This window comes from Rhizobacter terrae (genome assembly GCF_003852895.1).
Lineage (GTDB): Bacteria > Pseudomonadota > Gammaproteobacteria > Burkholderiales > Burkholderiaceae_C > Albitalea > Albitalea terrae.
This window is the reverse complement of the sequence record NZ_QUSW01000006.1, coordinates 1-115,343: the sequence shown is the minus strand read 5'-3', so window position 1 is coordinate 115,343 and position 115,343 is coordinate 1. Positions and strand designations below refer to the sequence as shown.

66 protein-coding genes and 2 pseudogenes (1 of these 68 running past the window's edge) are annotated in these 115,343 nt (G+C 67.5%); 27 read left to right on the top strand and 41 right to left on the bottom strand.

The features are described from left to right. From DZC73_RS29765 to DZC73_RS20520, 3 genes are all read left to right on the top strand, one after another. A protein-coding gene (locus DZC73_RS29765) for a hypothetical protein (protein ID WP_161974673.1) crosses the window boundary here: on the top strand, window positions 1-799 show its 3' end. The gene continues 1,094 nt to the left of window position 1, outside the view; the window shows 799 of its 1,893 coding nt (coding positions 1,095-1,893); its start codon lies beyond the left edge, outside the window; the stop codon is at window positions 797-799. Continuing rightward, window positions 775-1,590 carry a phospholipase D-like domain-containing protein gene (locus DZC73_RS20525; protein WP_161974672.1) on the top strand — a complete coding sequence of 272 codons (816 nt, stop codon included), beginning with the start codon at window positions 775-777 and terminating at the stop codon, window positions 1,588-1,590. The genes DZC73_RS29765 and DZC73_RS20525 overlap by 25 nt, the downstream gene beginning before the upstream one ends. Window positions 1,591-2,150: 560 nt before the next feature. Further along, on the top strand, window positions 2,151-5,144 hold the full coding sequence (locus DZC73_RS20520; RefSeq protein WP_124542246.1) for an RNA-directed DNA polymerase: 2,994 nt from the start codon (window positions 2,151-2,153) through the stop codon (window positions 5,142-5,144). Between the two features lie 513 nt (window positions 5,145-5,657). On the opposite strand, the gene DZC73_RS20515 is transcribed toward DZC73_RS20520, so the two are convergent. Beyond that, complete coding sequence (locus DZC73_RS20515; protein ID WP_124542245.1) at window positions 5,658-5,867, bottom strand: hypothetical protein; 210 nt, start codon at window positions 5,865-5,867, stop codon at window positions 5,658-5,660. 135 nt (window positions 5,868-6,002) lie between these two features. Between DZC73_RS20515 and DZC73_RS20510 the strand changes: the two genes are divergently transcribed. Continuing rightward, window positions 6,003-7,559, top strand: a complete 1,557-nt coding sequence (locus tag DZC73_RS20510) for an oleate hydratase (protein WP_235835219.1) — start codon at window positions 6,003-6,005, stop codon at window positions 7,557-7,559. 21 nt (window positions 7,560-7,580) lie between these two features. On the opposite strand, the gene ipdC is transcribed toward DZC73_RS20510, so the two are convergent. From ipdC to ubiU, 4 genes are read right to left on the bottom strand one after another with little or no spacing between them, the layout of a single operon-like run. Then, window positions 7,581-9,224 (bottom strand): indolepyruvate/phenylpyruvate decarboxylase, encoded by a 1,644-nt coding sequence (ipdC, locus tag DZC73_RS20505; RefSeq protein WP_124542243.1) that lies wholly within the window; start codon window positions 9,222-9,224, stop codon window positions 7,581-7,583. Then, window positions 9,221-9,640, bottom strand: coding sequence for a ubiquinone anaerobic biosynthesis accessory factor UbiT (gene ubiT, locus DZC73_RS20500; protein ID WP_124542242.1), 420 nt, complete (start codon window positions 9,638-9,640; stop codon window positions 9,221-9,223). Before ubiT ends, ipdC begins: the two co-directional genes overlap by 4 nt. Further along, a complete protein-coding gene (locus DZC73_RS20495; RefSeq protein ID WP_235835218.1) occupies window positions 9,637-10,554 on the bottom strand; it encodes a U32 family peptidase in 918 nt (305 codons plus the stop codon). Before DZC73_RS20495 ends, ubiT begins: the two co-directional genes overlap by 4 nt. A 5-nt stretch (window positions 10,555-10,559) precedes the next feature. After that, window positions 10,560-11,576, bottom strand: a complete 1,017-nt coding sequence (gene ubiU, locus DZC73_RS20490; protein ID WP_124542240.1) for a ubiquinone anaerobic biosynthesis protein UbiU — start codon at window positions 11,574-11,576, stop codon at window positions 10,560-10,562. 83 nt (window positions 11,577-11,659) lie between these two features. Between ubiU and DZC73_RS20485 the strand changes: the two genes are divergently transcribed. Next, on the top strand, window positions 11,660-12,568 hold the full coding sequence (locus tag DZC73_RS20485) for an acyltransferase (RefSeq protein ID WP_124542239.1): 909 nt from the start codon (window positions 11,660-11,662) through the stop codon (window positions 12,566-12,568). A 7-nt stretch (window positions 12,569-12,575) separates the two neighbouring features. Here DZC73_RS20485 and DZC73_RS20480 read toward each other — a convergent pair whose 3' ends face one another. The 13 genes from DZC73_RS20480 to DZC73_RS20420 all read right to left on the bottom strand — a co-directional run bounded on the left by DZC73_RS20480 (window position 12,576) and on the right by DZC73_RS20420 (window position 30,967). Further along, window positions 12,576-13,760 carry an NAD(P)H-dependent flavin oxidoreductase gene (locus tag DZC73_RS20480; protein ID WP_268879059.1) on the bottom strand — a complete coding sequence of 395 codons (1,185 nt, stop codon included), beginning with the start codon at window positions 13,758-13,760 and terminating at the stop codon, window positions 12,576-12,578. Window positions 13,761-13,974: 214 nt separating this feature from the next. Beyond that, window positions 13,975-14,097 (bottom strand): hypothetical protein, encoded by a 123-nt coding sequence (locus DZC73_RS30500; protein ID WP_268879054.1) that lies wholly within the window; start codon window positions 14,095-14,097, stop codon window positions 13,975-13,977. Further along, window positions 14,097-14,834: a peptidylprolyl isomerase gene (locus DZC73_RS20470; protein WP_124542238.1), complete on the bottom strand. Its 738-nt coding sequence runs from the start codon at window positions 14,832-14,834 to the stop codon at window positions 14,097-14,099. The genes DZC73_RS30500 and DZC73_RS20470 overlap by 1 nt, the downstream gene beginning before the upstream one ends. Before the next feature lie 13 nt (window positions 14,835-14,847). Then, entirely contained in the window at window positions 14,848-15,657 is an 810-nt protein-coding gene (narI, locus tag DZC73_RS20465; protein ID WP_124542237.1) for a respiratory nitrate reductase subunit gamma, read from the bottom strand. Further along, on the bottom strand, window positions 15,654-16,337 hold the full coding sequence (gene narJ / locus DZC73_RS20460; RefSeq protein WP_124542236.1) for a nitrate reductase molybdenum cofactor assembly chaperone: 684 nt from the start codon (window positions 16,335-16,337) through the stop codon (window positions 15,654-15,656). Before narJ ends, narI begins: the two co-directional genes overlap by 4 nt. 10 nt (window positions 16,338-16,347) lie before the next feature. Then, entirely contained in the window at window positions 16,348-17,871 is a 1,524-nt protein-coding gene (gene narH / locus DZC73_RS20455) for a nitrate reductase subunit beta (RefSeq protein ID WP_124542235.1), read from the bottom strand. Further along, window positions 17,868-21,629: a nitrate reductase subunit alpha gene (locus tag DZC73_RS20450; protein ID WP_124542234.1), complete on the bottom strand. Its 3,762-nt coding sequence runs from the start codon at window positions 21,627-21,629 to the stop codon at window positions 17,868-17,870. Before DZC73_RS20450 ends, narH begins: the two co-directional genes overlap by 4 nt. A 15-nt stretch (window positions 21,630-21,644) precedes the next feature. Continuing rightward, complete coding sequence (locus DZC73_RS20445) at window positions 21,645-23,033, bottom strand: NarK family nitrate/nitrite MFS transporter (protein WP_124542233.1); 1,389 nt, start codon at window positions 23,031-23,033, stop codon at window positions 21,645-21,647. 24 nt (window positions 23,034-23,057) lie between these two features. Beyond that, window positions 23,058-24,362: an MFS transporter gene (locus DZC73_RS20440; protein ID WP_124542232.1), complete on the bottom strand. Its 1,305-nt coding sequence runs from the start codon at window positions 24,360-24,362 to the stop codon at window positions 23,058-23,060. 169 nt (window positions 24,363-24,531) lie between these two features. Beyond that, complete coding sequence (locus DZC73_RS20435; RefSeq protein WP_124542231.1) at window positions 24,532-25,185, bottom strand: response regulator; 654 nt, start codon at window positions 25,183-25,185, stop codon at window positions 24,532-24,534. After that, window positions 25,182-27,074: a type IV pili methyl-accepting chemotaxis transducer N-terminal domain-containing protein gene (locus DZC73_RS20430; RefSeq protein ID WP_124542230.1), complete on the bottom strand. Its 1,893-nt coding sequence runs from the start codon at window positions 27,072-27,074 to the stop codon at window positions 25,182-25,184. Before DZC73_RS20430 ends, DZC73_RS20435 begins: the two co-directional genes overlap by 4 nt. A 233-nt stretch (window positions 27,075-27,307) precedes the next feature. Beyond that, window positions 27,308-29,662: a membrane-bound PQQ-dependent dehydrogenase, glucose/quinate/shikimate family gene (locus DZC73_RS20425; RefSeq protein ID WP_124542229.1), complete on the bottom strand. Its 2,355-nt coding sequence runs from the start codon at window positions 29,660-29,662 to the stop codon at window positions 27,308-27,310. Between the two features lie 87 nt (window positions 29,663-29,749). After that, window positions 29,750-30,967 carry an MFS transporter gene (locus DZC73_RS20420; RefSeq protein WP_124542228.1) on the bottom strand — a complete coding sequence of 406 codons (1,218 nt, stop codon included), beginning with the start codon at window positions 30,965-30,967 and terminating at the stop codon, window positions 29,750-29,752. Between the two features lie 98 nt (window positions 30,968-31,065). On the opposite strand from DZC73_RS20420, the gene DZC73_RS20415 reads away from it, so the two are divergent. The 3 genes from DZC73_RS20415 to DZC73_RS20405 all read left to right on the top strand — a co-directional run bounded on the left by DZC73_RS20415 (window position 31,066) and on the right by DZC73_RS20405 (window position 33,552). Further along, window positions 31,066-32,043: a LysR family transcriptional regulator gene (locus DZC73_RS20415; RefSeq protein WP_124542227.1), complete on the top strand. Its 978-nt coding sequence runs from the start codon at window positions 31,066-31,068 to the stop codon at window positions 32,041-32,043. An 81-nt stretch (window positions 32,044-32,124) separates the two neighbouring features. Continuing rightward, window positions 32,125-32,367, top strand: a complete 243-nt coding sequence (locus tag DZC73_RS20410; RefSeq protein ID WP_407924119.1) for a metal-sensing transcriptional repressor — start codon at window positions 32,125-32,127, stop codon at window positions 32,365-32,367. A 54-nt stretch (window positions 32,368-32,421) separates the two neighbouring features. Further along, window positions 32,422-33,552 (top strand): nickel/cobalt efflux transporter, encoded by a 1,131-nt coding sequence (locus DZC73_RS20405; protein ID WP_124542225.1) that lies wholly within the window; start codon window positions 32,422-32,424, stop codon window positions 33,550-33,552. Here the strand turns inward: DZC73_RS20405 and DZC73_RS20400 are convergent. The 21 genes from DZC73_RS20400 to DZC73_RS20305 all read right to left on the bottom strand — a co-directional run bounded on the left by DZC73_RS20400 (window position 33,546) and on the right by DZC73_RS20305 (window position 74,078). Further along, entirely contained in the window at window positions 33,546-34,328 is a 783-nt protein-coding gene (locus tag DZC73_RS20400) for a 4'-phosphopantetheinyl transferase family protein (protein ID WP_161974671.1), read from the bottom strand. The two genes, DZC73_RS20405 and DZC73_RS20400, sit on opposite strands and share 7 nt — an antisense overlap. Further along, window positions 34,313-35,089 carry a class I SAM-dependent methyltransferase gene (locus DZC73_RS20395; protein WP_161974670.1) on the bottom strand — a complete coding sequence of 259 codons (777 nt, stop codon included), beginning with the start codon at window positions 35,087-35,089 and terminating at the stop codon, window positions 34,313-34,315. Before DZC73_RS20395 ends, DZC73_RS20400 begins: the two co-directional genes overlap by 16 nt. Window positions 35,090-35,097: 8 nt before the next feature. Continuing rightward, a complete protein-coding gene (locus DZC73_RS20390) occupies window positions 35,098-35,889 on the bottom strand; it encodes an SDR family NAD(P)-dependent oxidoreductase (RefSeq protein WP_161974669.1) in 792 nt (263 codons plus the stop codon). Between the two features lie 14 nt (window positions 35,890-35,903). Then, a complete protein-coding gene (locus DZC73_RS30495) occupies window positions 35,904-36,026 on the bottom strand; it encodes a hypothetical protein (protein ID WP_268879053.1) in 123 nt (40 codons plus the stop codon). Window positions 36,027-36,102: 76 nt separating this feature from the next. Beyond that, on the bottom strand, window positions 36,103-36,783 hold the full coding sequence (locus DZC73_RS20385) for a TetR/AcrR family transcriptional regulator (RefSeq protein WP_124542221.1): 681 nt from the start codon (window positions 36,781-36,783) through the stop codon (window positions 36,103-36,105). Between the two features lie 43 nt (window positions 36,784-36,826). Next, on the bottom strand, window positions 36,827-37,294 hold the full coding sequence (locus DZC73_RS20380) for a DUF2141 domain-containing protein (RefSeq protein WP_124542220.1): 468 nt from the start codon (window positions 37,292-37,294) through the stop codon (window positions 36,827-36,829). Between the two features lie 10 nt (window positions 37,295-37,304). After that, window positions 37,305-38,015 (bottom strand): ABC transporter ATP-binding protein, encoded by a 711-nt coding sequence (locus DZC73_RS20375; protein WP_124542219.1) that lies wholly within the window; start codon window positions 38,013-38,015, stop codon window positions 37,305-37,307. Between the two features lie 14 nt (window positions 38,016-38,029). After that, window positions 38,030-39,412, bottom strand: coding sequence for a hypothetical protein (locus DZC73_RS20370; RefSeq protein WP_124542218.1), 1,383 nt, complete (start codon window positions 39,410-39,412; stop codon window positions 38,030-38,032). Between the two features lie 7 nt (window positions 39,413-39,419). Next, complete coding sequence (locus DZC73_RS20365) at window positions 39,420-40,175, bottom strand: outer membrane lipoprotein-sorting protein (protein WP_124542217.1); 756 nt, start codon at window positions 40,173-40,175, stop codon at window positions 39,420-39,422. A gap of 30 nt (window positions 40,176-40,205) precedes the next feature. Continuing rightward, on the bottom strand, window positions 40,206-41,441 hold the full coding sequence (locus tag DZC73_RS20360) for an ABC transporter permease (RefSeq protein WP_124542216.1): 1,236 nt from the start codon (window positions 41,439-41,441) through the stop codon (window positions 40,206-40,208). Window positions 41,442-41,460: 19 nt separating this feature from the next. Further along, the gene (locus DZC73_RS20355) at window positions 41,461-42,681 is read right to left on the bottom strand and encodes an ABC transporter permease (RefSeq protein ID WP_124542215.1); all 1,221 of its coding nucleotides are present in this window, start codon (window positions 42,679-42,681) and stop codon (window positions 41,461-41,463) included. 136 nt (window positions 42,682-42,817) lie between these two features. Continuing rightward, entirely contained in the window at window positions 42,818-44,908 is a 2,091-nt protein-coding gene (locus tag DZC73_RS20350) for a TonB-dependent receptor (RefSeq protein WP_235835217.1), read from the bottom strand. 68 nt (window positions 44,909-44,976) lie between these two features. Beyond that, window positions 44,977-45,783, bottom strand: coding sequence for a serine O-acetyltransferase (gene cysE, locus DZC73_RS20345; RefSeq protein WP_124542214.1), 807 nt, complete (start codon window positions 45,781-45,783; stop codon window positions 44,977-44,979). Window positions 45,784-45,795: 12 nt separating this feature from the next. Continuing rightward, window positions 45,796-46,581 (bottom strand): thioesterase II family protein, encoded by a 786-nt coding sequence (locus DZC73_RS20340; protein ID WP_124542213.1) that lies wholly within the window; start codon window positions 46,579-46,581, stop codon window positions 45,796-45,798. Continuing rightward, complete coding sequence (locus tag DZC73_RS20335; RefSeq protein WP_124542212.1) at window positions 46,574-48,271, bottom strand: GMC family oxidoreductase; 1,698 nt, start codon at window positions 48,269-48,271, stop codon at window positions 46,574-46,576. The genes DZC73_RS20340 and DZC73_RS20335 overlap by 8 nt, the downstream gene beginning before the upstream one ends. A gap of 10 nt (window positions 48,272-48,281) precedes the next feature. Beyond that, window positions 48,282-48,881: a HupE/UreJ family protein gene (locus DZC73_RS20330; RefSeq protein ID WP_124542211.1), complete on the bottom strand. Its 600-nt coding sequence runs from the start codon at window positions 48,879-48,881 to the stop codon at window positions 48,282-48,284. An 8-nt stretch (window positions 48,882-48,889) separates the two neighbouring features. Beyond that, window positions 48,890-49,357 carry a hypothetical protein gene (locus tag DZC73_RS20325; protein WP_124542210.1) on the bottom strand — a complete coding sequence of 156 codons (468 nt, stop codon included), beginning with the start codon at window positions 49,355-49,357 and terminating at the stop codon, window positions 48,890-48,892. Window positions 49,358-49,402: 45 nt separating this feature from the next. Continuing rightward, window positions 49,403-58,459, bottom strand: a complete 9,057-nt coding sequence (locus DZC73_RS20320) for a non-ribosomal peptide synthetase/type I polyketide synthase (RefSeq protein ID WP_161974667.1) — start codon at window positions 58,457-58,459, stop codon at window positions 49,403-49,405. Then, a complete protein-coding gene (locus tag DZC73_RS20315) occupies window positions 58,452-63,098 on the bottom strand; it encodes a non-ribosomal peptide synthetase (protein ID WP_124542208.1) in 4,647 nt (1,548 codons plus the stop codon). The genes DZC73_RS20320 and DZC73_RS20315 overlap by 8 nt, the downstream gene beginning before the upstream one ends. A 25-nt stretch (window positions 63,099-63,123) precedes the next feature. Further along, the gene (locus DZC73_RS20310) at window positions 63,124-67,329 is read right to left on the bottom strand and encodes a non-ribosomal peptide synthetase (RefSeq protein WP_161974666.1); all 4,206 of its coding nucleotides are present in this window, start codon (window positions 67,327-67,329) and stop codon (window positions 63,124-63,126) included. A gap of 14 nt (window positions 67,330-67,343) precedes the next feature. Beyond that, window positions 67,344-74,078, bottom strand: coding sequence for a type I polyketide synthase (locus tag DZC73_RS20305; RefSeq protein WP_124542206.1), 6,735 nt, complete (start codon window positions 74,076-74,078; stop codon window positions 67,344-67,346). A gap of 1,013 nt (window positions 74,079-75,091) precedes the next feature. Between DZC73_RS20305 and DZC73_RS20300 the strand changes: the two genes are divergently transcribed. The 6 genes from DZC73_RS20300 to DZC73_RS20275 all read left to right on the top strand — a co-directional run bounded on the left by DZC73_RS20300 (window position 75,092) and on the right by DZC73_RS20275 (window position 82,376). Next, window positions 75,092-76,675 (top strand): FAD-dependent monooxygenase, encoded by a 1,584-nt coding sequence (locus tag DZC73_RS20300; protein ID WP_124542205.1) that lies wholly within the window; start codon window positions 75,092-75,094, stop codon window positions 76,673-76,675. Window positions 76,676-76,772: 97 nt separating this feature from the next. Further along, a complete protein-coding gene (locus tag DZC73_RS20295) occupies window positions 76,773-77,345 on the top strand; it encodes a hypothetical protein (protein ID WP_124542204.1) in 573 nt (190 codons plus the stop codon). Between the two features lie 606 nt (window positions 77,346-77,951). After that, a complete protein-coding gene (locus DZC73_RS30620) occupies window positions 77,952-80,126 on the top strand; it encodes a PKD domain-containing protein (protein WP_124542203.1) in 2,175 nt (724 codons plus the stop codon). A gap of 114 nt (window positions 80,127-80,240) precedes the next feature. Next, window positions 80,241-80,708, top strand: a complete 468-nt coding sequence (locus tag DZC73_RS20285) for a hypothetical protein (protein ID WP_124542202.1) — start codon at window positions 80,241-80,243, stop codon at window positions 80,706-80,708. A 153-nt stretch (window positions 80,709-80,861) separates the two neighbouring features. Further along, complete coding sequence (locus DZC73_RS20280; protein WP_124542201.1) at window positions 80,862-81,344, top strand: hypothetical protein; 483 nt, start codon at window positions 80,862-80,864, stop codon at window positions 81,342-81,344. 117 nt (window positions 81,345-81,461) lie between these two features. After that, window positions 81,462-82,376 carry a transporter substrate-binding domain-containing protein gene (locus tag DZC73_RS20275; protein ID WP_198414910.1) on the top strand — a complete coding sequence of 305 codons (915 nt, stop codon included), beginning with the start codon at window positions 81,462-81,464 and terminating at the stop codon, window positions 82,374-82,376. A 22-nt stretch (window positions 82,377-82,398) separates the two neighbouring features. Here DZC73_RS20275 and DZC73_RS20270 read toward each other — a convergent pair whose 3' ends face one another. Both DZC73_RS20270 and DZC73_RS20265 read right to left on the bottom strand, forming a co-directional pair. Next, window positions 82,399-83,814, bottom strand: a complete 1,416-nt coding sequence (locus tag DZC73_RS20270; RefSeq protein ID WP_124542200.1) for a sigma-54-dependent transcriptional regulator — start codon at window positions 83,812-83,814, stop codon at window positions 82,399-82,401. Then, window positions 83,804-85,687 carry a sensor histidine kinase gene (locus tag DZC73_RS20265; protein WP_161974664.1) on the bottom strand — a complete coding sequence of 628 codons (1,884 nt, stop codon included), beginning with the start codon at window positions 85,685-85,687 and terminating at the stop codon, window positions 83,804-83,806. Before DZC73_RS20265 ends, DZC73_RS20270 begins: the two co-directional genes overlap by 11 nt. 705 nt (window positions 85,688-86,392) lie before the next feature. On the opposite strand from DZC73_RS20265, the gene DZC73_RS20260 reads away from it, so the two are divergent. The 13 genes and pseudogenes from DZC73_RS20260 to DZC73_RS20205 all read left to right on the top strand — a co-directional run. Beyond that, the gene (locus DZC73_RS20260) at window positions 86,393-87,217 is read left to right on the top strand and encodes a helix-turn-helix transcriptional regulator (RefSeq protein ID WP_161974663.1); all 825 of its coding nucleotides are present in this window, start codon (window positions 86,393-86,395) and stop codon (window positions 87,215-87,217) included. Between the two features lie 118 nt (window positions 87,218-87,335). Further along, the gene (locus tag DZC73_RS20255; RefSeq protein ID WP_124542197.1) at window positions 87,336-88,442 is read left to right on the top strand and encodes a fatty acid desaturase family protein; all 1,107 of its coding nucleotides are present in this window, start codon (window positions 87,336-87,338) and stop codon (window positions 88,440-88,442) included. Further along, the gene (locus DZC73_RS20250) at window positions 88,439-89,104 is read left to right on the top strand and encodes a YIP1 family protein (protein ID WP_124542196.1); all 666 of its coding nucleotides are present in this window, start codon (window positions 88,439-88,441) and stop codon (window positions 89,102-89,104) included. The genes DZC73_RS20255 and DZC73_RS20250 overlap by 4 nt, the downstream gene beginning before the upstream one ends. Window positions 89,105-89,110: 6 nt before the next feature. Further along, complete coding sequence (locus DZC73_RS20245) at window positions 89,111-90,367, top strand: efflux RND transporter periplasmic adaptor subunit (RefSeq protein WP_124542195.1); 1,257 nt, start codon at window positions 89,111-89,113, stop codon at window positions 90,365-90,367. 2 nt (window positions 90,368-90,369) lie between these two features. Beyond that, window positions 90,370-91,101, top strand: coding sequence for an ABC transporter ATP-binding protein (locus DZC73_RS20240; protein WP_124542194.1), 732 nt, complete (start codon window positions 90,370-90,372; stop codon window positions 91,099-91,101). Continuing rightward, window positions 91,098-92,405 carry an ABC transporter permease gene (locus tag DZC73_RS20235; RefSeq protein ID WP_124542193.1) on the top strand — a complete coding sequence of 436 codons (1,308 nt, stop codon included), beginning with the start codon at window positions 91,098-91,100 and terminating at the stop codon, window positions 92,403-92,405. Before DZC73_RS20240 ends, DZC73_RS20235 begins: the two co-directional genes overlap by 4 nt. Window positions 92,406-92,420: 15 nt before the next feature. Continuing rightward, entirely contained in the window at window positions 92,421-93,653 is a 1,233-nt protein-coding gene (locus DZC73_RS20230) for an aminotransferase class I/II-fold pyridoxal phosphate-dependent enzyme (RefSeq protein WP_124542192.1), read from the top strand. Between the two features lie 4 nt (window positions 93,654-93,657). Beyond that, window positions 93,658-94,509 carry a cupin-like domain-containing protein gene (locus tag DZC73_RS20225; protein ID WP_124542191.1) on the top strand — a complete coding sequence of 284 codons (852 nt, stop codon included), beginning with the start codon at window positions 93,658-93,660 and terminating at the stop codon, window positions 94,507-94,509. Window positions 94,510-94,573: 64 nt separating this feature from the next. Beyond that, window positions 94,574-95,224 (top strand): 4'-phosphopantetheinyl transferase family protein, encoded by a 651-nt coding sequence (locus DZC73_RS20220; protein WP_124542190.1) that lies wholly within the window; start codon window positions 94,574-94,576, stop codon window positions 95,222-95,224. 109 nt (window positions 95,225-95,333) lie between these two features. Beyond that, window positions 95,334-96,242: an aspartyl/asparaginyl beta-hydroxylase domain-containing protein gene (locus DZC73_RS20215; protein ID WP_124542189.1), complete on the top strand. Its 909-nt coding sequence runs from the start codon at window positions 95,334-95,336 to the stop codon at window positions 96,240-96,242. Window positions 96,243-96,281: 39 nt separating this feature from the next. Then, window positions 96,282-97,655, top strand: a pseudogene (locus tag DZC73_RS30705) (condensation domain-containing protein); the annotation flags it as partial. A gap of 33 nt (window positions 97,656-97,688) precedes the next feature. Next, a pseudogene (locus tag DZC73_RS20210) lies at window positions 97,689-107,129 on the top strand (amino acid adenylation domain-containing protein); the annotation flags it as partial. A gap of 116 nt (window positions 107,130-107,245) precedes the next feature. Next, the coding region (locus DZC73_RS20205) for a non-ribosomal peptide synthetase (RefSeq protein ID WP_124542187.1) at window positions 107,246-115,343 on the top strand (8,098 nt) is incomplete at its 3' end.

Genomic DNA, 115,343 nt, shown 5'->3' with positions numbered 1-115,343 from the left:
CGACATCGAGGAGGGGCAGCGCAAGGCTTCCGAGCTCCTCGGTATCCGCAATCTCAGAGTCGTGAACGACTTTCCGCTTGCGCTGTGCGCGTACGGGTACACGCGGACCGCGCGCGACCCCTCCCGTACGCTCATCACGCCATTTCCGGTAGACGACCGCGGCAGGATTCCTGTGTACGCCATCGCAGCGGAGACGGAAGCACTGTGGTTCGAACTGGACCCGTTGAAGGTCTACAGCTGGTTGCTCCAGAACGGCATCGCCGGCGGCGCCGTCCCGGCCTCTCGCGAAGAGGCCTGGGCCCGGCTGTACGCCGAAGTGCCTGGACTGCGCGAGGCGCCGCACGAGCCCTCATACGGGCAGGTGGAAGCGGTGGCCATCCGCACGCTCTTGCACACCATGAGTCATCTGTTCCTGCGGCGCATCGAATGGAGCGGCTTCGCGCCCTCGAGCGTCGGCGAGTACCTCATCCCCGGCTCGCTCTCGTTCATCCTGTACGCCAACCGGCATGCCGAGACCAAGATTGGCGGCCTGACGACGCTGTTCGAGCAGCGCCTGAACACCTGGCTCTGGGACGCCGTGCAGTCGGGTCGCGAATGCGTTTACGACCCCATCTGCGAAGACGACGGCGGGAGCTGCGCCGGCTGTACTCACCGAGAGCACAACTGCATCAGCTTCAACCGCGAGCTCTCTCGAGCGACTGTCTACGGTGGACCTACGCCGCAGGCCAGCGTCTTCGAGGGCTCGAAGCTCGCGTTCGGGTATTGGCAAGACGCATGGAAGGCGGCGCCGGTGGCGTGATGTCCACGACGACGATTTCAGAGCGCATACGGCGTCCGGATGGGGCTCGGCGGCTTGGTCAGGCCTTGTGGATGCTGGTGGGCGAACGGCTGAGTTCCTCCGAGGAACTACTCTGGGCCAACTCGCTGCTCGGAACAAGCGGCGAACGCCTGCTTTGGGATGCGCTCAAGGAATGGAGGTGCCTGAGTTCCGAGGGCAGGCTCCTCGCTCGACCTCTCGCGGACTTCCTTTGCGCTGTCTGGGACGGGCAATCCGAGGTGGACATTGCGCTGATGTGGACGCTACCGCAAGGGCTCGCCGTCCCCGGCGTGGACCCGACGGGGTACGCCAAGGGCGTACGCGCGCTCATTCGGGCCTCAAGGGAACGCCTAACACTCCTTGCGCCCTACCTTGAAGTTGAGGGCATGGGACAGCTTCAAGAGGAGCTGCTTGCTGCCCTGTCCAAGGGCGTGTCCATGACGCTGGTGACCCAGGACGCGAATTCGTTGGGCTCATGGGCGTCGGATTCGCTGGAGTCGCTACGTCGGGAGGCGCGAGGCCTGAACGGTTGTCTGCGCGTGTACACGGCGCCGACGACTGCGCCTGTCTTGCTGCACTCGAAGCTCGTAGTGGCGGATGGCGCGTCGGCCGTCCTCGGCTCCGCGAATCTGACGGGCAATGCGTTGCTTCGGAACCTTGAGACGGGCGTTATCGTTGGTGCTCGTCAGGCAGTTGAGATTGAGCGAGTCGTACACGCGGCAATCGAGCTCGGACAAGTGCGCCTTGTGTTTAAGACCGCTGCGGGCGAGTAGGCGTGCTGACGAGCAGCAGTTCTTCCGGCCGGTGACCCTGAAGCCCCGCGCTCCGATTAGCGCGAGCCGTTGTCGGAGCGGCCGCTCTGCGCGCCTTGCTCCGTCCGCATGGGTCGGTGGCCCAAGCCCACGGGGCGGGCCGCACATGCCCCCTGGGTCCAGCCCCCGGCCGGCGGCGAATGACGACAAGGTGACTGACAGCATGAGTTCGCCGCCCGGCGCAGTGTGACTCCTTCCGCTGCGCAGCTGGCCTCATGCACGTGCGTTCTTCGCCAGAGGCCAAGGGCGTCAGACCTCGATCTCCTACCTCTCTTGTGCGGTGACAATGTCGCCTAGAACAGCCGAGATGATGCTCCTTGCAGCCAGCTTGAGGGGCCGGTTTCCAGCCCGGCGAGTCGAGAGAGGAAGATCTTGTTGCGACACCACAATCCGAGGACTTCGCGCAGCGCCGCTGCGGTCAGACCGACCGCTTGCGCGATCTCCCCGCTTCGGATGTCTGAACGCTTGCGGCGAGTCGTGACAACGGGGCCGTCAAGGCCGACCATCGGCAGGTGTCACTGATGCGTGGTGAACCTGCGATCACCCTGAGCGACTTGTACCTGGCATTTCGCCAAGCGAAGACTGCACTCTACTTCGAGCGTCGTGGCGTCGGCTTGCACGAGCTGGCACAGTTCGAGCAAGACCTTGGAAACCAATTGCGCGCGCTAAAGGAGACCCTCGACGCTCGCCCATGGTTCGACGGCCTAGAGACTGGCGAGTCGTGGGTTGTTCCGAAGCGGTTCAGAGAGCAATCTCCGACAAGCGACGAGATCATTCGAATCGGAGTCCGGCAGGACAAAGCGGTCAGGCCCATCGACGTCCAAGTCCGCGTAAGTCCGACCCCGCAGTTCGCGATCGTGGAGATTCTCTATCTGTGGCAGTTCGGCGGCCATCTCGATTCACTACTGCCGAGCCCAGAGGTTCTGGGCTATCGCCTCGATCTGCGCGAGCAGAGAGTAGTGCCGGATCGACGGTGGGTTTTCGAATTCTGGCCCCCTCGCTACCAAGAGTTCCGGATGGCGCCGTTGAACGCAGCACGGGATGCGCTGCAACTCGACCGGAAAGTGATGATCATTAGCGCCGATCTGGCGAGCTTCTATGACACCGTCGAGCCTGCATTCTTGCTCAGCAAGGGCTTCATCCGGCGATTGACAGACGTCAGCGGTGATGAGTTCGCCGTCGAAGCCTACAAGGTGGCGACGACCTCATTGCTCAACGCCTATGAACGGTTTCGGGCCCAAGCGTCCCGGCGCGTCGGGATCCCCGTCACTACCGGCGTTCCTATCGGCGCTCTCACCAGCCGGCTCGTCGCAAATTTGGCGCTCGAGTCACTGGATCGCCACATCGCAGGTCGTTCGGGCGTGCTCTGCTACCGGCGCTATGTGGACGACCTGGTGATCGTTGCCCAAGACAGGAAGGCTGACAAGGCAGAGAGTCTTCTGAACGTGCTCAGCACATACCTTCCGATCAAGAGCACCAGCGACGACACGGTTCGTCTTGATTGCGATGAACTTTCACGACCGGGCAGTGACTTCCGCCTTCAAAGCAAGAAGGTTCGAGTCCACCACCTGGCCGGTACGCCTGGCACAGATTTCGTGGACGCCGTCGCCTCCGATTTCGCCAGTCTCGTCAGCGAACGTCGGGCGTTCGTGGACATCGCGACCTTGCATGGCGAAGGTGCTGGGCACCTTGTGAGAGCCAGGCAACAAGCAGGGTCGCCACTGCGGGTCCTGCGCCAAGCAGACCGCGCCAAGCTTGAACGGTACGCGCTCTCGACGAGCCTTCACTCCTTGGAAAGGATTTCGAGCCTGGTCGACGGTCAGCAGGCGAAGACCATGGTCCGCAACAGCCTCGATCAAGTGGCCCGCGTGCTGGACGCAGAGGACAACTGGCTGGAAGACCTCGACCTTTCCTTGCGACTGTTCAAACTCGCAGTTGTCGCGTCCGATTGGAAGACCGCAGCTGAGATCAATCAAAGGATGGATGCAGTCTGGGGAAGTGTCGAATCCCTCTGGGAGGCTGCATCGGCGCTTTACTTCCTGGGCCAGGAGCTACCGCGCGGCAAGAAGTTTGGCTGGACTTCCCTTCGCGACTACCTGCATGAACGTCGGGTCGAAGCCATGGCCGCCGTGTTGCCGCGAACGTCGAAGGGGCTGAAGGATCTCGAGGCCCGTTTGAAGGGCGGGCTGAAGTACCGTACCCGCTATATGAGCATGGGCGTGCTGAAGCGTCGGGCCGCGATTCTGGCCGCCTCGGACTTGCGCTCGCGCGATCGCGAGGAGGACTCGCCCAAGGACGCAAGACCTCCTGAGGTGGATCGAACATGGCTCATCGAGGAACTCTCCGAGAGCGGGGAGCTTGTTAAGCGCCTCACCGAGATCGAGAGGTTTGTCGCACGTTGCGAAGACCTCAAAGATCCGCCTTGGATGCTGGCGCCCGCCCGGCTGTTCCTCTGCATACGCCCACCTTCCTACTTCGACATTGCACGCCGCTGGTTGATTCGAGTCGAGAGTGAAGGATTTCAATCGGACATCTTTCAAGATCTTCTGGATGTCGTCAATGCGATTCGCGGCACTCGCTACGCAGACCCAGTCGGCACTGTGATCGACCCGAGCAATGTCTGGATCAACTCGTTCTGGCAAAGGTTCGCCGACGATTCGCCAATGACAGGGCCGCGCGTGATGCTCGGCAACTTGGTCGTCAAGAACAGCGCATGGGAGGCCGCAGCAAAGCGAACGCCGAAGCCTCCCTACAACAAGCCCCACATGACACTGGAGCGCCTGCGGGGTCTGGCCACGGTCCTGGAAAAGGCTAACCGGGTGGCACAGAACCATCCGGCGGCGGTCCTTGTCTTACCCGAACTTTCCATCCCGCGCGATTGGTTTCGAGCGCTGTCGAACTATGTTGTGCTGACCGGTCGCTACGGCTTGGTCGCCGGCCTGGAGTATCGACATGATCCAGCGAATGCGCATGTCAGCAATGAGGTCCATGCCGTAATTCCCGGCCCCTCTCGTTCTGTCGCATCGTGGAGTTGGACCAAGCGCAGACCTGCACGCGAGGAGGCGACTCAACTTGCAGCTATGCCTGTTGGCGTGACCTTCGCGCCACCCAAGGGCAATCTGCCAAGAATCGTGGTTTCATCGCCTTGGGGATCGCTTTCCGTGTTGATCTGCAGCGAGATGATCGAGGCACGCCGAGTCGCTGACCTTGTCGGCCGGGCGGACGTCGTGCTATGTCCAGCGTGGAACCCCGACACATCGTCCTACGATCACTTGATCCAGTCCGTGGGATTTCAGCTCCACGCGATCATCGCGATCGCCAACAACGGCTACTATTCTGACTGCAGAGCGTGGGCGCCGCGTGCGGTACGTTGGGAGCGAGACTTGTGCCGCCTGGTTGAGAGAGGCGCCGATGATCTCGTCCACGTCGATCTGCCGCTCGAAAGCCTCAGAGCGTTTCACGCAGATCCAACAGTGAATGAAGACTGGCGCCCCTTGCCGCCGGATTGGCGGTGACTGAGTGCGGCAACGCAGCAGTCTGCAGGATTGCTCCAGGGGCCGAAGAACGGCAATGCGACATTGACTGCTGCGACTCAGCACGCCGTCACGCTCGACGGCTGAGGCGAATGAGCAATCCCGACCCTCCTGATGCCAAGCGCCAATCGGCAATCAAGGCGTTGATGGGAGTCCATCGTAGACTGCGAGCCGGAGGCCACGACGGACGATCGATGATCGTGCCAAGCGGAGATTGCGAGTCGACGCCACCAAGTGGCGGTTGGACGAGCGTGGGCCCGTGTGTTCAGTCTATGACCGGTGTGCGAGGGAGAGCGTGAGTTCCAGCCTCCGCAACGACTGACTCCTTTCGCTGCCTCGCCGACCATCGAGGCGGAAGGTCGATTTGAGACTGAATGCGGTCAACCTACTAAGGTTGCCCTGAAGTCCTGGACCGGCCGCAAGCCGACAATACACGGCAGGCGGAGCTTCCGCTCAAAACTCCCCCTTCAAAACCCACTTTGGGCATTCCGACGATCAGGGGGCAATCTTCACAATATTGATGAGATTGTTCTCACTGCGAATAGCGTGCAATTCTGCAGGTGTTTCTATGGCGACCAATGCTGGACAACGATCCAAGGTTGTTCCAGACGCCTTCACATCCAGGCGAATGCTGCGCCACGCAGCGCAATTGACCTGAATCAATTTTGAGATGCACCGCAGCACGCCCAGTGCATGCCAACGCATCACCCCTGCCTATGATTTCCAACGACAGACGCAACCGCGCTGACCGCTTCCCTCTCGCAGCGGATCAACGGTTCAACTGCGGCCGCCATGTCGACCTGCAGACCCAGAACACCAACACCTCAAGGAGTTCCCCCCATGACAGCATTCTTCGCCGGAAGCGGCATCGGCTCACTGGCCGGCGCTGCCTTCCTCATCCGCGATGCCGGCTGGAAAGGCGCCGACATCACCATCTTCGAATCTCAGCCGATCCCCGGCGGCAGCCTGGACGGCGCGCAGCGGCCAGAGGGCTACTCTCTGCGCGGCGGGCGCATGCTCACCAGCGACCACTATGAGTGTCTGTGGGACCTGATGAAGAGCATCCCTTCGCTGGAGCACGAGGGTCTGAGCGTCTACGACGAGACGCTGCGCTTCAACGAGCGCAACCCCGCGCACTCGCGCGCGCGCCTGGTGGACGCCAACCGCCACATTGTCGATGTGTCGTCCATGGCCTTTACGATGCATGACCGCCTGGAACTTCTGCGCCTCACCGAGGCAACCGAAGAGACACTGGGCACCAGCCGCATCACCGACTGGCTGTCGCCTGCATTCTTCCGCAGCAATTTCTGGCTGATGTGGCAAACGACCTTCGCCTTCCAGCCCTGGCACAGCGCGGTTGAATTCAAACGCTACCTGCACCGCTTCATGAACGAGTACCCCCGCATCGAGACGCTTGCAGGCGTGAAGCGCACGGCCTACAACCAGTACGACTCGCTGGTGCGACCGCTGGTCCACTGGCTGGTCGAGCGCGGCGTGCGTTTCGAGCATGGCGTGACGGTGACTGACGTCGACTTGCGCGATGACGCCGACGTCCTCTCGGTGCGTGGGCTCGAGCTGCGCGGGCCATCCGGCGTGCGCACGATGGACATCTCGCCTCAGGACCTGGTGTTCATCCAGAACGCCTCGATGACCGATGCCTCCAGCCTCGGCACGATGACCGAGCCGCCATCGCAGCTCACCAAGGTTCATTCAGCCGGCTGGGCGCTGTGGGAGAAGATCGCACAGGGCCGGCCGGCGTTCGGCCGCCCCGAGGCCTTCAACGCCAGCATCCCCGAGTCGTGGTGGGAGTCGTTCACGGTGACGTGCCGCACGCCGGCCTTCTTCGAGAAGATGGAGTCGTTCACCGGCAACCAGGCGGGCACCGGCGGCCTCGTCACGTTCCGGGACTCGCGCTGGCTGATGTCCGTCGTCCTCTATCACCAGCCGCATTTCGTCGGCCAGCGCGCCGACGAGTGGGTCTTCTGGGGCTATGCGCTGCACCCCGACCGCGTCGGCGACTTCGTGCCCAAGCCCATGAGCGAATGCGGCGGCGCCGACATCCTCAACGAGCTGGCCGGCCATCTGAACTTCGACCGCGCAGTCTTCGAGGGCGCCACCTGCATTCCCTGCCGCATGCCGTACATCACGAGCATGTTCATGCCGCGCGCTCGCACAGATCGCCCGAAGCCTGTGCCGGCACGGTCGCGCAACCTGGCATTCGTCAGCCAATTCGTCGAGATCCCGGACGACGTGGTCTTCACCGTTGAATACTCGGTGCGGGCGGCACAGACCGCGGTGTACCAGCTGGCACATGTGGACCGCATCGTGCCGCCGATCACGGCACATGACGCGAAGCCCCGGGTGCTGCTCGACTCCTTGGTGAAGTCCTTCACCTGAGCCGTGCCGGCGGGCCGCCGGTCAGCCTGCGGCCCCTTTTGCCAACCTCCTCACCGCACCCACAAACCTCTGCAAGGTCGGCGAGCAGTCCCGCTGCGCCAACCTCACATCAATCAACTGAAACCTCCCCCGCGTCCCCCACGCCCGCTCCAAGGCCGCCTCCAGTCCCACGCAGTCCTCCACCCGCGCCCCGTCCCCGCCCATCCCAGGCGCCATCTGCGCAAAGTCCCACGCGCTCAAGTCATTGAACCGAGCCTCCGGCTCGAAGGCCCGCAGCATCTCCCACCCCGCGTTGTTGAACACGATGACGATCGGGTCCCAGCCATGGCGCTGCGCATTGCCCAGCTCCCAGCCGGTCATCTGGAACGCCCCATCGCCCACCAGCACGATGGGCCGCTGCCCGGTCGCGGCCTGCAAGCCCAGCGCCGCGGGCACGCCGTAGCCCATGGTGGCGTAGTACCCGGGTGCGATGAGTGCGGTGGGGTCGATGTCCATCGCTGTGAACAGGCAGTCGCCCACGTCGCAGGCGATGGGCATGGGGCCGTGGCGTTGCATCAGGCGGTTCACGGCATCGGCGATGTCTGCCGGCGTGACGGGCGACGGCTCGGCGCGGCGGGGTTCATGCCGGCCTTTCGTCGCCAGTGCGCGCAAGGGCGCCACCAGCGGCGCAGTCGCCGGCACCCGCTCCAGCAGCGCGTCGATCAGCCGTGACAGCGGCACGTCCGGGTACACGTGGTGCCCCATCACCACGCGCCCGCCCAGCGCCTGGATGGCGAAGCGCAGATCGATGCGCTGGGCCGAGACCGCGAAGTTGGTGTCCGAGACGATGACGCCGAGCAGCAGCAAGCCATCGGAGGTCTCCACCTCCTGCGACAGCACCGGGTCGCCGGCCAGGCCGAGGTAGGTGCCGCGCAGCAGCGGCACGTCCGCATCGGCCAGCAGACCGCGGCCCATGAAGCTCGTCACCACCGGAATGCCCAGGCGTCGCGCCAGGGTGGCCACCTTGGCTTCCAGGCCGTAGCGGCGCACCTCCACGCCCACCATGAGCACGGGGCGTCTGGCGCGGCGCAGGCGCTCCAGCAGTTCGTCGGCACACGCGGCCAAGGCCTGCGGGTCGGGCTCATGCGGCGCGGTGACGGGCACCTCGTCGCATGGCCGCTGCGGCATGTCGCGCGGAATCTCCAGGTACACCGGCCGTGACTCGCGCAGCGCGGTGTCCAGCACGCGGGCGATCTGCTGCGGTGCCTGCCGTGCATCGTCCAGCCGCGCGCGGTCGGCGGTGAGTTCCTCGAACACGCGCCATTGCGAATCGAGCGTCTTCACCTGGTGGTGCAGCAGCAGGCCGCTGGCCGCTTCGTGCGCGGCCGGCGCGCCCGAGAGCACGACCAGCGGCACGCGCTCCGCGTACGCGCCCGCGACGGCATTGACGAGGTTGAACGCGCCGGCCCCGTAGGTCACCGCGGCCACGCCCAGCCCGCCGCGATATCGCGCGGCTGCGTCCGCCGCGAAGCCCACGCCAGGCTCGTGCGACAGGGTGTACAGCGGCAGGGTCGCGCTGCGTTCGATCTCGCGGAACAAGGGCAGCGCAAAGTCGCCGGGAATGCCGAAGATCTCGGTGGCGCCGCGCTCGGCCAGCGCCTGCAGCAGTCGGTCGGTGAGGTTCATGGCCACAGCGGTCCGATGGCGTCGAGGGTGTTCTTGAGGATCAAGCCCATTTCGGTGTCTCCTTCCATCACGAGCGCTCGCTCGAAGAACAATCGGTCGGCGTCGTCGCGGCCGCTCATCAATCGCCAGTAGGCGGGGGCCGCGGCGGTGATGCGCAAGGCCACGGGTGCGCTGGCGGACGCGAGGCCGAAGCCGCGCGGGTCCAGTTGCAGGCGCAGCCGCAGGCCGAGGTCGGTCACGGCAATCTCCACGCAGCGGTTGGACAAGGCCGGCAGCGCATCGGCCGGCAGGCGCGGGCGCAGCCAGCGGTTGAGCGCTGCGGCCAGTGCCAGGGCTGGCGGCTGCATCGGCAGTCGTTGCACCAGTGGGCGGATGCGCTCGGCCACCGCGCCGAAAGCGGGCAGGGCGGCGTTCATGCGCGGCTCCAGTCCAGCCCGGGCTGGCCGTGCGCGAAGCCGTTGGCCAAACCTCCGGGCAGGCTCAGTGCATCGAGCGCGATCAAGGCGGCATCGGCGTTCTCGCCGCGGTTCATCACGCCGTCAAAGGCATCCACGATCTTCATGAAGTGTTTCGAAGAGGGCGAGAGGCGCACGCGGGTCACCCCGGCTGCCAGCAGCGCCTGCCGTTCGCCGATGAGGCACTGCTGCGCGGCCGATTGGGTCTGGATGCCGTTGAGCACGAGGAAGGGCTGGCCGTCGGAGGTGGACAGCAGCAGGCCGTCGTCGTCATCGCGGCAGCGGAAGTCGCACTGGTCCTTGCTCAGGCGGTGGTGGCGCGCGGTGAAGCAGCGCGCCGAGAAGGCCAGCGGCATGCGGCCGTGGGCGAACACCTCGGTGGGCAGCGGCGTGCTGCCGGCGTTGATCTGCCCGATGGCCGCGAGCGACAGCTCCACCGGCGCCACCCAGCGCAGCGCCCCGAGGCTCGCGTATTCGTCCAGCGCGGGCCGGCTGTAGACGTTGATGTGCGGCCCGAGCACGAAGGGCACGCCGGCATCGATCAGCACGTTCAGGGCGGACGCATCGCCCGCCTCGACGATGAACTCGCCTTGTTCGGCCATGCGCCTGAGCACACGCAAGTCCGCCTCGGACTCGACCAGCGCCTGCGTGGCCAGCACCACCTCCTTGCCGGCGGCGGCCAGGTCGCGGCCCAGGGCGATCCAGTCGGCCGTCTTCATCTCATGCCGGCGCGAGCACACCACCTCGCCCAGCACGATGGTGTCGGCTGGCGATTCGGCGAGGTCTGCGTAGAACTGGATCAGCGTCTCGCGCGGCCAGTAGTACAGCAGCGGCCCGATGGTGAGCGCGATGCGCGGGGTGTCGGTGAAGTCCATCGGCATCATCTCCATGGCCTGTCATAGGCGCCCAGCGTGTGCTGCTGGCCCTCGGCCAGGTGGGCGAGCGTGGCCGTCCATGGCGGCTCCACGCGAAAGCGCCCCGGCGAGGCCGCGGCCGAGTCGATGGCGTCGCGCCACACGCGCGTCACCTGCTCGACGTAGGCCGGGCTGCGCTGGCGGCCTTCGATCTTGATGGCCCGCACGCCCAGCCGCATCAGCTCGGGCAGGATGGCCAACGTGTTCAGGCTGGTCGGCTCCTCGATGGCGTAGTCGCGCGTGCCCTCCACGTCGAAGCGGCCCTTGCACAGCGTGGGGTAGCCGCGTGGCTCGTCCTTCGCATAGCGGTCGATGAGCAGGCCGTTCAGCCGAGCCTCCACGCCGTCGGCCTTGTCGTGCCAGCGCACGGCCGAGGGCGGCGAGCAGACGCCGGCGTTGTTGGGCGATTGCCCGGTGGCATACGACGACAGGGCGCAGCGGCCCTCGACCATCACGCACAGGCTGCCGAAGCCGAACACCTCGATCTCCACCTCGCCCGCATGCTTGAGCACCTGGCCCACCTGGGAGAGCGTGAGCACGCGCGGCAGCACGGCGCGCTGGATGCCGTAGCGGCGGCGGTAGAAGGCGATGGCCTCGTGCGTGGTGGCCGAAGCCTGCACGGACAGGTGCAGGCGAAGGTCCGGATGCTTGTCGCGGGCGTAGGCCATCACGGCCACGTCGGCGCAGATCAGCGCATCGGCGCCGTAGCGGGCGGCAGCGTCCACCGCGGCATGCCACGGGGACACGTCATCCGATCGGGCATAGGTGTTGAGCGCCATCAGCACCTGGCGCCCGCGCGCATGGGCGTAGTCCACGCCTTCGCGCAGTTGCGCATCGTCGAAGTTCAGGCCGGCGAAGTTGCGTGCGTTGGTGGCGTTGCGCAGGCCGAGGTACACGGCGTCGGCGCCGGCATCCACCGCAAGCTTGAGCGCGCGCAGCGACCCGGCCGGGCAGACGAGGTCGGGAGGAGATTCATGGGACATCCGCAGGCATTCTTTCGAACCGGCGGCAAATTGCATTGAGGCGGGTCAATGAAGCCGCTCGGCATGAACAAGACAATGTCCTCATGCTGAATCGTCTGCCTCCCGTGGCGGTCGGCTGCATTGCGGTGCTGCTGCTCGTCCTCAATACGCTCTTCTGGGTGCCGCTGCTGCTGGCGCTCTCGCTGCTGAAACTGCTGCTGCCTTTCGACGGTGTGCGCCGCGTGCTGTCGGAGATGCTGGCCCGCGTGGCCGAGGCCTGGATCACCGGCAACGGCGCCTGGATGGATCTGACCCAGCGCACGCAGTGGGACGTGCAGGGCCTGGAGGGCCTGGACTGGTGGCGCTGGTACCTCGTGAATTGCAACCACCAGTCCTGGGTCGACGTGCTGGTGCTGCAACGGGTGTTCAACCGGCGCATTCCCGTGCTGAAGTTCTTCCTCAAGCGCGAGTTGCTGTGGGTGCCGGTGATGGGACTGGCCTGGTGGGCGTTGGACTTCCCCTTCATGCGCCGCCACAGCGAGGCCTACCTGCGCCAACATCCGCACATGCGCAATCGCGACCTGATGACGGCACGCAAGGCCTGCCTCAAGTTCGCCGCGCACCCGACCAGCGTCATGAACTTCCTGGAAGGCACGCGCTTCTCGGCGACCAAGCAGCACCAACAGGTGTCGCCCTACAAGCACCTGCTGCGGCCCAAGGTCGGCGGCATCGCGCTGGCGCTGAACACCATGGGCGAGCGCTTCGAGGCGCTGCTGGACGTGACCATCGTCTACCCCGACGGCGTGCCCACCTTCTGGCAGTTCCTGTGCGGCCGCATGAGCCGCGTGGTGGTGCGGGTGCAGAAGGTGGCCGTGCCTCAGGAACTGGTCCGCACCGACTACGTGGCCGACCCGCGCGGTCGCGCCGCCTTCCGCCGCTGGGTGAAGGCCTTGTGGCAGGAAAAGGATGAACGCATCAGCGCACTGCTGGCCCGGGAGGCCCGCGGCGCGTGATGCGTTTTCAGGCCGCGGCGGGCGCGGGCTCGCCGCCGAGCATCTTCACCATCAGGTCGTGCACGCTGCGGATCTGCGCGCCGAAAGGCAGCGCGCCGCGGCCGGTGAAGAACAGTCCGCGCTTCACGTCGCCGCGCAGGGCGGCGGCCAGTTGCTGGTCGATGCAGAACTGGCCCCAGCCGACCTTGCCGTCGCGCAGGCCGCATTGCGCCAGGCAGTCGAAGGCCTTGGTGCAGCGCTGCTTCACCTGCGCCACGGCCTGCAGCCGCGGCTCGGCCTTCAGGTAGGCCTTGAGCCAGGGCGTGGCCACGGCGCGCGCAGGCAGGCCGGCGACGCTGGTGAACTCCAGCTTGTCGTCTTCGCTGGCCTCGGCCAGCACGCGCTTGAACTCGGGGTGCGCGTCGCCTTCGAGGGTGACGGCGAAGGGCGTGCCCAGCTGAACGGCACTGGCGCCCAGGGCCTGCACGCGGCGGATGTCCTCCAGCGATCGGATGCCGCCCGCCGCGATGATGGGCGTGGTCGCTTCGATGCCCGCCTCGCGCAGCACGGCACGGGTCTGCGGGATGCATTGGTCGAACTCGAAGCGCGGGTCGTTCAGGTCCGCCACGCGGGCGGCGCCGAGGTGGCCGCCGGCCAGGCGGGGATGCTCCAGCACGATGGCATCGGGCATGCGCTTCTTGCGCTCCCACTTGCGGATGACGAGCTGCACGCCGCGTGCATCGGAGAGGATGGGCACGAGCAGGGTCTTGGGGTGCTCGGCGGCCAGGTCGGGCAGGTCCAGCGGCAGGCCGGCGCCGACCACCAGCGCGTCGATGCCGGCTTCGAGCGAGCGCTTCACGTAGGCGGCGTACTCGCTCACGGCGCGCATCACGTTCATCGCGAGCATGCCGCGGCCCTGGGACGCCTCGCGCGCGGCCGTCACCTCGCGTGTGAGCGCTTCAAGGTTCGCCTGGTCGATGGCTGCCTTCGCCTCAGGGCCGACACCCAGGCCTCGCGTGCGTTCCATGAGGTCGGGGTGGTGCCTCCGCAGGTCCACCGAACTGAGCGTGCCCATGCCGCCGGACGCAGCCACCGCGCCTGCGAGCCGGTGCGCCGACACGCCGATGCCCATGCCGCCCTGGACGATGGGCAGCAGCGTTCGTTCGCCCAGCCGCAAGGCGGCCAGGCCGCTGCGTTCGAGCAGCGACTTCAGTTCCGGGGGAATCAAGAGAGTGGCTCCAGGAGTTCGCGTGCACTCTAGGCAGGCCGGCAAGGCTTGTCCCTGACCCAGATCAACCGGGTGCGAGCGACGCATCGATTTCATTGAACAAGGCCGTGTCGACCGGCCCCGTCCCGCTGTGTTCGGCCTTCGATGCCGGCACGGAGCTGCCGGAGCGGATGTCGTGCAGGCCGCCGTCGCGCGTGCCTCAGCACGGCGGCACCAGTGCGCCCACGTTGCGCACCATGAAGAGTTCGCCGGGCCCGGCGCGGTACAGCGGAAACGAGTGCTCGTGAAAGCGCCGCAGCCGTCGCAGCAGCTCGTCGGGCATCACTGCACCAGCGGTGTTTCCGCGGCGGCCAGCGTCACGCCTTCGAGCGTGGCCTGGGCGGCCAGCAACTGCAGGTACTGGCGCAGGGCCTGCACCCAGGACTGCTGGCGCAGGCGGGCGGCCACGGCCTCGCGCACGTCCTCGAAATCCGGCGCGATGGGCGCTTCTCGTCCAAGGATCTCCACCACGTGAAAGCCATGGCGGCTGTGGACGAGCATGGGCAGCACGCCGATGGTGTCCTGCCCGAAGACGCCCTGGGCGAACTCCGGTGCGCAATCGTCGCGCGAGACCCAGCCCAGCTCGCCGCCATCGGCACCGCTTGGGCAGTTGGACCAGCGGCGCGCCGCGGTGCCGAACGCATCGCTCTCAGGTTCGGCGCAGCGCAGCTCCAGCAGCAGTGCCTCGGCGCGATGCCTCAGCGCGGCCACGTCCAGCCCCGGCGTCACCGCCAGCAGGATGTGCCGCAGCCGCACCCGCTCGCCGCGCCCGTAGTGGGCCGCATGCGCCTGGAAGTGGCGGCGGCAGGCCTCGTCGGAAGGCTCGGGCACGTGCAGCTCGCGGTCGAGGAACTGCTCGATCGCATCGGCCGCCGAAGCGGTGGTGACGCCGACCGCACCGGCGGCCTGCTTCAAGAGCTCGGTGCAGGCGCGTTGGCGCAGCGTGTCTTCGTCCAGCGTCTCGCCGGCTTCGTGCAGCGGCACGCCGTTGACGCGGGCGATGAGGGTGTGGGCTTGCATCACAACCGCTCCTTCAGGCGTCCGCACGGCGGGCGTGGGGCAGGGTGTCGTGCTCTTGCACGGGTTGCACCGGCCTGGCGGGCCGTGAGTGCATCACCACCCGCTGAGGCGCCAGGTGCCCCGCTGCCAGGTTGATGCGGCGGCTGCGCACCATCTGGTAGGGCCGGAAGGCATAGGCCAGCGTGCCGAAGCCGCTCCACACATGCACCAGCCGCGTGAACGGGAAGATGAGGAAGATCGTCATGCCCAGCGTCATGTGCGCCTTGAACACCCAGCTCGCATCGGCCAGCAGCTCCACGCCGCCGCTGCGGAAGGTGACGATGCGTTGTGCCCATTCGGCCAGCTTCATCATCATCGAGCCGTCCAGGTGGTGGGCCGACAGCGGGATGGTGCCCAGCCCCAGCGCGAACTGCAGCCACAGCAGGGCCAGCAGCGCGATGTCGCTGGTCTTGGAGGTGGCGCGGATGCGCGGGTCGAACAGCCGCCGGTGCAGCAGCAGGCTCACGCCGGTGAAGCCGAGCACGCCGAAGAGGCCGCCCGAGACCATCGCCACCAGCTGCTTGTTGCCCGCGCTGATGAAGGGCTCGTACACGACGTGCGGCGTGAGCATGCCCACCGAATGGCCGGCGAAGAGGAACAGCACGCCCACATGGAAGAGGTTGCTGCCCCAGCGCAGGCTGCCGGTGCGCAGCAGCTGCGAGGAGTCGCTCTTCCAGGTGTACTGGTCGCGGTCGAAGCGCACCAGGCTGCCCAGCAGGAACACGCTCAGGCAGATGTACGGGTAGAAGCCGAAGAGGAAAGTGTCGAGCCAGGAGGTGCTCATGCGGCGGCTCCTTGCGAATGGTTGGGCTTGTTTCGCACGATGTGGATGGGCTGCGGCACGTCGGGGCGCGATTGGCCTCGGCTGCTGCAGCCATCGAAGGCGGGCGGCTCGGCCCAGGCGTCATCCAGCGCCGGGTCGGGCGCGACGGGCACGGCCTGCACCTTCTGACCGGCCAGTTCCAGCACGGCGGCGACGACCGAGGCGTAGGGGCTCTCGCGTTCCAGCAAGGCACTGAAGATGGCGGTGAGGATGTGCGCCATCTCGCCCAGGAACTCGCGCGCGGTCGCCTCGGGCTGGGTGGATGCGAACTCCAGCACCACCGGCAGGTGGTCGGGCAGCTCGGTGCCTTGCAGGAGAAGGCCCGCGCGCTCGTAGGTCTGCTGCAGGTCCACCAGCGCAGGCCCGCGCTCGCGCGAGTCGCCATGCACGTGCTCGAACAGGTGCAGCGAGGTGGCACGGCCGCGGTCGAAGGTCTCGACGTAACGGGCCTCGACCTCGTAGGGGTCGGCTGCGCGCATCCAGCGCATGAGCGCGTCGAGCTCGGCCAGGCGGCTGCGCGGCAGGCCGCAACGCGCATGCAGCGCATCGCCCAGCTCGGGCAGTGCGGCGCGCAGCGTGCCGTCCGGATAGCCCAGCAAGGCGCCCAGGGCTCGCAGGGTGAGGGAAGTGTCTCGGCTCATGGGGCGGTCCTCACAGGGTGGCCTTGATGGGAATGGTTCGGCGCTTCTTCCCGCCGAACAGCGAGGTGTCGGAGGCGCCGTCGGAGCAGCCGTTGCCGAACGAGAAGCCGCAGCCGCCACGCAGGTCGAAGGCGTTCTCGGCGTACTCGCGGTGCGTGGTGGGAATGACGAAGCGGTCTTCGTAGTTGGCGATGGCCATCACCTGGTACATCTCTTCGACCGCCGCGGCGCTCATGCCGGCCTGCGCCAGCACGTCGGCGCGTTCGATGCCGTCCACATGCTTGCCGCGCTGGTAGGCGCGCATGGCGAGCATGCGTTCCAGCGCGCGGATGACTGGCCCGGTGTCACCCGCCGTGAGCAGGTTGGCCAGGTACTGCACGGGGATGCGCAGCTGCCGAACGTCCGGGATCTCGCCGTTGATGCCGATGTCGCCCGCGTTCGCCGCGGCGGTGATGGGCGACAGCGGCGGCACGTACCAGACCATGGGCAGCGTGCGGTACTCGGGGTGCAAGGGCAGGGCGACCTTCCAGTCCATCGCCATCTTCCACACCGGGCTCTTGCGCGCGGCGATCAGCCAGGCTTCGGGAATGCCGTCGCGCCGGGCCTGCTCGATCACGGCCGGGTCGTTCGGGTCGAGGAAGATCTCGCACTGCGCCTCGTACAGGTCGCGGTCGCGCTCGGTGCTCGCGGCCTCGGCGATGCGGTCGGCGTCATAGAGCATCACGCCCAGGTAGCGGATGCGGCCCACGCAGGTTTCGGAGCACACGGTGGGCTGGCCGGCCTCGATGCGCGGGTAGCAGAAGATGCACTTCTCGGCCTTGCCGCTTTGCCAGTTGTAGTAGATCTTCTTGTACGGGCAGCCCGACACGCACATGCGCCAGCCGCGGCACTTGTCCTGGTCGATGAGCACGATGCCGTCTTCCTCGCGCTTGTAGATCGAGCCCGAGGGGCACGATGCCACGCACGCCGGGTTCAGGCAGTGCTCGCACAGCCTGGGCAGGTACATCATGAAGGTGTTCTCGAACTGGCCGTAGATGTCCTTTTGCACATCGTCGAAGTTCTTGTCCTTGCTGCGCTTGCTGAACTCGCCGCCGAGGATCTCTTCCCAGTTCGGGCCCCATTCGATCTTCTGCATGCGCTGGCCGGTGATGAGGCTGCGCGGGCGTGCGGTCGGCGCGGCCTTGCTCTCGGGCGCGGACTGCAGGTGGTCGTAGTCGTAGGTGAAGGGCTCGTAGTAGTCGTCGATCTGCGGCAGGTTGGGGTTGGCGAAGATGCGCATCAGCAGCTTCCACTTGCCGCCTTGCTTCGGCTCGATGGAGCCGTCGGCATTGCGAATCCAGCCGCCGTTCCACTTGTCCTGGTTCTCCCAGTCCTTGGGGTAGCCGATGCCCGGCTTGGTCTCGACGTTGTTGAACCAGGCGTACTCCATGCCCGGCCGGTTGGTCCAGACGTTCTTGCAGGTGACGGAGCAGGTGTGGCAGCCGATGCACTTGTCCAGGTTGAGAACCATGCCGATTTGCGCGCGGACCTTCATGCTGCACTCCCTTCATCGTCCATCCAGTCGATCTTCTTCATCTTTCTCACGACGACGAATTCATCGCGATTCGTGCCGATCGTCCCGTAGTAGTTGAAGCCGTAGCTGAACTGCGCATAGCCGCCGATCATGTGCGTGGGCTTGGTGACGATGCGCGTCACCGAGTTGTGGATGCCGCCACGCTGCCCGGTGATCTCCGACCCCGGCGTGTTGATGATCTTTTCCTGCGCGTGGTACATGAGCGTCATGCCGCGGTTCACGCGCTGGCTCACCACCGCGCGCGCCGCGATGGCACCGTTGGCGTTGTAGAGCTCGATCCAGTCGTTGTCGGCGATGCCGGCCTCGCGGGCGTCGTCTTCGCTCAGCCACACCACCGGCCCGCCGCGGTTGAGCGTGAGCATCATCAGGTTGTCGCTGTAGGTGGAATGGATGCCCCACTTCTGGTGCGGCGTGATGAAGTTCAGCACCACCTCCTTCTCGCCGTTGGGCTTGATGCCCTGGATGCCGCCCACGGTCTTCAGGTCCACCGGCGGCCGGTAGCTGGTGAACTCCTCGCCGAAGGCGCGCATCCACGGGTGGTCCAGGTAGAACTGCTGCCGCCCGGTGAGGGTGCGCCAGGGAATCAGCTCGTGCACGTTGGTGTAGCCGGCGTTGTACGAGACCTTCTCGCTTTCCAGCCCGCTCCAGGTGGGCGAGCTGATGATCTTGCGCGGCTGGGCCTGCACGTCGCGAAAGCGGATCTTCTCGTCCTCGCGGTGCAGCGCCAGGTGGGTGTGGTCGCGGCCGGTGATCTTGCCCAGCGCTTCCCAGGCTTTCACCGCCACGTGGCCGTTGGTCTCCGGCGCGAGCATGAGGATGACCTCGGTTGCATCGATGTCGGTCTCGATCTTCGGCATGCCCTTGGTGGGGCCGTCGGTGTGCACCTTGCCGTTGAGCTCGGCCAGCTGCCGCACTTCCTCGGCCGTGTTCCAGGCGATGCCCTTGCCGCCGTTGCCCGCCTTCTCCATCAACGGCCCCAGCGAGGTGAAGCGGGCGTAGGTGGCGGGGTAGTCGCGTTCGACCACGGTGATCTGCGGCGCGGTCTTGCCGGGCACGAGGTCCACCTCGCCGCGCTTCCAGTCCTGCACCTCGAAAGGCTGCGCCAGTTCGGCGGGCGTGTCGTGCATCAGCGGGGTGAGCACCACTTCCTTTTCCACGCCCAGGTGGCCCGGGCACAGTTCGCTGAAGGTCTTGGCGAAACCCTTGTAGATCTCCCAGTCGCTGCGCGCCTGCCAGGCCGGGTCCACCGCGGTGGACAGCGGGTGGATGAAGGGGTGCATGTCGCTGGTGTTGAGGTCGTTCTTCTCGTACCAGGTGGCGGTGGGCAGCACGATGTCCGAGTACAGGCAGGTCGTGCTCATGCGGAAGTCCAGCGTCACCACCAGGTCCAGCTTGCCTTCGGGCGCCTTGTCGTGCCAGCGCACTTCGCGCGGCTTGGCGTCGTCGCGGCCCAGGTCGGCGCCTTGCACGCCATGCGACGTGCCCAGGAAGTGCTTGAGGAAATACTCGTGGCCCTTGCCGGATGAGCCCAGGATGTTGGAGCGCCACACGAACATGTTGCGCGGCCAGTTGTCGGGGTGGTCGGGGTCTTCGCAGCTCATCTGCAGCGAGCCGTCCTTCAGGCCCTTGACCACGTGCGCCTTCACGTCGCCCGCGGCCGCTCCATCGCGTGCGACTTCCAGCGGATTGGTCTTGAGCTGCGGCGCCGAGGGCAGCCAGCCCATGCGCTCGGCGCGCACGTTGTAGTCGATGAGGCTGCCGTCGAACTCGCGCTTGTCGGCCAGCGGCGAGAGGATTTCGCCGACGCCCAGCTTCTCGTAGCGCCACTGGTCGGTGTGGGCGTAGAAGAAGCTGGTGCTGTTCATCTGGCGCGGCGGGCGTGCCCAGTCGAGCGCGAAGGCCAGGGCCGTCCAGCCGGTCTGCGGGCGCAGCTTCTCCTGCCCCACGTAGTGCGCCCAGCCGCCGCCGCTTTGCCCGATGCAGCCGCACAGCATCAGCATGTTGATGATGCCGCGGTAGTTCATGTCGCAGTGGTACCAGTGGTTCATCGCCGCGCCGATGATGACCATGGACTTGCCACGGGTCTTGTCGGCGTTGTCGGCGAACTGGCGCGCCACGGTGATGGCCTGCGCACGTGGCACGCCGGTGATCTTTTCCTGCCAGGCCGGTGTGTAGGCCTCGTCGTCGTCGTAGCTCCTGGCGCCGTCGCCATGACCACGGTCGATGCCGTAGTGCGCGGCCATCAGGTCGAACACCGTCGCGACGATCGCCTCGCGCTCGGCCCCGGCCTTGCCCAGGCGGATGCGCTGCACCGGCACCTTGCGCACCTGCACGTCGCCACCCTGGTCGTTGGCCTTGAAGTGCGGCGTCTCGATGCCGGCGAAGTACGGGAACGCCACGTCGACCACGTCATGCGGTTCGCGGCCTTCGGTCACCGACAGGCGCAGCTTCACCTGCTCGCCGTGGCGGGCTTCCTTGTCTTCCAGGTTCCACTTGCCGGTGTCGGCAGATCCTTCAGAGTTCCAGCGGAAACCGATGGAGCCGTGCGGCGCGACCACGCGGCCGCCTTCGTCGAAGGCCAGGGTCTTCCAGTCGGGGTTGTTCTGCTGGCCCAGTTTGCCGTTGAAGTCACTGGCGCGCAGGTAGCGCTGGCTGGCCAGGACCTTTCGGCCATCGGGCAGCGTGCGCTCTTCCAGCTGCACGAGCATGGGCAGGTCGGTGTAGCGGCGGGCGTAGTCGTCGAAATACGAAGACCGCTTGTCGAAGTAGAACTCCTTGAGGATCACGTGGCCCATGGCCATGGCGAGCGCGGCATCCGTGCCCTGCTTGGGATGCATCCACAGGTCGGCCAGCTTGCTGACCTCGGCGTAGTCCGGCGTCACCGCCACCGTCTTCGCGCCCTTGTAGCGAACCTCGGTGAAGAAGTGGGCATCGGGCGTGCGCGTCTGCGGCACGTTGGAGCCCCAGGCGATGATGAAGCTGCTGTTGTACCAATCGGCCGACTCGGGCACGTCGGTCTGCTCGCCCCAGGTCATGGGGCTGGAGGGCGGCAGGTCGCAGTACCAGTCGTAGAAGCTCATGCACACGCCGCCGATGAGCGACAGGTAGCGCGAGCCCGCGGCGTAGCTCACCATGCTCATCGCCGGGATGGGCGAGAAGCCGATGATCCGGTCGGGCCCGTGCTTCTTGATGGTGTGGATGTTGGCCGCGGCGACGATCTGGTTCACTTCCTCCCAGGTCGAGCGCACGAAGCCGCCCAGGCCGCGCTGCCTGACCCAGTCGTCGCGCGAGGAGCTTTCGACGATGCTGGCCCAGGCATCCACCGGGCTCCTGGACACGGCCAGCGCGGCGCGCCAGTGCCGCAGCAGCCGGCCACGCACCATGGGGTACTTCACGCGGTTGGCGCTGTACAGGTACCAGGAATACGAGGCGCCTCGCGCGCAGCCACGCGGCTCGTGGTTGGGCAGGTCCGGCCGCGTGCGCGGGTAGTCGGTCTGCTGGGTTTCCCAGGTGACGATGCCGCCCTTGACGTAGATCTTCCACGAGCACGATCCGGTGCAATTGGTGCCGTGGGTGGAGCGCACGATCTTGTCGTGCTGCCAGCGGGCGCGGTAGGCGTCTTCCCAGGTGCGGTCTTCGCCGGTCGTGACGCCGTGGCCTTCGGCGAAGTCTTCGCGGGGTTGCGAGAAGTGCGTCAGGCGGTCGAGGAAATGGCTCATCAGTGGCTCCAGGTGTCAGCAAGGCATGGGCGCGTTCTTGCGGCTGTAGAACCACCAGGTGATGGCTATGCAGGTCATGTAGAAGACGATGAAGCAGTACAGCGCCGCCTCCGTGCCGCCGGTCAGCGCGATGGACGTGCCGTAGCTCTTGGGAATGAAGAAGCCGCCATAGGCGCCGATGGCCGAGCTGAAGCCCAGCACCGCCGCGGCTTCCTTGTTGGCGTCCTTGATGGCCTGTTCCTGCGCCGCTGGACCCTGGCCTTGCACGGCGCGCTGGCGCTCGGTGAGGAAGATCACCGGGATCATGCGGAAAGTGGAGCCGTTGCCGATGCCCGACGTGGCAAAGAGCACGAGGAAGGACGCGAGGAAGCCGGTGAAGTTGCCCGCATGGCCTGGACCCGGCAGGAACTGCAGCACCGCCACCACGCCCAGCGCCATCGCAATGAAGTTCCAGAAGGTCACGCGTGCGCCGCCCACCTTGTCGGACAGCCAGCCGCCCACCGGCCGCACCAGCGCGCCGACCAGGGGGCCCAGGAAGGCGTACTGCAGTGCATTGACGCCCGGGAACTGGCTCTTGATGAGCAGCGGGAAGCCCGCCGAGTAGCCGATGAAGCTGCCGAAGGTGCCCAGGTACAGCCAGCACATCCACCAGTTGTGGGCGCGCTTGAAGATGACGGCCTGGTCCGCAAAGGAGGCCTTGGCGTCCTGCAGGTCGTTCATGCCGAACCAGGCCAGCAGCGTGGACACCGCGATGAACGGCACCCAGATGAAGCCCGCGTTCTGCAGCCACAGCGAGCTGTGCACGCCGGCCTTGGTGGCCGTCTGCGGCTCGCCGCCCCAGCCGCCGAACACGCCCGCGGTGATGACCAGCGGCACCACGAACTGCACCAGCGACACACCCAGGTTGCCCAGGCCCGCGTTCAGGCCGAGCGCCGTGCCCTTTTGCGCCTTCGGGAAGAAGAAGCTGATGTTGGCCATGCTGGAGGCGAAGTTGCCGCCGCCGAAGCCGCACAGCAGCGCGAGCACCACCATCACCTCATACGGCGTGGCGGGGTTCTGCACCGCGAAGCCGATGCCCACGGCCGGCAGCAGCAGCGAGGCGGTGGAGATGGCCGTCCAGCGCCGCCCGCCGAAGATGGGCACGGCAAAGGAATAGAAGATGCGAAGCGTGGCGCCGCACAGGGCGGGCAGGGCGGCCAGCCAGAAGAGCTGGTTGGTCGAGAACTTGAAGCCGACGGCGGGCAGGTTCACGACCACGACCGACCACACCATCCACACCGCGAAGGCGAGGGTGAGCGCGGGGATCGAGATCCACAGGTTGCGCTGCGCGACCGAGTGGCCGCGCTGGTGCCAGAAGGACTGGTCCTCCGGCGCCCAGTGCGAGATGACGTGAGCAGAAACCATGGTGGTGTCTCCTTGGGAAGGGAATCAGGCGGCGTGTTGGAACTGGGGCATGCCGGCGTTGACACCCATGACGGGCGTGCGGCGCACCTCGGTGAAGTACATCCAGATGAGCGAGACCCACACCACGCCGTACATCAGCATGAAGGCCGAGGAGCGGATGCCGGTGAGGTCCATCAGCGCGCCGAACAGGATGGGCAGCACGAAGCCGCCGAGTCCGCCGGCCAGGCCCACGATGCCGCTGATGGCGCCGATGTTGCCGGGGTACTGGTCGCTGATGTACTTGAAGGTGCTGGCCTTGCCGAAGGCCCAGGCGATGCCGAGGATGAACATGAGGCCGGTGAAGGCGAAGACGTTCAGGCCGATGTGGAAGGTCTTCACGCCGTTGACGGTGACGATCGAGAAGTCCGTCTGCGGGTAGCTCAGCAGGAAGAGGCAGATCCAGCTCACCCACATCACCCACCAGGTGACGCTGTGCGCACCGTAGCGGTCGGACAGCCAGCCGCCGATGGCGCGCAGCACGCCGCCGGGCAGCGAGAAGCAGGCGGCCAGCAAGGCGGCGGTGCGGATGTCCAGGCCGTATTCGCCGACGTAGTACTGCACCATCCACAGCGACAGCGCGACGTAGCCGCCGAAGACGATGCTGTAGTACTGGCAGTACTTGAGCACCGTCGGGTCCTTCAGCGCGCTCAACTGCTCGCGGAACGACAGGTTGCTCGGCACGAGGTGCGACGGGTCGCTGGCGCTGAAGAGCCAGAAGAGGATCACCGCGCCCAGCATCACCGCGGCGTAGACCTGCGGCACCATGCTCCAGCCGAAGGCCACCACCAACGCGGGCGCCACGAACTTGTTGACCGCGGCGCCGGAGTTGCCCGCGCCGTACACGCCCATCGCGAAGCCCTGCTGGCTCTTGGGGAACCAGCGGGCCACGTAGGGCGTGCCCACCGAGAACGCGCCGCCGGCCAGGCCCACGAACAGGCCGATGGCCAGGAAGTGCCAGTACTGCGTGGCGTAGGCCATGAGCCAGATGGCCGGCACGGTGACGGCCATGAGCACCGTCATCACGATGCGGCCGCCGAAGCGGTCGGTCCAGATGCCCAGCGGCACGCGCACCAGCGAGCCGGTGAGCACCGGCATGGCGGTCAGCAGGCCGAACTCGGTGGCGTTGAGGTTCAGCGCCTTGCGCAGCGGAATGCCGATGACGCCGAACATCATCCACACCATGAAGCAGACCGTGAAAGCGAGGGTGCTGACGATCAGCACCGACAGCGCCTGGCGGGCGGGCCTGGCTGCGGCGGCGGGTTGGGTTTGGGCTTGGACGGCGATGGCCATGTGGCGCTCCTTGTCTTCATCGCCACTGTCCGTGTTTGGGGGCCTGGCGAACATCCATCGGAGGTGCAGTCCGCCCGCTGCGGAGGAACGATCCGCGCAGGGCGGTGCATCGTTCTGAAGGAGTAGCCGGGAGGGATCGGGCGCTTCGCTTGCGCCAGATCAAGGCCGTTCAGCGAAGGCCGTGCTCGCTGGCGAACACCGCGGCCTGCACGCGCGAACTCAGGCCGAGCTTGCGCAGGATGTGCTGCACGTGGATCTTCACCGTGGTCTCGGCGATGTCCAGCACACGCGCGATCTCCTTGTTGCTGGAGCCTCGGGCGATCTGCGCGGTGATCTCGCGCTCGCGCGGCGAGAGGGTGGCCAGCGGGTCGGCCCGCGCTTCATCAGCAGGACCCGTGCTGCGCAGGGCCTGCACCAGCTTGGGCGTGAGTTCGGGGCTGACCACGCACTCACCGCCGGCGCAGCGCTCGATGGCAGCGAGCAGCGCATCGCTGTCGATGGTCTTCAGCACGTAGCCCTGTGCGCCGCCGCGCAAGGCCGCGGCGAGGTCGTCGGCATCCTCGCTCACGGTGAGCATGAGGATGCGGCTGGAAGGCGATGCCTCGCGCAGGCCCGGCACGGCATCCACGCCGCGCACGCCGGGCAGGTGGTTGTCCAGCAGGATCACGTCCGGCTGGTGCTGCACCGCATGGCGCTGGGCTTCGCCGGCATCGCCGGCTTCGGCCACGACCTGCACCTGCGGATGCTGAGACAGCAGCGCCACCAGCCCGCGGCGGAAAAGGGTGTGGTCGTCGACGACCAGAAGCCGCAGGGGCGTGCTCATGAAGTGACTCCTTGGAGGCTTGAAGGCGGGGTGGCGGCTTCGGTCGCCACAGGCCCGGGCACCGTGAGTTCCACCGTGGTGCCGGCGCCTTGCGCCGACTGCACCGACACCAGGGCGCCGATGCGCCCGGCGCGCTCCCGCATGATGCGAAGCCCCACGTGGCTCTCGTCGGGCGCGTCATCCAAGTCGAACCCGGCACCGTCGTCGGTGATGGAGAAGCGCCACTGCGGCGACTGGGCCACCCGCACGGACACCGAGCGCGCGCCGGCATGCTTGCGCACGTTGGACAGGGCCTCCTGCACCACGTGCAGCACCTGCACCTGCACGTCGGCCGGCAGCGGCACGCCATGGCCGGTCATCTCCAGCGTGGCGGCCAGGCCCGTCTGGATCTCGAACTTGCGCAGCGTGGCGCGCAACGCCGACTCGATGTCGCCGCTGTCGGTGCGTGTGCGGAAGTGCAGCAGCAGTTCGCGCACGTCGGCGTAGCACTCGCGCACGCCGGTGTCGATCTCGGCCACGGTGTGGTCGGCCGCTGTTGCATCGCCGCGCCGCCGCGCGGAGCGCAGCAGTTCCACCTGGATCTTGAGGAAGGCCAGCGACTGCGCGATGGAATCGTGCAGCTCCTGCGCGAGCAGGCTGCGCTCGCCGGCCACCGCGGCTTCGCGCTCGGCCGCCGCGGCGCGCAGGCCTTCGATGCCGCCGGCCAGGTGGCTGGCCATGGCTTCCACCAGCGCGCGGTCATCCCCGCTCAGTTCATGCGGACCACGGAACAGCAGGTCCACCTCGCCCAGCACCCGGTGGTGCAGCACCACCGGCACGGTCACCAGCGACTCGAAGCCCGCACGGGCGCAGGCACCGCCAGTCGCGGCTTCCAGCCGGATGGGAATGCTGCGCGCGGCCGTCGCCGCCGAGGCGTTGCCGCAGTGGCAGCCGCCGCTGGGCAGGCACTGCTCCTGCTCGGCCAGGGCGGGTGGCAGCCCTTGCTGGGCCAGCATGAGGAAGTGACGGCTGCCGTCGTCGGACCAGCGCACGATGGCGGCATCCGCTGATGCGGCGCGCTTGACCTTGTCCGCGAAGCCGCGCGCGAGGTCATCCAGCGACTCCGCCTGCGAGACGAAGCCGCTCACGTCGTAGAGGGCCGCCATGCGCTCGCGTTCGACTTCGAGGTGCGAGGTCTTCTCGCGCACCTTGCCTTCGAGGTCGCCGTAGAGCGATTCGAGCCGGGCGGCCATGTCATTGAAGTCCTCGGCGAGCTCGCCGAATTCGTCTTCCGACGCGACCTGCACGCGTGCCCCGAACAGCCCGGCGCGAATGGCGCGGACGCCCTGGCCCAGCCGCCGAAGCGGGTCCAGCACCATCAGGTGCATGGCATAGGTCAGCAGCACGGCCACGACGATGGCCAGGCCCACCATGGTGAGCTGCACGCCGCGCAGCAGATCCGTCCAGCCTGACAGGCGCTGCTCGATGAGCGAAACCAGCAGGTCCACATGCGACACGAGTGCGTCGACTTCCGCGGTGGCGGGCCGGCGGCCGCTGGCCCATGCGTCGCGCAAGGCGATCCACTCGCGGCGGATCTCCGCGAACTCGGTGCGCGATGCCGAGTTCCAGGGGACGAACAAGGGGCGCGACGGATCGCCGGTGCCCAGCAGGTCCAGCGTGGCATCCATCGAACGGAAGCCGGCCTGCAGGCGGGCCGACGGGCCGGCCGCGGCCTCCAGCGCGAGGCGGTAGCTCATCATCCGCATGCGGCCGGCCTCGTTCACGGCCGCCGCGCCACCTTCGAGCTGCCAGGTCACCCACAGCGTCATCGCGATGGACGCGAGCGCGAGCGCCAGGAACCCCAGGCCGGTGCTGAGGAGCCGGAACGCGAGAGTCTGCCGTGTGCGCATGCGGCACTGTAGGAACCGATGGCAGGCACCGGCTTGATCCAGATCAGTCGCCCGCCTTGAGGTGGATCAAGCCGGCCGCGGCATCCCTTGCACAGAATGCGGCCACGCCTTGCACACTAGGAGATCGACATGGACGACGCAGCTCTGGACCGCCACCAGTGGGTGACTGTGCTGATGACGGCCTGCCTGTGCGCCGCCATCGTGGCGCTGGGCCTGCCCTGGCCGGCTTGAGCTCAGGGCAGGGCGTACGCGATCACGTCGTCGCCCGGCTTGGTTCCCAGCGAGCCATGGCCACCCGCCGTCACCACGACGAACTGGCGTCCTTTTGCATCCGCGAAGCTCATCGGCGTTGACTGGCCGCCCGCCGGCAGGCGCGCCTTCCACAGCTCGCGACCATTGGCGGCATCGTAGGCGCGCAGGTAGTTGTCCAGCGTGCCGCTGAGGAAGGCCACGCCGCCTGCCGTGACGATGGTGCCGCCCAGGCTGGGCACGCCCAGCGGGAAGGGCAGCGGCAGGAAGGAGCTGTCGCGGATGGTGCCGTTGCGGTGCTGCCAGGCGATGGTGGCGCTGCGCAGGTCCACGCCGGCCACGAAGCCCCAGGGCGGCGCCTGGCAGGGAACGCCCAGCGGCGAGAGGAAGGGTTCGAGCTGGATGTCGAAGGGAATGCCCGCGACGTACTTGATGCCGTTGGCCTCGCCGTGCGAATGCTCGCCGCTCGGACTTTCGCTCTTGGGAATGAGCCGCGAGATGAAGGCCATGGTGTCGGGGTTGGCCACCAGCCATTGCCGCACCGGGTCCACCGACACGCCGCCCCAGTCGAACACGCCGAAGTTGCCCGGGTACACCAGCGAGCCTTGCAGCGATGGCGGCGTGAACATGCCGTCATAGCGCAGCGAGCGGAAGCGCACGCGGCACCACAGCTGGTCCAGCGCGGTGCTGCCCCACATGTCGGCTTCGCGCAGCGGCGGCGGGCTGAAGCTCAGCCTGGACATGGGCTGTGTCGCCGCGGTGCGGTCCCCCGGCGCGGCGCCTTGCGGCACCGGCTTCTCGTCGACCTGCAAGATGGCCTTGCCGGTGCGCCGGTCCAGCACGTAGAGGCTGCCTTGCTTCGTGGACGCCACGAGCGCCGGCACGCGGCCGTCGGCGGTGTCCAGGTCCACCAGGCTGGGCTGTCCGCCCACGTCCATGTCCCACAGGTCGTGGTGCACGAACTGGTGCCACCAGCGCATGCGGCCGGTGGCCACGTCCAGCGCCACCACGCCGGCGCTCACGCGTTCCGAGGCCTCGGTGCGCTGCCCGCCCCACTGGTCGGGCGTCTGGTTGCCCATGGGCAGGTAGACGAGGCCCAGCGCCTCGTCCACGCTGGGCACCGACCACATGTTCGGCGAGTTGTGGGTGAAGTCTTTCGTGCCGGCGATGTCCGCCGGGTCGTCGGGTTGCCCCGAGTCCCAGGCCCACACGAGGTGGCCATCGTGCACGTCGAAGGCGCGGATCACGCCTGAGGGTTCGTTGGTGGAGACGTTGTCCGACACGTGGCCGCCGACGATGACCAGGTCGCGCGTGACCGCGGGCGGCGAGGTGGAGTAGTAGCCGCCCGGTGCATGCGGCCCCACGCGCACGTCCAGGTTGACGGTGCCGCCCTGGCCGAAGCCGGGGCAGGGCTGGCCGGTGTTCGCATCCAGCGCGATGAGGCGCGCGTCGGCCGTGGGCAGCAGGATGCGTTGCGGGCAGGACTGCCCAGTGATTTGATAGGCGGCATCGTCGTGGTAGGACACGCCGCGGCAAGTCATGTGCTCGAAGTGCTTGAAGCCCACCGGGCTTTGCAGCTTCGGGTCGAAACGCCACTTCTCGCGGCCGGTGGCGGCGTCCAGCGCAATCGCGATGCTGTGGGGCGTGCACAGGTACAGGTTGCCGCCGACTTCCAGCGGCGTGTTCTCGTTGGTGATCTCGGTCGGGTCGCCGGGGCCGGGCTTGTCGCCGGTGTGGAAGTGCCACGCGACCTGCAGGCCCTGGACGTTGGCGGGGGTGATCTGGGCGGCCGGGGCGTAGCGCTGGCCGGCCGCGGTGCCGCCGTAGCTTGGCCAGTCGCTGGTGGCGCCGGCGGCGGGCTGGGGCGCTGCCGAAGACACCAGTTGCCCCTCGCGTGCAGGTGCGGGCGTGAGCAGCGCGGCGATGCCGGCCAGGGCGGTGGCCAGGAGTGCCAGCATCAGCGGCGCCGCCTGCCGCGGGGCCGTCCAGCGGTGGAGCTGCCCGAGCGAACGGCCCATCCACGGCAAGGCGAGCCAGGCGCCGATGACGAACCAGATCCACAGCCGCGGCACCAGCTGCCACCAGTCCAGGCCGACCTCCCACAGCGACCACGCCAGCGTCAGCGCCAGCCAAGCGGCATAGCCCGGGCGTGCAGCGCCGCTGCGCATCCACAGCCCGGCGGCAATGGCGGCCAGGCCGAGGCCCGCCACCAGGTAGTACGGACTGCCGTGCAGCATGAGCAGCCAGCCGCCGCCGATGATGTTCGCCGCAGCGAGCAGTGCCAGCAAGACCGCGGTGGCGCGGGCCGGCACGGCGGATGGGGACGGGTTGTTGTTCATGAGGCAGGGTCTCCAGGCGGTCGAGGTCTCGACCGATGGATGAGCAAACCGCCTGCCCGGATGATTCTTCGCGCAAGGCGAGTGGGGTCATTCACGCGCGGTCAGCCGCAGCACCAGCGCTGCCGTGCTGGCCAGCGCAGCGAATGTGGTCACGCCGATCCACCCGGCATGCGCCAGCAGCAGGCTTCCCGCTGCCGCACCGCTGGCCATGCCGATGAAGATGCCGGTGAACAGCAGCGCGTTCAGTCGGCTGCGGGCGGCGGGCTCCAGGGCATAGACGATGGTCTGGTGGGCTACGAGCACGGCCTGCACGCCGAAATCGAACACGATGGCCAGCGCCGCCAGCATCACCAGTGCGGCGCCTTGTTCGAGTCCAGTGGTGGCTGACATCGCCACGAAGGCCAGCGCGGTCAGGCCGGCTCCCAGCGTCGTCACCACGCCCGGGCCACGGCGGTCGGCCAGGCGGCCGGCCAACGGGGCCGCCAGCGCACCGGCTGCACCGGCCAGGCCGAAGCTGCCGGAGGCCGCGCTGCCCAGGCCGAAACGCTGGTGCAGCATCACGGCCAGCGTGGACCAGAACGCGCTGAAGGCCATGGCCAGCAGGCCTTGCGCGATGGCGGCGCGGCGCAGTGCCGGTTGGCGGCGCCACAGGCTGCCCAGCGATCGCAGCAGTGCGCCGTACGTGGTGGGCGCCGCCGGAGGCAGCGATGGCAGCCAGCGCCAGCACGCCAGGCCGGCGAGCATGAGCGCCGCTGCCGCGCTGCCGTAGACCCAGCGCCAGCCGAAGGCCTGCGCCACGAAGCCGCTCAGCACGCGCGACAGCAAGATGCCTAGCAGCAGGCCGGTCATCACCTGGCCGACGATGCGCCCGCGGTGGGCGGCCGGGCTGAGCGCCGCGGCCATGGGCACCACGTCCTGTGCGAGCGTGGCCGCGAGGCCCAGCAAGGCGCTGGCGATGAGGAAAGGCTCGTAGGCGGACACCACGCTGCAGAGCAACAGGGTGAGCACCAGCAGCACGAACTTGGCGAGGATCACCTGCCGCCGGTCGAAGCGGTCACCCAGCGGCGTCAGCAGCAGGATGCCCGTCGCATAGCCCAGCTGGGTGAGCATGGGCACGGCGCCGATGCGGCCATGGCCGGCATGCAGGTCGCTGGCCAGCGGCGCAAGAATGGGCTGGCTGTAGTAGATGGACGCGACGGCCAGGCCGGTGGAGGCAGCCATCAGCGTGATCAGCGAGGGCGAGGGCATGGATTCAGCGGGCAGCGCAGGCTGGCGTGGTTCGATGGCGGAAGGCAGCGCGGACATGGGTTCTTTCGGATGACATTGACAATGGACACCATTCTTCGAAGAGGCCTCTTCGCGCGGAAGCAGCCGCCGATGCACAAGGCCTATACCCTTGGCGTATGAATGACACCCACCACGACATCCGCGACAGCGGCGGGCAGGACCGCCTGGCCTTGCTCCAGACCTTCCTGCGCGTGGCCGAATCCGGCAGTTTCTCGGCTGCCGCCCAGCAGCTCGGCACCACGCAGCCCACCGTCAGCCGGCGTGTGCAGATGCTGGAGTCCCTGCTCGGTGCGCGGTTGGTGGAGCGCTCTACGCGCGGCCTGCGCCTGACGGAGGAGGGGCACCGCGCCCTGGTGCAGGCGCAGTCGCTGGTGGACCGCTGGGACGCGCTGGCTGACGATCTGAGCGAAGACACACGGCAGCTCAGCGGCGTGCTCAGGCTGCACGTTCCACATGCATTTGGACAAAACCAGCTCGTGGAGCCGATGGCGGCGCTGATGAAGCAGCATCCGGGGCTGAGCATCGAATGGACGCTGCAGGACCAGTTGCCCGACTTCAGCCGCGAGGCGGTGGACTGCTCGCTCACGGTGGGTCACGTCGAGCAGCCCGACCTGATTGCCGTTCAGGTGGCCGAAGTGCCGCGCGTGCTGGTGGCCGCGCCGGCGTTGGCAGCGCAGTTGCCGGATGACATCGGCACCCGGCCGCCCGAGGAGATCGTGGACACGCTGCGTGCCCAGCCGTGGCTGGCGCTCAGCACGTACTACCGCGATGAGATCCAGCTGCGCGCCATCGGCTACGGCCAGTCACTGAACGTGCCGATCCGCTGTCGCATGGGCACGAACAGCCTGTTCGCCTTGATCTCGGCCGCCCGCCATGGGCTGGGCCTGGCCGCGGTGTCGCACTGGGCGGTGATCGACGATCTCGCGCAGGGCCGCCTGGTGCGGCTGCTGCCGCAATGGTGCGCCACGCCGCTGCCGGTCTCGCTGGTCTATCCGTCGCGCCAGCATCAACCGGCGCGGCTGAGGGCCTTCGTGGCGCTGATGCGCGAGACGGTGCCGCGCATCTTCGGGATGCGCGAGGTGTCCCGCAGTTGATTCGGGTATCCTCCCGGGCAGGATATGAAACCCACCGCCCACCCCCACCCCCACCCCCACGTCCATGCTAGCCACCCCAAGGTGGCCAACCGCCTGAAGCGGGCCCATGGCCATCTCGGCAACGTCATCGCGATGCTGCAGGAGCAGCGGCCTTGCCTGGACATCGTCCAGCAGCTGCAGGCCGTGGAAAGCGCCATCCACGCGGCGAAGAAGACCTTGATCCACGATCACCTGGATCACTGCATGGACGACGCGATGAAGACGCGCGGCGCGGGCAAGCAGGCCTCGCTTGAAGAGTTCAAGACGATCACGAAGTACCTCTGAGACTTCTGGGTGCGGTATCCTCCCGGGGAGGATATAGATCAACTTCGCACGCTCATGACCGACATCGCCACACTCTTGCAGCAGGGAGCCGGCAACGCCTGGCTGTTCATTCCAAGCGCCATCCTGCTGGGGGCCTTGCACGGCCTGGAGCCAGGACACTCCAAGACGATGATGGCGGCGTTCATCGTCGCCATCCGCGGCACGGTGACGCAGGCCGTGCTGCTGGGTCTGTCGGCCACCGCGTCCCATACCGCGATCGTCTGGCTGGTGGCCTTGGTCGGCCTGTACTACGGCGGGCAATGGAATGCCGAGACGACGCAGCCGTATTTCCAGCTGGCTTCCGCGGTGCTGATCATCGGCGTGGCGCTGTGGATGCTGTGGCGCACCTGGCGCCAGGAACGCGAGCGGCATGGCCATGATCATCACCATGATCACGGCCACGAGCATGCCGAGTCCCGCACCATCGACACAGGTCATGGCACCGTGCGCCTTGAAATCTTCGAAGAGGGCATGCCGCCGCATTTCCGGCTGCACCAGGCAGCACGCGGGCATCAGTGGTCGCCCCAGTCGGTCACGGTGGAGACCAGCCGCCCCGACGGCAGCACGCAGGCGTTCCGTTTCGAGAACCTGGGCGGGTTCCTGCAATCGGTGGACGCGATTCCCGAGCCGCACGAGTTCACGGCCCGCCTGAAGCTGGGCCACGGCCACCACAGCCATGACTACGACGTCGAGTTCACCGAGCAGGGACACGATCACGCACACCACGCGCACGGCGCCCACGAGGAGGCGGCAGACTACGAGGACGCCCATGAGCGTGCCCACGCCAACGACATCAAGCGCCGGTTCGCCAACCGGCATGTCACCACCGGTCAGATCGTCATCTTCGGGTTGACGGGTGGGCTGGTGCCTTGCCCCGCGGCCATCACCGTCTTGCTGCTGTGCCTGCAGCTCAAGAAGATCACCCTGGGCGCCACGCTGGTGATGTGTTTCAGCATCGGCCTGGCGTTGACCATGGTGATGTCGGGCACCATTGCCGCGCTCACCGTGCGCCATGCGGCCAGGCGCTGGTCAGGCTTTGGTGAACTCGCGCGCAAGGCGCCGTATGTGTCCAGCGTGCTGATCATCCTCGTGGGCCTCTACGTGGGCTACCACGGCTGGCTCGGCATGGACGCGGCCGGTCATTGAGTGGCGGATCCGCGAATGATTTGCAGCGCCATCTCGACATCCGTGGCCAAGGGCTCCATGCGGTGCAGGACGAGATCGACGGCCGATCCGTCTTCGATGCACACCGAGCCGACGTGGGCTTGCGGCAGATCGAACATCGAGAAGGCCCAGGTGGCTGCTGAGGTCGCGTCGGCACACGGGTCGCACAAGGCGATGCCGGCGTCGTCGATGAAGCGGAATCCGAAGCTGTCCATGGGCCTGGACAGGCCGCATCCCAGGGCCTTGAGGTAGCTCTCTTTCAAGGTCCAGGTTTCAATGAAGCGGCGCGGCTGCGTGTCTTCATGGAGCAGCGCACAGGCCGTACGTTCATCGGCATCGAGACAGGCCCACCGGACGCTCTCTCTCACCTGGCGGTCTGCGCGTTCGATGTCCACGCCGACCCTGCGGCCCAAGCCGATGGCCACCAGGGTGAAGTCGCGGGTGTGCGAGATGCTGAAGTCCAGTTCGCCTGAGAACGCGTCGGCATCGGCCAGCCTGGGGCGTCCGTTCGCATCGGACTCGAAGCGCCAGCTTGTTTCCGCCTTGGCCGCGTAGCGCGACAGCACGCAGCGCAGCAGCGCACGCGTGACCCGGAAGGAGTCACGGTCTTCCTGGAACCGGAACCTGGCTTCCCTGGCCAGCTCTTCAGCCGAGAGCAGGAGCCCGCAGCGGTCGAGCAGCCCGAGCGCCCGAACCCGGCTGGTCTGGGCCAGCCACAGGTCGACGCGGTTGCGGCACAGGGTCAAGCATTCAGGCACGGCGCCTTCTCGAGCAGCAGGTACCACATGCCGTTGAAGCGGCCTTCTTCGACATGGGCGAGTCCTGCCTCGGTGGCGAGGGCCCGCCAACCGGGGCGTGCCAGGAAGGCGAAGCAGGCCAGGTTGCACACGGCGAACATGGTCCAGCTGGGAATCCACACCACCAGGAGAAAGCGGCCTCCGGGCTTGAGGACGCGCTTCATTTCCTTGAGCGCATCGAGCTTGGCGGCGCCCAGGTGATCGAACACGTGTGCACTGGCCGCGCTGTCGAAGCTTTCGTCCGCGAAGGGCAGGCGCAGGAGATCGGCCTTGCGGATCTCCACGCGGTCCTGCAGCTTGGCCAGCGCGAGATTTCGCCTGAGCAGCGACTCGCCGCCGCCATCGATGTAGCTGGCATCGAAGCGGTCGACGGCGACCACCTGGCCGCGCCTGGCCACGCGCGCGAGGGCGATGGTCGTGCGGCCCGAGCCGCAGCCGGCATCGAGCACGCGGTCGGCCTCCGTGGACAGCAGGCCCACCATGGGCAGCACTGCGTGATCGACATCCCCCGCCGCCAGTGCGATGAGGTGGCCGGTGAAGAATGAAATCGACACCGCGCACAGCACCAGCGCCAGCGGCCATTCGTTCGTGTCGTGCCATTGCAAGGCGATGGCCAGCGCCAGCGCCACGACGCTGGCTGCCAAGGGGCCGACTGTCCAGGTGACGGGCCATCCGAAGTCGAATTCAGCCGGCCCGGCATGGCGCAGGCCCACCAGTTGCATCCAGCGCCTCATGACCTGGCAGGCCGAACGACCTGGGAGCCAAGAAGAATGCTGAGCCGGCGAGGAATCAACCGGGGAATGATCGCGGCGACGCGATTGCCCAGGCCCGGCGTGACGCGGATCTTGCGGCCCAAGCCTTCGATGGCCTGACTCACGACGGGCTTCACGTCCATGCCTTCCATCGACGTGCCCGCGACCTGGGCGAATTCGGTCTGGGTGCTGCCGGGGCACAAGGCCAGCACGTCGACTCCGTGTTTCTTCATTTCGAACCACAGCCCTTCGGACAACTGCAGCACATAGGCTTTCGCTGCAGAGTAGTGCGCCCAGTAGGGCAGCGGCATGAACGATGCGGCCGATGCCACGTTGATGATGCCGCCTCTGCGCCTGGCCACGAACTTCTTGCCGAAGTGATGGGACAGCATCATCAGGGCCCGGCAGTCCACGTGGAGCAGGCTGACTTCGTCTTCGATGCGATGCTGCGTGAACTCGCCGGTGACGGCGAAGCCTGCGCAGTTCACGAGCAGGCCCAGGTCGAGCCCGGCGGTGGCGGCGGCCAGTTCGGCCACGGCCTCGGTGTGCTGCAGGTCGCAGGCCACCGTGAGCACCTGGATGTTGTGCTGGGCCTCGAGTTCAAGCTTCGAGCGGGCCAGCCGCTCCTGGCGGCGGGCCACCAGCACGAGGTTCAGGCCAAGCGCTGCGAGCTGGCGCGAAAACTCCGCGCCGATGCCCGACGACGCACCCGTGACGACGGCCCACGGCCCGTACCTGGACTTGAATTCCGCCGAGTTTCGAGAGGCCATGGGGATATTCTTCTTCAGCCGCCGTGCATCTTGATGACAAACTGGACAACCCGCCCGCCAAGGGTGGTGACCAATGCAGCCACGCCCACCAATGCGGCAACCCAGATGGCAATATTGATGGATTTCTTCTTCGTCATATATATCTCCCGTAGGCAAAAGAAAGGTCAGGGTGGAGATTGAAGCGTCCACCATCGCTAAAGATAAAAGGTTATGTCAGCGGCGAGGCGCTAAACCGTGCCAGAAGGCAGCCACCAGGGCACGGACTCCGGCTTCCGGAAAATGTCCGCCGTGGGCACCAAGCATTTCGAAAATCGCGACGCTGTGGATGGAGGAAATCAGCAGCGAGGCCGCCGAGTCAGGGTCATTGACATGAACCTTGCCGGCGCCCTGCAATGAAGTGAGGTATTTTGAAAGTGCCCTTGGTAATGACGCCGAGGCCGATTTTTCAAAATGGGACATGATGTCTTCCATCGTGATCGACGGATGCGTCAGCAAGTGCAGGACGATGGGCATCATCGAGCGGAAATACACCAGCATCGAATCGCACATCGCACACAAGGCGTCTTGTGGATCCGAATACTTGGCTCCGCTTTGGACGATGGCATCGGCATCCACCTGCGGCGGCACCATGGCGGCCAGGAAAAGCGTTGCTTTCGTCGGGAAACGTTGGAACAGCACGGCTTCCGAGATGCCTGCGGATCTGGCGATCTCCTTGGTGGAACCCTGTGCGCCTTTTTCGAGGAATACCCGCCGTGCGTGAGCGAGCAATTCCGTGTCGTCGATGGTCTTGTTTCTACCCAAGGCTCTTCTTTCTGAGAGAGGACGATCAATCCGCCAACCCGGAACGTTCCTTGTGAGAGGCAACTGCGCAAAGCAGAAGAAGGCGGTGAGCATTGATCGTACCCCGTAAGCGCTTGCGGTTCTACCAGCCAGACGGTTACCAATAGGTCAAGGAAATGGAAATTTCCTTGGCGCCGCTGGTCATGTGGAACGAAGCGGCTTCAAATGAAGGAAGGCTGAACCTCACTTTGGGGTTGTTGGAGAAACCGAACCCTTCCCGAGGCATCCCGAGGAAATTGTGGTCCATGGTTCCGTTTCCATTTTCGTCATGGACGATGGTGACGGCGAAATTTCCTTCGCTGACATTTTCGACGTGGACGGTCTGTTTGCCTTCCTTGGCCGGGACTTGAATCTTTCGTAACGCTTTGTCAGGGTGCGCCGGAAAAGCCTGCTGGGTGTCGGGTGAATACAGCGCGATGATGAGGTTTCCATTCGCGTTGCGGATGTTTTCAACCACCACATCGAGATCTGCGGCCAGCGAGGAAACCGCCGGAAGCGCCAGAAAGGCGCATGCGGCCAGTGCCCTGATCTTTCTCTTCATGTTCATTCCCTGTTCAAAGGTCATCAAAGGTCATTCAACCCACGGACATCAGTTTCGGTTCGGCACCCATTCGACGGTCGTCGATGATTTCGCCGTCCAGGATGCTCACCACCCGGTCCGCGCGCTCGACGATGCTGTGGTCGTGCGTCGCAAAGATCAGGGTGACCTGGTGGTCCTGGTTCAGGCGGCGCATCAGGTCGAGGATCTCGTCGCCGGTCTTGGAGTCCAGGTTGGCTGTGGGCTCGTCCGACAGGATCACCTGGGGCCGCGTGACCAGCGCACGTGCAATGGCCACCCGCTGGCGTTGTCCGCCGCTGAGTTCCTCGGTCTTGTGCAGGGCGCGCTGCGTCAGCCCCACGGCGTGCAGCATCTCTTCGACGCGCTGCTTGCGCTCTTGCGCAGGCACGCGCTGAAGACGCAGCGGCAGCTCGACGTTGCCGAAGACGCTGAGCACCGGAATCAGGTTGAAGGACTGGAAGATGAAGCCGATCTCGTTGCGCCGGATCGTGGCCAGGCGGCTGTCGTCCAGGTCGTTCAGCTTCGAGTCTCCGAGCCAGATCTCGCCGGAGGTCGGCTGGTCCAGCGCGCCGATCATGTGCAGCAGCGTCGACTTGCCGCTTCCCGATGGCCCCTTGATGGCCACGAACTCACCGGCATTGATGGTGATGGAGGCATTGCGCACCGCATGCACGGTGGACCGGCCCAGCTGGTATTCCTTGCAGACGGCGTCGGTGCGGATCTTCATGGTTCACTCCCAATCTAAAAACTGGCGATCAGTTGAAGCTGCAGCAGCCTCTTGGTGGGCGAGTTGCCGAACTCGGTGCCCCGGCCGCCTCCGTCGTGCTGGAGGCTGAGCTTGGCTTCGAGGTAGTCGGACATGGCGTAGGCCGCTTCCAGGCGGTTCGAGAACGAACCATCGCGGGCGACGAGGACGTTCACCGAGCCGGAGTACTTCTCCCGGTACTCCTTCTTGTAGCCCAGCAGCAGGTACTGGCGATTGAGCGCCAGCGGGATGAAGTCGGAGAGGGTCGTGCCGACGCTGGCGCTGGCGATGCCCGCGTCCAGCGCCTGGAGGTAGTCGCTGCGCTCTTGCCGCGAATAGCCGGCACCATTGATGAAGAGCTCGACGAACGCGCTCGACTTGCCGCCGAGATCGAGCTGCGACCCCACGGCGGCCTGCGAATAGGGGCCGCTCTTGGTGAACGGCGTTCCGAGCGGGCTGTAGTAGTTGCGGTAGTTCTTCGAGAAGTGGGCCAGCTCGCCGTACAGCGTCAGGCCGGGCATGGCGTTCATCGAGAACGAGCCACCCAGCATTGCCGGGAAGCTGCGTCCATCGGGGTAGGGGGCGCCGCCGAAGGCATACACGGCGAAGTCCTTGCCATCGCCGGGCACGCTCCAGCGTGCGCCCCAACGAGGGCGGTCGCCGCTGTAGGTGTTCCTGGCGGCGGCATGCGTGACGAGCAGGTCCAGCACCGTGTCGCCGCTGAAGCCGACCCAGCCGATGGGCTGGCCTTCCGTCGCGAACGACGGATCGAGCGGGTTGCGCGCCGGTGCCACGACGTTGACGGGATTGAACCCCAGCGCATGCCCCCAGTTGATGCGGCGCTTGCCCACCGTCGCAAACCAGCGCGGCGCCTTCCAGTCGGCGTACAGCTCGTCGACGCGCGAATGCATGCCGGCCACCGACGGGCTGGTGCTGGAGCTGGTGGTGTAGGTCTTGAACTGCCAGCGGCCCTGGTGGTCGCCGCCGAAGGTGTCGGAGGCATTCAGCCGCGTCTCGACATAGCTGCCGTGGTCCCTGGCCTGGAAGATGGTGTTGCCGGGATTGAGGCGCGACTGGTCATTGATCGTCGCGACTTCGGTGTGCATGAACGCGGAGAAGGTCCAGGCCGGCGAGCGCTGCGCGGACTTCGCGGCCGGCCCGGTGCCCGCGGGGTCGGTGGCGGGCGCATCCATGGGCGGAAAGTCCTGCGGGTCCAGGGTCTGCGGCGGCGTTGCCCCTGGCGTCGAGGCGGCCGCCCCCTGGAGCGGACTCGATGCCGCCTCGTTCAGCGCGAGTGCGACTCCGCTGGGGATGAAGCTGGACGAGACGGCAGCTGTTGCCGCCGCCCAGCCCAGGGCGTGGGGTAGGGTGGGGAGCATGGATGACTCAGCGCCGCATCAGGGTGCTTTCATCGAAGGTGCCCGGCGGGAAGGTCGAGTTGGGCGAATACTTCGTGTAGCGGATGACGGTCTTCTTGTCGCGCTCCAGGACGCTGGTCATCATCAGCGCATCGGGGACGCCGCCGGGCATCACCGTCGAGGTCTGGCGCAGGTCCAGGCGCTTGAGCAGTTGCTGCGAGAACGTGTAGTACTCGCGCCGCAGCGGGAAGAAGTCCGACTTGCGGACCCAGTAGAAGATCTTGGAGTAGGCCGTGCCGTCATCCTTGGCGATGAGCTCGAGCTTGTACGCGTCTTCGTTGTTGATGCTCTCCACGCCGACCAGCTTGGGCTCGTATTCGAAGCTCAGGCGCGGTGACAGGATGTCTGCGTTGGAGAAGTCGCCGTTGGAGAAGCTGTTCGATTCGGAGATGCGCACCGACTTGTTGATGTTCGGCAGGAAGAGCCAGTAGCTGCGGCGCCCGGCCTGCAGCATCTTCTCGCCCTGGTTGCGCGGCGGGAAGGTGGTCTCGGCCAGCGTGTGGTCCGCGTCTTCGTACTTCAGCAGCATGCGGTAGGTCTTGCGCAGTTCGTTGTTGCGGTAGACCAGCATCTCGAGCTCGACCTGCGACTGCTTGATGTCGATCTTGTCGTCGGCGCGGTTGAGGATGTCCAGCGCCGACAGCTCGGCGCGTGCGGACAGGGGCAGGCCCAGGGCGGCCAGCAGCGGCGCGCAGGTGAGCAGTCGGCGAGTCAGTGAAGTCATGGGTGTTCTCGTTTTCGTGGTCGCTCGTGTTCAGGCAGAGGGCTCGGTCAGGGCCTCGACGGGGCTGAGACCCGCCGCCTTGGCGGCCGGCCACCATGCGCCGACGAGTGCGACCACGATGGGCATGCAGATGCCGAGCGCCGCCATGGAGGGGCTGAGCCTGGGGATGATCGAAATGCCCTGGCCGCTGGCATTGCTGCCGGGGAAGGTCACGCCCCCGTGGGAGGCCACGTACCAGGTCAGTGCACTCACCAGCACCATGCCGATGACGGCACCCAGTGCGCCGGTGATCGCGCCTTCGGCGAGGAAGAGCCGCCGCAGGGTTTTCTTCTCCATGCCGATGGACATGAGCGTGCCGATTTCGCGCTTGCGCTCCATGACCGCCATGGCCATCACGTTGCCGATGCCCGCGCCCACGAGGACGCACAGCACGAGGCCGATCACCAGCGTGATGATCTTGAACAGCGCGATGGCCTGGGCATAGATGGGAATGAGCTCGGGGTAGGCGCGCAGCTGGAACGGGCGCTTGTCGGCCGACAGCCTGGTGGCCACCTGTGCCATCGTGGCCGGCAGCGCGGGGATGTCGTCGACGGCGACGACGATCTGCGAGACGCGGTCCTGCACGCGCAGCAGCAGCTGCGAGTCGGCCAGCGACATCTCCAGGTAGGTCGACGACGGGAAGTGGCGGCCGTTCTTGGTGCCCACCAGCGTGCCGTTGATGAGATTCAGGCTGCCGTGGTAGGTGCGCACGACGATCGTGACCGGGTCGCCGATCTTCAGGTCGAGCATGCTGGCCAGGTCGGAGCCTAGCACCACGCCGCCGGTGCCTGGGCCATGCCCCAGCGGCTTGCCCTGAACGATCAGGTCTTCCTGGCGGTTGAGCACACGGGCCTGCTGCGCAGGGTCGACGGCCACGCCATCGAAGAAGGTGGTCTTCAGGCCGTTGCTGACCATGCCCGAGAACTCCAGCTTGCCGTAGGCCGCGCGCACGCCGGGCGACTGGCTGATCTGCTGGATGAGCTCGCCCGCACCGGCCATGGTGACCTTCAGCGGTTCGGACTTGCGCAGGGTGCGGTAGTCCTGGTGCTCGACCTGGAATGCGCCGGTGTCGGACTCGATCTCGAACTGGGCCCACGCGTACTGCATGCCGTCGATGAAGTTGCCGACGAAGACGACGGTGAACACGCCGAAGATGATGGAGATCTCCGCGATGAGGGTGCGGCGCAGGTTTCTTTGAAGATTTCTCAGTGCCAGGTCGAAGATCACGTCGGCCTCCGCTTGTTGTTCATTGGTAGTTCAATGCGTCGGTCACGCTCATGCGCGTCGCCGAGCGGATGGGCATGGTCGCGGCGACCACGATGCACGCGATGGGGCACAGCGTGGAGACCAGCACGCTGGCCAGGCCCAGCTGCGGATAGACGCTCTGGCCGATGAGGTCCAGCGGGATGCCGGTGCCGCCGGCCAGCGCGGTCAGGCCCGTGCCGAGCACGAGTCCGCCTGAAGCGCCCAGCACGCCGACGATGGAGGATTCGATGTACAGCAGCGCATGCACCTGCCAGGTGTCCATGCCCACGGCGCGCATCGTGCCGATCTCGCGGATGCGCTCGAAGAACGCCATCAGCAGGGCATTGCTGGTGATCACGCCCACCATCACGACCAGCACGAAGGTGATGAGCACGCCGATGCCGGTGAACATGCCGACCACGCGGGCGTAGACGGGGTTCTCGTTCCAGGCGATGGCTTTCCACGGCAGGCCGCGCGCGGCGAAGAGCGCATCGAGCGCGGCCATGACCTCGGGCACATGGGCCTCATCGTCCAGGCGCAGCACGAGCTGCGTCGCGCCGGCGTTCAGTTCGAGCAGGTCGTCGGCGATGGGTTTGTCCAGCGCGCTCAGCAGCAGGCTTTGCTCGACCTTGTCGTCAGTCGGGTAGTTGACGATGCCGCGCACGTGGACCAGCGTGTTGCTCTGCTCCCCGCGCACGGTCTTGGACAGCAGCACCAGCTCATCGCCCACCTTGACCGACAGGCTCTTGGCCAGCGAGGTGCCCAGCAGCACGCCGCCCGGGTCGTCGGCAGACAGGGGCTTGCCGGTCACCAGGTTGATTGCGTAGTCGGGCAGCACGGCCGGCAGCTGCGCGAGGTCGGAGGCCGCGCCGAAGAAGGTGGTGGTCTTGTCGTCGTGGCTGATGAGCCCGCCCATCATCACCCGCGGCATCGCGCGCTGCACGTGCGCAATCTTCGTCACGGCCTGTGACACCCCTTGCCAGTCCGCCAGCAGCACTTTTTCCTGATCGGTGATGTAGTACTTCTTGTAGTCCTTGTGCTGAATGCGGATGTGCCCGTCGATCTGGTTGATGATCGAACTGGACATGTTGGCCGAGATGCCGTCGGTGAAGCCGTTGGTGAACACGATCATGCTCACCCCCAGGGCTGCCACCACGAACATCGACAATGAACGGCGCCGGTTGCGCAGCACATTGCTCCATGCGATTTGCAGGAAATACATGCGGGCTCCACGAGGAGAATCGGAAGAGATTCAATAAATAAGCATGTACATGCTTATAAAAGTATAGCCACCACTTGATCCGGTTTGATGACGACCACGGTTACGACGTGGTTACTGCGGTCGCCATCGCACGTTTTCAGAAGCGGGCCAGCAGCGACAGGCGGAACGACCGCGGCTCGATGGGGTGGAAGTGGATGGCGTCCTGCGCTGTACCGGTGGGCGTGAGCCGCGAGCTGTAGAAGTAGTCGATCGCCGAGGCCTTGCGATTGGCCAGGTTGAAGCCTTCCAGCTCGATGCGGACCTTGTCGTTGAACTTGTAGCCCACGTGCCCGTTCAGCCCGATGGTCGACTGCGAGCGCACCGAGTTGTCCTCGATCAACGGCCGGGGCCCGAAGTAACGCCACTGGAATTCGCCATACCAGGGGCCGAGGTTGTCGACCGACACCGCCAGCGAGGCCACGCCTTCCACCGCGCCGGGAATGCGGGTCCCGATCGGGTCGGCATCGCGGAACCGCGCGCGGGCGAAGGCGATGTCGCCGTCGATGGTCAGCCAGTCGCTGAGCTTGTAGTAGTTGGCGATCTCGAACCCGGTGCGGCGGCTGGGCCGTCCTGCCGAGGTCGTGCCGGCATCACCCTCGAAGACGAGTTCGGAATCGAAGTCCAACCGGTAGAGCGACACGGAGGTCTGCAGGCCGGGGATCGGCGAGGTGCGCACGCCCAGCTCGAAGCCCTTGGACCGCACGAGCGGTGTCACCTGGCTGGCGGGCGTCGCAGGGTCTTTCGGATCCACCGTGATCGTCGCGCCGCGGGCATCGTTGCTGTGGAAGCCGCCGCCCATGTTCACGTAGTACTCCGTGCCCGACCAGGGGCCGAAGACGAGGCTGAGCTTCGGGTTGGCCATGGTCTGGCTGCGCGTGCCGGAGTTCAGCGGGTTGTCGCTGGCCACGCTCATGCGGTAGCTGTCTGCTCGCACACCGGCCACGGTGCGGAACCATGAATTCCAGGTGGTGCCGTACTCGTAGTAGAGCGCCAGGCTGGTCTCGCGGATGTGGTCCGCGCGGGTCGTGCTCACGACGTCGCGCGCCTGCGTGCTTTGCAGTGCGTTGGAGATGCTGTCGTTCTGGAACTGCAGGCCGACGGTGTTGTCGGTCTCGTAGGCGCCGAGCAGGCCCGGCCACTTGCGGCTCACGTTGAACGCAGTGGTCGTGCGGTCGTCGGGCTGGGCGAACTGGTCGCCATGGACCGGATCGTCCAGGAAGTAGGTGAAGTTCGAGAACAGACTCAAGCCCGATCGGATGACGTAGGCATTGGCATAGGTCGCCGAGTTCTCGTCGAAGCGCCGCCACGAGCCTGACAGGCTGTAGCGGTGCGACTTGCCGCCGTCGGTCGGGTCCATCGCATCGAAGCGATTGCTGATCAATCCGGCATCGATGGCGGACTGCGGAATCTGGTCGGTGGAGTTCCACTTGCCTTCGTAGGCCATCGCGGTCAGGTTGAACCCGCCGTCGGAGCCGTACTGGCGGCTGTAGCGCAGCACCGCATTGAACTTGCGGTAGTCGTCCGGATGCACGAACGGGCCGTCGTTGTGCATGGCCTCGAAGGCATAGAGCAGGTTGCCATCGGCGAAGGCGGTGGAGTTCGCGGCCAACGCCCGGCGGTAGCCGTCCTGGCCCAGGCTCACGCTGTAGCGGCCACCGGGCAAGGTGTCCGCATATTTCAGCCTCACGGCGCCCGCTGAAGAGAAGTCGCCTTCCTCCGCGTAGTACGGGCCCTTCTTGTATTCGAGCCCCGTGGCCAGCTCGGGGATGATGAAGTTCAGGTCGGTCCAGCCCTGGCCGTGCGCATGCGAACGGGTGTTGACGAGCATGCCGTCCACCGTCGTGCGCAGGTCCGTGCCGTGGTCGAGGTTGAAGCCGCGCAGGTAGAACTGGTTGGCCTTGCCCTCGCCGCTGTGCTGGCTGACGATCAGGCCCGGCGCGGCTTCCAGCAGTTCGCCGGGGCGGTAGACCGTACGATCTTCCAGCTGCTTTTGCGTGACCACGCCGACGTTGGCCGAATCCGCCACGCCCACCTGCACGACGCTCTGCCCGATGATGGTCACGCCGGGCAGCGACTGCTCGCCGCCGGCCCAGGCGGACGATCCCGCGCCGCCCAGCGAGATGAGCGCGCAGCCCATGGCCGACAACCTGAAGGCCGGTCGCAATCGCTTGCGAAAGTGTTGAGACATGTTTTTTCCCCTGAATTGATGTGAATGAATGGAGGCGGCCCAAGGCACATTCGCGCCGGCCGCGATGGCTATAGGCTTTGGTCCATGTCGAGGGCCGGCGCGTCGCTGTGCCGGTTGCAGCGCACCACCTTGGCAGGCACGCCGGCCACGGTCACGTGCGCGGGCACGTCCTTGAGCACGATGCTCCCGGCGGCCACCTTGCTCATGGTCCCGATCTCGATGTTCCCGAGCACCTTCGCGCCCGCACCCAGCAGCACGCCTCGGCGGATCTTGGGATGCCGGTCGCCGCGGTCCTTGCCGGTACCGCCGAGCGTGACGCCCTGCATGATCGACACGTCCTCGTCGATGCGCGCGGTCTCGCCGATCACGACACCGGTGCCGTGGTCGATCATCACGCCGGGGCCGATGATGGCCGCCGGATGGATGTCCACCGCGAACACCACCGATGCCCGGTTGGCGATGGCCTGCGCCAGCTCGCGCCGCCCCTCCAGCCACAGGTGATGCGCGGCGCGGTGCACCTGCAAGGCCTGGAAGCCCTTGAGGTTGGACAGCACGTGCAGCGGCGATCCTGCAGCCGGGTCGCGGTCGCGGACGGCCAGCATGTCGGCCATCGCCTGCGCCTGGATGTCCTCGCAGTCGTCCAGGATGGCCGTGAGCAGGTCATACAGCGCCGCGCCGCCGAGTTCGGCGCACTCCATGCGCTGGGCCAGAACGACGGCCAGCATCTCGCCGAACGACTCGCGCTCCACGAAGGTCTTGATGAAGCTGCGCCGAAGCAGGGGTTCGCGCTGCGCCACGGCACTGGCGGCCAGGCGGATCTCCATGAACAGGTTCGGGAACAGGCTGTCTTCAGGCAAGGCGACTACGGAGCTCATGAAACGTCCTCGTCAGGCGATGGCGCCGGGCGCCAGCAGGTAGCGGTTCAGGCGCGCCGTGAGATCGGCAGCCTGGTCTTTCAGGAAGAAGTGGTCTCCGATGAAATCCCAGGCCTCGAAAGGCCCGCTGCTCAGCGACTGCCACAGGTTCATCCGCTCGCGCGGCGCGTCCTCGTCGCGGTCGGAGGTGCAACTGACCATGGGGCAGTCGAGCAGCCCGCCGCGCCGCGCCTCGTAGGTCTCGATGACGCGGTAGTCGGCACGCAGCACCGGCAGCACCAGGTTGCGCATCTCGGCGTCGCCGAAGATGGCGCTGGGCGTGCCGTTCAGGCGCTGGATCTCGGCGATGAACTCCGGCTCCGGGCGCGAATGGAAGTCGCCGCCGAACACCACGTGGGGCGGCTGCCGCCCGGAGACGATCAAGGCCTTCACCCGCCAGCCATGCTGTTCCTTGAGCCGGCGCGCCAGGTCGTAGGCGAGGATGGATCCCATGCTGTGGCCGAACACGGCCAGCGGCTCATGCGGACACAACCTGAGCAGCTCACCGGCCAGGGCCTGCGTGATCTCCTGCGCGCTCTGCGCGAAGGGCTCGCGCAGGCGGGCTTCGCGGCCGGGCAACTGGCCGGCCATCACTTCGATGCGGCTGTCCATCAGTCGCGGCCAACCGCGAAAGACGCTGGGGCCGGCGCCCGCGTAGGGCAGGCACAGCAGGCGGATGCGGGCCGTGGGATTGGGCGCGAAGCGCTTGATCCAGCGCAGGCCGGCCTGGACGCCGGGCATGGCCATCTGGTCAAGCATGGGCGGCCTCCCGCATCCTGCGCGCCAGCATCTCGCCGATCATCAGGCAGCTGAGGTTGGTCGGCGCCCGCGGAATCGTGGGCATGATCGACGCGTCGGCGATGCGCAGCCGCTGGCATCCATGCACCGCACCGTGCTGGTCCACCACCGCCAGCCGGTCGCCGGACTCGCCCATGCGGGCCGTGCCCACCGGGTGCCACGAACCCCGCACGAAGGTCGAGATGGCCTGGTGAAGCAGCCGGTCGTCGTCCATGATCCGCTGGTTCCACGCGAACACCCGCGCCACGTTCGACGCCAGCGGCTGGGCCTGGATGATGGACCAGGCCTGCCGCACGCCTTCGGCCAGCACCTGCATGTCGTGGGCTTCGCTGGCGAGGTTCAGCGTGACGCGCGGCGAGTCCTGCGGGTCGCGGCTGGCGAGCGTCACCATGCCGCGCGACTGGGGCTTGGTCAGCATCGCGGACACGGCCATGGCCAGGGGCGTGCCCAGGGCCGTGGCCAGTTCCGGGAACTGCGAGGTCCGCACCGAGTTCAGCATGTACAGCTGCAGGTCGTTGCGGTGCTGGCCGCCGCGCGAGCTGAGCCTGAGCATCACCTCGTGGATGTCCTCGCCGTCCTTGCACAGCCCGGGCTTGGGCACGAGCCAGATGCCCACGGCCGGGTGGTCGATGAGGTTGCCGCCGACCCCGGGCAGGTCATGCAGGGGCTCGATGTCGAGCTTCTCCAGCGTGCCGGCCGGCCCGATGCCCGAGCGCATGAGGATGCATGGCGTCTGCAAGGCGCCGGCGCACAGCACGACCCGGTCGCCCAGCAGGCGCTGGATGCGGCCATCGGCGAGCACGTCGACGCCGATGGCGCTGCCGTGCGCCATCACCACCTTGTCGGCCACGGTGCGGGGCATGATGCTCAGGTTCGGCCGCGTCCGCGCCGAGGCCAGGAAGGCCATGGCACTGGACACGCGTTTGCCGTCCTGGACGTTGCGTGGTACGCAGCCGTACCCGGTCGAGCGCGGATTGTTGGGGTCTCCGGTCGGGAAGCCCATCTGTTCGCACACCGTCGCGAAGTCGCGCTGCAGCGGATGCAGCTCGTTGGGCCGTGCACGCGACACCGGGATGGGGCCCTGGCTGCCGTAGTACGGCGCCTTCATGTCCACATCGCGCTCCAGCGCACGGAACTGCAGCAGCACCTGCGGCCAGGCCCAGGCGGGGTTGCCCATCGCCGCCCACTCGTCGTAGTCCTCCGGTGCGCCGCGCATGGCCAGCGCGCCGTTGACGGCGGACGAACCGCCGACGACCTTGCCCATCGGGTAGTCGAAGTGCGTGAGGCCGTCGCCTGCGTTCATGAGCGTGGAGATGGCGGTCTTGGCCATCGACACGCGCGACGAGGAGTTGGCCGCGTGGAACAGGTTGTGCGCTTCGGTGAGGCGGCTCAGCAGCTTCTGCTCGCGCAGCAGCGCACTGATCTGCCAGTTGTGCCCGTGCGTCACGGGTTCATGCGCGGCCAGCAATTCCGGAGGCATGGAAGACGGGTCGGGATGATCCTCGCCCGCTTCGACCAGCAGCACCCGGCGCCTGGGGTCTTCGCTCAGCCGGGCGGCGATGATGGCGCCGGTTGAGCCCGCGCCCACGACGATGTCGTCGTAGCCGCCGCAGGCCGACTGCGCGGTCGCGATGTCGTTCGGTGTGCTCATCGTCGTGCCTTCAGTACAGGCCGGCCAGGAAGTACACGCCGGCCGCCGACACCAGGCAGCCCAGGTAGGTGGAGGCGTTGCGCACGCGGGACTTTTCCGTCACCAGGAAGCCCACGAGGACGCCCACCAGATGGATGAGCGCGGTGCTGATCACGAAGCCGAACGAATAGAAGATCGGGCTCGCGGTCTTGGGCGCCTCCAGCCCGTGGGCATGGCCGTGCAGGGCGCCGAACAGCATGACAAACAGCATCACCAGCGTCACGTTGCTGCGCTTGTCGGCGAAGACGATGGCCAGGCCCAGCGCCACCACCGACAGCGCCACGCCCAGCTCCACGTGCGGCACCATGATCTGGTTGAGCCCGACCACGCCGCCGCCGATCATCGCCAGCACGAACAGGGCAGGCACCAGCCAGATGCTGCGTCCGCCGATCTGCGCGCTGACGATGCCCACGCTGAGCATGGCCAGCAGGTGGTCCGCGCCCTTGATGGGATGCAGGAAGCCATCGAGCGCGCCCAGGCTGCCTTCTTCCACGTGGGCGTGGGCCACCACGGGCAGTGCGGCCACCACGAGGGTGGCAAGCATCTGCAGCGAGTTGCGAGACAAGCGCATGGCGGGTCTCACTTCGGGCTGACGGCCAGCTCGGGGGCGGCGGCGACGGACATCGGCCGATCGGCCATGCGTGCCCAGCGGACCGAGCAGACGATCAGCCACAGCAGCACCGCGTGGTGCGAGAAGTCAAGCACGTGGTAGATGTTCAGCGGCATCTTGTCCACCACCATGTGCGTGAGCTGGTGCGCGATGAACATGAGGAAGAAGAACACCGCGGCGCCGACCATCGTCCAGCGGAAGATGAGGCCGTCGAACATCCGCACGGCCACGGGGATGAGCGCATAGATCGCGAAGATCACGATCATGATGTCCAGCCCGAGGTTGCCCGGGTCGCGGCCGAAGGGCTTGAAGTCGTTGGCGATGGCGGCGCGCACCACCGACACCAGGAACATGATGACCACCAGCTGCAATGCGTTGATCCAGCCGACCGTGATGGATCGGCGCAGCTCGTCCTGGACTTGTTTCGTGTCGTTCATATGCACTCCTCTTGAGGCTTGGGATGGGTGAATGGATGGATGGAATCAGGCCGGCTGGCTGGTGGCGTGCCGGGCTTCTTGGTCTGAACCCGCCGGCGGGGGACTCCCGTCGGCGGCTCCCGTCTGCAGGTAGCGCCGCCACAGTTCCACGTTGACGGCAGGGCAGGTGATGCCGCTGCCGGTCAATGCGGCGCTGACGTTGTCTCGGGACAGCCTGGCATCGATGAACAGGCCCTTGATGAAGCGGCCATGCTCCGTCGCCACGAAGAACTTCTCGAGCACGAAGGCGGACACCTTGTCGTCCAGCGCGTGGATCGCGGACAGGCAGTCGTTGGCCCACTCCTCGAAGGAGCGGACCTGCGGCGCCGGTCCGGTGGACAGCTCGCGCAGCGTGGCGAAGAAGTTGTCCATCGACATCGGCTGCGGATTGACCAGGTGGAAATGCCGCCCGTAGCTGCCGGCCTTCAGGCCGATGGCCGCGATCGCTGCAGCGCAGTAGTCGACCGGCACGATGTCGATGACCCCGTCGGACCATTCGCCATCGTGCGGACGCGAGCCCACCGAGCGGAACAGGTTCACCAGCTGGTGGAAGGCGTCGTCGGGCAGGTGCGTGCGGCCGTGGGCCGCGGCGCTGATCTGCCCGGGGCGCACGATGGCCACCGGGATGCCGGCATCGCCTGCGCGCTCGAACAGCTTCTCGGCGACCCACTTGCTCTGCGTGTAGCCGATGAACAGCCCATCCGGCCGGGCGATGCGGTCTTCCGACTGCTGGATCGCCACGCCGTGCTCGTCGAGCCCGAAGCACACGTACTTGCTGGACACGTAGACGATGCCCTTGCGCTTGCCCGTGGCTGCCAGCGAGATGATGGCGCGCGCGCCGCCAACGTTGGCCGCCTTCAGGTCGGCATAGGTGCGGGCGTAGTTCACCTGCGCCCCGAGGTGGTAGATGACGTCCACCTCGGCACACACGGCGGCATGCTCGTCCGCAGCCAGGCCCAGGTTGGGCTTGGCGAGGTCGCCCGCCAGCGCATGGATGCGGTGGCGGTAGCGCGCTGCGTCCAGGCCGTGCAGGGAGAGGCTCGCCTCGATGCGCCGCAGCGACTCCGTGCGGTCCTTGCCGCGGACCAGGCAGAACACGTCCGCGGAGGTGCGCTTGAGCAGCTCATGCAGCACATGCGCGCCGAGGAAGCCGTTGGCACCCGTGAGCAGGATGGCCTTGGGACTGCCCAGGTCGCCCGGGATGCGGTGGTCGATGACCAGGGGCAGGTCCTGCGAGGCATCTCGCATCAGCTGCGCCGACACCGCAGCGAATTCGCCCAGCACCTGCTGCGCCGTGGCCGGGCTGGTTGGCGTCGGCAACGAAGCCATTGCATCGCTGCCTTGCAGCGCACGGTACTGCGCTGCCATGCCGGCGATGGTGGGATCGGCGAAGACCTTGTGCAGTGGCAGGTTCAGGCCCAGCGTGCGTGCCAGTTCGGCGGTGAGCTTGGTGGCCATCAGCGAATCGCCGCCCAGCTCGAACAGGTTGTCGTGGATGCCGGCTTCACCGATCTCCAGGACTGCCAGCCACGCGGCGTGGACCGCGGACTCCAGCTCATCGCGCGGCGGCGCCAGCTCGCGCTCGGTCGGCGCCGATGCGCCGGCCATGCCGTGCTGCGCCAGCGCCTTGCGGTCCACCTTGCCGTTGGCGGTCAGCGGGAAGCTCTTCAGGCGCACGAAGCTGGAGGGCACCATGTAGTACGGCAGGCGGGCGCGCAGCGTGTCGCGCCACGCCTGGACCGGGTCCAGCGGCATGAACTCGGCGTTGTCCCAGGCCAGGGTCTGCTGCGGCGTGATGGAGCCGCCTTCGAGGCAATAGAAGGCCTCGAAGGAATCCGCCAGGGGAACATGCCGGCGCAGCAGGTCGATGCGCGCGCCGCCGGTCGAACACAGGCCGATCTCAAGACCTGGCGCGCGGTGCAGCAGCGTCTGCGCCAGGTGCCCGGTCTGGACCAGTTGCTGCATGGTCGCCTGCGCCTGGTCGCGCATGAAGATGACCGAGAACGCGGAACCCGCGTGGATCGGACGGTTCTCCATGTACTGCAGGTTGCCGCCCAGGCCGCTGTCCAGCCGGCACAGCAGTTCGAGCTCGGCGGTGGCGGCATCCACGCGGTACAGGCCGCCGGCCAGGCCTTCGACGCGGCCGGGCTTCACGTGCAGCCACAGCGTGGGCATGTCGGCCGTGCCGGCGCGCGGGCCCTGGGCCTCCACCAGCGTCGACAGCAGTTGCCGAAGCTGCGGCGCCTTCACGCCGTCGCCGAGGTAGCGGCGGTAGCTCTGGCGCACGACGCAGTCGATCGGCGTGGCGGGCAGGTCGGCCGGCACGGCATGGCCGCCGCCGAACAGCGCTGCCACGAGGCGATGCTCGCCCGGCAGGGACAGTCCATCCAGGAGCATGGCCTCATCCGCGGCCGTGCCGGTCCATGCGGCCAGGCCCGCATGGCGTGCGGAACCCGACAACAGGTTGAGCATGTGGCCGGCCTCGATCGCCGCGAAGCGTTCGACGCCCACCTCGCCGTAAAGCGGCAGGATGGCGGCCGGGTTGGCCACCAGGAACAGCGCGAAGCCGCAGGCATCGAGCGCGGGGCCGATGGCCTTTTGCGCATTCCAGGCGCCGGCCGGCGCGACGCGGACCAGCCGGTGGCCGGCGGGGTCGTGGTAGTAGCAGCCCTCGGCCACGCCGCTGAAGGCGCCGGCCTTCACGTAGAGGTAGCACTGCACCGGGTGCGCGGAGCCGGCCGACGGGTAGAAGTACTTCGGCAGTGCGGCATCGGCCAGGCGCACCTGGGCCAGGCACGACAGCCACAGGCCCAGCGAGTCGAGCGATGCCGTGTTGCGCGAAGTGGCGGAAGCCGGCGGCATGGTCTGGCAGGCCGACGGCGACCAGCGCAGAGGCTGTTCGCGCCGCGGCGCATGCGGCAGCGCCACGGCCTGCGTGCCTTCGTCGAATGCGCGCAGGTGGGACTGCGTGAGCTTGAAGGCCGCCCGCTGCATCGGATCGCGCAGCACGCCTTCGGACGCCATGAGGTTCACGATGGACGAATCGTCGTCCGCGCTCGCCTGCTCGACGACGAACGCGACCAGTCGATGGCCGGCGCGCTGCGCATCGCCTGCGCCATCGGACACCGCCATCACCAGCGCATCGCGCACGCCTTCGCAATGCGTCAGCGCATGCTCGATCTCGCCCAGCTCGATGCGGTGGCCCTGCACCTTGACCTGGTGGTCCGAGCGGCCGATGAACTCGATGTTGCCGTCGGGCAGGAAGCGGCCCACGTCGCCGGTCTTGTAGATCGGCTCGCCGGTCAACGGGTGGTTGATGAAGACCTTGGCGGTCTTTTCCTCATCGCGCCAGTAGCCCTGGCTCAGCCCGATGCGGCCGCCGGTGTAGATGTCGCCCGGCACCCAGTCGGGGCAGTCGGTCAGGTCCGCATGCAGCACGTGGTGCGTGCGGTTGGCCAGCGGCTTGCCGTAGGGAATGCTCTTCCACTCGGGCTCGACCCGGCCGATCGGGTAGTAGATCGACCACACCGTGGTCTCCGTCGGGCCGCCCAGGCTGATGGGCTTGGCCGCGGGCAGCACGGCGCGGATGCGGTCGGGCAGGCTGACCGGGATCCAGTCGCCGCTCATGAACACCAGCCGCAAGGCCTCGGCGGCCTCCTGCGGCTGGCGGCCGCGGGCGCCCTGGGCTTCCAGCTCTTCCACATACAGCTGCACGATCGCCGGCACGGTGTTCCAGAAGGTCACGCGTTCGGCCAGCACCAGCTCGGACCAGTGCGATGCATCCAGCAGGCGCTCGGCCAGCGGCATGACCAGCGCGCCGCCCACTGACAGCAGGCCGAACACGTCGTACACCGAGAGGTCGAAGTTCAGCGCGTTGATCGCGATGGCGCGGTCTGCCGGCGTGATGCCGAAGCGCTGGTTGATGTCCAGCACCGTGTTCACCGCGCTGCGGTGGTCGATCATCACGCCCTTGGGGACTCCGGTGGAGCCGGAGGTGAACAGCACGTAGGCGAGGTCGCCGGGACCTTGCACGGGCGTGAGCGTGACCGGCATGTCGCGGCGGCGCCAACTGTCGTCGATCTGCTGCCGGTCGATGGCCTGGGCACGCACGGCCTCGGGCCAGTCGATGCGGTCCAGCAGCCGGGTCTGCGTGAGCGCGATGCGAACCTCGCCTTGCTGCAGGAGATGGCGCACGCGTTCGGGGGGCAGCGATGCGTCCACCGGCATGTAGGCCGCGCCGGAGAACAGGATGCCGAACACGGCGACGATCTGTTCCCAGCCTTTTTCCATCACCACGGCCACCAGCTCGTTGGGCCGCGCGCCTTGCTCCCGAAGCGACCGGCCCAGGTGCGTGGCGAGCACCAGCAGTTCGCGGTAGCTCAGGCGCACGTCGCCGTTGACCACGGCCAGCGCATCGGGCGTGCGCGTGGCCTGGTGCTCGAACAGGGTCTGCAGCAGGGCGTTGCTGATGGGCGCCTCGGTGGCATTGACGAGGTCGCGCGCCGCCTGCTGCTCATGCGGCAGGGCGACGGGCCGCAGGCTGCGCCAGGCGGCTTCGCCTTCGCTGGCCAGCTCGATGAGCCGGTCGTAGTAGGCGCAGAACATCTCGTCGAGCATGCGCGGCGGGAAGATCTCTTCCAGCGCATCCCAGTTGCACAGCAGCGCGCCGTTCTTCTCGCGCACCACGTGGTCCAGCCACACCTGCGAGGTCTGCGAGATGGTGTGGCCCAGGGTCATCATCTCTTCGTAGACCTGCAGCTTGGACTCGTCCAGGCCGGCCAGGCGGCTTTCGGCGTGCTGGTCCAGGCCCAGCGCGCTGGTCAGCACGATGGGCATCACCACGGCCTGGTAGCCGCCCATCTGGCTGTTCAGCGCGCGCAGTGTTTCCACGCCGCTGAAGTGGCGGTGCTCCAGGTCCGACATCAGGCGGTTCTGGATATTGCGGGCGCAGGACTCGAAGGCCTCCACCTGCGACATGTCCACTTCGAGCAGCACCGAGGACGTGAAGTCGCCGATCAGGTCGTTCATCTGCGGATGCAGGCGCGGACGGTTGAAGATGGTGAGGTTCAGCGTGAAGCGCGGCGAGGCGCACCACTTGGCCAGCACCTCCGAATACGCGGTGGCGATCAGCACCGAGGGCGTGACCTTGTACTGGCGCGCCTGCGCCTTGAGCCGGCTCCAGGTGTCGCGGTCAAGCTCGAAGTCGCGGCGCACATAGCGCGGCGCGGCGATGGCCGAGGGCTCGCAGGTCAGCGGCAGCGAAGGCGCCGCTGCGAGCGTGGGCACACGGTCGAGCCAGTACTGCCGCGAGCGCTGGAACTGCTCGGAGCCGCGGTTGGCCTTCTCCGCGAGCACGTAGTCGCGGTAGCTCAGCTGCAGCGGCGTCAGCCGGTCCTGCTCGCCCATGTACAGCAGGAACATGTCGCGGAAGAACACCAGCAGGCTCAGCACGTCGACGATCATGAAATCGAAGCCGTAGTGCAGCCGGCAGCGCTGGGGCGTGATCCTGGAGATGCGCAGCTGGAACAGCGGCCAGACGGTCGGGTCCAGCACCTGGTGCGACATGGCGTCGCGGGTTTCCAGCAGCCTGGCCTCGGCCTCCTGCGGGCTGAGCATGCTCAGGTCGTCCACGGGAATCCGGTAGGCGGGCACTTCGGGCAGGAAGCGCTGCTGGCCGTCTTCCTGGACCACCATGCGCAGCATGTGATGGCGCCTGACCATCTCGTTCAAGGCGAACTCGTAGCGGGCCACATCGAGGTTGCGGATCTCCGTCTCGATGTAGGCGTAGGTGGCGACGTTGCCGCCGCTGCCCGCGTTGTGCCGCCCGATCCAGTAGGCCTGCTGGATCTCCGTGAGCGGGAAGGGCAGGAACTGGCTGTCGAGGTCGGGCGTGATGCTCTTGACGGCGGAGCCGAACTCGTTGGCTTCCACCTGTACCGGTGCCTCGGGCACTGGCGTGGTGTTGGCTGCCACGGTGGGTTCTGGCACCTGCACTTCGGCCGATGCCACTGGGCCGGCCGCGACCATCTCCAGCAAGTGGGCCGCGAGCGTGCGGATGTTGGTGTTCTCGTCGAGCAACTGGATGACCGACACGTGGTCCGCCTGCAGCGCGGCGTTCAGCTCCGTGCGCAGCTCGATGGCCATGAGCGAGCTCAGGCCCAGTTCCACGAGTGCCGTGCCGGCATGGTCGCCGCTGGACAGGCCCAGCAGCGCACGCACGCGTTCACCGACGAAGGCTTCCATGAGCGATTGACGCGCCTCGGGCGCCGTGCCCGCCAGGCGCTGCACGAGGGCCGATGCGCTCTTGCCTGGCACGATGGGCGCAGCGGCAACGGCTGCGGGCGCAGACGTCGGTGTCGCCGTGGTCGGTGCGTTGACCTGCACCGCGCGAGACCGACCGGGCACGCGCTCCAGCCAATGCCGCTGTCCTTCGAACGGGTAGGTCGGCAGCGACACGCGGGCACGCCGCTCTCCGGCGTAGAACGCCTTCCAGTCGACGCTGCGTCCCGCCGTCCAGGCCCGGCCCAGGGCCTGCAGCAGGATGGACAGATCGGCGCTGGCATCCTGCTTGGCACTGCGGCAGCAGGGCGCCACCACGAGGTCGCCATCGGGCACGCCGAAGGACTTCACCAGTGCGGTGAGGGACTGGCTCGCACCGGCTTCGAGCAACACCATGCGGCCTTCGCGCATGAGGGTGCTGACGCCCGCATGGAAGCGCACGGTGCCGCGCAACTGCTTCACCCAGTAGGCCGGGTCCACGGCCTCGCTGTCGCGGATCCAGTCGCCGCTCAGGTTGGAGATGAACCGCCGCGTCGGTGCGCGCAAGGTCACGCGCCGCACCACCGCATGGAAGATTTCCAGGATCGGGTCCGCGGTGGACGAATGGAACGCATGCGAGGTGTGCAGCGGCCGCCCGGCTGACGACAGCCGCTGCTCGAAGGCGGCCATCGCCTCCAGCGGGCCGGAGACCACGCACCATTGCGGGCCGTTGACGGCAGCCAGGCTGCAATCGCCCAACAGCGGCTTGATGTCGTGCTCGCTGGCGGCCACCGCCAGCATGCGGCCGGGCACCATGGTCTGCATGAGGCGGCCTCGCTCGGCCACGAGCTTCAGTGCGTCCTCCAGGGAGAACACGCCGGCCAGGCAGGCCGACACGTACTCGCCGATGCTGTGGCCGATGGTCGCATCCGCCTGCAGCCCCCAGCTTTCCAGCAGCTGGGCCATGGCATAGCCGGTCACGAAGAGCGCGGGCTGGGCGTTCTCGGTGCGCTGCAGCGCGGCGTCGGCCTCGGCTTCGCGGCCGGGGCGCGGGTACAGCAGGTTGCGGATGTCGCGCTTGAGCGAGGACTCCAGCAAGGCGGCGCAACGGTCCACGGTGTCGCGGAACACCGGCTCGGCCTGGTAGAGGCCGAGCGTCATGTTCGGATGCTGCGAGCCCTGGCCCGGGAACATCAGTGCCAGCTTGACCGAGCGTTGTGCCGGGCCCGCGCCCTCGGCGGACACGTTCATCGCGGCCAGCTTCGCGATGGCTTCGTCGCGGCTGCCTGCCACGACCGTGGCGCGGTATTCCAGCGCCGTGCGGCCCATGCCCAGCGTGTAGGCCACATCGGGCAGGTCCAGCTCCGGCGACGCGCAGACCTTGTCCAGCAGGCGGCGCACCTGCGCGTCCAGCGCGGCCGGCGACTTGGCCGACAGTGCGAGCAGTTGCTGCGGACGGGAGCTGCCCGTCGACGGCTGCGACGGCGCTTCCTGCAGGATGGCGTGCGCATTCGTGCCGCCCACGCCGAAGGAACTCAGGCCCGCGATGCGCGGCTGGCCTGCCGCGGCCCAGGGCTTGAGCTCGGTGTTGACGACGAAGGGGCTGCTGTCGAAGTCGATCTCGGGGTTGGGCGTGCGGTAGTGCAGGCTCGCTGGAATCTGCCGGTGCTTGAGCGCCAGCACCGTCTTGATGAAGCCCGCCACGCCGGCGGCCGCGCCCAGGTGGCCGATGTTGGTCTTGACCGAGCCGATGGCGCAGTAGCGCTTGCGCCGCGTGCGGGCGCGGTAGGCGCGGGTGAGCGCCTCGATCTCGATCGGGTCGCCCAGCGAGGTGCCCGTGCCGTGCGCTTCGACGTAGCCGACGTCCGAGGGATCGACGCCGGCCAGTTCCAGCGCCGTGAGGATGACCTGCGACTGGCCCTGCACGCTGGGGGCGGTGTAGCCCACCTTGGCGGCGCCGTCGTTGTTGATCGCAGTGCCGCGGATGACGGCATGGATGTTGTCCCGGTCCGCGATGGCCTCGTCCAGCCGTTTGAGCAGCACCACGCCGGCGCCGTTGCCGAAGATGGTGCCGTCCGAGCTGGCGTCGAAGGCGCGGCAGCGCCCGTCGTGCGACTGGATGCCGCCGGGCTCGTGGATGTAGCCGGCGTCCTGCGGCAGCACGACGCTCGCGCCGCCGGCCAGCGCCATGTCGCACTCGTAGGAGAGCAGGGCGCGGCAGGCCTGGTGGATGGCCACCAGCGAGGTGGAGCAGGCGGTGCTGACGTTGAAGCTCGGTCCTTTCAGGTCGAACTTGTAGGAGATGCGCGTCGCGGCGTAGTCGAGGTCGTTGGCGATGTACAGCTGCAGCATCTTGGCGAACTCGCCGGACTCGGTGTCGGCCAGTTCGTACAGGCGCTTTTGCCAGTCGTCGCAGCGGTTCACGCCGGCGAACACGCCCACGTTGGGGTTGCAGTTGCGTGGGTCGTAGCCGGCGTCCTCGAAGGCTTCATGGGCGCACATCAGCAGCATGCGCTGCGACGGTGCGGTGATGGTTGCCTCGCGCGGCGTGAAGTCGAAGAAGCGCGCGTCGAACATCTCCACGCCGTCCAGGCTGCTGGCGCGGCGCACGTAGCGCTCGTGGCTGGCGGCCTCGGGCGAGATGCCGGCCTCGCGCAGCTGGGCGTCGCCCAGGTCGCGGATCGACTCCCTGCCCGCGGCCAGGTTGGCCCAGAACTCGTCGACGCTCGATGCGCCTGCCATGCGGCAGGACATGCCGATGACGGCGATGCTGTTCGGATCCGTTGCGATGGAATCCTTAGACATGTTCTCGGGCTCCCTGGTTGGCGCCGCGTTGTTGCCGCAGCGCCTGGCGTTGCCGCTGTGCGCGGCTGGATGCATCGGTGAGTCCGCCTTGCTGCGGGTCCTGCGACGAGAGGAACTGCGCGAGCGCGGTGATGCTCGGGTGCTCGAACAGCACCGTGGTGGCCACGTGCAGGCCCAGCCGCTGCTTGATGAGGTTGCGCACCTCCACCAGCAGCAGCGAGTCGCCGCCGATCTCGAAGAAGCTGCTGGTGGTGCTGATGGCGTCCTGCCCCAGCGTCTCGCACCAGATGTCGAGCAGCTGCTGCTCCAGCGCATTGGCCGGCTTCTTGATCGAGCCGCTGCCTCCGCGCCCGCGGATGGGACGCGAGAGAGCCCGGTAGTCGATCTTGCCGTTGGCGGTGGTCGGGAATTCGGCCAGCACCTGGTAGCCCGTGGGCTTCATGTAGGCCGGCAGGCGCTGCAGCAGGTGACGGTCCAGCGCCTCGTCGTCCAGCGCGTAGGCGGGTTCCACCGTTTGCGCCAGGATGACGTCGAAGCCGACGAAATCAGACACGCTGCCCTCGACGTTGAGCACTTCGATGCCATCGAAGCCGGCTTCCTGCAACTGCTCTCGCCACAGCACGCGTTCGAGCAGCGGATGGTTCTGGCGGCCGTCGCGGAACACGTCGAAGCCTTGCTGCAGGCCCATGGTGAGGTCGAAGGACGGGAAGAACTTCGTCTCTTCCAGCAGCATCAGCGTGCCGCCCGGACTCAGCAGGCGGCGAAGGTTTCGCAGCGTGCCGGGGATGTCGCCCACGTCGTGCAGCACGCTCGAAGCGATGACGAGGTCGTACGAATGCGGCTTGAAGCCTTGCAGCTCGGGCGCGCGGTCCAGGTCATGCAGGCCGTAGTGGACGAAGTCGTAGGCGCTGAACTTGTCGGCCGCCCGCTTGAGGAAGTACTGCGAGATGTCGGTGAAGTCGTAGTGCGCGCAGTGCCCGGCCAGTGCCGGCAGCACGTGCTGCGTGGCCGAGCCCAGGCCGGAGCCCACCTCCATGACGCGCATCGGATGGCCGGGTCGCAGGGCCAGCAGTGCATTCAAGGAACGGCGCAGCTGAACGTGGGAATCGGGAAACAGCTTCTGGTAGATGATGGCTGTTTCCTCGGAGGTGTAGAGCTCCGCGGAGTGCAGGTCTTCGCTCAGCAGCGCGCGCAGGTGCTCCGCGCTGACGGTGAACCAGCGCGCCTCGCGCTCGGTCAGGCCCAGCACGCTGTTGAGCCGGGCTTCCACGTCGCGCGACACTTCCATCAGGTCGCGCCGCGGCAGTTCCTGCGGGGCGTGGTAGCGGTCGCCGCTTTCGTGCAGCAGTCCGTGGGCCACGAGGTGCCGCAGTGCCCGGCGCATCCAGCGCTCGTAGCGCGGGGCGGCATTGAGCGACTCCATCATGTCCTGCACGGACACCTCGCGCCCCGGCTCGGCCAGCGGCGTGTGCAGGAAGGCATTCACCACGGCTTCCAGGTACAGGCCGTCCAGCTGGGCCCACAGCTCGCGGGTGGGCTCGTCCAGCACGGCCAGCGGGAGCAGCTTTTCCTCGTCGGACACGATGCGCCCGATGGCCTGCGGCGAGAAGCCGTCGGTGTCCACGTCTTCCGCGACGGGCAGCAGGATCTCGTGCTGGTGCTCGCGGTCGAGCAGCAGGTAGACCCACAGCGATTGCTGCTCGCTGCGGCCGTCGCCGTCCACCACTGCCAGTGATTCGCGCACGCCGGGCTTGGAACGCAGCGCTGCCGAGATCTCGCCCAGCTCGATGCGGTGGCCGCGCAGCTTGATCTGCGAGTCCTCTCGGCCGAGGAACTCGATGTTGCCGTCGGGCATGTAGCGGCCGAGGTCGCCGGTGTCGTACAGGCGGGTGCCGTCTTCCAGGCGGATGAATTTCGCCGCCGTCTTCTGGGCATCGTTCAAGTAGCCCTGCGCCAGGCCGATGCCGCCAATGAAGATGCGCCCGGTGACGTTGACCGGACACGGCTGCATGCGGTCGTTCAGCACGTGCATGGTCTGGTTGGGCAGCGGCTTGCCGTAGGGAATGCTCTTCCACGCCGGGTCGACGCCTTCGAACGGATGGAAGATCGACCAGATCGAGGCCTCGGTCGCGCCGCCCAGGCTGACCAGCTTCGCGTGCGGCAGGCAGACATCCAGGCGGGCCTTGAGCGACAGCGGAATCCAGTCGCCGCTGAGCATGGCCAGGCGGATGCCGCGGGCCGGCGGCTCGTCGAAGCCTTCCATGTGGGTCACCAGCATGGACATCAGCGCGGGCGCCGAATTCCAGACCGTGACGCCGTGCGTGGCGATGAGGTCCATCCAGTGCTCGGGGTCCACGCTGCGGGCGTCGTCGGGAATGACGATGCAGCCACCGGCGGCGAGCAGGCCGAAGATGTCGTAGGTGGACAGGTCGAAGTTCAGCGCCGACACCATCAGCGTCTTGTCGGCGCTGGTGATGCCGAACAGGCGGTTGATGTGCTCGATGGTGTTGACCGCCCCGCGGTGGTCGATCATCACGCCCTTGGGCACGCCGGTGGAGCCGGAGGTGAAGATCACGTAGGCCAGGCTGTCTTGCGCCTGGCGCAGCGGCGGTGCGGCGGTGACGGGCGACCAGCCGGCATGTTCGGGCAGCGTCACCACCTGGACGGATGGGGGCAATTCCAGGCCTTCGAGTTCACTCGACGTCACCGCGATGGCGGCTGCACTTTGCTCGAAGAGCTGGTCGCGGCGCGCCTGCGGCAGTTCGGCGTCCACCGGCAGGTAGGCGCCGCCCGCGATCATGATACCCAGCACCGCGGCGACCTGCTGCCAGCCGCGCGGCATGACGACGGCCACGACCTCCGCGGGTTTCACGCCGCGCTCCAACAGCAGGCCGGCCAGTTCAACGGCACGCGACAGCAGTTCGGCGTAGGTGATGCTGCGGGTCTTGGTGGCGATGGCCACGGCCTGCGGTTGCGCGAGGGCGCGCTCCACGAAGAGCTGGTGCATCAGCTTGTCGCTGAGCTCGGCCTGCGTGTCGTTGACCTGGGCGCGCTGCAGGCCCTGGTCCTGCGGGAGCTGCAAGGGGTGTCCGGCGTCCCAGGCTTCGCTGGAGCTGGCCAGCGAGCGGATGAGCCCGCAGTAGCTGTCGAACATCGACTGCAGCACGCCGGGGAGGAAGACCTCCTCCAGCGCGTCCCAGTTGAGCACCAGGCCCTGGCTGTCTTCCATGACCTGGTTGTCCAGCCAGACCTGCGGCGTCTGGCTGATGCCGTGGACCATCTTCCCGAAGGACTCGACCAGCCCGGCATCGTCGCCCTGCGCGGAGTTGAGCACCAGGCAGCTCGTGAACACGACCGGCATGGCGGCATGCAGGCCGTAGCCCTTGCGCTTGGACCATTCGCGAAGCACGTCCACGCCGCTGACCAGCCGGTGCTCGAAGTCGCGCAGGAACTGCTGCTGGATGGCCATCGCACGCTGGCTGAAGCTGGGCAGGTGGGCGGCGTCCACTTCGAGCAGCGTGAGGCAGGTGAAGTCGCCCACGAGCTTGTTGACGTCCTCATGCAGCGGCAGGCGGCTGAACAGCGTCATGTTCAGCGAGAAGCGCGGCTCCTTGCTCCAGAAGGCCAGCACTTCGGCATAGGCCGCGAGCAGCAGTGCCGACGGCGTGATGCCCATGGACTGCGCGCGGCGCTTGAGCGAATCCCATTGCGGCATGTCCATGCGGAAGCGGCGCCGGGTGAATTGCGGGTTCTCGCTGGCGGCACCCGTGAGCACCGGCAACTGCGGCGCGGCGGGAATGTTGTCCAGCCGGTTCCACCAGTAGTCGTGGTCGCGCGCGAACATCTCCGAGCTGCGCATCGAGCGCTCGGCGAGGACGTAGTCGCGGTAGGACAGCCCGATGTCCTGCAGCGGCGCATCGATGTCGTCGTACAGCGTGTTCCACTCGCGGCAGATGCCGTACAGGCTCCAGGCGTCGAGGTTGATGAAGTCCCAGCTGAAGTACAGCCGTGTGTGGCTGTCGCTGGTGCGCACCGCGCGGATGTCGAACAGCGGCCAGCGGTTCGCCGGCAGCTGCTGGTGCGACAGCTCGTCGCGCAGCGCCTGCATGCGGGCCTCACGATCGGCCACGGATGCGCAGCGCATGTCGTCCATCGGCATCACGAAGGGCGGCAGGTCGTTGAGGATCTGCTGTCGGCCGTCGTCGTGCACCACGGCGCGCAGCATGTCGTGCCGGTTGATCAAACGCTGGAAGGCGGCGGTGAAGCGCGCGAAGTCCAGCTGCTCGCAGTCCAGCTCGTAGTAGTAGTGCGTGGCAACGCCGCCCAGGTTCAGGCCGCGGCTGCGCCCCACCCAGTAGGCATGCTGCACATCGGACAGCGGGAAGGGCTCATTGCGTTTGCCGAGGTCGGCGGCGATGCGCGGCCAGGAGGCCACGGGTGTGGCCGCGCTGCGGGCCAGGTGCTGCTTCAGCGCTTCGCGATGCTCCTTGAGCGCGTCGCGCAAGGCGGCATTGAGCACCCCCGCGGGCGCATTGACCTGGAGCTGGTCGCCCTCGATCTTGAGCTTGATGTTCAGCTCGCTCAGTTGCACCAGCAGCAGTTGCATGCTGGTTGCCGATGCAGTGGTCTTGTCTTGCATGATGCGCTCGACTGTTGAAGTGGATTCAGATTTCAAGGGGCGCCTGGGCCGCGTGGGTCGGCGTGATGCCGACCGGGGCCTGGAGGACGTCTGCGATCTGCACGACACCGGGCTTGCCCAGGACCGTGTAGTGACTGCCGGTGATCCGGCGTGTGTGGACCTGGCCCGTGGTGAGCAGCGACCAGCCCCAGTCGGCGCGGGCCGTGTGGGGGTGGCCCGCGAACTCCGACACCTCGCCCTGCGAGGCGCGCAGCACCAGCAGGTTCGCGGCGACCCGGCCGGGCCAGTAGGCGCGCACGGCGGTGACGACGGCGTGGAAGACGCGGTAGATCGCCAGCAGCGGGCCGGCGTCCAGCGCGATGCTGCCGCGGGCGGTCAGCCGTGCCACGACCTGCTCGAAGCGCCGGGCCAGCGGCAGCGATGCATCGATGCCGTCCTGCAGCCCGGCCAGCGACACGCCCAGGTTCAGGTCTTCGATGAAGCCGTGCAGCATCATCTCGTCGCCGATCGGGTCGTGAACGACCGGCGCCGGGCAGTCGATGAGCGTGAGCTGGTCGACGACGTCGCCGCCGCGTTCCAGTTCGTGCGCCATCGCGAAGGCGATGCAGCCGCCGGACGACCAGCCCACCAGCGAGTAGGGCCCGCGCGGCTGCTCCTGCTTGAGCTGCGTGACGTAGCGGTGCGCGATGGCCTCGATGCTGGACAGCTCCGCACCGGCCGCCTCTTCGGCGTGGGCGACGAAGCCGTAGCTCGGCCGCTCCAGCAGGCCGGCCAGTTCGTAGTAGCCCACGCTCTGGCCGCCGGCCGGATGGACCATGAAGTACGGCCGACCCTGGCCCGTGCGGCCCAGCCGCATCAGGTTGCCGCGCACGGCCTCGTCTTCGGGGAGGTCGAGCATGGCCGCCTGGCTCTCGATGGTGCGGTGCTCCCACACGTCGCCCAGCGACAGCAGCCGGCCCAGGCTTTCCTGCACCAGCGCCACGTAGCGCACGGCGTCGATCGACTGGCCTCCGGACTCGAAGAAATCGTCGCGAATGCCCACGCTGTCGAGCCGGAGCACGCGTTTCCACAGCTCGGCCAGCGTGACCTCGGTCGGCGTGCGAGGCGCGAGGCGTTCGGCCCGGCCGGCCTCGCTGCGGCGAGCGCCCGCGGCCTGGCGGCCCAGTGCGATGCGGTCGAGCTTGCCGTTGGACGACAAGGGCATCTGCTCCAGCAGCATCCACACGGGCGGCACCATGTAGGCCGGCAACTGATGGCGCAGCGCGGCGCGCAGCTGTTCGATGACACCCGCGGCCTCCTCGTCATTGCGGGGGGCCGGCTGGCGCAGCACCGCGCAGCCCACCAGTTCCTTCAGGCCCGGACCGGCGACAGACGCGCCGCCCGGCGAGCGGACCAGCACGGCGGCCTCCTTGACCAGCGGGCAGGCGTTGAGCACCGTCTCGATTTCCCCGAGCTCGATGCGGTGGCCCTGGATCTTCACCTGCGTGTCCGCGCGGCCCATGAACTCGATGTTTCCATCGGGCAGGTAGCGGCCGCGGTCGCCGGTGCGGTACAGGCGCTGCGAGGTCAGCGGGTCGGTGATGAAGCTGGCCTGCGTCTTTTCCTCGTCGGCCCAGTAGCCTTGCGCCAGGCCGATGCCGCTGATGTAGAGGTCGCCCACGGTCCAGGTCGGCGTCGGCCGGTTCTGCGCGTCGCGCACGTGCCAGGCCTGCTTGGCGAGCGGCTTGCCGTAGGGGATGCGCGTCCAGCCCGCCTCGACTTGGCCGATCTCGTAGTAGATGGACCAGATCGACGCCTCGGTCGCGCCGCCCAGGCTGTAGATGCGTGCCTGCGGTGCGATCTGGCGAATCTGCTCGGGCAGCTCCACGGGAATCCAGTCGCCGCTGAGCATCACGATGCGCAGGTGCGGCAGCGTCTGTCCGCGGCGCAGGGCGGTCTCCACCAGCAGGCCCATGAGGGGCGGGGCGGAGTTCCACACCGTCACGCCCTCGCTGTCCATGAGGTCCAGCCAGTGGCCCGGGTTGAGGGCGGAGGCGGGGTCCGGGTAGACCACTGTGGCGCCGGCTTCGAGCACGCCGAACACGTCGTAGACCGAGAGGTCGAAGCTGAACGACGACACGCCGAAGACGACGTCGTCGCGGGTGATGCCGAACCGGTCGTTGATGTCCACCACCGTGTTGCGGGCACCGCGGTGGTCGATCATCACGCCCTTGGGCCGCCCGGTGGAGCCGGAGGTGTAGATGACGTAGGCGAGGTCCGTCGGCGCGGTGGCTGGTGCGGGCACGCGTGCAGCCGACGAGGCCGGCGGTGCCTGCTCGACCACGACCACCCGCAGCCCGGCGGGCCAGTCGATGCGGGCCCGGTGTTCCGCGCTGGTGAGGGCGATGCGTGCGCGGCTGTTCTCGAGCATGTAGCGCAGGCGTTCGGCCGGCAGGCCCGGGTCGACGGGGACGTAGGCCGCGCCGGCGCGCAGGATGCCCACCGACGAGGCCACGATGGCGGGGCCGCGCTCCATGACGATCGCGACCAGCTCGCCGGCTGCGACTTCGCAGCGGGTCAGCTCCGCGGCGATGCCGGCGCTCCAGGCATCCAGTGCGGCGTAGCTGAGCGCGCCTTGGGGCGAGCGGACGGCGGCCTTCTTCGGCTGGCGGCGCAATGCCAGGTCCAGCCCGTGGTGGAGCAGGCCGGCGTCCATGGTTTCGTAGTTGGCGCCAAGGATCGCGGGCTCGGCCGCCGGTGCGATGTCCAAGCGCGTGGACTGCCAGGCCTCGCCATCGGCCGCCAGGTTCTCCAGCAGCGCCGCGAAGGCGCGCCACATGGCGTTGATCATGCCGGCGGGGAAGAACTCCTCCAGCAGGTCCCACACGTAGAAGTAGCGGCCATCGTTGAGCTCCCAGAACTGGTGGTCCATCACCGTCTGCGCCGTTTCGAGGCAGCCGAAATCGGCCTTCTTGTACTTCTCCATGAACAGGCCGCTGCCGATCACGAAGGGGCAGGGCACGGTGCCCATGGACCCGCTCATGCGGTTCATGGCCTGCATCACCTGCATGCCGCCCCACTCGCGGTGGGCGGCGTCGCGCATCATCTGCTGCTGCAGACGCAAGGCCTTCTGGGCGAAGGTGCCGCCGCGCAGGTCCACCTCCAGCGGATACAGCGAGGCGAAGTTGCCCACGATCTGCATCACCTCCGGGTGGATGGGCAGGCGCCGCGTCACCATGTTGCTGAGGATGAAGTGCTGCGAGCCGCTCCACGCCGAGAGGATCTCGGCGTAGGCGCAGGCGATGGCGCCGGTGGGTGTCAGGCCGCAACGGCCGGCGTGGGTCTTGAAGCGGTCCCACTGCTCGGCCGTGAGGTAGCCCTCGCGCCGCTGCAGCTGCGAACGCACGCGCTTGTTGGCGCTCGTCATGGGCAGCTCCGGCGGGCCCGGCAGCTCGGGCAGCCGGTCGAGCCAGTAGCGGCGGGCGCGCTCGCCGGCGGGCGAGTCGGCCAGATCGTGCAGCGCCAGGATGGCGTCGCGGATGGTCAGCGTGAGCGGCGGCAGTTCGAGTTGCGGGTTCTCGTACAGCCGGTCCACCTCGCGCTGCAGGACGGTCGCGCCGTAGCCGTCGGTGTAGAAGTTGTTGTGGTTGAAGTGGATGCGCGTGCGTTCGCGGCCGGCTTCTCGCCAGTGCGAGATCTGCAGGTCGAACCAGGGCCAGCGTCCCAGCGGCAACTGCTGGCGGCTGCCCTTGCTGCGCAGCTCGGCCAGGCGATGCTTCGCTTCGGCTTCGTCGAGGTGGCGCCAGTCGTTGATCGGGCATTGCACGAGCGGCACCTCGGGCATTACGGCCAGGTGGCCGTCGTCCACCACCATCACGACCTCACCGCGGTGCCGGTGCAGCGCCTTGTTCAAGGCCCACAGGTAGCGGTCCACGTCCAGCCCGTCGCAGTCGGTCTCGACGTAGTAGTGCGGCCGCACGTGGTACTCGAGGTAGGGGTTGTCGGCCATGTAGAAGGCCATCTGCAGGTCCGAGAACGGGAAGGGCTCCAGGCGGTCTTCGGGGCGCAGGCGGCAGGCCGGCATGGCAGCGTCCGCATCAGCGGGCGCTGATTGCAGCGCCGCGAGGATGTCGCCCTTGAGCCGGCGCAGCTCGCTCTTGAGCTCGTCCGTCAGCGCATTGCGGGCGGCCGTGACCTTCAGCTCGCCGTTGGCCACGCCGACGCGCACGCCGCGCTCGGCCAGTTCTCTCATCAGGCTGTCCAGCGTCATAGCGTGAAGGTCTCCATGTCGGCCGAGGCATCGCCCGGCGCGGATTCAGCGGTGGCGACCAGCCGCTTGAACAGCAGCTTTTCGCAGATGAGGTCGACGACGGCGTGCACGCGGGCGCCGCCCAGCAGCGTCTCGACCGACACGTCCAGCGAGAGCTGCCGCTGCAGGCGGTTGCGCAGGTCCATGGCGGTCAGCGAGTCCATGCCCAGCTCGCTCAGGAAGAGGGTGCCCAGCGCGCTGCCCAGTTCCTTCATGCGGGCGGGCCGCAGCTGCAGGACCTCGGACAGCTCGGCGCTGAGGTAGTCCAGCACCGTCTTGCCCAGGGTCTCGGCGGCGCTGCCTGCGGATGCGTCGAGCACGTCCTGCGCGGTGGTGCGTTGCGGCTTGTCTGCGGATGCGTGTGCTTCGGCGCTGCGCCTGGCCTGCACAGCCTGGGCCTTGGCCGCGAGGTCGAGGTACCGGCCGTCACTGACAGCCGTCAGCACGCCCTGGGCGCACACCTCGCCGGCATCGCTGCGCCAGCAGGACGTGCCGTCGAAGCCTTCGGCATCCAGCGTCGCGGCCCACAGCGAGGGGTCCAGCAGCGGCGAATCCGCCAGGCGCCGGGTGCGGTCCTCGGCCAGCCACCAGCCGTCGAGCAGGCCGAAGGTGATGCTGAGGAAGTCCTGGGCCTCGATGACTTCGTTGAGCAGCAGCATGCCGCCCTGGCGCAGCAGGAACTTGACGTTCTGCAGGGTGCGCTCCAGGCTGCGCGTCGCGTGCAGCACGTTCGAGGCAATGAGGATGTCGTGGCCACCGGGCTCCAGGCCCTGGTCGGCCAGCGGCTTCTCGATGTCCAGCGACTGGAATTGCAGGAAGGGGCGGCCCGGGCCGTACTTCTCGCGGCCGTAGTGCAAGAAGGCGGGCGAGATGTCGGTGTAGACGTACTCGACCCGTGCCGAACCCTGGCGAAGCACCTCGTCCAGGTGCTGCAGGACGACGGACGTGGTGCCGCCCGTGCCCGCGCCGATCTCGATGACGCGCACCGTGCGTTGCGGGTCCGCGGCGCACAGCGCCTGCACGGCGGCGGTGGTGATCTGGCCCACCCGGTGGTTGCATTCGATCGCGAGTGGACCGGCGCTGTACACCGGCTCCACGAGTTCCATCGACAGGTTCGGGAAGATGACGCTCGTGGCGGCCAGTTCGCCTCGCAGCACCTGCTTCAACACAGGCCCGCACTGGCCCAGCAACGTGAGTTCCGGACGCAGCCAGGGATGCGCCGCCAGCAGCGAGTCGCAGACGGTCTTCAGTTCGTCGAGGCTGCGTGGACGCAATTCGGCACCGGTGCGGGTCCAGTGTTCGCCGTCGGCGCTGATGAACTTGTCGCGCCGCAGGATTTGCAGCAGTGCATCGAAGCAGCGGCGGTGCAGCGAGGCCACGCCCAGGTCGGCGGCCAATCCATCGGCCGTGGCACGGGCGGGCCAGCGCGACTGCCCCAGCAGGCCGGCGACCGCCGCATGCACATAGCCGCGAGCGAGGTCATTGAGGTGCAGGTAGCCGGCAGCCAGCTCGGCCGATGACGGCTTGTCGATCGCTGGCGACAGGGTCTGCCGGCCGGCGACCTGCGCCGGAATCGCTTCCAGGTCGGCCGCGGTCCGCTCGGCCACCCAGCGTCCGGTGCGGCCGGGAAGCACCGACATCCTCGACAGCACCTGCTCGCTGGCGCGCATGGGCATCACCTGCGACACCGGGGCCGCCAGGATGGTAGTGATGGTCTCCAGGCCCTGTGCCGGATCGATGGCGTAGATGCCTTGCGCGTCCAGCCTGGCCGCGAACTCCTGCGAGGCCACGGCGCCGATCGCGCCCCAGCGTCCCCAGTTGAAGACCTTGACCGGCACGCCCAGTTGCCGGCTCAGATGGCTGGCGTAGGCATCCTGGAACACGCAGCCCGCCACGTAGTTGGCCTGGCCCGGGTTGGCGAGGAAGGACACCGCGGACGAGAAGAACGCGATGAAGTCCAGCGGCTGGTCATGGACGGCCTGCGCCAGTGCGAGCGAACCTTGCGACTTGGCGTCGAAGGTGGCGCGAAAGCGCGCCAGGTCCATGCCGTCCAGGCTCTGGTCGTTCAGGCTCAGGGCCGCATGGACCGCGCCGTTGACCGGCCCGAAACGCGCCACGGTGTCTTCGATGGCGCGCCGCAGGGCGGTGGCATCGCAAGCGTCGGCCTGCAGGTAGATCGCCTGGCCGCCGAGTGCCCGGATCTCTTCGATCGCGGCCTGCTTGCCGTCGTCGATCGGGCTGCGGCCGATCCAGGCGATCTTGGCCTGGTAGTGCTCGGCCAGGTGCCGGCTGAGCGCCATGCCGATGCCGCCTGCACCGCCGAGCATCACGTAGGTGCCTTGCTGCCGCCAGACTGGTTTCGATGGGGCGGCCGGCAGTTCGATGCGTTCGAGCCGTTGCTCGAAGCGCACCTCGTGGCGATAGGCGGCCATGGACCCGTCATGCGCCGGGGCGGATTGGACGTATGACGCAGCCTGGTCCCACTGCGCGGGCGAGGGTTCGCTGCCGAGGTCCAGATCCACGCAGCGCACGCTGACACCGGGATGCTCGTTGCCGTAGACCCTGGCCAGGCCGAAGCAGGCCGCGCTCCACGGCAGCATCGGCTCGTCCCGGACGACGGTGCAGGTCCGGTTCCCAACGACGGTCAGCGACGGATGCTGGCCGGTGCTGCCGAGTCCCTTGAGCAGCTTGAACAGTGCGAACACGCCGTGCGACTGCGCCCGGTCGAACTGTTCACGGTCTTCGTCCACGGTGGCAAAACCAGCCGGAGCGGACGGCAGCTGCAGTCCTGCGAGGAAGTGCACGCGCCGGACGGCGCCGGCCGATTCGAGGATGTTCTGCAGCGACGACACATCGGCGCTGGGCCACACGTGGCCGCCAGGAAGCGCCTGCGCCAGATCGATGCCGATGCAGACGACCCGGCGGTCGGCGAACCGCCGTGCGAGGCGGGCAGCGAGCGCGGCGCCGTCGCCGGCGTACACGATCAGCTCCGCCTGAGAGTCCGCTTCGTCGTCTGCCGGCACGTCGGCGGCGACGGCATCGCTGCGTTGCCACACGGGCTGGTAGCAGGGCAGTGCGTCGCCGGCACGCGGGGCGGACAGCGAAGGCAGCGCAGCCACGGGCCGCAGGCTCAGGCCTTCCACGCGAGCCAGCAGCTGGTCGTCATGGGCGAGGACGTCGTAGTCGAAGCGGTGGATGCCGTTCTCGCCACTGCAGGCGGCACGCCGCGCCACCACCGTCACCTCGCAGGGCAGCGGGCCGGCGATCGACAGGCTGTCGATGCCGCACGGCAAGGGCAACGGGCGATGGCGCACCACATCGGCCGGCAGCAAGGGCAACGCGGCCTGCCAGATGGCATCGAGCAGCGCCGGATGGCAGGCGGTGTCGTTGGCGACGTGCGTCGGAAGCTGGACCGTTGCCACGCAGGCGTCCTCGGTCGCGTCGAAGATCACCAGCCCTTGGAAGGCAGGACCGTAGGCGACGCCACGGCCTGCCCATTCCGAATAGAAGCGGGCGGTGTCGGTCGAAGCTGCAGCGTCAGGCACGGGCAGGGGCGCGGCCAGCGGCGCGGCACTGTTGGCGATGCGTCCGCTGGCATGCAGCGTCCAGGTGGTCGCGGCCTGCGCGGCCGGGCTGGACCACACCTCGACGATGAATTCGTCAGGCTGCGCATCCGGCTTCAGGATGGTCTGGAGCCGCACGCCTTGCTGCAGCACCAGCCCCTTGGCGATGCGCAGGTCGGTGAGCGTGGTGTGCTGGCGCGCCGGGTCCTGCCTCAGCGAGCGTGCGGCCTCGATCGCCAGGCTGGCGAACGCGGCGCCTGGCACCAGCGGCGTGTCCTGGATCCGATGGTCGGCCAGGCAGGCGAAGGCCGGAGCGCCCAGTTCGCAGGTGCTGCTGAAATAGGTCCCTGCATTGCCGGCGAGATCCAGCCGGTGGCCCAGCAAGGTGGATGCTGGTGCGGACGTCCGCGCGGGCACGCCCGAGGTGGCCAAGGGGATGGAGGTTTCCTTGGACACCCAGTACGACTGGCCGGCGAACGGGTAGGGCGGCAGCTCGATGAGCGCGCGTGGTGCCGCGGCGTACAGCGGCGAGAAGTCGATGTCCACGCCCAGCGTGTGCAGGCGGGCGACTGCCTTCAGGAAGGGTTCGGCCGTGACGTACGCAGGGTTGAGGCTGGGCAGCAGTTCGCCATCGGCACCGAGTTCACGCCGCGCCAGCTTCAGCAGCGTGGGCGAGGGGCCCACCTCGACGAACACGTTCACGCCGCGAGCCTGCATGGCGCGCACGCCGTCGCGGAACAGCACCGGCTGGCGGACGTGGTCCACCCAGTAGTCCGCCGTGAGCTGCTCCGGCGTGAGCAAGGCACCGGTGACGTTGGAGATCACGTCGATCTGCGGCGGGTTGAATGTCAGCGCACCGATGGCATCGCGCAGGAGGGCCTGCATCGGCTCCATCAGGGCCGAGTGGAAGGCGCGCTCGACCTGCAGCGGCTTGCAGTCGATGCCGGCCTTGGCCAGGATGCTCGTGAAGTCGGCAACCGCGGATGCGTCGCCCGACACCACGGCGGAGTCTTCGGTGTTGACGGCGGCGATGTCCAGCGCCAGCCGGTGTGCGGCGATGAGCTCGCGCACGCGCTGCACCGGCGCGAAGGCGGTGGCCATGGCGCCGGGCACCGAGTTCTCGTGCATCAGCTTGCCGCGGATGGCGATCAGCCGCACTGCATCTTCCAGCGACAGGATGCCGGCCACGCACGCGGCCGTCACTTCGCCCACGCTGTGTCCCATCACCACGCGCGGGACGACGCCGCAGGCCTTCCAGAGCTCGGCCAGTGCGTATTCCACGGCGAACAGGGCAGGCTGCGTGTGGCGTGTCTGGTCCAGCGTCGCGGAGTCAGGGTTGAATACCAGCTCGTGCAGCGGGCAGCCGAGCAGCGGCGACAACAAGTGGGCACAGCGGTCGAACGCAGCCTTGAACACCGGCTGGGTGTCGTAGAGCGCTTGGCCCATGCCGACGTACTGCGATCCCTGGCCGGTGAAGAGGAACCCCACCACCGGCGCATCGTGTGCAGTGCGGGCTCCGTTGGCACTTTCGCGCAGCGCCGCCACCATGCCTTCGGCCGTGCTGGCAGCAACGCCATGTCGCAGGGGCAGCAGGCTGCGCGCGGTGTTCACGCGGCGGCAGACGGCCTCCATGCTGCCGGGGTCTGCGCTCAGCAGGTCGGCGAACTGGGTGGCCATGTGCCGCAGGGACTCTTCGCTGCGGGCGGACAGCGCGAGGATCTGCGGCGAACCACTGTCCGCTTGCACCGGAGAAGACGCCGGCGCCTCCTCGATCACCACGTGGCTGTTGACGCCGCCGAAGCCGAAGGAGCTGACGCAGGCCCGCAGCGGCTGCGGGCGGCCATCGGCGCCGACGGAAGGTTTCCACTCGTACAAGCGATCAGCGATGTAGAACGGAGAGCCTTCGAGCTTGATGCGCGGATTGAGCGCGGTGAAGTTGGCGTTGGGCGGAATCTGGCGGTGGCGCAGCGCCAGCAGCACCTTGATCACCCCCGCGATGCCGGCCGCGCCTTCGAGGTGGCCGATGTTGGTCTTGACTGCACCGAGGGCGCAGTAGTTGGTCTGGCGCTCCGGCGCAGGCCTGGGGTTGAGGCGCTCGAACGCACGCGTGAGGCCGTGCACTTCGATGGGATCGCCCAGCGGTGTGCCGGTGCCATGGGTCTCGACGTAGGTGACCGTCTGCGGATCGATCTGCGCGCTGCGCAGCGCCGTCGTGATGACCTGCGTCTGCGACAGTGCATTCGGGGCGGTGAGGGAGCGTGCGCGTCCGCCGTGGTTGACGGCAACACCCTTGACCACGCCGAGGATGACGTCGCCGTCCTGCTGCGCCTTCGCCAGCGGCTTGAGCATCACCAGCCCGGCGCCTTCTGCGCGCACGTAGCCATCGGCACCCGCGTCGAAGCTGCGGCAGGCGCCGGTGGGCGACAACATGCCGACGGTGCTGAAGGAGATGAAGCGGTCCGGCGTGGCCAGCAGGCCGACGCCGCCGACCAGCGCGCTGTCGCATTCGTTGTTGCGAAGTGCGCTGACCGCTTGCTGCAAGGCCACCAGCGAGCTGGAGCAGGCCGTGTCCACGGCGATGCTCGGGCCGCGGAAGTTGAAGAAGTAGGAGACGCGGTTCGGGATGATCGCGTTCGCGTTGCCGGTGGCGATGTGGCCTTCGATCGGCGCGCAGTCCCGCTCCTGCAGGGTCTTGTAGTCGAAATTGCAGGCGCCGATGTAGACGCCGACGTTGGCGCCGGACAGGTCAGCGGGCTTGTAGCCGGCGTCTTCCAGGCACTGCCAGGTCAGCTCCAGCGCGATGCGCTGTTGCGGGTCCATCCATACTGCTTCGCGGGGCGAGATACCAAAGAACTCAGGCTCGAATTTGTCAGCGTCATGAATGAAGCCCCCCCATTTACTACGGCTTTTGTTGATTTCGGTGCCCGAATCTTCAAAATAGGGACGCCAATCCCATCTGTTAGGGGGTATCTCGGTGATACTGTTTGTAGCACTTACAAGATTCACCCAGAACTGGCGATAGTCGGTCGCCCCAGGAAACCGACATGCCATGCCGATCACCGCGATGTCAATCCCCTCGGGAATCCCTTGGATTTGTGGGGAATTGGTGTCTGATTCCTGGAAGGTCATATGGTGGCCTTTAACAAAGCGTGCGCGCCCTGATAAATTAGGGGGTCTGAATTGACGGATGCGAATGCAGCCTCATGCGCCAGGAATCGCTCCACGCAGCAGGGCACCGTCCCCCATGTCCTTGGGGGCTGGTCAGCGCTCTCATGTCCCATTGCGAAGCCAATTCCGTTTCTCCTCGATCAGGGGATGGACCGTCCGTGACAAATAAAATAACAGGCGCGAGTTCACCCGATCGGCGCCATTTCGACACCAACTGGTAATACTCGAACCCGGTTAGACCGACCGTCCTAAAATAGGACGAAGAAGTCCGCCCCGGGTTATCCCGAGTTGTGTATATGCTGGGGTATTTCCGGCAGCGCTCTCGTCAGGCGAGAAAGCCCTTCCGGGTTAGATGAAGAATGTTGAGCAACTAGGCATTCCGTCCCTGGTAAGCAGATATGGTTGAAATGATGCCTGCTTATTTTGAAACAGTACAACCAGCAACCCAGCAATTCCAAGGGTTTTTATGAGCGACCGCTTGCTTATGTTGGGGTAGCCAAGTCGAGGCAAGTGCGCTAGACAAGTTGTCACCAGGTGGTCTGCTCGGCACGCAAAGTGCTCTCATCAAGTCGGCGCGCAGACCGCACGCTTTGCTGGCGAGATGCGCACGGCCGTGCTGCATGGCGCACGATGGCGAACCCTGTCAATTCGCATGAGCGTGCGGTCCCTTGCACCGCACCATGGCACCCGCTGGAGAACTGGGCTAGGCCACTTGCGCATCGGTCACGCTGAGTCGATGGCGGCTGCTATAGTCCCGCCGTCGAAAATGGTGGACCGGTGTGGTGAGCCCCGGTCGCTCCGCTCCCCGCGGAGAGCAATCCAGCCCTTGATGGCCGCGGACCGCGACACAGGTGGACATGCGTCCCCTGTGGGCGGTGCATGAGCCGGCGGCCTTCGTCTTCGGCGTTTCCCTTGTCCACAGCGGCGTGTGTCCTTCGCGGTGCCTTCGAGCACCTTCATCAAGGACGCATTCCATGCAACACACTCAAGTCCTGGTCGTCGGCGGCAGCCTTGTCGGCCTGTCGGCAGCCCTGTTCCTCGCCGCGCGCGGCGTGAACGCCATCACCGTGGAGCGCCATGCGGGCAGTTCCCCACATCCGCGTGCGATCGGCTACACACCACGCACCATCGAACTCTTTCGTGCCGTTGGGCTGGGCGATGCCATCCCGCAGGCACCGCAAGGATTCCGCCTGCGCCGGGCGCGCGTGACCAGCCTGTGCGCAGCGCTGCAGAGCGAGCACGACTGGACTCCGCCAGCCAAGGCGGATCGCGCGCCCACGCGGCCGGTGTCTCCAGTTCGCGGTGCCGCGATCGCGCAGGACCGCCTCGAACCCATCCTGCGCGGCCGGGCGATCGAGTTGGGCGCGGACATCCGCCCATTCACCGAGCTGGTTTCGTTCCAGCAGGATGCGGAGGGCGTCACGGCGGTGATCCGCTCTCGCGAGACAGGTAGCGAGACCACCATCCGCGCCCGCTACATGATCGCGGCCGATGGTGGCGACAGCCGCATCCGCGAGGCGCTCAACATCACGCGCTCCGGCCGCGGCCACATGCGGTTCGTGCGCAGCGTGCTGTTCCGCGCCGACCTCGATGAACACCTGCAAGGGGGCATCTCGCAGTGGGAGATCGAGCAGCCCGGACAGCCAGGACTGAAGGCCTTCCTCACCACCTACCAGGACGGCCGATGGGTCCTCATGTTCACCGATGACGTGGAGCGCAATGCCGACGAACAGGTGGCGGCGATCCGCCGTGCGGTGGGCCGCGAAGACCTGGACGTCGACGTGCTCGCGACAGGCCGATGGGATCTGTCGGCACTGGTGGCGGACCGCTTCTCCAGTGGCCGCATCTTCCTCGCCGGAGATGCCGCGCACCAGCTGCCACCGACCCGCGGCGGCTACGGCGCCAACACCGGCATCCATGACGTCCACAACCTCGCGTGGAAGCTGCAGGCCGTGCTGTCGGGCACGTCGTCACCGGCGCTGCTCGACACCTACGATGCCGAGCGCCGGCCGATCGCCTGGACTCGGCACCAGCAGACCTTCGCTCGCCCCGACTATGCGGCGGATGCACCGAAGGGCATGAAGAGCGAGCGCATCATCGGCGATGACGCGATCGAGTTCGGCCAGCTTCACCGCTCGACAGCCGTGCTGGGCGCGGGCTCCGAACTGCCCGAGGCGCGGCATCCCGATGAATGGAACGGCCAACCGGGAACGCGCGCTCCGCACTGCCCGATCCACGTCAACGGCACTGCGGCCTCCTTCATCGATCTGCTTCAACGAGGATGGCTGCTGGTGGCGATGGACAGCCATTGGTCGAGCGCCTTGAAGGCCTGTGCCGCAGCCATCGACATCGCGATCGTCGGCGCCGACTTCAGCGTGGATGAAGACACGGACCTCGCGTCCTTGCTGGGCATCGGTGCGCAGGGCGCGGTCCTGATCCGTCCTGATGGGATCATCGCTTGGCGAGGGATAGCCCGTGGCTCGATGGCCGAACTGGCCGATGCGTTTGCGAAGGTGGCCAGCCTGGCCAGCCGCAAGAGCGAGGTGGCTCGACAGTGATAGGCAATCCGACCTGGGGGCGATTCCTACCCTGAGTCGGGCGTGTTCCACCCGAGCCCGTGCCCGTCCGAGATCGCCCCTCGGACAGGACGCTGGAATGAACAAGATCCTTTTGAAACTCGGCCTGGACATCCCCTTGGCCGCGGTGTCGACAGCCGCGGCCGCATCGTGCGGGTCCGCTTTCTGCACCTTGATGACCGACTGCTATGCGCAGGGAACCGGCCAGGTGACTGTCGAAGATGCCATCGAGCGGCATACGAAGAACCTGAATTTCATCACCACGCTCGGTTGCGGATTCGACGAGCAATGGCCGATGTCGGTTTCACGACGCTTGGCGACGTGCAGGTACTGGTGCGCCGGACGACCTGAAGACGGCCACTGCCTGGTTCTGTGGGCTGAAGCTGCCCACCGGGTCCATCCATGTGCTCAACGCCGACGGCAGCCGCGCCGAACGTGCCGTGCAGCCGGGCACCGGCACGACGGACCTCGTCGCCAGTATCGCCGGCCGTGCTGCGGTGGGCTTGAGCGATGCGCTGATCGGGCAGGTCAGCCTTGGGGCGCCTTGAACAAGCGGGATGAATTCCGCACCGGCGCGCGCATCGAAGCGTCCGTTGGCTTGTCCCATGCCTACTCGGAAGACCTGGGTACGGTGCTGCAGTTGAACATGTAGCACCGCATGGACGACAGCGGATCGACGAGGATCGACCTGAGTCCCGGCGTGACTTTCGGGATGGGACACGCGTCCATGCTCTACGCCTATGTGCAATTGCCGCTCTAACAAGAAGGTGACGGGCATCCAATTGGCCCCGCGCAGTTCGCCGGCCGTCGGTTGGACGACGGATTTCTGACCCCAAAACCGCCGTGTCGCTGGAGCTCAAACAGCACAAGAGGCCCCGGTTCGGCTCGCGTCTTCCTCGCGTCGCGCATAGACCTCACGCGCGTCGTGCTGGTCACGCCCAGGTCAGGTTTTCTCTACTACAAAGCAGGCATTCAACGCACTCGTCCAACGAGTGCGCGGGTTTGGCTTGCCGTCGATTTGATGGAGCAGCCTGCACCGCCGCCGACCTGCTTCCTGGATGCCCCTTTCGAGGTATTCCGACCAGGGTCTACACCTGTATCTTGTGCGATTCGCGCGTGCCTATCATGCGCGCCCCTCCACACCGTCGGGCTGCGGTCCGCCGACGTTCAGGGCCTATCGGTGCTGCTTCGGCCCACAAGGCCTGGGCTGCACTTTCCTCCATCCTGGCAACGATCCCTTTGTAAGGAGCTGGCGGTTATGAACAAGGTCAAATTGCGGCCTCGCCTTCATGCGGTCCTGATCGGACTGGCGGCAGTACTGAGCTTCGCGTTCGACGGCGCAGTCGCGCAGAGCAAGGACGCAGGCAACGCGACGGACGTCGTGAACCCGCATTCGCCGCGCTACGGGCACCCCTACCGGCACGGTGCAGTGCCCACGCGCGAAGCCCACGAGAACATGAAGCTGTGGGCGGCGCAGAACCACCCTGTGCATCCATCGGCCGCGGCCGGCAAGCAGCACGGCGCTACGGCTTTGGCAGCAGCGGCGACCGGACCGCAAACGATCAGCTACAACGGCGGCGTCGACGGCGTCGGCGTGACCAGCGGCTCACCCAAGGTGTACCTGGTGTTCTGGGGCACGCAGTGGGGCACCGCGGGCACCAATGCCAACGGCTACACCACCTTCACCGGCGACCCGAAAGGCGCGGCGCCCTACATGCAGGCCTGGATCAAGGGCCTGGGCACCAACGGCGAGCTGTGGTCGGGCACCATGACGCAGTACTGCGACGGGCCGCTCGTGGCCACCGGCGCCACCACCTGCCCGGCGGGTGCGCCGCACGTGGGCTATCCGAGCAATGCGCTGGCCGGCGTCTGGTACGACAACTCCGCGGCGGCGCCCTCGGCAGCCAACGGCCACCAGATCGCGGCCGAAGCAGTGAAGGCCGCTGCGCACTTCGGCAACACGACAGCGGCGTCGAACCGCTACGTGCAGTACATCATCATGTCGCCCACGGGCACCAAGCCCGACGGGTTCAACACGCCGAACGGCGGCTTCTGTGCATGGCATGACTACAACGGCGACACCACGCTCACGGGCGGCGCCGCATCGTCGCCCTACGGTGACGTCGCCTTCACCAACATGCCGTACGTGACGGACGCAGGCACGAGCTGCGGCCAGAGTTCGGTGAGTTCGGTGCTGGACGGCTTCTCCATCGTCGGCGGCCACGAGTACGCCGAGACCATCACCGACCAGAACCCGGCCGGCGGATGGATCAACCGCACAGGTTCGTCCTACAACGGGCAAGAGAACGCCGACGAGTGCGCATGGATCAGCTCAGGGCAGGGCGCGACGGCACTCGTCACGTTCTCGACGGGCTCCTTTGCGATGCAGAGCTCATGGTCCAATGACACCAACCGCTGTGACCTCACGCACGCCATCGTGACGGGCAGCGGAGGCACGCCAACGGCGAACTTCACGTTCACGACGAGCGGGCTCACAGCCAACTTCACCGACACCTCCACCGATGCAGGTGGCACCATCGGCTCGCATTCGTGGAACTTCGGTGATGGCAGCACGTCCACTGCGACCAACCCGAGCCACACCTACGCGGCGGCCGGCACCTACACGGTGACGGAAACCGTGACGGACAGCGGCAACGGATCGACGAGCACCAAGAGCGCGTCAGTCACGGTGAGCGCGACGGGCGGCACGCCGGTGGCCAACTTCACCTTCAGCGCCAGCGGCCTGACGGTGAACTTCACCGACACCTCCACCGACACGGGCGGCACCATCGGATCGCATTCGTGGAACTTCGGCGACGGCGCCACTTCCACCGCGGCCAACCCGAGCCACACCTATGCCGCGGCCGGCACCTACAGCGTGAGCGAGACGGTGACCGACAGCGTCAACGGCAGCTCGAACACGAAGACGGTGTCGCTCACGGTGAGCGGCAGCACCTCGCAGCAACTGTTGGGCAACACCGGCTTCGAAAGCGGCGCCGCCACGCCGTGGACGCTGACGAGTGGCGTGCTGTGCAGCAACTCCGGCTGCAGCGGCGAGACGGCGCATGCGGGAACCTGGTTCGCATGGATGGACGGCTACGGCCGCAGCCATACCGACTCGGCCACGCAGACCGTCAGCATCCCCGCGGGCAAGACGACCGCGACGCTCGCGTTCTACCTGCACATCGACACGCGTGAATCGGGCAGCACGGTCTATGACACGCTCAAGGTGCAGGTGCTCAACAGCTCTGGCACGGTACTCGCGACGCTGGCAACCTACTCCAACGCCAATGCCGCATCGGGCTACGCGCTCAAGAGCCTGAACATGAACGCGTACATCGGGCAGACGGTGCAGGTGCGCTTCCTCGGAGTGGAAGACTCGTCGCTGGCAACGTCCTTCGTCATTGACGACGTGACGCTGACGGTGCAGTGACGGCCGAGCCAGCCCGGGTTGGCCGGGCTGGCGTTGGCACAGGAGCAGGCCGCTCGCTGCGCGATGCGGCCTGCTGCGCTTTCAACGCGCTTGTTCGAAGCAAGGGGTGTGGCCATGGCTCATGGAATCAGCATCGCGGTGTTGCTCGCGCTGGTGTCGTTGGTGGGCTGCGCCGATCCTTCGGCCGCTGCGCCGCCGGGCTCGCCGCCCGCGCCTGAAGCGTCATCCGCACCCATCGTGCGGCCGGGTGTGAGTCGCTCGAACGTCGCGACGCCATTCGTGACGCTGTCGCCATCGGAAGTTGCCGTCGTGCCTGGCGCGAAGGTCACGCTCACGGCCAAGCCTGGCGGCGGCGAAGCGATGCGCTTCACGGTGGATTGGCAGGTGCAGGAAGAAGCTGCCGGCGGCAGTGTTGAACGCGTCACCGCACCCCAGGCGGATGGGACCTTCGCGGCGACCTACACGGCCCCGATGGATGGCCAGGGGCCGTATCACGTGACGGCCAGGCTGCATGAGTACCCGCAGGCCACGGCGGTGACGACGATCACCGTCGTTCGCACTGGCAAGAAGGATGGACAGTGACGGCCTGATGAGGCCGGTATTCCCACAAGAAACCGGTCGTTATTGAGGTGCCAGGGTCTTTGGTGATAACGTCCACGCGTGCGAATGCCTGGCGGGCGGCAACCGCGTGGCATGCGAGTTGCTGTCGCAGTGCCCATCCCCGAAGGAGTCCGCATGACTGATTCATCCGTGACCGATGACCAGGCCTCGCATGTCGCGCACACGATGGCGTTCGTTCTTGGTGAATTGAATCTTCGCCGTCTCATTGCGCTGAGCCATGGCCGCGCGCGGCCCGGGCGTGCCGCGTTCGAGCTGATCGCGCCCATCCTGTGCCGCGATGCGCCGAAGAACTGGGCGCAGCTCACTTCGCTCGGCCTGGCACCGCGCGAGATCATCGACGCCGGCGAGCGCGCGGTGCGCGTCTTCGAGCGGCTTCCACGCTGGGCCGCGGAAGACCTGGACCAGGCGCTCGATGCACTGTGCGTCGAGCTTGACGGGACTCGCCGTGACGTGGATGCCGCGCTGAGTGTGCTGGTCCTGAGTTCCCAGACGGGTTTGCCGCTGGCGCCTGTCCTGGAAGCGCTGGGGCAATCGGAGTGCATTGCGCGGTTGCACGACTCGACGAGGGCCTATCGCGCCTGCCAGATGGTGGGCTGAAGTTGACACTTAAGGGTGCTCTCGGGTGGCGAAACCTGCCCCCCCTTGGTAACGTCAGGGGTGGTGATACCGGCTGGACGTCCGGCGCCGATTCGAAACTGAAAGGAAAAGGCACGGATGAACGAGCGACGATCGGTACGCTGTCTATCGATGGTCTTGCTGATGGCCGGTTGTGTGTGCGCTGTGGCGCAAGAGTCGCTCACGCTCAAGAAGATCAAGGAATCCGGCGTCATGACGCTGGGCTATCGCGACAGTTCCATTCCCTTCTCGTACCTCGACGAGCGACAGCAGCCCGTGGGCTACTCGATGGATCTGTGCATGCGGATCGTCGGTGCCGTGCGGCAGCGCCTGGCCATGCCCAACCTGCAGGTGAAGCTCACCCCCGTCACGTCCGCGACCCGGCTGCCGATGGTGGCCAACCACATGGTCGACCTGGAATGCGGCACGACCACCAACAACGCCGAACGGAAGAAGGAAGTCGCCTTCACCATCACGACCTTCGTGGCCCACAGCCGCATCGCGTCGCGGCGCGGGCGTCCGGTGCTCACGCTGGCGGACCTGCGAGGCAAGACCGCGGTGTCGACCGCCGGCACGACGAGCATCTCCATGCTCGTGGACCTCAAGACCACGCAGTCCATCGAGATGAACATCCTGGTGGGCAAGGACCACGTCCAGTCCTTCCGCATGCTCGAGACCGAACGGGCTGATGCGTTCGCGATGGACGACGTGCTGCTGCATGGGCTGATCGCTTCGTCGCGCGATCCCAGCGCCTACGTCGTCAGCGCCGATGCCTTGTCCGTCGAACCGTACGGCATCGTCTTGCGAAAGGATGATCCCGAGTTCAAGAAGCTGGCCGACGACACGCTCATCGCCTTGTTCAACAACGGCCAGATCCAGTCCATCTACAGCAAGTGGTTCGAGTCGCCGATCCCGCCGCAGCAGATCAACCTTCGCCTTCCCATGAGCCGGGCGCTGCGAAGAGTCCTCGCCTCTCCCACGGATTCGAGCCGCGTGTCGGACTACGCCTCCTGAGCGGGCGTCGACCCGCGAGGGCTCAGCCGGTCTGCGCCATCGGCTCGCTCTCGTCGAGGTCGGCATCCGTGGCGTTTCGATCGCGGAACTGATCGAGCACGATGCCGTGGCGGTTGATCTTGTAGTAGAAGGTCTTCTTGGCGATGCCCAGGGCCATGCACACCGGTGCGGGCCTGCCGCCATGCTGCTTGAGCGTCTGTTCGATCAGCGCCTTCTCGACCATGTCGACCTGCTGCGCCAGCGTGAGTGCGGCAGGCGTGGCCAGTTCCTTCTGGCGGCGTTCGAGCAGGCCCAGCACGAAGCGGTCCGCCACATTGCGCAACTCCCGCACGTTGCCGGGCCACTCCGCCGCCATCAACCGGCGCAACAGAAGTTCCGGTGCGGCCGGTGCTTCGCGTCCGTACTTCATCGCCGCCTGCAAGACGAAATGCTCGAACAGGATCGGGATGTCCTCGCGCCGCTCGCGCAGGGGCGGCAACTCGAGCACGGCCACGTTGAGCCGGTAGTAGAGGTCGCTCCTGAACTTGCCCTGCAGACTGAGCGCGCTCAGGTCGAACTTCGTGGCGGCGACCACCCGGAAATCCACGCGCACTTCCTCGTTGGACCCGAGCCGCTCCACCTTGCGCTCCTGCAGCGTGCGCAGCAGTTTCACCTGGAAGGTCAGGGGCATGCTTTCGATCTCGTCGAGCAGCAGCGTTCCGCCGTTGGCGTGCTCGATCTTGCCCACGCGCCGCTTGCCCGCGCTCGTGAAGGCGCCCGCCTCGTGCCCGAAGATCTCGCTCTCGAACAGGGTCTCCGGAATGCCGCCGCAGTTGATGGCGACGAAGTTGCCCTTGCTGCGACGGCTGTGGTTGTGCAGGCATTGCGCCACCAGTTCCTTGCCGGTTCCGGTTTCACCCATGACCAGCACGTCGGCTGAGGTGTCGGCCAGGTTGAGGATCTGGCTGCGGACTTCCTGGATGGCCGGTGAGTTGCCCAGCATCAGCGACTCGATGCCCTGCTTGTTGTTCAGCTGCCGTCGCAGCGTGTCCACCTCCAGCCTCAAGGCGCGTTTCTCGATCGCCCGCAGTGCGGTCTCCACGAGCCGCTCCGAAGGGAAGGGCTTCTCGATGAAATCGTAGGCGCCTTCGCGCATGGCCTGCACCGCCATCGAGATGTCGCCGTGCCCGGTGATGAGGATGACGGGAATGGCCGGGTCGGCAGCGATCACGTGGCGCATCAGCGAGAGGCCGTCCATGCCGGGCAGGCGGACGTCAGTGATGACGATGCCCAGGTAGGAGGAGCCGAGTTGCTGGATTGCCGCCTCGGCCGATTCACACGCGCAGACCTGAAAGCCCGAGAGCTCCAGCGTTTCGCTGAGGCTGGCGCGCACGCAGGGATCGTCGTCGACGAAGACGACCTTGAATCCCTCCAGTGCCGTTTTCAAGCTAGATGACATGGGTGAATTCTTTCTCAAATTGCATGTCGAATTCGAACGCAGCGCCCTGGCCCAGGCTGCGGGCACGCAGCGAGCTTCCGAACTCTTTCACGATACCGCTGGAGATGACGAGCCCCAGGCCCAGTCCTTCGCCCGGAGGCTTGGTGCTGAAGAAGGGCTCGAAGAGATGCTTGAGCACCGACTCCGGAAGGCCGCTGCCGCTGTCGCTCACGCAGATGCGCACGCGATCGCCGTGGACCGTGGCGCTCACGCTCAGGCGCTTGCTCGACGACTCCTTCATGGCGTCCATGGCGTTGCCGAAGAGGTTGAGCAGCACCTGCTCCAGGCGGTAGCTGTCGCACAGCACCCGCAAGCCCTCGGGAATGTCCAGCACCACCTGAACCCCTTCGTCGGCAGCCCGCGTGCCCAGCATTTCCAGCGCATTGCTGACCGCGTGAGACAGCGGTGTGGGGCTGGCCACCATCGGCGCCTTGCGCGCGAACGACTTGAGCTGCTTGGTGATGCGGCCCATGCGCTCGGTCAGGTCAGCGATGGCCGTGAGGTTGCGGTCGACGTTGTCCACCCGGCCTGCCACGAGCAGGCGCCGGCAGTTGTCCGACAGCGCACGCATCGCGGTCAGCGGCTGGTTGATCTCATGGGTGATGGCGGCGGACATCCGGCCCAGCAGCGCCAGCCGGCTTGCGCGAACCAGTTCGTCCTGGGCTTCGCGCAGCGTCACTTCCGCGCGCTTGCGTTCGACCACTTCGCCGATCAGCGCGGCATTGGCCTGGCGCAGCTCGGCGGTGCGCTCCTCGACGCGCAACTCGAGCTCGTCGTTGGCCTGCTGCAGCGCCTGGCGCGCCGCGAGCTGCAGCGCAATGGCGCGGCGCCGTTGCCGAAGGTGCACGACCAACAGCGCGAACAGCACGGCAAGACCCGCGGCGCCCAGCGCGGCATTGCGGGCGTCGCGCCATACCGGGGTCACCTCCGAGAGCGTCATGAGGCGCCAGTCCGGACGCGACATCGCTTGCTCTTCAGAGAGAAAACGCAAGGGCTTGGCAGCCATGCCGGGTACATCGATGCGCACGAGGTTGGTCCCATAGTGCAGCACCCGCTCGATTTCCATGCCCAGCGGCTTCAGTGGGGTGTCGGGGTAGCGGTCGGTGTGCGCCAGGGTCGCCTGCTGGGTCGGCGTCAGGGCGCTGATCGTCTTGTAGCGCCACTGCGGGTTCGACGACATGATGACGACGCCGCTGGCGTCGATGACCAGCAGCCTTTCGCTGCCTGAGCTCGCGGCGTACTCGATCCAGGTGTTCTCGACGGTGGCCAGGCTCACCTTGACCGCGGCCACGCCGATGACGCGCTGGTCCTGCTTGATGGCCCGGGCCAGGAACAGGTGTGGCGTGCCGCGCGTCTTGTCGGCAACGAAGGAGCGCGCCTGGCCGCTGCGCAAGGAGTCGGTGAAGAAGGACGCGCGCGACATGTCGCGGCCGATGAAGGTGTCCGGCTCATACCAATTGCTCGATGCGAGCACCGTGCCGGTACTGTCCAGCAGGACGATCGCCAGCGATCCGGCCCGGACGTTGAGATTGAGAAGGGCCTTGTTGACCTTGTCGCGAAGCGCGCTGTCCGCGGGCGTCTCGAGCAGGTGCAGCACGTCCTGGTCGAGATCGAGGATGCTCGGAAGATTCTCGTACTTGCTCAGTTCGCTGTCGATGCCCGCCGCATAGAGGTCGAGCTGGTGCATGGCTTTCTCGGCCAGCTCCGCGTAACCCGCCCGTTCGGTGAACGAATACGCAATCAGCACTGCGGCAGCGGCGATCAGCACGATGGCCGTCCAGACCAGCGTGCCTTCCACCGAGCGTCGCGGCAGCGGATTGCGAAGGAGTTCCAAGACAGATGTGTGTAGGTGGAGGGGCAAGCCGATGCCACTGCTGGGCGTACGGTCGAGTACGCCAGTGCACGGAACATGCCAGCGCTCTTCGCGATCGCTTCCACGGCGGCGCGTGCCGATGTGAACTCGCGCAGGCGCTGCGCGCGACGGTGAAAACCCTAGACCACCCCCTGCGCGAACTCCATGACACGGCGATGTCCGCGCGCACTCGTCCACAGGCTGCGACGACGGGCGTCGCCTCGCCATGCGGCGTGGTGTGAAACCTAACACGCGTTCCGCCACCCGTGTGCGAATTCCTGCCCTTCGTGTGTGCTGTCTCTCCTGTGTAGCACGTGCGTGCGACGCTGGCACGCAAGCTGCGAGAGAACGTCCCTCGCGAGCCTTGCACGCGAGTCTTGGATCGAACAACACATGACAGGAGGGACGCGGCAGAAGTTTGAGCCGCAGTTGGGGGATTTGTCGCTATAGGAAGTCCAGCGGCCTCGTGCAGTGACGTTCGGCTGCACGGCTGGATTTCTTGCTCATGCAACAAGCCAATTGAAATGGGGTTACCGCATGGATATCGTGGTCACGCAAACAAGCAGTGCATCGGTAGACAGCCGCGCCTTCGCCAGAAGCGGAGCCGCCAGCCTGTGTCAGATAGAAAGAGAAAGTGGCAATCAACCATATGGGAACGGGAACGTCGGCAACAACAGCGTGGGGGGCGTGACGTTCTTCCACGAGTCGCAGCTCATTCCCCTGGCCGTCGATGGCGAGCGCGGCGATTCATGCCTCGTGCGCACGCTGCTCGCAGCCGGGTCTGCATCGAAGCGCGAGTCGGTCGTGCGCGAGCGGCTGGACGATCTCGGCTTCGACTGGATGGGGTACTACACCGCGTCGCATCTCTTCGACGGCAGCCGCTTTCGCGGCTTCATGGCGAGCTACGCACCGCCGGACTGGTCGCGTCGCTACTTCGGTGAGGCCTACTACGAGGTGGATCCGCGCAACCTGGCCCGCAAGCGCTGGAGCCTTCCGCTGGTGTGGGATGGCGCATCGCTCACGGACATGATGGGGCGCCGCCCGCTGGACGGCCGATCGAAGCGATTCATCGAGGACCTCGCCGACAGCGGCATGCGCAGCGGCGTGTTCCAGCGTGTCAATTGTTCCGGCGCGAAGCCCGGCGAGGACACCGTGGTGAGCCTGGTGTCGAGCACGCCAGGCAGGCGCTGGATCGATGACGAGGTCCTGGGCAACGCGCTGACGCTGATCCTGAGCCTGGATCAATTCTGGTCGCATCACGTGCGTTTGCCCACGCCCACCACCGAGGTCGAATGCAGCGTCAGCAACCTCGTCGCGTCGGGCATTCCTGCGACGCAGCGCGCCGTTCTTTGCCACGTTGCCGACGGCCTGACGGATCGTGAGATCGCCGAGAGGCTCGGACTGTCTTCGCACACCGTGGACTATCACCTGCGGCAATTGCGTCAACGCTTTGCGGTCCACAACAGGGTTCAGCTCGTGGCCGCTGCCGCCCATCTGTTGACGGCTGCCTGAAGACGCCTCACCTCTACGAGTTCTCGTAGAGGTGAGGCCGAGGGCCGCGGGTAAAAAACGGATCGGTCACCTTGATCGATTCCCGCCCGCAGATCCGCATCACACAAAGGAACCGGACATGAAGGAAGCCTTCGATGGCGCCCGAAGCCCCAGCGTGCGCCCTGCCGACGATGGCAGGCTGCGGAACATCCGCTTCTCCAAGCCGATCGTCGACGAGCTCGCGAAGCTCGCGGTCCTCGACAACTGGCATTCGCTGCTCGCGGCTGCGGTGGGCTATGTGATCATCGCCGCCGCCGTGGTGGCCGGTGAAACCTCCGCGTGGCTGTATCCGCTCGCGGTGTTCGTCATCGGCGCGCGCCAGCGCGCGCTGACCACGCTGCTGCACGACGCTGCGCATGGGCGGGCCGCACGCAGCAAGTGGCTCAACGCGCTCGTGGGATCCTTCCTGTCGGGCTACCTGATCTTCCAGGCGTTTCGTCCGTACCGCCAGTCGCACGTCATCAACCACCACTGGTACCTCGGCAATCCCAAGCACGATCCGGACTTCCAGCTGTACCTCGATGCCGGCCTGTACAGCGGCCTCACACCGGCCGGGTTCTTCTGGCGCCAGGTCATCAGCACCATGCTGCTGCTCAATGCACCGGTGTACCTCTGGTATGTGGCCAAGCATCGCCTGATCGCGCTGGTGGGCAGCAAGACCGAGTCCGCTTGCGTGGTGGTGTTCTGGGCGCTCATCCTGCTGGCCGTTCATGCGCTCGGCGCCTGGCGGCTGCTCCTGCTGTACTGGGTGGTCCCGTACATCACGGCCTTCGTGGTGATCGGCCGCTTCATCGAGATCGCCGAGCACTTCCCGATGCTGGGCGCGAGCGGCGCCACCACCGTGCTCCACAGCACGCGCAATCGCTTCAGCCATCCACTGGAGGGCTTGTTCTTCAGCATGCACAACGAGAACTACCACCTCGTTCATCACCTTCGTCCGGAGATCCCGTTCTGGAACCTGCGGCGCGCGCACTGGAAGATGCTCCAGGACCCGGAGTACCGGTGGGTGAACAAGCAGTTCGGCGGCATCTTCGTCTCGCGCGGGCGGCGGCCCGCGCTCATCCCGGCGCTGGTCGGCGGCCGCCTGCATCTGCCGGGCGCCCCCACACGCCACGCCGGGCATTCCCTGGCAGCCATGACCCATGACTTCAACGGCGCCCGCGGCAGCGGGCAGAGCGCAGCATGAGCAACCTTCAACTGGCATCGTCCATCCTCGTCGACCCCCGGCCCGCGTTTGCGGCGCTCGACAAGTCACCGCGCTTCTGGTTTCCCTTGCTGGTGCCGGTTGCCGTGCAGGTGGCCATGACCTTCTGGTACTTCGGGGTCGTGGACTACCCCTGGCTGCTGGACGAGGTCTTCGGCCCCGCGGCAAGCCAGCAGGCGAACACGCCATCCAAGAGCCTGATGATGTGGTCCACGGTTGCCGCACTTGCGCTCGGCGTGCCGCTGCTGCGCGTGCTCGAAGCGGCGTACTTCTGGCTGGCCGGACGCCTCACCAACATCCAGCGTCCCTTCCGGCAATGGCTGGCGCTCACCTGCTGGAGCAGCTTTCCGTATGTGCTGACCGTGTTCCTCATGGTCATTCCGCTCGTGTCCCACAACGCCGCCAAGACCACGCAAGATGGCCTGAGCCTGCTCTCGCTCAACGAGCTCGTGTTCCACCTGCCGCGCGACAGCCGCTGGCACACGCTGATGTCGTCGATCACCGTGCTGCATCCGTGGCTGTGGTGGCTCACGGTGCTTGGCGTGCGGGTGTGGAGCGGCCGGTCCTGGCGCTTCAGCATGGGACTCGCCTTGCTGCCGATGCTGGTGCTCTATGGCGCATGGGTGCTGCTCGTGCTTCTGTGAGCCGCCATGAATCGCAAACCTGTCCTGTTCGTCGTCGCGGCACTGCTCGTGGTCGTGCTGCTGGTGATCAAGCAGCAGGCAGGCGATCGGACCAAGCTGGTCGACGTGGAGCCGGCGGCGCGCCGCACGCTCACGCCCACCATCCTCGCGTCGGGCACGCTGGCTTATCACAGCGGCGTCACGCTGATGTCCGAGGTGGTGGGCCGCATCGACGAGATCCACGTGCACGAGGGAGACCGTGTCACGCGCGGCCAGCTCCTGGTGCGGCTGGACGCCGGATCGCTCAATGCCGAAGTGGCCCAGATCGAGGCCAGCCGGCGGCAGTCCGAGCTCAGCATCCGCCGCCAGGAAGTGCAGTTGAAGGCGCAGGCTGACAAGCTCCAGCGCTACCGGGGCCTGTTGTCATCGGGCATGGTCGAGGCGCAGAAATACGACGAGTTCGTCACCCAGAAAGAAGTTGCCCAGGTTGAACTCGCCACGGGCAGGGAGGTGCTCAAGCAGACCCAGGCGCAGCTGCGGCAGGCCATGGAACGCCTGGCCAAGACAGAGATTCGTTCGCCCATGGATGGCAAGGTCACCGCCGTCCATGTGAAAGTCGGAGAGACAGCCGTTCCCAGCGCGACGAGCCTGATGGGTTCGAGCCTTCTGGACCTCGGCGACACCTCTGCGCTGTATGCAGAGGTGCAGGTCGATGAGAGCGACATCGGCAAGATCCAGGTGGGGCAGACCGCCAGGATCGTGCCCGCCGCATTTCCCGACAAGGCCTTGACCGGCCAGGTCGAGCAGGTGTCGGTGGCGCCGCGCCAGCCAGCCAACGGCGGCATGCCGAACGGGGGCAGCCAGGCGCGTACTTATCCGGTCAAGGTCAAGCTTGCCGCGGTCGAGGGCTCGGTCTTTTTCCCCGGCATGAGTTGCCGCGCGGAGATTTCCACGCTCAAGTCGAGCGCCCAGCCCGCGCTCGCTGTCCCGGTGCAGGCGGTGCGGCGCGCCGACGGCCATGCCGGTGCGGCTGCGGCCAACACGGTGCTCGTGATGTTCAACGGAAAAGTGGTGCGGCGCACGGTGGACATCGGCGTTGCCGACGATTCGCACGTGGAGGTGCTGCGCGGGCTGCAGCCGGGTGAGCTGGTGATCGTCGGACCGGCCAAGACCCTGCGCTTCCTCGACGACGGAGAGTCGGTGCGCGCCGCCCCGCGCCCTGCCGCGGCGGAACCTGCAGCCAGTTCGCCCCTGGGCCCGATCGCGGTCGACCCGCACGCCTGACCATGCTGAGGCTGTCGCGCATCGGCAAGACTTACCAGCTGGGCGACGAGGCCTTGCCGGCGCTGGTCGACGTCGACCTGCATGTGCCGCGCAATGCCTTCGTCGCGTTGACGGGGGCCTCGGGCTCGGGCAAGTCCACGCTCATGAACATCCTCGGCTGCCTGGACACCCCCACCTGCGGCCACTACGCGCTCGACGGCGAAGCCACTGACGGCTTGAACGATGACCAGCTGGCGCGTGTTCGCAACCGCAAGATCGGCTTCGTCTTCCAGAACTTCCATCTCATGCCGCGCATGACGGCCTGGGCGAACGTGGCCCAGCCGCTGGTGTACCGGGGCGTCGCGCCGGCGCGGCGCCGGCAGCGCGCCGAAGAGGCGCTCGATCGCGTGGGCCTCGGGCACCGCATCCACCACAAACCTTCGGAGCTGTCAGGCGGACAGCGCCAGCGCGTGGCCATCGCGCGGGCGCTGGTCGGCGAACCGCCGCTGCTGCTGGCCGACGAGCCCACGGGCAACCTCGACAGCAAGACCGCAGCGGAAATCATGTCGGTGCTCGCGGGCCTGCATGCGCAGGGCATGACGCTCGTGATCGTCACGCACGAACCCGACATCGCCGCGCAGTGCCACCGCGTGGTCCGCCTGCACGATGGCCGCATCGTCGACGACACGGCGCAGCGGCAAGCCTCGGCCGAAGGTGCGCGCGCGGCCATGCGAAGCACGGACATCGTCCAATGAGTGCAGAACTGGCCTCCGAATGGCCTCGGGACGAGGCCGAGCCCGGCAGCGACAGCAGCGGCCTGATGCGCGGCTACTACGCCTTCGAGGAGTGCCTGCACCTGGCGCTCGCGAGCATCCGCGCGCACTCGCTGCGCAGCTTCCTCACCATGCTGGGCATCGTGATCGGCGTTGCGTCGGTGATCTGCGTCGTCGCACTGGTCCAGGGACTGTCGCATTCGGTGACGCAGGAATTCCAGGGGCTTGGACGCGGCACGCTGACGCTGCGCGCGGACACGCCGCTGGAGGAGGCGCTGCGCGGCCGCGTCAACCGCCTTCGTGTGGCCGACCTGGAGGAGTTGCGCCTGCGCATCGACGGGATCAGCAATCTCACGCCGGTGATGATGGCTGGCGGGCAATACGGCATCGAGGTTCGCAACGGGCCCCACGTCACCACCGGCCAGGTCTTCGGCACCACCTCGCGCTACCAGGACGTGCAGAAGACCTATCCGCGCCTGGGCCGTTTCCTGGCCGACAGCGACAGCACCTCGCGCCGCCGGGTGGCCGTGCTCGGAGAGCAGATGCGCCGCGACCTCAAGCTGCCGGACAACCCGCTGGGCCGGTTCATCCAGGTGGGCAGCGACTGGTTCCGCATCGTCGGCGTGATGGAGCCGCGCGGCGAACTCTTCGGGCTGAGCCAGGACAACTTCCTCCTCATGCCCTACGACACCGCGGTGACGCTCACCGGCGCGACGGTGCAACCGGACCTGTGGATCAGCTTCAGCGTCGACGACCCCGATCAGATCGACAACATCAAGGCGCGGGTGAACGCGATGATGCGCCAGCAGCACAAGCTGCAGCGGGACCAGGCCGATGACTTCGTGATCGAGAGTTCAGACGCGCTGGCGCAATCGTTCAAGCAGCTGTCGACCGTGGTGACGCTGGTTGTCGCGGGCATCGTGAGCATCTCGCTGCTCGTGGGTGGCGTGGGCATCATGAACATCATGCTGGTGTCGGTCACCGAGCGAACGCGCGAGATCGGCATCGCCAAGGCGCTGGGTGCGCGGCGCAGCTTCATCCTCATGCAGTTCCTGATCGAGGCGGTCCTGCTCGCGCTCGCAGGGGGCGTGCTCGGCATCGTCACGGGATACCTGTTGAGCCTGGGCATCGCCCGCCTGATCCCGAATTTTCCCGACCCGGCGCTGCCGTGGTGGGTGCTCGTGAGCACGGCCGGCTTCTCGGGCCTGGTCGGCGTCGTCTTCGGCATCCTGCCTGCGAGCAATGCGGCCAATCTGACGCCCATCGAGGCGCTGCGTTACGAATGATTCGAGGAGCCAGCCATGGAACGATTCACGCGATTCCTCAAGGTGCCCAACGTCGTGGCTCGCCATGACCCGGTGGTGCAGCCGATCTACCAGTCCAGCATCTTCCGCATGCCGGACCACCAGGTCGCCGCGGCCACCGAAGAGGCGGTGCACCCGACGTCCTACTACACGCGCTGGGGCAACCCCACCGTGAGCTACCTCGAGAACCAGTTGTCGACGCTGCTCGGATGCAACGCGACGCTGGTGTTTCCCTCGGGCATGTCGGCCATCACCACCACGCTGCTGGCCCTGGTCTCGCCCGGCGAGCGCATCCTGGCGTCCCGTGCGCTCTATGGCGACACGACGCGCTTCCTCGTCGAGGAACTGGGCCGCTTCGGGATCGAAGTCGATTTCTTCGATCCGTCGCGCCCGCAACACTTGCCCGAGCTGCTGGCCCGTGGCGCGAAGGTTGTCTACTTCGAGAGCATCAGCAATCCCGAGCTTCGCGTGGCCGACTTCGATGCCATCCGCTCGGCCTGCGAGAGCCGCGAAGTGCTCACGGTGTGCGACTGCACGTTCTCGCCGCCGGGCGTCCTGGGCGAGAAGGTGCGTGCCGCGGATCTCGTGATCCACAGCCTGACCAAGTACATGAGCGGGCACTACACCGTCTTCGGCGGATCGGTGTCGGGCTGGCAGGCGCTCATCGACCGCATCTGGCACAAGCAGGCGCTCTATGGCGCGTGCATCGACCCGCAGGCAGCCTGGCAGATCTCGCAGGGCTTGAAGACACTGGAGCTGCGCATCGCGAGGCAGAACGCCACCGCGCAGCTGCTGGCGCAGCGGCTGGCGTCGCATCGCCACGTGGAGCAGGTGTTCTATCCGCCGCTGGATCCTCGTCCCGAGGTGGCATCGCTGGCCCAGAAGTACCTCACGGGCGGCGGCGCGGTGATCACCGCCGCGTTGAAGGGCGGCCGCGCCGCCGCGGTGCGGCTCATCGAGAACACCGAGGTCTTCGGGCTCTCGGTCAGTCTCGGCGGAATCACGAGCTGTGCCGAACATGCGCAGTCGATGTCGCACTCCATGCTGGGTGCCATGGACGCGTCGACCCTGTCCGATGCGAGCGTCAGCGTCCCGGCCGACAACCTGGTGCGCCTGTCCGTGGGCGTGGAGGACCCGGGCGATCTCCTGCGCGACCTCACCAGCGCGCTGGAGCTCAGCGGCATGCCGGTGGCCACACGCGCCGTGGCTGGCGAGTTCGTGAAAGGATGACGGTGTGACGGAGTGGGATTTCCCGCATGAGTTCGTCGACCGGCTCGAAGACTGGTCGGCCGCAGGTCTGCGCGACGAACTGCTGCGTCGTGACACGCCGGTCGTTCTCGGCGGCGCGGCAAGGCATTGGCATGCCCTGTCCACCTGGACGCCTCGGTACCTGCGCAGCGTCGTCGGCGACGCGGTGGTGACCGCCGATGTCTCGCCGACCCGCTGCTTTCCGGCCGAGGTGACCGGCTCTCATCGACGAGCGATGCCGCTGCGCGAACTCCTCGACCAGACCTTCTTCACGGACAGTGGCGGTAACGGGCTCGCGCTGCTGCAGGCATCGATCCCGGACCATTTCCCGGTGCTGATGACCGACCTCGACCCTCTGCCTGATCTAGGCGCCCAGCGTTCAGGAGTCTCCCTGAGCCTGGGTCCGCGCGGCATGCAGACCCGGCTGCGCTACGACAGCGCACACGTCCTGCTCGCGCAACTGCAGGGGTGCCGCAAGTTCCTGCTGTTCGGGCCTGCCGACTCCGGGCGGCTGTACCGGCACGCGCTGTGGCGCGGCGGCGTTCGCTTCAGCCGCGTCGATGCGACACGGCCTGACTTCACGCGCTTCCCGCGCTTCGAGGATGCGACGGCGCTGCGCTGCACGCTGGAGCCGGGGGACTTGTTGTGGCTTCCCGCATTCTGGTGGCAGCTGCAGCTGTGCGTGCAGGCGTCGATTGCGGTGAGCCTGCATTGGCGTGCGCGCTGGACGGGCTATCTCCACTACCGGCAATTCCGATGGGAACTCGCCACCCGCGCGTGGGATGTGCTGTCGGCCTGGAGGCCGGCGCCCGAGGTCTCGGCCGACCATGGTCGGTAGCGGGCCGCCGGGCCTGCTCGCCCTCGTCGGGGCACCGTCCGAGGTGCTCCGCGGCAATCGGGCCGTGCTGACGCGCTTGCTCGCCCGCTACGAGATCGACAGGCTGCAGGCCTTGCGCAGCGCGCCGGCGCGCGAGAGCTACCTGGCCGCGCACCTTCTGGTCCGGCGCGCCGCAGCAGCGGCGACGGGTCTCGATGAACAGTCCCTCGTGCTCGGCCAGCGGTGCGACGAGTGCGGCGGTGACCACGGCCGGCCCTTCTTCCACGGCCAGCCCTCGCTGCACGTGTCGCTCACCCACTGCACGGATGCGGTCGGCGCCGTCGTCGGCGTCACGCCTTGCGCCATCGACCTCGAAGGATGGGACGCCGTGGCATTCGATCCGTCGCTGTCCGAGCGGGTGTTCTCGCGCGACGAGTGCCATGCGCTCGCGGCGCTTGACAGCAAAGCGGCGCAGCCGGGCACGCCCAGCCCCCGCCAGATGCTGGCGCTGCGCCTGTGGGTGCGCAAGGAGTGCCTCATCAAGCTCGGCCGGCTGTCGCTGGACGGCATGGCGGCGTGCGACCTCAGCGCAGCGGGCGTCGACGCGTTGCCTGCCGACCGCCTGGTGAGGTCCGCATGCGGCGATCTGCAATTCACCGAGTGGGTCGATTCGCGCACGAGGACCGTGGGCGCGATTGCATCGTTCACCAGCACCGCAGTGCACTTCCTCGGCTGAATCGCGGCGCTACGGATCTCCGTAGCCAAACGGGCGGTGCCTGCGCCTACAACACGTCGTGGAGTGCGTGAAGACGCAGCCTCGACAGCAGATTGAAAAAGGAGCAAACATGAACACCACCGACTCCTTCCAGGAGGCCCATCGGCGCGCCGTCTGGCGGCGCATTGCCGGCATCATGAAACGCGGCGGCTACTACCAGCGCGTGATGTCCGCAGGCCCGGAGCTGGACCGGGTCAAGCATTTCCTGCAGATCCTCGACGGGTCGCGGCCCGAGGAGAAGAGCGGCGGGCAGGACACCGCGATGCTGCCGGTGTTTCCGCGGCTGCCGCATGTGCCGGCCTACTCCGAGGACGACTATCCGCAGTTCAAGGAAGTGGCCGCCAAGCTGCGCGCCGCGTACCCGGCCATCCTGGCGGAAGCTCGCGGCGCGGGATACAAGCGCTACACCTTCACCGAAGGCATCGTCGGCGATGGCCGCTGGGACATGTCGGTGCTGTTCCACATGGGCGAGAAGGTGCCGTCAGCCGCCAGCGCACCGGACACGATGGCGGTCGTCGGATCGCTGCCGCTCGCGGCGTCCGGCTATTGCTGGAGCGACGTGATCTTCTCGGCGCACGAACCGAAGACGCACCTGCTGCCGCACTACAGCCGCGACAGCTTCCGCATCCGCTGCCATCTTGCTTTGCGCGTGCCGCCGGGCTGCCGCTTGCAGGTGGCCGACCTCACGCTGAAGTGGGAGGAGGGCGACGTGATCTTCTTCTCCGACTCCTTCCTGCACGAGACCTTCAACGATTCGTCGGAACAACGCGTGGTGCTGATCGTCGACCTGTGGCATCCCGAGCTGACCGAGGTCGAGCAGCAGGCGATCACCGCGGCCTTTCGCAAGAAGGAGATCCGGGACTGGTTCCTGGACATCCGCTGCCCCGAGGGCGGGCCGTTCTCGTCGCTGCGTCCCTACCTCATCGAGCAGTTTCGCGCCACCGACCAGGACCCGCTGATCCGGCAGTACTGGAACTGAGCAACACCTGCCGCCGCGCTGCATGGCGCGCGACACCACATGGCATGTGAGGACGAGATGAATTCGCGCATTGACATCGATTCAGGCACGCTGCTTTTTCCGTTGACCTCCTCGCAGCGCGAGATCTACTTCGACCAGGTCCTGTACGGCAACGCGCCCTTGTACAACGTGGGCGGCTACCTGCGCATCGAGGGGCCGGTCGACCACCAGCGCTTCGAGCAGTCGATCAACCTGCTGGTGGCCCGGCACGATTGCCTGCGCACCGTGCTGGTCGCGGGCGAGCAGTCCGACGAACTGCCGATGCAGTCGTTCGCGGCCCGCATGGCCATGCAGGTGCCGCTGCTCGATTTCTCCACGCAGGCTGATCCGCATGCCGCCGCCATGGCGTGGATGCAAGAGCGATTCGACGAACCCTTCGCGCTGTTCGGCGAACCGCTGTCGCGCCACGACCTGCTGAAGATCGGTCCCGACTGCTACTACTGGCTGTTCCAGGCCCATCACCTGATCGTCGATGGCTGGGCCATCGCGATGATCGGCCGCAGCACCGCGGCCATCTACACCGCCCTTGAGGCCGGCGAGTCGCAACCACCCGCGGCACCGTCGTACGTCGACTTCATCGAGGACGACCGCGCCTATGTGGACGGTGAACTGTTCCAGCGCCAGCGCCGGCATTGGCTCAAGAAGTACGAGACCCTGCCCGAGCCGCTGCTGCCGGCGCACTACCGTGGGCGCTTCACCGGGCCCATCGCGCCCAGCGCGACCCATTCGCTGGACCTGCCACGCTCGCTGTACGACCGGCTCATCGAATTCGCGGGGGCGAACAACTCCACCCCGTTCCAGACCATCCTGGCGGTCCTGTACGCCTACTTCGTGCGCAGCACGGGGCGCGATGAGCTGGTGATGGGGCTGCCGGTTCTGAACCGCTCCAACGCAGCCTACAAGTCGACGATGGGCCTGTTCGTGGGCGTCAGCGCCATGCGCTTTCGCTTCGGGTCCGAGCTGAGCTTTGACAAGCTGCTGCAGTCCATTGCTGCGGAGCTCAAGCAGGACTACCGGCACCAGCGCTATCCCGTCAGCGAGCTCAATCGCGAGGTCGTGCTGCAGCAGACGGGCCGGCAGCAGCTGTTCGACCTGCGCGTCTCGTATGAGCGCCACGACCATGACGTCCGCTTCGGCACCGCGCCGGGCCATGCGGTGGGCCTGCTCAACAGCTGGCAGCAGACGCCGCTGACGCTGTTCGTGCGCGAGTTCCACCAGGCGCAGGACGTGAAGCTGGACTTCGTCTACAACCAGTCCTGCTTCGAGCCGGAGGAGGTCGAGGCGATCGCGCGGCGCTTCACGCACATCCTCGGTTTCGTGCTGGATCACGCCGGCGCCTCGATCGCCTCCATCCCGCTGCTGGACGAGGTGGACCGTGCGCGCCTCGCGCAATGGAACGACACCCGCGCCGACTACCCGGCAGGTGAGACGCTGGTCGATCTGTTCGAGCAGCAGGTGCGCCAGACGCCCGATGCTGTGGCCGTGGTCTTCGGCGGCCAGCCACTGAGCTACGCCGAGCTGAACGCACGGGCGAACCGGCTCGCGCACCATCTGATCGATGCGTGCGGCGTGGCGGCCGACACTTTGGTGGGCCTGTGCGTGGAACGCTCGCCGCACATGGTGGTGGGCATGCTGGGCATCCTGAAGGCCGGCGCGGCCTACGTGCCGCTGGACCCGGCCTACCCGGCGGCCCGCCTGGGACTGATGCTGGAGGACAGCGCCGCGCCGGTGCTGCTCACGCAGTCCCACCTGCTCGCACGGCTGCCTCGCCATGCGGCGCAGGTCGTGGAGATCGATGGCCCGGCCTGCGGCGAAGGCTGCGCCGACAACCCGTCCGTTCGCATCGACGCACGGCAACTGGCCTACGTCATCTACACCTCGGGCTCGACCGGCCGGCCCAAGGGCGTGGCGATCGAGCATCGCAACACCGTGAACTTCGTGCGCTGGGCACAGGGCGAATTCACGACCGACGAACTCGCCAGGACCCTGTTCAGCACTTCGCTGAACTTCGACCTTGCCGTGTACGAATGCTTCGTTCCGTTGTCGATCGGTGCGCGCATCGAGATCGTGGCCAATGCGCTCGAACTGGCGGATGCGCCGCACGACGTGAGCCTGGTCAACACGGTGCCGTCGGCGCTGGATGCGCTGTTGCAGGCCGATGCGATCCCGCCTGGCGTGTGCACCGTGAACCTGGCCGGCGAGCCCTTGAAGCAGGCGCTGGTGGAGCGCCTGTTCGCCAACAGCGCCGTCCAGCGGGTGTGCAACCTGTACGGCCCGTCAGAGACCACCACCTACTCGACCTGGGTGTCGATGACGCGAGAAGAGGGCTTCAAGCCGCACATCGGCAAGCCGGTGGCGAACACGCAGATCCACCTGCTCGATGAACAGGGCCGGCAGGTGCCCATCGGCGCGACGGGTGAGATCTACATCGGCGGCGCCGGCGTCGCGCGCGGCTACCTGAACCGGCCGGACCTCACCGCGCAGCGCTTCGTCGCCGACCCGTTCAGCAGCGAGCCGGGTGCGCGGATGTACCGCACCGGCGACCTGGCGCGCCAGCTGCCGGACGGCAACATCGAGTTCCTCGGCCGCAATGACTTCCAGGTGAAGATCCGCGGATTCCGCATCGAACTCGGCGAGATCGAGGCCCGGCTCGTGCAGCACCCGGGGATCCGCGAGGCGGTGGTGGTGGCACGTGAAGACGTGCCCGGCGACAAGCGGCTCGTGGCCTACATCACGCCGCGGTTCGACGGCAGCGACGACACGGCCCGGCAGCTCAGCGAAGACCAGGTGTCGGAATGGTCGAACATCTGGGCCGAGACCTACGACCAGACGCCGCAGGGCGTCGAGCAGCCCGGCTTCGACAGCACCGGCTGGAACAGCAGCTACACCCGCATGCCGATTGCGGCGCAGGAGATGCGCGACTGGCTCGATGGCGAGCTCGGCCGCATCCACGCACTGGCGCCGCGCCGCGTGCTGGAGATCGGGTGCGGCAGCGGGATGATCCTGCTCAACGTGGCGCCGCACTGCGAGCGCTACGTCGGCACCGACCTGTCGGCGCGCACGATCGAGCAGCTGGCCGAGCGCGTACAGCCGTTGGGCGCACCCGTCGAGCTGGTGCATGCGCAGGCGGCGGATTTCTCCGGCGTGCCGGCCTGGGGCTACGACACCGTCATCCTCAACTCGGTGGTGCAGTACTTCCCGAGCATCGACTACCTGCAGACGGTGATCGAGCAGGCCATCGCGGCCATCGGCCCGCAGGGCAACATCTTCCTGGGCGACGTGCGGCACCACAAGCTGCTGGAGGCCTTCCATTTGTCGGTGCAACTCCACCAGGCGAGCCCCGAGCTGCCTCTGGCGGACCTGGCCGCCAGGGCGTCTCAGAAGGCGCGCAGCGAGCCCGAGCTGCTGATCGATCCGGCCTGGTTCCTGGCGCTCCAGGAGCGCTGTCCCGGCATCACGCACGTGCAGGTTCTGCCGAAGGCGGCCCAGTACCAGAACGAGATGTCGGGCTACCGCTACGACGTGGTGCTGACGGTGCGTGGAACGGCGAAGCCGGCCTCGGCACGCAAGGTGGACATCGACTGGATCGACTGCCGGGACAGCGATTGGCCTGCGGAAGTGCTGAAGGCGCGGCTGGACGACAGCCCCGCCGCCGTGGTCGGGTTGCGGGGCGTGCCCAACCCCCGCGTGCAGCAGGCCGTGACGGCACTGGCCTGCCTGGCCGATGAGGACCTGCCCGATGTGGCGGCGCTGCGCGCGCACCTCGCCGCGCAGCCCGCCGCCGGCCTGACCGCCCACGAACTCTCGGTGTTCTGCGAACAGCGGGGCTGGGCCTTGCGCCTGAGCTGGCTGCCGAACCAGGCGAACGGCCAATACCACGCGGTGATCACCAAGCAAGGCGCGCCGGTCGAATGCCAGGCGGCTGCGCTGATGGACACCGCCGCGCCGCGACACGAGAACGCGGCCTATGCCAACGATCCGCTGCGTGCCAAGCGCATGGCCGCGCTGCCGGAGGAGCTTCGCGCTCATCTGCTCGCCCGTCTGCCCGAGCACATGGTGCCTGCCACCTACGTGGCCCTGGACGCGCTGCCGCTGACGCCCAACGGCAAGCTGGACCGCAAGGCCTTGCCCGCACCCGAAGGCGCCGGCGATGGTGCGCATGGCCACGAGGCCCCGGCCGGCGAGATCGAGACCGCGGTGGCGCGCATCTGGGCCCAGGTGCTGCAGGTCGAGCGCATCGGCCGGCGCAGCCACTTCTTCGAACTCGGCGGCCACTCCCTGCTGGCCGTGCGGGTGGTGTCGCGCCTGCGCGAGGTGCTCGGGGTCGAGGTGAGCCTGGCGGACCTCTTCGACCAGCCGGTGCTGAGCGGTTTCGCGCTCCTCGTGCGGCGCGCGGCGCGCAGCGCATTGCCGCCGATCACGGTGGTCGATCGAAGCCAGCCGCTGCCCTTGTCCTTCGCGCAGCAGCGGCTGTGGTTCCTGGCGCAGATGGAAGGCGCCAGCCAGGCCTACCACATGGCCGGCGGCTTCCGCCTCAGCGGCACGCTGCGGCGCACCGAACTGCGACGGGCGCTGGAGCGCCTGGTGGCTCGCCACGAGACGCTGCGCACGCGTTTCGAGATGGTGGACGGCCAACCGGTGCAGCGCATCGCGCCGCCTGGCGCCGGCTTCACCTTGCGCAAGCACGACCTGAGCGGGCATCCCGACGCGGCTGCGGAGCTGGCGCGCCTGTGCGCAGAGGAGGCCGCCGCCCCCTTCGACCTGCAAGCCGGGCCGCTGATCCGCGGCCGGCTGGTGCGCCTGGGCGACACCGAGCATGCCTTGCTGGTCACCATGCATCACATCGTGTCGGACGGCTGGTCGATCGGCGTGATGGCGCGCGAGATGACCGCGCTGTATGCCGCGTATTCACAGGGCGAGACCGAGCCTCTGCCCGATCTGGCCATTCAATACGCCGACTACGCCGCATGGCAGCGGCGCTGGCTCGAAGGCGATCTGGTGCAAGCGCAAGTGGCGTACTGGCGCGACAGGCTGCAAGGCGCGCCGGCGCTGCTGGAGCTGCCCACCGATCGTCCTCGTCCCCTGCAGGAGGACCACGCCGGTGCAGTGGTCGACTTCGAACTGGACCCATCGTTGACCCAGGCGCTGAAGGCGCTCGGCCAGCGCCACGGGACCACTCTGTTCATGAACCTGCTGGCCGCCTGGGCGACGCTGCTTGGCCGCCTGGCGGGGCAGGAGGACGTCGTTGTCGGCACGCCGGTGGCCCACCGCACCCGTGCGGAGGTCGAGCCGCTGATCGGCTTCTTCGTCAACACCCTGGCGCTGCGCCTGGACCTGTCGGGCACGCCCACGGTGGGCGATCTGCTGCAGCAGGTGAAGGCCCGCACCCTGCAGGCCCAGCAGCACCAGGACCTGCCGTTCGAACAGCTGGTGGAGATCCTGCGGCCGGCACGCAGCCTGGCGCACAACCCGCTCTTCCAGGTGATGTTCGCCTGGCAGAACAACGACAGCGGCGAGATCCGGCTTCCGGGGCTGCAGGTCCTGCCGATGGACACGCCGCACACCAGCACGCTGTTCGACCTGAGGCTGGACATGTGGGAGCGCGACGGCCGCATCGCGGGCAGCCTGGAGTACGCCACCTCGCTGTTCGACCGCGCAACGGTAGAGCGCACGCTCGGCTACCTGCGCCGGCTGCTGGAGGCAATGGTCCAGGACGACACGCAGGCGCTGGCCCGCGTGCCGCTGATGGATGCGTCAGAGCGCCGCCGCGTGTTGCTCGACTGGAACGCGACCGAGACGGCCTGGCCCCACGATGCGTCCGATGCCTGCATCCACGAGTTGTTCGAGAAGCAGGTGCAGCGCACGCCCCAAGCGGTGGCCGTGGTCTGCGGGTCCGAGTCACTGAGCTACGCCGAGTTGAACCGGCGGGCGAACCGGCTGGCGCACTTCCTGCGCGCATGTGGTGTCGGGCCGGATGCCCGTGTCGCGCTGTGCGTCGAGCGGGGCATCGACATGGTGACGGCCGTCCTGGCCATCCTCAAGGCCGGTGGCGCCTATGTGCCGCTCGACCCGGCCTACCCGGCCGAGCGGCTGGCCTGGACGATCGAGGACAGCGCGCCTGCGCTGCTGCTCACCCATGCCGCCGTCGGCGCCGATCTGCAGGCGCGCTTGCGCCTGGAGATGGCCGCAGGCGGTGGTGCGCCGGTGCTCGACCTGGTCACCGATGCGTCGGCCTGGCAGCAGCAGCCCGACAGCAATCCCGCGCGATCAGGCCTGTCGCCGCGGCACCTCGCCTACGTCATCTACACCTCCGGATCGACCGGCCGGCCCAAGGGCGTGGCGATGCCGCATCGCCCGCTGGTGAACCTGGTGAGCTGGCAGTGCGCCAACACCCCGGCGCCGCTGCGCACGCTGCAGTTCGCGGCACTGGGCTTCGACGTGGCGTTCCAGGAAATCTTCACCACGCTGTGCGCCGGTGCCGAACTGCACCTGATCGACAGCGATCTGCGCCTGGACTTCAAGCGCCTGTTCTCGTACGTCTGCGAGCGCCGGGTCGAACGGCTGTTCCTGCCTTGCGTGGCCCTGCAGCACCTGGCCGAGGCCGCGCTGGCCTCGGGGGGCGATGGGTCGGCATTGCGCGAGGTGATCACGGCCGGCGAGCAGTTGCGCATCACGCCTGCCATCGGGGGGATGTTCACGCGGCTGGCCGCGTGCCGGCTGCACAACCACTATGGTCCGACGGAGACGCACGTCGTCACGGCCTTCGTGCTCGACGGGGAACCCGCCGGCTGGCCGGCGCTGCCGCCGATCGGGCGGCCGGTTGCCAATTCGCAGGTCTACGTGCTGGATGCCCAGCGCCAGCCGGTGCCTCGTGGAAGCGTCGGCGAGCTCTATCTGGCCGGCACCTGCGTGGCACGGGGCTACCTGAACCAGGATGGGCTCACGCAGGAGCGATTCGTCGCCGACCCGTTCTCCGCCCGGCCCGGTGCGCGCATGTACAAGACCGGCGACCGCGCGCGCCATCTGCCCGACGGCAACATCGAGTTCCTCGGCCGCAACGACTTCCAGCTCAAGATCCGTGGCTTCCGCGTCGAGCCGGGCGAGATCGAATCCCGCCTGGCCCGCTACCCGGGCATTGGCGACACCGTCGTCGTGGCCCGCGAGGACTCACCGGGCGACAGGCGCCTGGTGGCCTACTACACCGCCGACGGCCAGGCGGCCATCGGGGGCGAGCTGCTGCGCGGCCACCTGGCCGGGCAGTTGCCCGAGTACATGCTGCCGTCGGCCTATGTGCGGCTCGACGCGCTGCCGCTGTCGCCCAATGGCAAGCTCGACCGCGATGCGCTGCCTGTTCCGGGCGTGGCAGACAGCGGGGCACAAGCCTACGAAGCCCCCGTGGGGCAGATCGAAGAGACGCTCGCGCAGATCTGGGCCGAGGTGCTCAAGCAGGAGCGTGTGGGACGCCACGATCACTTCTTCGAGATCGGCGGGCACTCGCTGCTGGCGGTGACGCTGATTGAACGGATGCGGCAGGCCGGCGTGGAGGCGGACGTGCGGGCGCTGTTCGCGACGCCGACCATCGCCGAGCTGGCGGCTGCCGTCGGCACGGTGGGCGGTGGCATCGAGGTGCCGCCCAACGGCATTCCGCCCGGCGCCAGGCACATCACGCCCGAGATGCTGCCGCTGGTGCAGCTGGATGCCGCGCAGATCGACAGCATCGTGCGCGGCGTCGATGGCGGCGCGGCCAACGTGCAGGACATCTATCCGCTCGCACCGCTGCAAGAAGGCATCCTCTTCCACCACCTGATGGCCGACGAGGGGGATCCCTACCTGCTGCACGGGCTCTTCAGCTTCGACAGCCGTGAGCGGCTCGCCTCCTACGTGAATGCGCTCCAGGCGGTCATCGACCGGCACGACATCCTGCGCACGGCCGTGGTCTGGGAAGGTCTGTCCGAACCGGTGCAGGTCGTGTGGCGGCAAGCGCCGCTGTCGATCGAGGAAGTCCAGCTGGATGCGGCCCAAGGTGACATCGGGCAGCAACTCCTCGAACGCTTCAACCCGCGGACCCAGCGCATCGACGTGCGGCGCGCGCCGCTCAAGCGCATGTTCTTCGCGCAGGATGCAGCGAATTCGCGCTGGGTGATGTTGCTGCTGTTCCATCACCTGTCCCTCGACCACACCACGATGGAGGTGGTCCAGCAGGAGGTGCAGGCCCATCTGCTGGGCCAGGCGGACCAGCTGCCGCGTTCGCTGCCGTTCCGCGACTTCGTCGCGCAGGCGCGCCTCACGGTGTCGCGCGAGGAGCACGAGGCCTTCTTCCGACGCATGCTGGGCGACGTCGACGAGACCACCGCACCGTTCGGTCTCGGCAACGTGCACGGCGACGGCCGCGGCATCGCCGAGGCCTGGCGTTCGCTGGATGCAGCACTGGCCAGGCGCTTGCGGGCGCAGGCCCGGGTGCTCGGTGTGAGCGCGGCCAGCCTGTTCCACCTGGCCTGGGCGATGGTGCTGGCGCGAACCAGCGGCCGCGACGATGTCGTCTTCGGAACGCTGCTGTTCGGCCGCATGCATGCAGGGTCCGGCGCTGACCGGGTGCTGGGCCTGTTCATCAACACCTTGCCGGTTCGGCTGGGCGTGGGCGAAGGCAGCGTGGAAGCCAGGGTCCGTGGCACGCATGCCGTTCTGACCGAGCTGCTGCGCCATGAGCATGCGCCGCTGGCGCTGGCGCAGCGCTGCAGCGGCGTGGCGGCGCCGGCCCCGTTGTTCAGCGCGCTGCTGAACTACCGGCACTCCACCACGCTGCTGAACTACCACGAAGGCGCGGACGCCGCGGCCGGCAGCGGTGACTACCGCGCCAGGATCGACGCGGCGTGGGAAGGCATCGAGGTGCTGGGCGGCGAGGAGCGGACCAACTACCCGCTGACCCTGTCGGTCGACGACCTGGGCGAAGGTTTCGGGCTGACGGTGCAGGTGCAGACGCCGATCGAACCGCAGCGGGTGTGCGCGTACATGGAGCGGGCGCTGGAGCAGCTGGTGCAGGCGCTGGAGAGCGCGCCACAGCAGGCGCTGAACACGCTGGACGTGATGCCTTCGAGTGAACGCGAACAGGTGCTGGACGGGTGGAACGCGACGCAGGTGCCGTATCTATCCGGGGTATGCCTGCACGGGCTGTTCGAGGCGCAGGTGCAGCGCACGCCGCAGGCGGTGGCGCTGGTGCATGGGCAAGAGCAGCTGAGCTACGGCGAGCTCAACGAGCGCGCGAACCGGCTGGCGCACCGGCTGATCGACGAGCACGGCGTGGGCCCCGGCGTGCTGGTGGGGCTGTACGTGGAGCGCGGCACGGCGATGGTGGCGGCGATGCTGGCGGTGCTCAAGGCGGGTGGTGCGTACGTGCCGCTGGACCCGGCGTACCCGGCACAGCGGCTGGCGTGGATGCTGCAAGACAGCGCCGCCGGCGTGGTGCTGACGCAGTCGCGCCTGAGCGAGCGGCTGGCCGGACAAGCGCGGCAGCTGCTGCTGCTGGACCAGGAAGACAGCACGGTGCGCCCGGGGAGCAACCCCGCCAGCCGAGCGACGGCGCAGGACCTAGCGTACGTGATCTACACCTCGGGCTCGACGGGCCAGCCCAAGGGGGTGGCGATCGAGCACCGCAACACGGTGAACTTCGTGCAGTGGGCGAAGACGCAGTTCGCGGCGCAGGAGTTGCAGCGCACGCTGCTGAGCACGTCGCTGAACTTCGACCTGGCGGTGTACGAGTGCTTCGTGCCGCTGTCGGTGGGGGCGTGCGTGCAGGTGGTGGACAACGCGCTGGCGCTGGTGCAGCAGCCGGTGAGTGCCAGCCTGATCAACACGGTGCCCTCGGCGCTGCAGGCGCTGCTGCAGGCGCAGGCGGTGCCGCGCAGCGTGCGCACGGTGAACCTGGCGGGCGAGCCGCTGAAGCAGCCGCTGGTGGACAAGCTGTTCGAGCACAGCGATGTGCAGCGGGTGTGCAACCTGTACGGGCCGTCGGAGACGACGACGTACTCGACCTGGGTGTCGATGGCCAGGGAAGAAGGCTTCAAGCCGCACATCGGACGGCCGATCGCGAACACGAGCATCTACCTGCTGGATGCGAGGGGACAGCCGGTGCCCATCGGGGTGGTGGGGGAGATGTACATCGGCGGAGCCGGTGTGGCGCGCGGGTACCTGAACCGGGAAGCCCTGACGGCCGAGCGCTTCGTGGCCGATCCGTTCGCGAAGGAACCCGGTGCGAGGATGTACCGCACGGGCGACCTGGCGCGGTACCTGGCCGACGGGAACATCGAGTTCCTGGGGCGCAACGACCACCAGGTGAAGATCCGCGGGTTCCGCATCGAGCTCGGGGAGATCGAGGCGAGGCTGGTGCAGCACCCGGGGGTGAAAGAAGCGGTGGTGCTGGCACGCGAGGACAGTCCCGGGGACAAGCGGCTGGTGGCCTATGTCACCGCGCACGTCACGGGTGATGCAGTGGGTGCGCAGGCGCTGCGCGAGCACCTGTCGGGGCAGTTGCCGGAGTTCATGGTGCCCACGGCCTTCGTGCATCTGGAGCAACTGCCGCTGACTCCGAACGGCAAGCTCGACCGCAAGGCGCTGCCGCAGCCCGAGGACCCGCCGGGCATCGGCAGCGGCTACGAAGCGCCATTGGGCGAGGTGGAGCAGACGCTGGCGGCGATCTGGGCCGAAGTGCTGCAAGTCCAGCAGGTCGGGCGCCATGACGACTTCTTCGAGCTCGGTGGCCATTCCCTGCTGGCCGTCAGCGTCATGGAACGCATGCGCCAGGCCGGCCTCGCCGCCGACGTGCAGCGCCTGTTCATGGCCCCCACGATCGCGACCTTCTCTGCATCCGTCAACGAAGAAAGCGGGCTTGTCGACGTTCCGCCGAACCTGATTCCGGCCAAGGTCGCCAAGCCTCATTCAGAACCATCGAGTCTGCTGGACCTGCGCGTATGAAGCTCACTGAACTGGTCGATGCCCTGGCCGAACGCTCGATTCAACTGCGCAGGGACGGCGACGAGCTGGTCGTGCGCGCCGATGCCGGCAAGGTCGAGCCGCACCTCGTGCCCGGGCTGCGCGAGCACAAGAATGCCTTGCTCGGCATGCTCTCCCGGCATGGCGGCGACTGGTGGGATCCCGGTGCCCGTATCACGCCCGAGATGCTGCCGCTGGTGCAGCTCACTCAGGCGCAGATCGACGGCATCGCCGGCGCGACGCCGGGGGGCGCGGCGAACATCCAGGACATCTACCCGCTCGCGCCGCTGCAAGAGGGCATCCTCTTCCACCACCGGATGGTCCGGACCCGTGACCCGTACCTGCAGCATGCCTTGTACGGATTCCAGACCCGCGAGCGGCTGGACGAGTATGCGGCTGCGCTGCAGGCGGTGATCGACCGGCACGACATCCTGCGCACGGCGATCCACTGGGAAGGCCTGCCCGACCCGGTGCAGGTGGTGCAGCGCCGCTCGGCCCTGGTGGTCACCGAGGTGGGCATCGATGTGGACGGCGCCGACGCCGTCGAGCAATTGCGTGCGCGTTTCGACCCGCGCCACTTCCGGCTCGACATCCGCGAAGCCCCCATGCTGCGCCTGTTCGTGGCGCACGACGCCGCCAACGGGCGCTGGCTGAGCCTGATGCTCTTCCATCACCTGTGCGTTGATCACACGACGATCGAGGTGATCCAGGACGAAGTGGCCGCTTTCATGCTCGGCCAGACGGGCCAGCTGCCGACGCCCTTGCCGTTCCGCAACTTCGTGGCGCAGGCACGCCTGGGCGTGGCGATGGAGGAGCACGAAGCCTTCTTCCGCGAGATGCTGGCCGATGTGGACGAGCCCACGACGCCGTACGGGTTGGTCGACGTGCAAGGCGACGGCCGCGGCATCGCCGAGTTCCGCCGCGAGGTCGATTCACCGCTGGCTCGCCGCCTGCGCGAGCGCGCACGAGCACTGGGCGTCAGCGCGGCGAGCCTGTTCCACGTCGCGTGGGCGCAGGTGCTGGCACGGGTGTCGGGACGCGACGACGTCGTCTTCGGCACGCTGATGCTGGGCCGCATGCAAGGCGGGTCCGGCGCCGACCGGGTGCTGGGGCTCTTCATCAACACGCTGCCGGTGCGCATCCATGTGGGTGACGACAGTGCGCCTGCGAGCGTTCGGCGCACGCATGCGCTGCTCACCCGGCTGCTGCGCCACGAGCATGCGCCGCTGGCGCTGGCGCAACGCTGCAGTGCGGTGGCGGCACCGGCCCCGCTGTTCAGCGCATTGCTGAACTATCGGCACACGACCCAGCCTCAGGCGGGATCAGCGCGCAACACGCTGGGCATCGAATTCCTTGGCGGGGAAGAGCGCACGAACTACCCGTTCACGCTGTCGGTGGACGACCTGGGTGAGGGTTTCACGCTGACGGCGCAGGTGCAGGCGCCCGCGCAGCCGCAGCGGGTGTGCGAGCTGATGCACACGGCGCTGGAGCAACTGGTGCTTGCCCTCGAGAGCACATCGGACGCGGCACTGCGCAGCCTGGACGTGATGCCGGCGGCCGAGCGGCACGAACAACTGGTGAGCTGGAACGAGACGCAGGCGGACTACCCGAGCGGGGAGTGCCTGCACTGGCTGGTGGAGGCCCACGCGAGGACGCAGCCGCAGGCACCGGCGGTGGTGCACGGCGAGCGGGCGCTGGACTACGCGCAGCTCAACGCCCAGGCGAACCGCCTGGCGCATCACCTGCTGGGGCTGGGCGTGAAGCCCGGACAGCGCGTGGCGATCCTGATGGCGCGCTCGATCGAGATCGTGGTGGCCGAACTGGCGGTGCTCAAGTGCGCGGCGGTGTTCGTCACCCTGGACCAGAACGCGCCCGACGAGCGCCAGGCGTTCATCGTGCGCGACTGTGAGGCACAGGTGGTGCTGTGCGCCGCGGGGCTGGCGCTGCCGGTGATGGACGGCGTGCAGCGCTGCGACGTGGAGGATCTGCCATGGGATGCGCTGCCGTCGCACGACCCGCAGCTGCCCATGGACAGCGAGGCGCCGGCGCACGTGACCTACACCTCGGGGTCCACCGGGAACCCCAAGGGCGTGGTGGTGCCGCACCGGGCGATCGGACGCGTCTCGCTGAACAACGGCTATGCCGACTTCCGGCCGAGCGACCGCTTCGCCTACGTGTCGAACCCGGCGTGGGATGCGAACACGCTCGAAGTGTGGGTGCCGCTGCTCAACGGCATGTGCGTGGTGGTGTTCGACCAGGACGAGGTGCTGTCGCCGCAGCGTCTGCGCGAAGGGCTGATCCGGCATCGCGTGAATGCGGCCTGGCTCACGGTGGGCTTGTTCAACCAGTACGCCGACGTGCTGGCCGACGTGTTCGGCCAACTGCGCTTCCTGCTCGTGGGCGGCGATGCGCTGGACCCGCGCATCGTCGCCAAGGTGCTGCGCTCGAACCCGCCGCAGAACCTCATCAACGGCTACGGCCCCACCGAAACCACGGTGTTCGCCGCCACCCATCGCCTCACCGAAGTGCCCGAGGGTGCCCACAGCATTCCCATCGGCCGCCCCATCGCCAACACGCGCATCTACCTGCTCGACCGCCATTTGCGGCCGGTGCCGACGGGGGTGGTCGGCGAGATCTGCATCGGGGGCGCGGGCCTGGCCTGCGGCTACCTCCATCAGCCCGAGCTGACCGCCGAGCGTTTCGTGGCCGACCCGTTCCGACCCGGCGAACTCATGTACAGGAGCGGTGACCTCGGGCGCCGCCTCGCCGACGGGAACATCGACTTTGCGGGACGCAACGACTTCCAGGTGAAGGTGCGAGGCTTTCGCATCGAGCTGGGAGAGATCGAGGCGCGCCTGGGCGAGCATCCGGCCATCGGCGAGATGGCGGTGCTGGTGCGCGAGGACGAGCCGGGCCGCAAACGCATCGTCGCCTACTACACCTCGGACGATGTGGCGCTGGACGCGAAGACCCTGCGCGAGCACCTGATGCCGCGCCTGCCGGACTACATGCTGCCGGCGGCATACGTGCGACTCGCCGCGCTGCCGCTCACCATCAACGGCAAGCTCGACCGCCGGGCACTGCCGGCGCCCGACGATGCCGCCATCGCGGCGAGCGGCTATGAAGCGCCGGTGGGCGAGGTGGAGGCCACGCTCGCGCGCATCTGGGCCGAGGAGCTCAAGCTCGATCGCGTCGGTCGCAACGACAACTTCTTCGAACTGGGCGGCCACTCGCTGCTGGCGGTGCGTGTCATCGAACGCATGCGCCAGGCGGGCGTGTCGGCCGACGTGCGGGTGATGTTCTCTGCACCCACGCTGTCGGCGCTCGCGCAGAGCGTGGGCGGCGAACACGCCGCTGCGGCGGTGCCACCCAACGGCATCGTGCCCGGGTGCGACACGATCACCCCCGACATGCTGCCGCTGGTGGCGCTCGATGACGCCGAGATCGCGCGCATCGTCGACCGGGTGCCGGGCGGCGCTGCCAACGTGCAGGACATCTATCCGCTCGCACCGCTGCAGGAAGGCATCCTCTTCCACCACCTGCTGGTCAAGCAGGGTGACCCTTACCTGCTGCACGCGCTGCTGGCCTTTGACAGCCGCGAGCGCATCGAGCGGCATGTGGGCGCGCTCCAGCACGTGGTGGACCGGCACGACATCCTGCGCACCGCAGTGCACTGGGAGGGCGTGCGCGAGCCGGTGCAGGTGGTCTGGCGCAACGCGCCGCTGGCCATCGAGGAGGTGGCGCTGGACACGGCCGATGGCGACGTGGCCGGGCAGTTGCTGGCGCGCTTCGATCCGCGGCGCCACCGCATCGACATCCGCCAGGCGCCGCTGCTGCGCATCGTGGTGGCCCACGATGCAGCGAACTCGCGTTGGGTGATGCTGCAGCTGTTCCATCACCTGGCCATCGACCACACCGCGCTGGAGCAGGCGCATGCCGAGGTTCGGGCCGTGCTGCTCGGCCAGGGCGAGCAACTGCCCGAACCGCTGCCGTTCCGCAACTTCGTGGCGCAAACGCGCCTGAATGTCGACGCCGAGGAGCGCGAAGCCTTCTTCCGCAGCATGCTGCACGACGTGCAGGAGCCCACCGCGCCGTTCGGGCTGGTGGATGCGCGCGGCGATGGCGATCGCCTGGGGGAGGCTCGCCTGCGCCTGGCGCAAGGGCTGGCCGGACGCTTGCGCTCGAAGGCGCGCGCGTGGGGCGTCGGCGCGGCAAGCGTGTGCCACCTGGCCTGGGCGATGGTGCTGGCACGCCTGTCCGGCCGAGATGACGTGGTGTTCGGCACGGTGCTCTTCGGCCGCATGCAAGGCGGCGAAGGTGCCGATCGTGCGCTGGGTCTTTTCATCAACACCTTGCCCTTGCGGGTCGGGCTCGACCAGCTCTCGGTGGCCGATGGCGTGCGCCGGGTGCAGGCCCTGCTGGCCGGACTGATGCGGCATGAACATGCGTCGCTTGCCATGGCGCAGCGGTGCAGCGGCGTCAAGGCGCCGTTGCCGCTGTTCAGCAGCTTGCTGAACTATCGCCATACGACGTCGGTGAACGACGAAGCCGCGAACGAGGCGTGGGAAGGGATGGAATACCTCTCGTCGGCGGAGCGCACCAACTACCCGCTGGCCCTGTCGGTCGACGACCTGGGCGAGGGCTTCGAGTTGGTCGCACAGGCCGTCGCGCCCGTCGATGCGGCGCGCGTCTGCGCCTACATGAACGAGGCGCTGGCAGGCCTGGTGACGGCGATGGAGTCGGCGCCGGACATGCCGCTTCAGGCGATCGACCTTCTGCCGAGTGCCGAACGCGAGCGAATGCTGGTGACGTGGAACGCGACGCAGTCGGTGATCGAGACGGGCCGGTGCGTGCACGAGCTGATCGAGGCGCAGGCGTGGCAGCGCGGTGCGAGCGTGGCGGTGAGCTGCGAAGGCCAGGCGCTGAGCTATGCGGAACTGGATGCCCAGGCGAACCAGCTGGCGCATCACCTCAGGCGGCTGGGGGTGGGCGCGGAGCAGCGGGTGGCGGTGTGCATGCAGCGCAGCGTGCAGATGGTGGTGGCGCTGCTGGCGGTGTGGAAGGCCGGCGGGGCGTACGTGCCGCTGGACCCGGCGTACCCGCAGGCGCGGCTGGCACACATGATGGGCGACAGCGCGCCGCGTGCGCTGCTGACCGACCGGGCGGTGCGCGAGCGCCTGCCGGCGCTGGACGTGCCGGTGATCGAGCTGGACGCAGTTCAACGCGCCTGGGAGCGCGAGAGCCGGGATCCTGTGGACTCGGGCGTGACGCCATCGAACCTGGCCTACGTGATCTACACCTCGGGGTCCACCGGTCAGCCCAAGGGGGTGATGGTGGAGCACCGGCACCTGGCCAACCTGATTGGCTGGCACTGCCAGGCGTTCGAGCTGAAGGTGGGGGACCGGGCGTCCAGCGTGGCGGGGTTCGGCTTCGATGCGGTGGTCTGGGAGATGTGGCCGGCGCTGAGCGTGGGGGCGCAGCTGTGCATGCCCGGGCCGCAGTGCGGTCAGGACCCGCAGGCGCTGCTGGCGTGGTGGGAGCAAGAGGCGCTGGACGTGAGCTTCCTGCCCACGCCGATCGCCGAGCACGCGTTCGCCACGGGGCACGGGCACCGCACGCTCAGGCGGCTGCTGATCGGCGGGGACCGGCTGCGGCAGATGCCCGCCCGGGCGCTGGGCTTCGAGCTGGTGAACAACTACGGCCCCACCGAAGCGACGGTGGTGGCGACCTCCGGGGTGCTGCAGCCCGGGGTGCCGGTGCTGCACATCGGACGGCCGATCGCCAACACGGCGATCTACCTGCTCGACGAGCACAGGAGGCCGGTGCCGCAGGGGGTGGCCGGCGAGCTCTACATCGGCGGGGCGCAGGTGGCGCGCGGCTACCTGAACCAGCCGCAGCTCACGAGCGAGCGCTTCGTGAGCGACCCGTTCGCAGGGGCTGGAGCGCGCATGTACCGCACGGGGGACCTGGCGCGCTACCTGGAGGACGGGAGCATCGAGTTCCTGGGGCGCAACGACGCGCAGGTGAAGGTGCGCGGGGTGCGCATCGAGCTGGGGGAGATCGAGGCGGCGCTGCTGGCGCACGAGGCGGTGAGCCAGGCGGTGGTGGTCGCGCGCGAGGATGCGGGCGAGACGCGGCTGGTGGCGTACTGCACGGCGCCCGAGGGCGTGGTGCTGGAGGCTGCGCAACTCAAGCAGTGGCTGCAGCGCACGCTGGCGCAGCACATGCTGCCGCAGGCGGTGGTGCAGTTGGCGGCGCTGCCGCTGACGGCCAACGGGAAGATCGACCGGCAGGCGCTGCCCGCGCCGCAGGACGGGGCAGACCCGTCGCGGGCGTACGAGGCGCCGGTGGGCGACACCGAGGCCCGGCTGGCGCAGATCTGGGCCGAGGTGCTGCGCGTCGAACGCGTGGGCCGGCACGACAACTTCTTCGAGCTCGGCGGCCATTCGCTGTCGGCGGTGAGCATGTCGTCTCGCGCGGCGCAATCCTTCGGCGTGCAGATCGACCTGGCCAATCTGTTTGCTCACCCGGTGCTCAGTGACCTGGCCGCGCACCTGCAATCGGCGGGGCGCAGCGAATTGCCGCCGCTCACGCGCTGCCGGCGCGACGCACCGATCCCGGCCTCCTTCGCTCAACAGCGGCTGTGGTACCTCGCGACCATGGAAGGCGCGAGTCACGCATACCACGTACCGCTCGCGCTGCGTTTGAAGGGTGTGCTGGACCGCGCTGTGCTGCGCCGTGCCTTCGACCGCATCGTCGCCAGGCACGAGGCGCTGCGCACGACCTTCGACATGGTCGATGGGCGGCTCATGCAGCGCATCGCGCCGCAAGACATGGCCCACGTGGCGCTTCGCGAGAGCCGGCTGGACCGGCACGCGGATGCCGAGGCGGAGCTCAGCCGCCTGTCCATGGAAGAGGCGAGCGCACCGTTCGACCTCGAGACCGGCCCGCTGATGCGCGCGCGACTGGTGGTGCTCGGCAACGAGGAGCACGTGCTGCTGCTCACCTTGCACCACATCGTGTCCGACGGCTGGTCTATCGGCGTGCTGGTCGACGAACTGGGCGCCCTGTACGCCGCATATGCCCAAGGCCGTGAGGATCCGCTGCCGCCCCTGGCCATCCAGTACGCCGACCATGCGGCCTGGCAGCGCGGCTGGCTGGCCGGACCGGCGGGCGAAGAGCGCGCCGCCTACTGGCGCGAGGCCCTGGCCGGCGCGCCTGTCCTGCTGACGCTGCCCACCGATCGTCCGCGTCCGGCGCGGCAAGACCATGCGGGCGCCTCGGTGCCGGTGGTGCTCGATGCAACGCTGAGCGCCGAATTGCGGGCCTTCAGCCAGCGCCACGGCGTGAGCCTGTTCATGACCCTGCTGGCAGCCTGGGCCATCGTGATGGGCCGCTGTGCCGGGCAGCAGGACGTGGTCATCGGGACGCCGTCGGCCAACCGCCGCGGGCAGGACATCGAGAAGCTGATCGGCTTCTTCGTCAACACGCTGGCGGTCCGGCTCGACCTCGGCGGCCACCCGAGCGTGGCGCAGTTCCTCGCCCATGTGAAGACGCAGGCGCTGGACTCGCAGGCCTGCGAAGACCTGCCGTTCGAGCAGGTGGTCGAACTCGTCAACCCGGCCAGAAGCACGTCGCACACGCCGCTCTTCCAGGTGACTTTCACCTGGCAAGGCGGGCAGCCCGTCACGCTGGACCTGCCCGGCTTGACGCTGGAGCCCGTGGCCCACGGCCATGAAGCGGCGAAGTACGACCTGTCGCTGCTGCTGGCCGAATCGGGCGAGCAGATCACCGGCGGCCTGGTGTATGCGAGCGCGCTGTTCGAGCGCGAGACGGTCGAGCGCTTCGTGGGCTACCTGCATCATGCGCTTCGAGCCATGCTCGACGACGAGGCTGAGACGCTCGACGAACTCGAGCTGCTGAGTGAGCGCGAACGCGAACGCCAGCTGGTGCAATGGAACGCGACGGAGACGGAGTACCCGAGGCACGCCGGGGTGCACGAGCTGTTCGAAGCGCAGGCGCATCACAGCCCGAAGACGGTGGCGGTGGTGGACCTGCAAGGCGAGGTGAGCTACG

Coding starts and splice junctions, on each gene's coding strand:
- DZC73_RS20425 (WP_124542229.1), bottom strand. CDS start 29,662: ATGAACAACAACCCGTCCCCATCCGCCGTGCCGGCCCGCGCCACCGCG.
- DZC73_RS20335 (WP_124542212.1), bottom strand. CDS start 48,271: ATGAGCACACCGAACGACATCGCGACCGCGCAGTCGGCCTGCGGCGGC.
- DZC73_RS20390 (WP_161974669.1), bottom strand. CDS start 35,889: ATGGCCTCTCGAAACTCGGCGGAATTCAAGTCCAGGTACGGGCCGTGG.
- ubiT (WP_124542242.1), bottom strand. CDS start 9,640: ATGAACGCCGCCCTGCCCGCTTTCGGCGCGGTGGCCGAGCGCATCCGC.
- DZC73_RS20445 (WP_124542233.1), bottom strand. CDS start 23,033: ATGGTTTCTGCTCACGTCATCTCGCACTGGGCGCCGGAGGACCAGTCC.
- DZC73_RS20230 (WP_124542192.1), top strand. CDS start 92,421: ATGGAACGATTCACGCGATTCCTCAAGGTGCCCAACGTCGTGGCTCGC.
- DZC73_RS20325 (WP_124542210.1), bottom strand. CDS start 49,357: ATGAACGACACGAAACAAGTCCAGGACGAGCTGCGCCGATCCATCACG.
- DZC73_RS20495 (WP_235835218.1), bottom strand. CDS start 10,554: ATGGACTTCACCGACACCCCGCGCATCGCGCTCACCATCGGGCCGCTG.
- cysE (WP_124542214.1), bottom strand. CDS start 45,783: ATGAGCTCCGTAGTCGCCTTGCCTGAAGACAGCCTGTTCCCGAACCTG.
- DZC73_RS20240 (WP_124542194.1), top strand. CDS start 90,370: ATGCTGAGGCTGTCGCGCATCGGCAAGACTTACCAGCTGGGCGACGAG.
- DZC73_RS30620 (WP_124542203.1), top strand. CDS start 77,952: ATGAACAAGGTCAAATTGCGGCCTCGCCTTCATGCGGTCCTGATCGGA.
- ubiU (WP_124542240.1), bottom strand. CDS start 11,576: ATGTCCCATGAATCTCCTCCCGACCTCGTCTGCCCGGCCGGGTCGCTG.
- DZC73_RS20375 (WP_124542219.1), bottom strand. CDS start 38,015: ATGAAGATCCGCACCGACGCCGTCTGCAAGGAATACCAGCTGGGCCGG.
- DZC73_RS20365 (WP_124542217.1), bottom strand. CDS start 40,175: ATGACTTCACTGACTCGCCGACTGCTCACCTGCGCGCCGCTGCTGGCC.
- DZC73_RS20235 (WP_124542193.1), top strand. CDS start 91,098: ATGAGTGCAGAACTGGCCTCCGAATGGCCTCGGGACGAGGCCGAGCCC.
- DZC73_RS20485 (WP_124542239.1), top strand. CDS start 11,660: ATGCTGAATCGTCTGCCTCCCGTGGCGGTCGGCTGCATTGCGGTGCTG.
- DZC73_RS20300 (WP_124542205.1), top strand. CDS start 75,092: ATGCAACACACTCAAGTCCTGGTCGTCGGCGGCAGCCTTGTCGGCCTG.
- DZC73_RS20270 (WP_124542200.1), bottom strand. CDS start 83,814: ATGTCATCTAGCTTGAAAACGGCACTGGAGGGATTCAAGGTCGTCTTC.
- DZC73_RS20510 (WP_235835219.1), top strand. CDS start 6,003: ATGACAGCATTCTTCGCCGGAAGCGGCATCGGCTCACTGGCCGGCGCT.
- DZC73_RS20295 (WP_124542204.1), top strand. CDS start 76,773: ATGAACAAGATCCTTTTGAAACTCGGCCTGGACATCCCCTTGGCCGCG.
- DZC73_RS20310 (WP_161974666.1), bottom strand. CDS start 67,329: ATGAGAGAACTGGCCGAGCGCGGCGTGCGCGTCGGCGTGGCCAACGGC.
- narJ (WP_124542236.1), bottom strand. CDS start 16,337: ATGAGCCGAGACACTTCCCTCACCCTGCGAGCCCTGGGCGCCTTGCTG.
- DZC73_RS20525 (WP_161974672.1), top strand. CDS start 775: ATGGAAGGCGGCGCCGGTGGCGTGATGTCCACGACGACGATTTCAGAG.
- DZC73_RS20415 (WP_124542227.1), top strand. CDS start 31,066: ATGAATGACACCCACCACGACATCCGCGACAGCGGCGGGCAGGACCGC.
- DZC73_RS20215 (WP_124542189.1), top strand. CDS start 95,334: ATGAACACCACCGACTCCTTCCAGGAGGCCCATCGGCGCGCCGTCTGG.
- DZC73_RS20250 (WP_124542196.1), top strand. CDS start 88,439: ATGAGCAACCTTCAACTGGCATCGTCCATCCTCGTCGACCCCCGGCCC.
- narI (WP_124542237.1), bottom strand. CDS start 15,657: ATGAGCACCTCCTGGCTCGACACTTTCCTCTTCGGCTTCTACCCGTAC.
- DZC73_RS30500 (WP_268879054.1), bottom strand. CDS start 14,097: ATGCCCGACGAGCTGCTGCGACGGCTGCGGCGCTTTCACGAGCACTCG.
- DZC73_RS20355 (WP_124542215.1), bottom strand. CDS start 42,681: ATGTATTTCCTGCAAATCGCATGGAGCAATGTGCTGCGCAACCGGCGC.
- DZC73_RS30495 (WP_268879053.1), bottom strand. CDS start 36,026: ATGACGAAGAAGAAATCCATCAATATTGCCATCTGGGTTGCCGCATTG.
- DZC73_RS20520 (WP_124542246.1), top strand. CDS start 2,151: ATGCGTGGTGAACCTGCGATCACCCTGAGCGACTTGTACCTGGCATTT.
- DZC73_RS20320 (WP_161974667.1), bottom strand. CDS start 58,459: ATGTCTAAGGATTCCATCGCAACGGATCCGAACAGCATCGCCGTCATC.
- DZC73_RS20370 (WP_124542218.1), bottom strand. CDS start 39,412: ATGCTCCCCACCCTACCCCACGCCCTGGGCTGGGCGGCGGCAACAGCT.
- DZC73_RS20515 (WP_124542245.1), bottom strand. CDS start 5,867: ATGCGTTGGCATGCACTGGGCGTGCTGCGGTGCATCTCAAAATTGATT.
- DZC73_RS20340 (WP_124542213.1), bottom strand. CDS start 46,581: ATGCTTGACCAGATGGCCATGCCCGGCGTCCAGGCCGGCCTGCGCTGG.
- DZC73_RS20440 (WP_124542232.1), bottom strand. CDS start 24,362: ATGGCCATCGCCGTCCAAGCCCAAACCCAACCCGCCGCCGCAGCCAGG.
- DZC73_RS20395 (WP_161974670.1), bottom strand. CDS start 35,089: ATGCAACTGGTGGGCCTGCGCCATGCCGGGCCGGCTGAATTCGACTTC.
- DZC73_RS20380 (WP_124542220.1), bottom strand. CDS start 37,294: ATGACCTTTGAACAGGGAATGAACATGAAGAGAAAGATCAGGGCACTG.
- DZC73_RS20350 (WP_235835217.1), bottom strand. CDS start 44,908: ATGTCTCAACACTTTCGCAAGCGATTGCGACCGGCCTTCAGGTTGTCG.
- narH (WP_124542235.1), bottom strand. CDS start 17,871: ATGAAGGTCCGCGCGCAAATCGGCATGGTTCTCAACCTGGACAAGTGC.
- DZC73_RS20285 (WP_124542202.1), top strand. CDS start 80,241: ATGGCTCATGGAATCAGCATCGCGGTGTTGCTCGCGCTGGTGTCGTTG.
- ipdC (WP_124542243.1), bottom strand. CDS start 9,224: ATGAACCTCACCGACCGACTGCTGCAGGCGCTGGCCGAGCGCGGCGCC.
- DZC73_RS20420 (WP_124542228.1), bottom strand. CDS start 30,967: ATGTCCGCGCTGCCTTCCGCCATCGAACCACGCCAGCCTGCGCTGCCC.
- DZC73_RS20405 (WP_124542225.1), top strand. CDS start 32,422: ATGACCGACATCGCCACACTCTTGCAGCAGGGAGCCGGCAACGCCTGG.
- DZC73_RS20305 (WP_124542206.1), bottom strand. CDS start 74,078: ATGACCTTCCAGGAATCAGACACCAATTCCCCACAAATCCAAGGGATT.
- DZC73_RS20275 (WP_198414910.1), top strand. CDS start 81,462: ATGAACGAGCGACGATCGGTACGCTGTCTATCGATGGTCTTGCTGATG.
- DZC73_RS20430 (WP_124542230.1), bottom strand. CDS start 27,074: ATGCGCACACGGCAGACTCTCGCGTTCCGGCTCCTCAGCACCGGCCTG.
- DZC73_RS20435 (WP_124542231.1), bottom strand. CDS start 25,185: ATGAGCACGCCCCTGCGGCTTCTGGTCGTCGACGACCACACCCTTTTC.
- DZC73_RS20315 (WP_124542208.1), bottom strand. CDS start 63,098: ATGCAAGACAAGACCACTGCATCGGCAACCAGCATGCAACTGCTGCTG.
- DZC73_RS20245 (WP_124542195.1), top strand. CDS start 89,111: ATGAATCGCAAACCTGTCCTGTTCGTCGTCGCGGCACTGCTCGTGGTC.
- DZC73_RS20385 (WP_124542221.1), bottom strand. CDS start 36,783: ATGCTCACCGCCTTCTTCTGCTTTGCGCAGTTGCCTCTCACAAGGAAC.
- DZC73_RS20255 (WP_124542197.1), top strand. CDS start 87,336: ATGAAGGAAGCCTTCGATGGCGCCCGAAGCCCCAGCGTGCGCCCTGCC.
- DZC73_RS20280 (WP_124542201.1), top strand. CDS start 80,862: ATGACTGATTCATCCGTGACCGATGACCAGGCCTCGCATGTCGCGCAC.
- DZC73_RS20470 (WP_124542238.1), bottom strand. CDS start 14,834: ATGCAAGCCCACACCCTCATCGCCCGCGTCAACGGCGTGCCGCTGCAC.
- DZC73_RS20450 (WP_124542234.1), bottom strand. CDS start 21,629: ATGAGCCATTTCCTCGACCGCCTGACGCACTTCTCGCAACCCCGCGAA.
- DZC73_RS20330 (WP_124542211.1), bottom strand. CDS start 48,881: ATGCGCTTGTCTCGCAACTCGCTGCAGATGCTTGCCACCCTCGTGGTG.